The organism is Algoriphagus terrigena DSM 22685, assembly GCF_000429445.1.
GTDB classification, from domain to species: Bacteria; Bacteroidota; Bacteroidia; order Cytophagales; family Cyclobacteriaceae; genus Algoriphagus; species Algoriphagus terrigena.
Window position 1 is genome coordinate 57,672 of record NZ_AUBW01000006.1, and the last position, 115,343, is coordinate 173,014.

The 115,343-nt window shown below is 48.7% G+C and carries 101 protein-coding genes (1 of these 101 only partly in view); 67 read left to right on the forward strand and 34 right to left on the reverse strand.

Annotated elements, in window-relative coordinates:
• From G459_RS0106135 to G459_RS0106155, 4 genes are all read left to right on the forward strand, one after another.
• Nucleotides 1-556, forward strand: the final stretch of a protein-coding gene (locus G459_RS0106135; RefSeq protein WP_026966852.1) for a DUF885 domain-containing protein. Its footprint begins 1,271 nt before the window's first position; the window shows 556 of its 1,827 coding nt (coding positions 1,272-1,827); the start codon falls outside the window, past its left edge; its stop codon occupies nt 554-556.
• A 251-nt stretch (nt 557-807) separates the two neighbouring features.
• On the forward strand, nt 808-3,261 hold the full coding sequence (gene ligA, locus G459_RS0106145; RefSeq protein WP_026966853.1) for an NAD-dependent DNA ligase LigA: 2,454 nt from the start codon (nt 808-810) through the stop codon (nt 3,259-3,261).
• 28 nt (nt 3,262-3,289) lie between these two features.
• Nucleotides 3,290-3,655 carry a DUF1801 domain-containing protein gene (locus tag G459_RS0106150; protein WP_026966854.1) on the forward strand — a complete coding sequence of 122 codons (366 nt, stop codon included), beginning with the start codon at nt 3,290-3,292 and terminating at the stop codon, nt 3,653-3,655.
• A gap of 165 nt (nt 3,656-3,820) precedes the next feature.
• Complete coding sequence (locus G459_RS0106155) at nt 3,821-5,002, forward strand: dicarboxylate/amino acid:cation symporter (protein WP_026966855.1); 1,182 nt, start codon at nt 3,821-3,823, stop codon at nt 5,000-5,002.
• A gap of 49 nt (nt 5,003-5,051) precedes the next feature.
• Here G459_RS0106155 and G459_RS0106160 read toward each other — a convergent pair whose 3' ends face one another.
• Nucleotides 5,052-5,849 (reverse strand): M90 family metallopeptidase, encoded by a 798-nt coding sequence (locus G459_RS0106160; protein WP_026966856.1) that lies wholly within the window; start codon nt 5,847-5,849, stop codon nt 5,052-5,054.
• Between the two features lie 154 nt (nt 5,850-6,003).
• On the opposite strand from G459_RS0106160, the gene G459_RS0106165 reads away from it, so the two are divergent.
• The 4 genes from G459_RS0106165 to G459_RS0106180 all read left to right on the forward strand — a co-directional run bounded on the left by G459_RS0106165 (nt 6,004) and on the right by G459_RS0106180 (nt 8,244).
• Nucleotides 6,004-6,438, forward strand: a complete 435-nt coding sequence (locus G459_RS0106165; protein WP_026966857.1) for an SRPBCC domain-containing protein — start codon at nt 6,004-6,006, stop codon at nt 6,436-6,438.
• 4 nt (nt 6,439-6,442) lie between these two features.
• The gene (locus G459_RS0106170) at nt 6,443-6,826 is read left to right on the forward strand and encodes a DUF1801 domain-containing protein (protein WP_026966858.1); all 384 of its coding nucleotides are present in this window, start codon (nt 6,443-6,445) and stop codon (nt 6,824-6,826) included.
• Between the two features lie 83 nt (nt 6,827-6,909).
• Nucleotides 6,910-7,779: an amidohydrolase family protein gene (locus G459_RS0106175; RefSeq protein WP_026966859.1), complete on the forward strand. Its 870-nt coding sequence runs from the start codon at nt 6,910-6,912 to the stop codon at nt 7,777-7,779.
• Between the two features lie 42 nt (nt 7,780-7,821).
• Complete coding sequence (locus tag G459_RS0106180; RefSeq protein WP_026966860.1) at nt 7,822-8,244, forward strand: DoxX family protein; 423 nt, start codon at nt 7,822-7,824, stop codon at nt 8,242-8,244.
• 38 nt (nt 8,245-8,282) lie between these two features.
• On the opposite strand, the gene G459_RS0106185 is transcribed toward G459_RS0106180, so the two are convergent.
• Both G459_RS0106185 and G459_RS0106190 read right to left on the reverse strand, forming a co-directional pair.
• The gene (locus G459_RS0106185) at nt 8,283-9,872 is read right to left on the reverse strand and encodes an ABC-F family ATP-binding cassette domain-containing protein (RefSeq protein ID WP_342664317.1); all 1,590 of its coding nucleotides are present in this window, start codon (nt 9,870-9,872) and stop codon (nt 8,283-8,285) included.
• Nucleotides 9,873-10,092: 220 nt separating this feature from the next.
• Nucleotides 10,093-11,100, reverse strand: coding sequence for an LLM class flavin-dependent oxidoreductase (locus G459_RS0106190; protein WP_026966862.1), 1,008 nt, complete (start codon nt 11,098-11,100; stop codon nt 10,093-10,095).
• A gap of 175 nt (nt 11,101-11,275) precedes the next feature.
• Between G459_RS0106190 and dapA the strand changes: the two genes are divergently transcribed.
• The 5 genes from dapA (at nt 11,276) to G459_RS28875 (ending at nt 16,268) form a co-directional block, all read left to right on the forward strand.
• Nucleotides 11,276-12,133, forward strand: a complete 858-nt coding sequence (dapA, locus tag G459_RS0106195) for a 4-hydroxy-tetrahydrodipicolinate synthase (RefSeq protein ID WP_026966863.1) — start codon at nt 11,276-11,278, stop codon at nt 12,131-12,133.
• A 5-nt stretch (nt 12,134-12,138) separates the two neighbouring features.
• Nucleotides 12,139-13,446: an exodeoxyribonuclease VII large subunit gene (xseA, locus tag G459_RS0106200; protein ID WP_026966864.1), complete on the forward strand. Its 1,308-nt coding sequence runs from the start codon at nt 12,139-12,141 to the stop codon at nt 13,444-13,446.
• Nucleotides 13,443-13,631, forward strand: coding sequence for an exodeoxyribonuclease VII small subunit (xseB, locus tag G459_RS0106205; RefSeq protein WP_026966865.1), 189 nt, complete (start codon nt 13,443-13,445; stop codon nt 13,629-13,631). Before xseA ends, xseB begins: the two co-directional genes overlap by 4 nt.
• A 119-nt stretch (nt 13,632-13,750) precedes the next feature.
• Nucleotides 13,751-14,455, forward strand: a complete 705-nt coding sequence (locus tag G459_RS0106210) for a hypothetical protein (protein WP_026966866.1) — start codon at nt 13,751-13,753, stop codon at nt 14,453-14,455.
• A gap of 106 nt (nt 14,456-14,561) precedes the next feature.
• Nucleotides 14,562-16,268, forward strand: coding sequence for a toll/interleukin-1 receptor domain-containing protein (locus G459_RS28875; RefSeq protein ID WP_051315098.1), 1,707 nt, complete (start codon nt 14,562-14,564; stop codon nt 16,266-16,268).
• A gap of 27 nt (nt 16,269-16,295) precedes the next feature.
• Here the strand turns inward: G459_RS28875 and G459_RS0106220 are convergent, their stop codons facing one another.
• From G459_RS0106220 to G459_RS0106245, 5 genes are all read right to left on the reverse strand, one after another.
• A complete protein-coding gene (locus G459_RS0106220; protein ID WP_026966867.1) occupies nt 16,296-16,811 on the reverse strand; it encodes a UpxY family transcription antiterminator in 516 nt (171 codons plus the stop codon).
• Between the two features lie 125 nt (nt 16,812-16,936).
• The gene (locus G459_RS0106230) at nt 16,937-20,341 is read right to left on the reverse strand and encodes an efflux RND transporter permease subunit (RefSeq protein ID WP_026966868.1); all 3,405 of its coding nucleotides are present in this window, start codon (nt 20,339-20,341) and stop codon (nt 16,937-16,939) included.
• A gap of 2 nt (nt 20,342-20,343) precedes the next feature.
• Entirely contained in the window at nt 20,344-21,477 is a 1,134-nt protein-coding gene (locus G459_RS0106235; RefSeq protein ID WP_026966869.1) for an efflux RND transporter periplasmic adaptor subunit, read from the reverse strand.
• A 39-nt stretch (nt 21,478-21,516) separates the two neighbouring features.
• Nucleotides 21,517-22,875 carry a TolC family protein gene (locus tag G459_RS0106240; RefSeq protein ID WP_026966870.1) on the reverse strand — a complete coding sequence of 453 codons (1,359 nt, stop codon included), beginning with the start codon at nt 22,873-22,875 and terminating at the stop codon, nt 21,517-21,519.
• A 126-nt stretch (nt 22,876-23,001) separates the two neighbouring features.
• Nucleotides 23,002-23,607, reverse strand: coding sequence for a TetR/AcrR family transcriptional regulator (locus tag G459_RS0106245; RefSeq protein WP_245588135.1), 606 nt, complete (start codon nt 23,605-23,607; stop codon nt 23,002-23,004).
• A 472-nt stretch (nt 23,608-24,079) separates the two neighbouring features.
• On the opposite strand from G459_RS0106245, the gene G459_RS0106255 reads away from it, so the two are divergent.
• The gene (locus tag G459_RS0106255) at nt 24,080-25,150 is read left to right on the forward strand and encodes an alkaline phosphatase (RefSeq protein WP_026966872.1); all 1,071 of its coding nucleotides are present in this window, start codon (nt 24,080-24,082) and stop codon (nt 25,148-25,150) included.
• 205 nt (nt 25,151-25,355) lie between these two features.
• Here the strand turns inward: G459_RS0106255 and G459_RS0106260 are convergent, their stop codons facing one another.
• The 3 genes from G459_RS0106260 to G459_RS0106270 form a co-directional block, all read right to left on the reverse strand.
• Complete coding sequence (locus G459_RS0106260) at nt 25,356-26,084, reverse strand: class I SAM-dependent methyltransferase (protein WP_026966873.1); 729 nt, start codon at nt 26,082-26,084, stop codon at nt 25,356-25,358.
• 206 nt (nt 26,085-26,290) lie between these two features.
• A complete protein-coding gene (locus G459_RS0106265; protein WP_026966874.1) occupies nt 26,291-26,500 on the reverse strand; it encodes a helix-turn-helix domain-containing protein in 210 nt (69 codons plus the stop codon).
• Between the two features lie 3 nt (nt 26,501-26,503).
• Entirely contained in the window at nt 26,504-27,043 is a 540-nt protein-coding gene (locus G459_RS0106270; protein ID WP_035455312.1) for a DUF2975 domain-containing protein, read from the reverse strand.
• A gap of 1,156 nt (nt 27,044-28,199) precedes the next feature.
• Between G459_RS0106270 and G459_RS26980 the strand changes: the two genes are divergently transcribed.
• The 4 genes from G459_RS26980 (at nt 28,200) to G459_RS0106300 (ending at nt 30,272) form a co-directional block, all read left to right on the forward strand.
• Complete coding sequence (locus tag G459_RS26980; protein WP_051315100.1) at nt 28,200-28,550, forward strand: MmcQ/YjbR family DNA-binding protein; 351 nt, start codon at nt 28,200-28,202, stop codon at nt 28,548-28,550.
• Nucleotides 28,547-29,458 carry an alpha/beta hydrolase gene (locus G459_RS0106285; RefSeq protein WP_035455316.1) on the forward strand — a complete coding sequence of 304 codons (912 nt, stop codon included), beginning with the start codon at nt 28,547-28,549 and terminating at the stop codon, nt 29,456-29,458. Before G459_RS26980 ends, G459_RS0106285 begins: the two co-directional genes overlap by 4 nt.
• A 20-nt stretch (nt 29,459-29,478) precedes the next feature.
• Nucleotides 29,479-29,805 carry a DMT family transporter gene (locus G459_RS0106290; protein WP_026966877.1) on the forward strand — a complete coding sequence of 109 codons (327 nt, stop codon included), beginning with the start codon at nt 29,479-29,481 and terminating at the stop codon, nt 29,803-29,805.
• A 182-nt stretch (nt 29,806-29,987) separates the two neighbouring features.
• Nucleotides 29,988-30,272, forward strand: a complete 285-nt coding sequence (locus G459_RS0106300; protein ID WP_026966878.1) for a hypothetical protein — start codon at nt 29,988-29,990, stop codon at nt 30,270-30,272.
• Between the two features lie 293 nt (nt 30,273-30,565).
• Here G459_RS0106300 and G459_RS0106305 read toward each other — a convergent pair whose 3' ends face one another.
• A complete protein-coding gene (locus G459_RS0106305) occupies nt 30,566-31,105 on the reverse strand; it encodes a hypothetical protein (protein WP_026966879.1) in 540 nt (179 codons plus the stop codon).
• 122 nt (nt 31,106-31,227) lie between these two features.
• Nucleotides 31,228-36,699, reverse strand: coding sequence for a PAS domain-containing protein (locus G459_RS0106310; protein WP_026966880.1), 5,472 nt, complete (start codon nt 36,697-36,699; stop codon nt 31,228-31,230).
• Nucleotides 36,700-36,950: 251 nt separating this feature from the next.
• Here G459_RS0106310 and G459_RS0106315 point away from each other — a divergent pair, with 251 nt between their 5' ends.
• The 6 genes from G459_RS0106315 to trhA all read left to right on the forward strand — a co-directional run bounded on the left by G459_RS0106315 (nt 36,951) and on the right by trhA (nt 42,599).
• Complete coding sequence (locus G459_RS0106315; RefSeq protein WP_026966881.1) at nt 36,951-37,553, forward strand: hypothetical protein; 603 nt, start codon at nt 36,951-36,953, stop codon at nt 37,551-37,553.
• Nucleotides 37,554-37,576: 23 nt separating this feature from the next.
• The gene (locus G459_RS0106320; RefSeq protein ID WP_026966882.1) at nt 37,577-38,008 is read left to right on the forward strand and encodes a VOC family protein; all 432 of its coding nucleotides are present in this window, start codon (nt 37,577-37,579) and stop codon (nt 38,006-38,008) included.
• Nucleotides 38,009-38,169: 161 nt separating this feature from the next.
• On the forward strand, nt 38,170-38,733 hold the full coding sequence (purN, locus tag G459_RS0106325) for a phosphoribosylglycinamide formyltransferase (RefSeq protein ID WP_026966883.1): 564 nt from the start codon (nt 38,170-38,172) through the stop codon (nt 38,731-38,733).
• Between the two features lie 124 nt (nt 38,734-38,857).
• Nucleotides 38,858-39,421, forward strand: coding sequence for a dihydrofolate reductase family protein (locus G459_RS0106330; protein ID WP_026966884.1), 564 nt, complete (start codon nt 38,858-38,860; stop codon nt 39,419-39,421).
• A 278-nt stretch (nt 39,422-39,699) separates the two neighbouring features.
• The gene (locus G459_RS0106335; RefSeq protein WP_026966885.1) at nt 39,700-41,862 is read left to right on the forward strand and encodes a phosphocholine-specific phospholipase C; all 2,163 of its coding nucleotides are present in this window, start codon (nt 39,700-39,702) and stop codon (nt 41,860-41,862) included.
• A gap of 104 nt (nt 41,863-41,966) precedes the next feature.
• A complete protein-coding gene (gene trhA / locus G459_RS0106340) occupies nt 41,967-42,599 on the forward strand; it encodes a PAQR family membrane homeostasis protein TrhA (protein ID WP_026966886.1) in 633 nt (210 codons plus the stop codon).
• A gap of 52 nt (nt 42,600-42,651) precedes the next feature.
• Here trhA and G459_RS0106345 read toward each other — a convergent pair whose 3' ends face one another.
• The 4 genes from G459_RS0106345 to G459_RS0106360 all read right to left on the reverse strand — a co-directional run bounded on the left by G459_RS0106345 (nt 42,652) and on the right by G459_RS0106360 (nt 47,596).
• Nucleotides 42,652-43,818 (reverse strand): Gfo/Idh/MocA family protein, encoded by a 1,167-nt coding sequence (locus G459_RS0106345; protein ID WP_026966887.1) that lies wholly within the window; start codon nt 43,816-43,818, stop codon nt 42,652-42,654.
• A 153-nt stretch (nt 43,819-43,971) separates the two neighbouring features.
• A complete protein-coding gene (locus G459_RS0106350) occupies nt 43,972-44,991 on the reverse strand; it encodes a sugar phosphate isomerase/epimerase family protein (RefSeq protein WP_026966888.1) in 1,020 nt (339 codons plus the stop codon).
• A 172-nt stretch (nt 44,992-45,163) separates the two neighbouring features.
• Entirely contained in the window at nt 45,164-46,372 is a 1,209-nt protein-coding gene (locus G459_RS0106355; protein WP_026966889.1) for a cupin domain-containing protein, read from the reverse strand.
• Nucleotides 46,373-46,534: 162 nt separating this feature from the next.
• Nucleotides 46,535-47,596 carry an aldose 1-epimerase family protein gene (locus G459_RS0106360; protein ID WP_026966890.1) on the reverse strand — a complete coding sequence of 354 codons (1,062 nt, stop codon included), beginning with the start codon at nt 47,594-47,596 and terminating at the stop codon, nt 46,535-46,537.
• 879 nt (nt 47,597-48,475) lie between these two features.
• Between G459_RS0106360 and G459_RS0106370 the strand changes: the two genes are divergently transcribed.
• The 5 genes from G459_RS0106370 to G459_RS26985 all read left to right on the forward strand — a co-directional run bounded on the left by G459_RS0106370 (nt 48,476) and on the right by G459_RS26985 (nt 56,360).
• Nucleotides 48,476-51,940 carry a SusC/RagA family TonB-linked outer membrane protein gene (locus G459_RS0106370; RefSeq protein ID WP_026966891.1) on the forward strand — a complete coding sequence of 1,155 codons (3,465 nt, stop codon included), beginning with the start codon at nt 48,476-48,478 and terminating at the stop codon, nt 51,938-51,940.
• Between the two features lie 27 nt (nt 51,941-51,967).
• Nucleotides 51,968-53,434: a SusD/RagB family nutrient-binding outer membrane lipoprotein gene (locus tag G459_RS0106375; protein WP_026966892.1), complete on the forward strand. Its 1,467-nt coding sequence runs from the start codon at nt 51,968-51,970 to the stop codon at nt 53,432-53,434.
• A 111-nt stretch (nt 53,435-53,545) separates the two neighbouring features.
• Nucleotides 53,546-53,989: a hypothetical protein gene (locus G459_RS0106380; protein WP_026966893.1), complete on the forward strand. Its 444-nt coding sequence runs from the start codon at nt 53,546-53,548 to the stop codon at nt 53,987-53,989.
• A 42-nt stretch (nt 53,990-54,031) separates the two neighbouring features.
• Nucleotides 54,032-55,201 (forward strand): pyridoxal phosphate-dependent aminotransferase, encoded by a 1,170-nt coding sequence (locus G459_RS0106385; protein WP_026966894.1) that lies wholly within the window; start codon nt 54,032-54,034, stop codon nt 55,199-55,201.
• 16 nt (nt 55,202-55,217) lie between these two features.
• Nucleotides 55,218-56,360, forward strand: coding sequence for an AEC family transporter (locus G459_RS26985; protein ID WP_051315101.1), 1,143 nt, complete (start codon nt 55,218-55,220; stop codon nt 56,358-56,360).
• Nucleotides 56,361-56,495: 135 nt separating this feature from the next.
• Here G459_RS26985 and G459_RS0106395 read toward each other — a convergent pair whose 3' ends face one another.
• The 4 genes from G459_RS0106395 to G459_RS0106410 form a co-directional block, all read right to left on the reverse strand.
• Nucleotides 56,496-57,263, reverse strand: a complete 768-nt coding sequence (locus G459_RS0106395) for a 3-keto-disaccharide hydrolase (protein WP_425393744.1) — start codon at nt 57,261-57,263, stop codon at nt 56,496-56,498.
• Between the two features lie 13 nt (nt 57,264-57,276).
• Nucleotides 57,277-59,973 (reverse strand): c-type cytochrome, encoded by a 2,697-nt coding sequence (locus G459_RS26990; RefSeq protein WP_035455319.1) that lies wholly within the window; start codon nt 59,971-59,973, stop codon nt 57,277-57,279.
• A 215-nt stretch (nt 59,974-60,188) separates the two neighbouring features.
• Nucleotides 60,189-61,694, reverse strand: coding sequence for a RagB/SusD family nutrient uptake outer membrane protein (locus tag G459_RS0106405; protein ID WP_026966896.1), 1,506 nt, complete (start codon nt 61,692-61,694; stop codon nt 60,189-60,191).
• A gap of 33 nt (nt 61,695-61,727) precedes the next feature.
• Nucleotides 61,728-64,766: a SusC/RagA family TonB-linked outer membrane protein gene (locus G459_RS0106410; protein WP_051315102.1), complete on the reverse strand. Its 3,039-nt coding sequence runs from the start codon at nt 64,764-64,766 to the stop codon at nt 61,728-61,730.
• Nucleotides 64,767-65,449: 683 nt separating this feature from the next.
• Between G459_RS0106410 and G459_RS0106415 the strand changes: the two genes are divergently transcribed.
• The 3 genes from G459_RS0106415 (at nt 65,450) to G459_RS0106425 (ending at nt 73,544) form a co-directional block, all read left to right on the forward strand.
• The gene (locus G459_RS0106415) at nt 65,450-68,548 is read left to right on the forward strand and encodes a SusC/RagA family TonB-linked outer membrane protein (protein WP_084454385.1); all 3,099 of its coding nucleotides are present in this window, start codon (nt 65,450-65,452) and stop codon (nt 68,546-68,548) included.
• Between the two features lie 16 nt (nt 68,549-68,564).
• Nucleotides 68,565-70,067 carry a RagB/SusD family nutrient uptake outer membrane protein gene (locus G459_RS0106420; protein ID WP_026966899.1) on the forward strand — a complete coding sequence of 501 codons (1,503 nt, stop codon included), beginning with the start codon at nt 68,565-68,567 and terminating at the stop codon, nt 70,065-70,067.
• 324 nt (nt 70,068-70,391) lie between these two features.
• On the forward strand, nt 70,392-73,544 hold the full coding sequence (locus tag G459_RS0106425) for a PVC-type heme-binding CxxCH protein (RefSeq protein ID WP_026966900.1): 3,153 nt from the start codon (nt 70,392-70,394) through the stop codon (nt 73,542-73,544).
• A gap of 166 nt (nt 73,545-73,710) precedes the next feature.
• Here G459_RS0106425 and G459_RS28880 read toward each other — a convergent pair whose 3' ends face one another.
• A complete protein-coding gene (locus G459_RS28880; RefSeq protein WP_211234388.1) occupies nt 73,711-74,718 on the reverse strand; it encodes a DJ-1/PfpI family protein in 1,008 nt (335 codons plus the stop codon).
• A gap of 101 nt (nt 74,719-74,819) precedes the next feature.
• Nucleotides 74,820-75,791: a GlxA family transcriptional regulator gene (locus G459_RS0106435; protein ID WP_026966901.1), complete on the reverse strand. Its 972-nt coding sequence runs from the start codon at nt 75,789-75,791 to the stop codon at nt 74,820-74,822.
• 248 nt (nt 75,792-76,039) lie between these two features.
• Between G459_RS0106435 and G459_RS0106440 the strand changes: the two genes are divergently transcribed.
• The 11 genes from G459_RS0106440 (at nt 76,040) to G459_RS0106495 (ending at nt 84,092) form a co-directional block, all read left to right on the forward strand.
• On the forward strand, nt 76,040-77,149 hold the full coding sequence (locus G459_RS0106440; protein ID WP_035455321.1) for an FG-GAP repeat domain-containing protein: 1,110 nt from the start codon (nt 76,040-76,042) through the stop codon (nt 77,147-77,149).
• 108 nt (nt 77,150-77,257) lie between these two features.
• On the forward strand, nt 77,258-77,680 hold the full coding sequence (locus G459_RS0106445) for a VOC family protein (protein ID WP_026966903.1): 423 nt from the start codon (nt 77,258-77,260) through the stop codon (nt 77,678-77,680).
• Nucleotides 77,681-77,728: 48 nt separating this feature from the next.
• Nucleotides 77,729-78,319 (forward strand): HD domain-containing protein, encoded by a 591-nt coding sequence (locus G459_RS0106450; RefSeq protein ID WP_026966904.1) that lies wholly within the window; start codon nt 77,729-77,731, stop codon nt 78,317-78,319.
• 108 nt (nt 78,320-78,427) lie between these two features.
• Nucleotides 78,428-78,814, forward strand: coding sequence for a VOC family protein (locus tag G459_RS0106455; RefSeq protein ID WP_026966905.1), 387 nt, complete (start codon nt 78,428-78,430; stop codon nt 78,812-78,814).
• A gap of 63 nt (nt 78,815-78,877) precedes the next feature.
• Nucleotides 78,878-79,642, forward strand: a complete 765-nt coding sequence (map, locus tag G459_RS0106460; protein ID WP_026966906.1) for a type I methionyl aminopeptidase — start codon at nt 78,878-78,880, stop codon at nt 79,640-79,642.
• Between the two features lie 215 nt (nt 79,643-79,857).
• The gene (locus G459_RS0106465) at nt 79,858-81,138 is read left to right on the forward strand and encodes a nucleoside hydrolase-like domain-containing protein (protein WP_026966907.1); all 1,281 of its coding nucleotides are present in this window, start codon (nt 79,858-79,860) and stop codon (nt 81,136-81,138) included.
• 241 nt (nt 81,139-81,379) lie between these two features.
• Nucleotides 81,380-82,249, forward strand: a complete 870-nt coding sequence (locus tag G459_RS0106475; protein ID WP_026966908.1) for a DUF6929 family protein — start codon at nt 81,380-81,382, stop codon at nt 82,247-82,249.
• A gap of 16 nt (nt 82,250-82,265) precedes the next feature.
• Complete coding sequence (locus G459_RS30545) at nt 82,266-82,394, forward strand: hypothetical protein (protein WP_281171885.1); 129 nt, start codon at nt 82,266-82,268, stop codon at nt 82,392-82,394.
• Nucleotides 82,395-82,463: 69 nt separating this feature from the next.
• A complete protein-coding gene (locus tag G459_RS0106485; RefSeq protein WP_026966909.1) occupies nt 82,464-83,039 on the forward strand; it encodes a Crp/Fnr family transcriptional regulator in 576 nt (191 codons plus the stop codon).
• Between the two features lie 70 nt (nt 83,040-83,109).
• Complete coding sequence (locus G459_RS0106490; protein ID WP_026966910.1) at nt 83,110-83,550, forward strand: carboxymuconolactone decarboxylase family protein; 441 nt, start codon at nt 83,110-83,112, stop codon at nt 83,548-83,550.
• A 107-nt stretch (nt 83,551-83,657) separates the two neighbouring features.
• Nucleotides 83,658-84,092: a DoxX family membrane protein gene (locus G459_RS0106495; protein ID WP_026966911.1), complete on the forward strand. Its 435-nt coding sequence runs from the start codon at nt 83,658-83,660 to the stop codon at nt 84,090-84,092.
• A 78-nt stretch (nt 84,093-84,170) separates the two neighbouring features.
• Here G459_RS0106495 and G459_RS0106500 read toward each other — a convergent pair whose 3' ends face one another.
• On the reverse strand, nt 84,171-85,088 hold the full coding sequence (locus G459_RS0106500) for an alkaline phosphatase family protein (RefSeq protein ID WP_026966912.1): 918 nt from the start codon (nt 85,086-85,088) through the stop codon (nt 84,171-84,173).
• 254 nt (nt 85,089-85,342) lie between these two features.
• Between G459_RS0106500 and G459_RS0106505 the strand changes: the two genes are divergently transcribed.
• The 10 genes from G459_RS0106505 (at nt 85,343) to G459_RS0106550 (ending at nt 93,144) form a co-directional block, all read left to right on the forward strand.
• A complete protein-coding gene (locus G459_RS0106505; RefSeq protein WP_026966913.1) occupies nt 85,343-86,518 on the forward strand; it encodes an MFS transporter in 1,176 nt (391 codons plus the stop codon).
• 37 nt (nt 86,519-86,555) lie between these two features.
• Nucleotides 86,556-87,137, forward strand: a complete 582-nt coding sequence (locus G459_RS0106510) for a YdeI/OmpD-associated family protein (RefSeq protein WP_026966914.1) — start codon at nt 86,556-86,558, stop codon at nt 87,135-87,137.
• 63 nt (nt 87,138-87,200) lie between these two features.
• Nucleotides 87,201-87,851: an NAD-dependent epimerase/dehydratase family protein gene (locus tag G459_RS0106515; RefSeq protein WP_026966915.1), complete on the forward strand. Its 651-nt coding sequence runs from the start codon at nt 87,201-87,203 to the stop codon at nt 87,849-87,851.
• Between the two features lie 63 nt (nt 87,852-87,914).
• Nucleotides 87,915-88,448, forward strand: a complete 534-nt coding sequence (locus G459_RS0106520) for a hypothetical protein (protein ID WP_026966916.1) — start codon at nt 87,915-87,917, stop codon at nt 88,446-88,448.
• A gap of 66 nt (nt 88,449-88,514) precedes the next feature.
• Nucleotides 88,515-89,363, forward strand: coding sequence for a sulfurtransferase (locus G459_RS0106525; protein WP_026966917.1), 849 nt, complete (start codon nt 88,515-88,517; stop codon nt 89,361-89,363).
• A 51-nt stretch (nt 89,364-89,414) separates the two neighbouring features.
• Nucleotides 89,415-89,846: an SRPBCC family protein gene (locus G459_RS0106530; protein ID WP_026966918.1), complete on the forward strand. Its 432-nt coding sequence runs from the start codon at nt 89,415-89,417 to the stop codon at nt 89,844-89,846.
• A 180-nt stretch (nt 89,847-90,026) separates the two neighbouring features.
• Nucleotides 90,027-90,362: a HopJ type III effector protein gene (locus tag G459_RS0106535; RefSeq protein WP_026966919.1), complete on the forward strand. Its 336-nt coding sequence runs from the start codon at nt 90,027-90,029 to the stop codon at nt 90,360-90,362.
• A 171-nt stretch (nt 90,363-90,533) separates the two neighbouring features.
• The gene (locus tag G459_RS0106540; RefSeq protein WP_026966920.1) at nt 90,534-91,358 is read left to right on the forward strand and encodes a PAS domain-containing protein; all 825 of its coding nucleotides are present in this window, start codon (nt 90,534-90,536) and stop codon (nt 91,356-91,358) included.
• Nucleotides 91,359-91,391: 33 nt separating this feature from the next.
• The gene (locus G459_RS0106545) at nt 91,392-91,853 is read left to right on the forward strand and encodes a lipoprotein (protein WP_026966921.1); all 462 of its coding nucleotides are present in this window, start codon (nt 91,392-91,394) and stop codon (nt 91,851-91,853) included.
• Nucleotides 91,854-91,989: 136 nt separating this feature from the next.
• Nucleotides 91,990-93,144 carry a hypothetical protein gene (locus tag G459_RS0106550; RefSeq protein WP_026966922.1) on the forward strand — a complete coding sequence of 385 codons (1,155 nt, stop codon included), beginning with the start codon at nt 91,990-91,992 and terminating at the stop codon, nt 93,142-93,144.
• A gap of 43 nt (nt 93,145-93,187) precedes the next feature.
• Here G459_RS0106550 and G459_RS0106555 read toward each other — a convergent pair whose 3' ends face one another.
• Nucleotides 93,188-94,168, reverse strand: a complete 981-nt coding sequence (locus G459_RS0106555) for an alpha/beta hydrolase (RefSeq protein WP_026966923.1) — start codon at nt 94,166-94,168, stop codon at nt 93,188-93,190.
• Nucleotides 94,169-94,399: 231 nt separating this feature from the next.
• Entirely contained in the window at nt 94,400-95,143 is a 744-nt protein-coding gene (gene fabG / locus G459_RS0106560; protein ID WP_026966924.1) for a 3-oxoacyl-ACP reductase FabG, read from the reverse strand.
• A gap of 324 nt (nt 95,144-95,467) precedes the next feature.
• Here fabG and G459_RS0106570 point away from each other — a divergent pair, with 324 nt between their 5' ends.
• Nucleotides 95,468-96,076 (forward strand): sterol desaturase family protein, encoded by a 609-nt coding sequence (locus tag G459_RS0106570; protein ID WP_157373287.1) that lies wholly within the window; start codon nt 95,468-95,470, stop codon nt 96,074-96,076.
• A gap of 25 nt (nt 96,077-96,101) precedes the next feature.
• On the opposite strand, the gene bla is transcribed toward G459_RS0106570, so the two are convergent.
• Genes bla through G459_RS0106585 form a run of 4 tightly spaced genes read right to left on the reverse strand, consistent with a single transcriptional unit; the run spans nt 96,102 to nt 97,498 of the window.
• Nucleotides 96,102-96,842 (reverse strand): subclass B1 metallo-beta-lactamase, encoded by a 741-nt coding sequence (gene bla, locus G459_RS0106575; RefSeq protein ID WP_035455322.1) that lies wholly within the window; start codon nt 96,840-96,842, stop codon nt 96,102-96,104.
• 18 nt (nt 96,843-96,860) lie between these two features.
• Complete coding sequence (locus G459_RS30590) at nt 96,861-97,052, reverse strand: HepT-like ribonuclease domain-containing protein (protein WP_342664319.1); 192 nt, start codon at nt 97,050-97,052, stop codon at nt 96,861-96,863.
• Nucleotides 96,961-97,200, reverse strand: coding sequence for a HepT-like ribonuclease domain-containing protein (locus G459_RS27000; protein WP_245588137.1), 240 nt, complete (start codon nt 97,198-97,200; stop codon nt 96,961-96,963). The genes G459_RS30590 and G459_RS27000 overlap by 92 nt, the downstream gene beginning before the upstream one ends.
• Complete coding sequence (locus G459_RS0106585) at nt 97,169-97,498, reverse strand: nucleotidyltransferase family protein (protein ID WP_026966927.1); 330 nt, start codon at nt 97,496-97,498, stop codon at nt 97,169-97,171. The genes G459_RS27000 and G459_RS0106585 overlap by 32 nt, the downstream gene beginning before the upstream one ends.
• Before the next feature lie 216 nt (nt 97,499-97,714).
• Here G459_RS0106585 and G459_RS0106590 point away from each other — a divergent pair, with 216 nt between their 5' ends.
• Together G459_RS0106590 and G459_RS0106595 are read left to right on the forward strand one after the other, a co-directional pair.
• Nucleotides 97,715-97,933 carry a DUF4287 domain-containing protein gene (locus G459_RS0106590; RefSeq protein ID WP_026966928.1) on the forward strand — a complete coding sequence of 73 codons (219 nt, stop codon included), beginning with the start codon at nt 97,715-97,717 and terminating at the stop codon, nt 97,931-97,933.
• A gap of 408 nt (nt 97,934-98,341) precedes the next feature.
• Entirely contained in the window at nt 98,342-98,704 is a 363-nt protein-coding gene (locus tag G459_RS0106595) for a DUF4180 domain-containing protein (protein ID WP_026966929.1), read from the forward strand.
• Between the two features lie 131 nt (nt 98,705-98,835).
• On the opposite strand, the gene G459_RS0106600 is transcribed toward G459_RS0106595, so the two are convergent.
• Nucleotides 98,836-99,234 carry a GlcG/HbpS family heme-binding protein gene (locus G459_RS0106600; protein WP_026966930.1) on the reverse strand — a complete coding sequence of 133 codons (399 nt, stop codon included), beginning with the start codon at nt 99,232-99,234 and terminating at the stop codon, nt 98,836-98,838.
• 127 nt (nt 99,235-99,361) lie between these two features.
• Entirely contained in the window at nt 99,362-100,879 is a 1,518-nt protein-coding gene (locus G459_RS0106605; protein WP_026966931.1) for a DUF1593 domain-containing protein, read from the reverse strand.
• 988 nt (nt 100,880-101,867) lie between these two features.
• Here G459_RS0106605 and G459_RS0106620 point away from each other — a divergent pair.
• The 7 genes from G459_RS0106620 to G459_RS0106650 all read left to right on the forward strand — a co-directional run bounded on the left by G459_RS0106620 (nt 101,868) and on the right by G459_RS0106650 (nt 109,592).
• Nucleotides 101,868-102,905, forward strand: a complete 1,038-nt coding sequence (locus G459_RS0106620; protein WP_026966933.1) for a sugar phosphate isomerase/epimerase family protein — start codon at nt 101,868-101,870, stop codon at nt 102,903-102,905.
• Between the two features lie 57 nt (nt 102,906-102,962).
• Complete coding sequence (locus G459_RS0106625; RefSeq protein WP_026966934.1) at nt 102,963-103,373, forward strand: DUF6157 family protein; 411 nt, start codon at nt 102,963-102,965, stop codon at nt 103,371-103,373.
• A 137-nt stretch (nt 103,374-103,510) separates the two neighbouring features.
• Nucleotides 103,511-104,230, forward strand: a complete 720-nt coding sequence (locus tag G459_RS0106630; protein WP_026966935.1) for a YqjF family protein — start codon at nt 103,511-103,513, stop codon at nt 104,228-104,230.
• Nucleotides 104,231-104,531: 301 nt separating this feature from the next.
• Nucleotides 104,532-105,665 (forward strand): 3'-5' exonuclease, encoded by a 1,134-nt coding sequence (locus G459_RS0106635; RefSeq protein ID WP_035455323.1) that lies wholly within the window; start codon nt 104,532-104,534, stop codon nt 105,663-105,665.
• A gap of 33 nt (nt 105,666-105,698) precedes the next feature.
• A complete protein-coding gene (locus G459_RS0106640) occupies nt 105,699-107,474 on the forward strand; it encodes a carbon-nitrogen hydrolase family protein (protein WP_026966937.1) in 1,776 nt (591 codons plus the stop codon).
• Nucleotides 107,449-108,918: a methyltransferase domain-containing protein gene (locus G459_RS0106645; RefSeq protein WP_026966938.1), complete on the forward strand. Its 1,470-nt coding sequence runs from the start codon at nt 107,449-107,451 to the stop codon at nt 108,916-108,918. The genes G459_RS0106640 and G459_RS0106645 overlap by 26 nt, the downstream gene beginning before the upstream one ends.
• Before the next feature lie 11 nt (nt 108,919-108,929).
• Nucleotides 108,930-109,592 (forward strand): alpha-ketoglutarate-dependent dioxygenase AlkB, encoded by a 663-nt coding sequence (locus tag G459_RS0106650; protein WP_084454391.1) that lies wholly within the window; start codon nt 108,930-108,932, stop codon nt 109,590-109,592.
• Between the two features lie 121 nt (nt 109,593-109,713).
• Here G459_RS0106650 and G459_RS0106655 read toward each other — a convergent pair whose 3' ends face one another.
• Nucleotides 109,714-110,118, reverse strand: coding sequence for a helix-turn-helix domain-containing protein (locus tag G459_RS0106655; RefSeq protein ID WP_026966940.1), 405 nt, complete (start codon nt 110,116-110,118; stop codon nt 109,714-109,716).
• Between the two features lie 1,542 nt (nt 110,119-111,660).
• On the opposite strand from G459_RS0106655, the gene G459_RS27010 reads away from it, so the two are divergent.
• Nucleotides 111,661-112,554 carry a glycoside hydrolase family 43 protein gene (locus G459_RS27010; RefSeq protein WP_035455325.1) on the forward strand — a complete coding sequence of 298 codons (894 nt, stop codon included), beginning with the start codon at nt 111,661-111,663 and terminating at the stop codon, nt 112,552-112,554.
• A gap of 78 nt (nt 112,555-112,632) precedes the next feature.
• Here the strand turns inward: G459_RS27010 and G459_RS0106670 are convergent, their stop codons facing one another.
• Entirely contained in the window at nt 112,633-113,439 is an 807-nt protein-coding gene (locus G459_RS0106670; protein WP_026966942.1) for an SDR family NAD(P)-dependent oxidoreductase, read from the reverse strand.
• 344 nt (nt 113,440-113,783) lie between these two features.
• Between G459_RS0106670 and G459_RS0106675 the strand changes: the two genes are divergently transcribed.
• The 3 genes from G459_RS0106675 (at nt 113,784) to G459_RS0106685 (ending at nt 115,213) form a co-directional block, all read left to right on the forward strand.
• A complete protein-coding gene (locus tag G459_RS0106675; protein ID WP_026966943.1) occupies nt 113,784-114,230 on the forward strand; it encodes a YdeI/OmpD-associated family protein in 447 nt (148 codons plus the stop codon).
• Between the two features lie 75 nt (nt 114,231-114,305).
• Nucleotides 114,306-114,719, forward strand: a complete 414-nt coding sequence (locus tag G459_RS0106680) for a YybH family protein (RefSeq protein WP_026966944.1) — start codon at nt 114,306-114,308, stop codon at nt 114,717-114,719.
• Nucleotides 114,720-114,793: 74 nt separating this feature from the next.
• A complete protein-coding gene (locus tag G459_RS0106685; protein ID WP_026966945.1) occupies nt 114,794-115,213 on the forward strand; it encodes a VOC family protein in 420 nt (139 codons plus the stop codon).
• The last annotated feature ends 130 nt before the right edge of the window (nt 115,214-115,343 follow it).

A 115,343-nucleotide genomic window follows, 5' to 3' on the forward strand; every position in this document is an offset into this window, starting at 1 on the left:
AAAATCCACGATGGAAGGTGTCGCCTATCACGAGGGAAATCCGGGTCACCACATGCAGATTTCGATCGCCCAAGAGCTCACTACTGTACCAAAATTTCGCACCCAGATGGGGTTCAATGCGTACGTGGAAGGCTGGGCACTCTATTCCGAGGCCTTGGCCAAAGAAATGGGACAATACAAGAATCCCTATTATGATTTTGGACGGTTGGTGAACGAAATCTGGCGAGCGATCCGTCTGGTTACTGACACAGGCCTCCATGCCAAAGGCTGGACTGAGGCTGATGCGATCAAATACTTTTCCGAAAACTCTTCTATCTCACCGGGCGCTATCCAGGCGGAAGTTCGCCGATACATGGTCATTCCCGGTCAGGCTACGGGCTACAAGATCGGTATGCTGAAGATTCAGGAGCTGCGAAAACTGGCAGAAACCGAGCTTGGGGATCAGTTTGACCTCAAAGGTTTCCATGACACCGTATTGGGCAGTGGAGCTTTGCCTTTGGAGATTCTGGAGAAAGAAGTGAAGCGCTGGATTGCTGACGTGAAGGCGGGCGAATGATGCCGGCTGAAATTAGAGATTAGAGTTTAGTGGCGAAGAGAGCATGCCTCACCCTCCGAATTCTTTGAAAACGCGGATGCTTCTTCCGCATTTGCAAAAACCATTTTAATTGTACTCAGCGCTGGATGTAGCTTTTTGGCTACATCCAGCTTCGGCTGAGCCTTGATCAATTTTTCAATCTTCCGATTTTCAAATCTTCCAATCTCTAAGCATTCCTCTTAATTTTAACATTTCCTTTTTAGCCCAATCGCATGACCCACGCTGAAGCCGCCGCCCGAATCACCGAACTTTCCGAGCAAATCAACCACTACAACCAGCTGTACTATCAGGAAAGCAAAAGCGAAATCTCTGATTATGAGTTTGACCAATTGCTGGAGGAACTGATTCGGCTCGAGACGGAATTTCCTGACCTCCTTAATCTCGACAGCCCGAGTCAGCGCATCGGCGGAGCAATTACCAAGGAATTCAAGACCGTAGCTCACGAATCCCGGATGCTGTCTTTGGGTAACACCTACTCCAAGGAGGAGCTGATCGCCTTTGATGAGCGGGTAGCAAAGGGACTAGGTCATACAAACTACGAGTACTTCTGCGAGATGAAGTTCGACGGCGTAGCGATCAGCTTGGTGTATGAAAACGGCCAGTTGGTACGCGCGGTGACCCGCGGCGACGGCACGCGTGGAGACGACGTCACCGCCAACGTACGGACGATCCGCAACATCCCACTTCGGATTGGCGGAACAAACGTCCCCGGCAAGTTTGAAGTCCGTGGAGAGATTTTTCTTCCGCTGAAAGAATTCCTGAAGATCAATGTCGAGCGGGAGGAAAAAGGAGAAGCCCTCCTCGCCAATCCCCGCAATGCAGCTTCGGGCACCCTGAAGATGCAGGACAGCAGAGTAGTAGCGAAGCGTCGCTTAAACTGCTATTTCTACCAACTGCTGGGAGATGAAATCGGCGTTAGCAAACACGAAGAAGCCATTCACCTGCTCGAGAAATGGGGCTTCAACGTCTCACCGACCTACCTGAAAGCAGGCAAACTTGAGGAAGTTTTGAGCTACATCGAGGAATGGCGCGAAAAACGCTTTTCTCTTCCCCTCGACACGGATGGTGTCGTGTTGAAAGTCAACGATTATGATCAGCGGGAAGAACTCGGCTTCACCGCCAAGACTCCGCGGTGGGCGATAGCCTATAAGTACAAGGCCGAAAATGCCGAAACGCAGCTCCTATCCATCACCTATCAGGTCGGCCGAACCGGCGCGATCACACCCGTTGCCAATCTTTCACCCGTCAGCCTCGCCGGGACCACCGTGAAGCGGGCTTCCCTTCACAATGCCAACGAGATCGAACGGCTGGGAATTCATACCGAGGACTTTGTCTTTGTGGAAAAAGGCGGCGAGATTATTCCTAAGATCACCGCCGTCAATCCTGCCCGAAGAGAGTCCGGCTCCTCTCCCATCCAATACATCGATTCCTGTCCGGAATGCGGAACTGAGCTCATCCGAAGAGATGGTGAAGCCAAGCATTACTGCCCAAACACGACAAGCTGTCCGCCGCAGGTGCTCGGAAGGATTGAGCACTTTGTGAGCAAGCGGGCGATGGATATCGACTCACTCGGCACGGAGCGGATTCGGGCTCTGATCGATCAGGGTTTTATCCGAAACTATGCTGACATCTACGAACTCGAAAGCCGTCAAAGCGAGCTTCTGGGCCTGGAGATGAGTCAGGATCAGTACGAGAGAGAGACCTCAGGAACGCTCTACATCACACTGCAGAAAGCGCTTTTTGCGCTGACAGAAGGGATTTCGGCCAAGCAAATTCAGGATTTTCTGGAGGAAAAAACTGAGCTTCCGCTTTTTGAAACCCTTAAAGCTTTCCAGGACCAAATCCGGATCTGGAAAAAGAAAGTCCCGTCAAATGTGGAACTGGTAAATCGCCTGATCTATCAGCTCAAAGACCATCCTGAACTCCCGAAGATGGAAGACTTCGTCCCTGTCGCTTTGGTATTGGAGCTATTTCTGGGACGACGGGTTGAGCTAGCCCAAATCCTGGAGGCAAGCAAAAAGCACGGAGCCGTTCACATGATTTTGCTGGATCTGAACCTGGATTTGCCTGGTGAGCTCAGCGAGCGGATCAAAAAGCTCAAGTCCAATACCTTCCAGGAAGGCGTGATCTCCAACATGATTGCCGGGATCAACGCATCCAAGGCACAACCGTTCGAGAAGGTCCTTTTTGCCATCGGCATCCGCAACATCGGCGAAAATACCGCGCAGCTTCTGGCAAGGCATTTCGGAAGTATCGACAAGCTTCAGGCCGCCACCAGCGAGCAATTGCTAGACGTTAACGGAGTCGGAGAAACGCTCGTTCACAGTATCCGGGAGTTTTTTGCGCAGCAGGAAAATCTCGATCACATCGCCAAGCTTCAAGCCCATGGACTGAACTTCGAAATCGAGCACAAGGAATCTGTTCAGCTCGGCACTGCGCTGGCAGGCAAGCGGGTTCTCGCCTCCGGCAAACTCCAAAACTTCAAGCGGGATGAGATTGTGGACTTTGTGCAGGCGCATGGCGGACAGTACATCTCCTCCGTGTCCAAAAACCTCGACTTCATCATCGAAGGTGAAGAGATGGGTCCCAGCAAGAAGGAAAAGGCAGTGAAGCTTGGCGTGCCGCTGATCTCGGAGGAGGAGTTTTTGAGGATGGTGGGAAATTAGACACAAGATTTTAGATTCAAGAAGCAAGATGCCCCTCGACCTCCAAACTTTCTACCTCTCTCAATCTGAACCCAACAAAAGCTGTCTTTTGGCACTGCGGGATATTATCCTCGCCCAAGACCCAAAAATATCGGAAACACGCAAGTATGGGATGCCCTGCTTTTGCTACGGCAAAAAGGCATTCTGCTATCTCTGGAAGGATAAAAAAACAGGGGAACCTTACCTCCTGTTGGTCGAGGGAAAGCACTTTGACGACCCGGCTCTCGAAGCCGGAGACCGGAGCCGAATGAAGATCTTCCGAGTAAATGCAAACGATGATCTGCCTTTGGGAAAGATCAACGAGCTATTGAACAAAGCGCTGGATCTCTATCGACTGGGTATTGTCAAAGGGTGACTTGACCTGTTGGATTCTTTTCAGCAAGTCTGGGAAACCGCCCATCCTTTTCCCTTTCAATAAAATCCCCGCGTTTTAAGCCAATCGGAGCATTCCTTCTATCTTAGCGGACACATCATTCAGCCAAGGATCAATCTTACCCCGGATTTTAATTTCCCCCCAAATATGAAGGCATTCTTTTCCAACCTCTTAGTCAAAGTATTCATCGCCATCGTACTGGGCATCTTGTTCGGGCTATACCTGCCGGAGTGGTTCAATAGGATCTTTGCGACCTTCAATGCCTTTTTTGGACAGTTTTTGAGCTTTGCCATCCCGCTGATTATCATGGGATTGATCATGCCAGCCATCTCAGACTTGGGTAAGGGAGCCGGCAAGATGCTCTTGCTTACCGCTGCTATCGCGTATGGCTCCACGTTGTTTTCTGGCTTTATGACCTATTTTACGGCCTCCGGCATTTTCCCACAGCTCTTGGAGTCCCATATCCAATCCTCGAGTCAGATCGAGGAGACTACCCGGGAACTCACTCCCTATTTTTCGATTTCCATTCCTCCGATGGTTGATGTCATGTCAGCCTTGGTGTTTGCGTTTGTGATCGGACTTGGGCTAACCTTTTTGGAGGGGACGACGCTCAAATCTGCTGTCAAAGACTTTCAGCTGATCATCATGCAAGTCATCGAAAACGTAATCGTTCCGCTTCTGCCGCTGTTTATCTTGGGAATTTTTGCCAGCATGTCCTACAGCGGACAGGTTTTCAACATCCTCTCTGTGTTTTTGAATATCATCGGGGTAATCTTCGTGATGCATATCGTATTGCTTCTGTTGCAGTATGGGATCGCAGGAGCGATTGTCAAAAGGAATCCTTTGCGTCTCCTGGCCACGATGATGCCTGCTTATTTTACAGCGTTGGGCACGCAATCTTCCGCTGCCACCATTCCTGTCACGTTGGTTCAGGCAGAGAAAAATGGAGTTCCTGAGAAAGTGGCCGGCTTTGTCATCCCGCTCTGTGCCACGATTCACTTGGCCGGAAGTATCATGAAGATCACCGCCTGCGCCATGGCGTTGATGATCTTGGAGGGGCAGCCGATCGATTTCACCATGTTTGCGGGCTTCATCTTCATGCTGGGAATCGCGATGGTAGCCGCACCGGGCGTGCCCGGCGGAGCGATCATGGCGGCGGTCGGTATCCTGCAAGCCATGCTGGGATTTGATGAGGAGATGATCGGCCTGATGATCGCGCTATACATCGCGATGGACAGCTTTGGCACCGCTTGCAACGTGACCGGAGACGGCGCGATTGCCTTGGTGGTCAATAAGATCTCCGGCGAAAAGTTAGCCAGCGCTTCATAAGGAAGATCTTCGAAAGGCTCTCAAACTCAGACGGGAAACTTTTGTAATCCTACCCCTCGCGCTCTTCTGCCAGATCCGTATTGAAAGCCGCCGATAGGATTGCGTATAATTCCGGATGCTTTTCCTTGAAGAGCTTAGGTCTTTCGAAAAAATACTCCCCCGTCACCGCCAAAAACTCCTGCGGATTGGTGGCACCATATACATTGATATCGCTGTTTCCCTCCAGCATTTTCGCCGTGTTTTTCTTGATCAGATCGATCCAAGGCAACACAAACTGATGCTTCATGAAGATCGCAGGAACTCCGTCGACCACTCCATCTTGCTTGTCAAAAAGGTGGATAAACTCGTGAATGCCCACATTTTGTTTGTCACTCTGATTGTCAAATCCCTGCCAAAGCGCCGGTTTCGAAAAGATCACCAGATTGCTCATCATCCCGCCGCTTCCCGCCATTCCGGCGATGTTCCGATCCCCTTCTGAGAAGTTGAACTCCTCTGTAAAATGGTCCGGATAAAGCAACACCTCCACGAGCGTGTTGTATTCCCACTCGGGAAATCTAAAGATCGGAATGACGGCACTGCTCGCCACCAAAAGCCGATCCTCCTCGCTCACGTCCGTCTTGATTCCAGTGATCCGAATCCGGTTTAGAAATCCCTGAATCCGGGCTTCAAACTCCCGCTTTTCTGCCTCCTCAAGCTCTTGATAAAAGCGAACCTTGTCGAGGAGAAACGCGCTCCATTTCTTCGGAAAAGCATCGGGTACTTCAAGACCACTTTTTCTTGGTTTGAAGAAAGCCCAAATCAAAAGGACGGCAAGAACTACCGCAAACAAGATGGTAAAAGTGCTCATGCGTGTGCTGGAAAGGTGTTTTTACGTAAAGGAAAGTCCTAAATTTTCCGCTAAATTAACCCAAATTCTCACCGGTAAACTGGAAGCAATCCTCTAAATCAACGCGCTTTTTTACCCGGTCTGCCCGGGAGAAACCAAAAGACAGTCCATCTCTATGAAAAAAATCGAAACCGAAATCCTCATCAACGCCACTCCAGAGCAGGTTTGGGCCGTTTTGACAGACTTCGAAAGCTTTCCGGACTGGAATCCGTTTATCCGCTCCATCAAAGGCAAAAATAAGGTCGGTGAAACGCTGGAAGTGGATATCCAGCCTCCCGGCGGAAAAGGAATGACCTTTCGCCCGGAAGTTTTAAAGTTTGACGCCGGGAGGGAATTTCGTTGGAAAGGCAAGCTGCTTTTCAAGGGCTTATTCGATGGAGAGCATTATTTTATATTGAAGAAAGCCGGGGAAAGCGAAACGCTTCTGACACACGGAGAACTTTTTTCCGGCTTCTTGGTCGGCATGCTCGGCGGTTTGCTGTCCAAAACGGCAGACGGTTTTCGATCGATGAATGAAGCTATCAAAACCAGGTGCGAACAACTCGTTTAACTCCATGAAGACAAATCCCGAAACCACCCGCTTTCTCGATTCCTCGCCCCATCCGCTGCGGGCGGAAATCGAGCTGCTTAGGTCAATTATCTTGGAGACCAACGAGGGCGTGGACGAAAACATCAAGTGGAACGGCCCCAATTACACGTTTGCCGGAGAGGATCGGATCACGATGAAGATCCACCCACCCAAACAGATTCAGCTGATCTTTCATCGCGGAGCCAAGAAGCAAGAGCAGCCCAAAGACCGCCTCATCCCCGATCCGTTTGGGCTACTGGACTGGAGGGAAAATGACCGGGCGATCGTCGGCTTTCGCAACGCGGAAGAGATTTCCGCAAATCAGGAAAAGCTTACATTCCTGGTTGATTCTTGGCTGAAAACCAGGTAAGCACGGGACTTTCGGCCAAAAGCATTTTGAATACAAATTGGCATAACTTGCCGTCAGCATTCACTACTTTGATTTTTCTATAAATGATGAAAGCTTCCGCATTCGCTTTGCTTTTGATCCTCGCGGTTGGATTTCAAAAGAAACCTGACCAGCCCATTCAGATCTTTGACGTCCATATCCATGGCGAGGCTGATCCAGAATCCCAGCTCGCTGCGCTTGGGGATGCTGGGGTTTACAAGGCCGCCATCAGCACTTCTTGGGATTTGCAGGAAACGTATCGGGATCAAGAATCACCGGAATTGCTTTTTGGCCTGATGTTTCCCTGCCCAGTCGGCAACGTCCCGTACAGTTCCCAGCCGTGTTTTGAAGGTGGAAAAGAGTGGCCGGAGATTGCTTGGGTCGAGGAGCAGATCAAGGCTGGAAAGATCGATTTCTTCGGCGAACTGCTTAACCAATACTACGGCGTCACTCCCTCCGATTCCATGATGCTTCCCTACTACGAGCTCGCTCAGAAGTACAATCTGCCGATTGGCATCCACACCGGCGGAGCGGGACCGAATCACGGCAGCCCCAATTTCCAGTGGGAACTGGGAGATCCGATTCTCCTGAAGCCAGTACTCGAGGCATACCCATCGATGCGGCTCTGGATCATGCACAGCGGGGATCAATATTACGAGCAGACGGTCAAGATCATGCAGGAGTTTCCCCACGTCTACGCGGATATCTCCGTGATCGCCAACCCGGACATCGTGGACAAAGAGGGATTTCACACCACTATGAAGGCCTTCTATGACGCCGGGCTGGAGGATCGTCTGATGTTTGCCACGGACAACGGAGATATTCAGAAGATGATTGCCGCCGTGGAGGAATTGGATTTTCTAAGTGCTGCGCAAAAGGAAAAGCTCTATTACCAAAATGCCGAGCGGTTTTTTGGTCAGAAAATTGACCGGTAAAGGCATCTGAGTCACCGGTTTCAAAACAAAATAGGCTGCGTCATGAAAACAAACCTTATTCAAAACATCCTTCGGATTACACTGGGTGTATTTATGGTGGTAGCCGGAGTCGGACACCTCACATTCCAGCGGGACGAATTCCAGGCGCAGGTTCCGCGCTGGCTGCCCAGCGATCCCAGATTTATGGATTTTGTCGTGCTTTCGTCCGGAGTGGTAGAGATCGGTCTGGGTTTGGCGATGATTTTTTGGACAAAGCAAAAAGTCAAAACGGGAATCGCCTTGGCCATCTTCTACGTGCTTGTTTTCCCCGGAAACATCTCTCAATACACCAGTGGAATTGATGCTTTCGGTTTGGACACTGACCAAAAGCGGCTGATCCGACTGTTTTTTCAGCCCGTCTTGATCCTGTGGGCACTTTGGTCAACTGGCGCCATTCCATTTCGAAAGAAAAGACTCGGCAACTAAACAACCGGAATCCGTTTAGCCGCCCAGTCGTTTTCTTCTCAGAGATTGATGCTTTTTTCTATCCCAATCTGATTTAGAAAGTAGGCGTCATGCGACACCACCAGCAGCGTACCTTTGTATTCATTGGCAGCGGCCGTCAGGATCTCTACATTTTGAATGTCCAGATTATTGGTTGGTTCGTCGAGGATGATTACATCCGGAGCGGTTTGACCCAGCGTCAGGCAGCACAACAAAAGCCGCATTCTTTCGCCACCACTCAGGGCCGCGCAGGGCTTATCCCAGCTTTCCTTCGGAAAAAGAAACCGATTCAGCCGAATATTCACCTCGTGTTCCGGAAGTGAATCCGTATTAAATCGCTGAGCCTGCTCGATCACTTTCAGCGAAGGATCGATCAACGAATAGTCCTGATCAATCACGACGACCTTTGTATCTGCGCGAAAAAGCGTCCCGCTGGCAGGTGTAATTTCACCCAACAGTAGACGGATCAGCGTTGATTTCCCAGACCCGTTGGTGCCGTAGATAGCGACCCGCTCGCCACTCCGAATCTGGATATTCAGCGGCTTCTCCCAAAGCTTTTCATGGTTGTAACCAAAATTCAGATTGACCGCTTCAAAGATGATCTTGCCCTGATGCAGCGTAGAATCTCTCAATCCAAACTTCATCTTATCCCGATCCGGAACAACCGATCGAAGCTCCTGAAGTTCGCTTGAAATGCCCCCAATCTTCTCCGAATGAATGTTTTTCAGTTTGGAAGTACTCTTCTCCGCCTGATTTCTCAGGGTATTCATCATGATGCGGGACACACCTGCTTTCTCCTGTTTGCCTTTGCCTCGGGCATCCAGCTTTTGCTGTCGCTCCGCAGATTCACGTTCCTTTTCCCTGGCTTTTCTGAGTGCTTTTTCCTTGCTCTGAATATCCTGAGCGAGTGCTTCTTTTTCGATCTGCTTTTGAGTGAGGTAGAAATCATAGTTTCCGCCGTAAGCGGTGATCCCTTTTCTGCTCAGCTCCTGCACGGAGTCAATCTTTTGAAGCAAAGTCCGATCGTGACTCACGACAATCATCGAGCAATCTGCCTTTTCGATCAATCGATACAACAATGCCCGACCATCCGAGTCCAGATGATTGCTGGGTTCGTCGAGCAAGACCAGCTTGGGCTGGTGAATGCTGATTCCTGCCAGAAAAACCTTGGTCTTTTGGCCTCCACTGAGGTTTTCGAGTCTGGTCTCAAAGCCAAATTCACTCAATCCCCACTGGTCAAGCGCGTCACTGACGCGATCCTCGATCAGCCAATCGTCATTGAGCATGGATAGCGTTTCGTCGGTCACATTGCCGGCGAGGATCTCATAGAAAGCCGAAAGCTTTTGATCTATTCCGAGCGCTTCAGCGACGGTGAGGTGATTGTATTGCCCAAAGATCTGCGGGACATAGTAGGCTTTTTCATCCAACACGACCTGACCGAAAGCAGGCTTCAGTTCGCCTGCGATCAGCTTCAAGAGTGTGGATTTGCCTGCGCCGTTGTTGCCGATCAGCGCGGTTTTTTCATGGGAACTCACTGTGAGAGACAGATTCTCAAACAGGATGTCTTTGTTGGGAAGTAGGTAGGTAATATTCTGAATGACAAGCATCATTTCTTTCTTTAGAGGGTGAAACAACCAATTGTCCTGCGTTGGCAGGATGGATTTTTCGGCTAGAAAGAAATTGATTTCACATACAGATGAATGTCAAAAGGGATTTTGCAAAGTTAGAAAATATCCTTCGCGATTTAAAAGGAATTCCGCCGGCAGACCAATTCGCCTCGGGAATTGGGCTGGACGAGCGACCAAAGTCGCCTCCTTTTCACAGTTTAACTCAGCCGACAGCGATTTCACCGATTGCCTCAGCTGCCAGCTCAAACGAGCGCAACCTGGCAGCGTGGTCGTACAGATTGGAGGTGATCATCACCTCGTTGATCCCAGTGTGGCGGATCAAACCAGCCAACCCGTCGCGGACGGTGTCTTTTGTCCCGACAAAGGTCACGGCCATCATATTTTGGATCGCCGCAGCTTCTCCTTCACTCCAGATGTCGCTCATCTCCTTCACCGGCGGCCGTAGCGGATAGGACTTTTGACGGATGATTCCCAAAGCCATCTGGTAAAAAGACGTGGCCAAGAAATTCGCTTCTTCATCCGTATCCGCAGCAATCACGTTCACACAAGCCATCACAAACGGCTCCCGCAGGTATTCCGACGGCTTGAAATGATCCTGATAGTATTTCACCGCCTGCATAAAATACGCCGGCGCAAAGTGACTAGCGAAAACGTACGGCAGACCCCGCTCTGCAGCCAAGATTGCGCTGCTCATGCTTGAGCCCAGGATGTAAATTGGCACCTCGTGCCCTTCGGCTGGAAATGCGCGAACGTCCGAACGGGAATTGTCAGGAGAAAAGTACCGCTGCAGGTCTTCCAAGTCCTGTGGAAAGTCATTCACCGTTTCGATTCTCCCTCTCCGAAGTGCCGAGGCAGTCCGCTGATCTGTACCCGGAGCACGGCCCAACCCAAGATCGATCCTGCCGGGATAGAGCGTTTCCAGTGTGCCGATCTCCTCCGCCACCATCAGCGCGCTGTGGTTGGGCATCATGATTCCTCCCGATCCCACGCGGATAGACTTCGTCCCACCGGCGATGTAGCCCATCAACACAGTTGGAGCCGAACTCCCCACATAAGGCATGTTGTGATGCTCAGCGAGCCAAAGCCGCTTGTATCCCCAAGCCTCCGCATGGCGGGCCAGATCCAAACTTCTGACATAGGCATCTTGAGCATCAGATCCTTCGCGGATCAGGGCGAGATCCAGGATAGAGTAAGGGAAGGCGTTTTTCATCGGGTTGGTTTAGTCAGACAAAGTAGAAAACTCCCGCTTTTGCCAAATCGTTCGAATCGCAGGATTAACGCTTGGTTTTTTTGCGAAAAGTCTCAATGCCAGCGTTCAAAAAAATTAGTCAAACCCGCCAAAACTCGGGGAAGACTTTATCTTTGCACCCTCAAACAAAATAACCATGAACGCATTCAAAGGCACAGGAGTGGCGCTTGTTACTCCATTTCATGACGATCAATCGATAGACTTCGAGGGGCTAAAGCGCCTGATCGATCATGTTGTTTCCGGAGGAGTGGATTATCTGGTGGTATTGGGTACTACCGGAGAATCTTCCACTTTGACCTCTTCCGAAAAGAAACAAGTGCTGAAAACGGTCCTAGAGCATAACGCGGGACGCGTTCCCATCATGCTCGGCATTGGCGGCAACAACACCCACGCGGTGGTGAATGAGATCAAAAACACCGATTTCTATGGAGTGGCAGCAATCCTCTCGGTGAGTCCATACTACAACAAACCGAGCCAGGAGGGAATCATCGCCCACTACACGGCGATTGCCGACGCTTCACCTGCCCCGGTTGTCTTATATAATATACCCGGCCGCACCATGTCCAATATGACGGCGGCGACCACACTCACGCTTTCGCACCATCCCAATATTGTCGGGATGAAAGAGGCGAGCGGCAACCTGGAGCAATGCATGCAGATTGCCGCTGCGATGCCAAAGGACTTTCTATTGCTTTCAGGAGATGACCTCATGACAAAGGCACTGATGGCTGTCGGTGGCAGCGGTGTCATTTCAGTGATGGCGAATGCTTTCCCCGGGATCTTCAAAATACTCACTCACGGTAACCACGAAGAGTCGCTGTTTGCTACTTTTTCGCTACTCAAAATGAACAGTTTGATGTATTTGGAAGGAAATCCAGTAGGGATCAAAAACTTACTGCTTCACCAGGGGATCATTGAAAGTGATCAGGTGAGGCTTCCAATGCTGAAAGCAAGCACCGAGCTGAGCAACCAAATCAAGGCGGCGTACCAGTAAATCCCATGTCTCCCCTATCCATCTCCCAACTGACCGAACAGATCCGGATCACTCTGGAAAACGAACTGGAGCCGGTCTATTGGGTGGTGGGTGAGCTCGCTGACTTTCGTCAGGCGCCGCAGGGACATGTCTATTTTGAGCTGGTAGAAAAGCAGGGAAATCAAGTGTTGGCTAAGATTAGATCCAATCTCTGGCAGTTCACCTACCGGTCCGTCGCCGCAAAGTTTGAAGCCGTGACAGGTACCAGCCTGAAAAACGGGATGAAAGTGCTCGCCCAAGTGCAAGTCAGCTATCACCCCGTGTATGGCCTGAGCGTGAATGTAAAGGACATCGATCCTTCTTTTTCACTCGGAGAAAGGGCCAGAGTACGACAGGAGACGATTGATCGACTGACTCGGGAAGGCTTGCTTCGACTCAACGGCCGATTTGAACTTCCTGCAGTCGTCCAGCGGATCGCCGTTATTTCCAGCGCGACAGCTGCCGGCTACGGCGATTTTGTCAATCAGATCGACCAACATCGATCTGGGTACAAGGTTTACCATAAGCTTTTCAACTCGCTGATGCAGGGAAATGATGCTGTGGAGAGTTTGCTTTCGGCACTGGGGAAGGTGAAGATGGAAAGCGAAAGACTTGCCCTCGATGCCGTCATCATCATCCGCGGCGGCGGGGCTCAACTCGACTTGGATTGCTTTGACGACTACCGACTGGGGGCTGCGATCGCCAATTTCCCCATACCGGTATTCACTGGAATCGGTCACGAACGAGATGAGACAGTCGCCGACCTAGTTGCCCACACCCGTCTGAAAACGCCCACGGCCGTGGCGGAATTTCTCCTGTCAGGCTTTCGGGAATTTGAGGAAAATCTGGACATGATGTTGCAGAGACTGGACAGGTCGACTCGTCAGCAGCTGCGGGAGGAAGAAACCAAGATCCACCAACTGGAACTTCGCGCCAGAGCCTTGGCAAACAACCGGATTGGAATTGAGAGTGAAAAAATCACCAACCGCTTCAACCGGATCGCCCTTGCTTCCAAAAACCAGCTAAAAATCCAAGGCTATAACTTGGAAAATCTGGAAAGAAGTCTGAAGAAAAGCTTGGGAACCTTTCTCCAAAAGCAAAACGAAAAGCTCGAAAATAGAGAATCCCTTTTGCGTCAGCTAGACCCGCAGGCAATCCTGAAACGCGGCTATACCCGTACCGAACTGGCCGGAAAGCCGATTCACCTGGCAAATCCTCAACCCGGGGACCAGCTGGAGACGTTCACTCAGGATCACAAAATAAGCAGTACCATTACCCAAATCGATCAAAAATGAAAGACCTAAGCTATACCGAAGCAATGACCCGGCTCGAGACCATTCTCAACCAACTCGAAGAGGGTAACAAGTCCGTGGATGAACTTTCCTCCTTGGTCAAAGAAGCCGCCGAATTGGTCAAGAATTGCCGTTCAAAACTAAAAACAACCGAATCTGATATCCAGGAGGCCTTTCAAAACGCCTGAACTGCTCCCTTAACGATAGACCGGCAACTTGGGCTTTGACCGGATCACATCTGCTGCTTGGCATGTTTGTTGCGAAAGCGACTCTGAGAGACTCATCTCCATTAGCAGTACCTTTTCAAATGAAGCCCCTAGTAAAACATCTTTCAGTCCTATTTTTGACGCTGTGTGCGGGAAATCTCGCCGGGCAAAACTTCTACAAAGAGAAGGTCTCAAGGGACAACATACTGACTATTGGTGTCGGCCCGTCGTTTGCCTATCTTGACAATGGTGGCCAGTACCGTGAGCTTAGTTTTGAAATCAAACCATCAATATCAGTTGCGCTGACCAAAAAGCTCACCCCGACCTTCGATCTCAGAACGACCGTGGGATACCAATACATCAGCAGTGGCGGAAATCCGTCCTATACCGTCAGAGACGCCTGGTATGAAGACTTTGCTTCCTTCACTGCAAAGGGTCCAGTTTATTACTTCGATTTGATTCCAAGCGTGAATCTGATCAGATTCAATAATCACATGCACCGCAGCCTTGTTAACCTTTATGGAGGTCTCGGCTTAGGTGTTTTGCATTCCAAGACTGAGCAGACCAAGTCGTTTGAGAGTGAGGAAGTGCCCACAGAACATAAGATAACGACGGGATACGTGCCGGTGCGGGCGGGGCTAAGTTTCAAGATTGGCCCTTATTCGGACATCGCTGGGGAAGGCACGATGATGTGGACTTTTACCGACAATCTGGATGGAAACGTCGGATTCAACAAGTACGGAGATCACCTTTTCCAAGCTCAGATCGTCTACAGACGCTATTTTGTCCCCAAGGAAAAGGACTAACCCCAAACCAAACAAGCATCTTCAAGGCAGCCCCGAGGGGTTGCCTTTTCTTTTGCCTCTTCGCCAAAAGAAGCTTACTTTTAGTAAGAAAGACTTTTCAGACAAGATGGGGCAACAGCAAGTTTTTATTTCCTATGCGTGGGGTGGAGAAAGTGAGCTCGTCGCCAATGAACTGGAGGCGGCACTCTCCTCTGCATCTATCCTATTGGTTCGCGACAAGACTGACTTGGGATTTAAGGGCCTCATCCGGGAGTTTATGCAGCGGATCGGTGAGGGCAACTTGGTGATTCTGATCATCAGTGACAAGTATCTAAAGTCCAAAAACTGCATGTTCGAACTGCTGGAGGTGGCAAAAAACGGCAAATTCCACGACAGGATTTTCCCGATCGTGCTGGGAGACGCAGACATTTATGATTCGTTGGCGCTTGTTCGATACCTCAAATATTGGGATGAAAAAATCAAAGCGCTCAACGCGAGCGTCAAAGAACTCGACAACCTGGCCGACACCCGCAAAGTACAGGAAGACATCAATCTGTACACCGACATCCGGGGAGCAATCGACGATCTGGCAGGGAAGATCGGCAACATGAATACCCTCACGCTCGAGATCATGCGGGCAAAAAAATACCAGCCGCTTTTGCAAGCACTCGGCGAAAAGCTAAGCCCATCAACTCCGGCGACTCCTTCCCGAAAAGAAGGAAAAGTGCTGTACCACATCCCAGCTATGATGCGGGTCAGTGCTTGGACGAGATGCATTGTCAGGCTGGCTTGGGAAGAAATCCTGCTCGTCGAAGGGCTAAAAATACCAAAGGACCAACAGGTCATCGAGTCCATCCGGCTGGCCAATGTGATGCAAGTTTCCCTTGGAGAAGGAAGAGACGGGGACAATTTTGAGATCAAAGCCCTAAACAATGAGGAGCAGTTCATCTTCGAAGATGACTTTACCGAATGGCTTTTTGATGTCAAGCCGCTCAGCCAAGGGAATTTCACACTGATACTGAGAGTCACCCTGATTCAACTCGTCGAAGGCAGGGAGAAGAAAAAAGACATCGTACTGGAGCGCGAGGTGACTACGGAAACTCTCGCACCAAAGGCCTTGCCCAAGTTTGAAACAGCAGAATCCGGCTTACCAACTCCTGAAACACCTTTAGAAGACAGCGTCTACCCGGAAATGGCCGGTGAACTGGACTGCGATGAAGTCGACGACAAGATTACATCTCCTCCATCTGCCCCGCAAGCTGTCCCTCGACCCGCTGTCAATCCCGCTTCGCCGAAGTCTTTTGAGAAAGCAGCTCCGATGTCCGCGCCTCCAAGTCCGAGTCCGACCCTTCGGAGAATACCGGTTTTCAAAAGACTGATGCCGTACGCAGCATCACTGATTGGGATACTTTTCGTGGGTTATGTAGGCTATTTAGCCCTCGTCCCCGAGAATGGGGCAGAACGTAAATACACCAGTGCGGCTCCTGATAGTGCTACGGACGAATCTGGCTCAACGGCTTTGCCATTCGAAGAGGAGAAAATGATGGTCTCCTTCAGCCTGAATGCCACAGATCCAACGGGGGCCAATGTCAGCGAAGTGTATATCTTTCCCGTAGAAGCGATCAGCATGGACTCACTGAGTCAGATGGATATCGAGGGATTTGGGATAAAGCTCATTCCAGCATCCGATACCCTGAGACTGGAAGCGACGGTGATCCGGGATCTTTCTTTTCAGCAGATCAATGACACGATGAAAGCGATCACGAAGAAACCTGTCAGAGTAGGCAATCGGATGATCGAGCGCAAAAATTTAAAAGTCAATCCGGACAACTAGTCCGGGACGCAACCTACCGGCAATGGATCAACTGGAGGCAGATCCTTCGAGGACTTGGAGATACTTTCGGGGGATATTCACCAGCATATTTTGGTAAATCCCCGGAATACGGATCAGGAAGTAATCTTTGTTTCCTTTTTCGATGACTTCTCCGGTCATGTCCTGGAGCGGACCTCCCATGACCTTCACTTTTTCTCCTGGCTCGATCACACTGCCGTCCGTTTCGACTGCGACCCCGGTAGTGAGGATACGCTGGATGATGGCTATCTCTTCCTCTCTGACCGTGGCATGCTGCCCGGAGAAGTGGACAAACTTAACTGCACCCGGCACTTGCAGGCATTCCCACAGCTGATTTCTGTTGGTCTTCACGAAGACATATCCGTTGAACAGCGCCCTTTGCACTTTCTTCTTGCGATCTGACCATTGCCTGAGCTCCTCGATCATCGGCAAATACACTTCCCAGCCTCTTTCGCGTAGTCTATCAGCCACTTTCTTTTCAGATCGTGATGTGGTGTACATGACAAACCATTTCAATTCCTCCATCTCTGCATGTTTTTGGGAGGGCAAAAATACAAAATCCATGCTGCAAAGTCAGCCGAAATCAATAAAAAACCCCCGGAACAATGTCCCGGGGGTTTTGTCAAAAAAAACCACCAACCTTAAATCAATCATGCTTTGATCTTGCGAAGTCTCATGACGAGTCTATCTGACAAGTAGTACATGACTGGTACGATCAGTAACGTAATGACTGTGGCAAAGGTTAGCCCAAATATTACTGTCCAGGCCATCGGACCCCAAAATGCTGCGTTGTCTCCTCCCACATAAAACTGCGGATCAAAGTCGCTCAGCAAGGTGGCAAAATTGATATTCATCCCGATCGCCAGCGGGATCAGTCCCAGTACGGTCGTGATCGCCGTCAGCAACACCGGACGGAGACGGGTCTTCCCTGCTTCCACGATACTGCCAAGCAAATCCTCCAAGCTGAGATACTCGCCTTTCTTGATTCCTTTTTCTTCTCTCTTTCGGGCCCGGACCAGATCGGTATAATCGATCAATACGATGGCATTGTTCACGACGACCCCGGCCAGGGAAATAATCCCGATACCGGTCATGATGACCACAAAATCCATATTAAAAATCACCAACCCGAGAAACACGCCAATAGTACTCAGCAACACAGAAGTCATGATGATGAATGGACTGATGACGGAATTGAACTGAGCGACGATGATCAGGAAGATCAGGGACACCGCAATCATCAGCGCATTGACCAGGAAAGCCATGGACTTGGCCTGCTCTTCCTGTGCTCCGGTATACTTGACCGTAATGCCATCTGGAATCGCATAGTTATCCATCAAGGAATGGATTTGTGCATTAATCTCTGTAGCGTTATATCCGGCCAAGACATTGGAAAACATGGTAATCGCCTTCTCGAGATCCTTTCTCTTCACCGAACCGTAGGTCGATCCATACTCAATATCGGCTACGGCAGATATCGGCACCTCGCGCTTGTCGCCAAACTTATCCCGGAAGCCGATCTTCTTATTCACCAAAGTGCTGATGTCGTAGCGGTAGTCCTCTGATAGCCGCAGCTGGATCGGATAATCATCCTCGCCCTCTTTGTATTTGGAAACTTCCAAGCCAAAGAGCGATGTCCGCAACTCCGTCGCTATGCTTGAGGTCGAAAGCCCAAACCTTCTGGCCTTCTCCCGGTCAATATCCACCACTACCTCGGGACTGCCCAAAGAAAGGTCGGTCTTGAGTTCCTCCACACCCGGGATATTATGGGATTCCAGGTATTCCTTGGTTTCGTTGACAAAAGCGATCAATTGCTCATAGTCCTCTCCTACAAACTCGATGTTGACTTCCTTACCGACCGGAGGCCCGTTGCGCTGCTTGTCCACGGTGACCAAGACACCAGGATACGTGCCTGCCAGTTCGCGGATCACTTCCATCGCCTCGTTGGTATCAATACCTTGTCGCTCAATGTAGTCCACAAAGCCGATGGTGATCTTGGCTTTGTTTGGAGTGGCCTGGTTGCTCGGACCTTCCATCGGGTCGCCGGTTCCTTCGCCGACTTGGGTAATCACCGATTCCAGAATCCCTTCGTATGGCTTCAGTGCTTCCATCATTTCGTCTTCCATCTTGTCCACGAATTCGTTGGTGGCGTTGATGTCAGTGCCGATGGGAAACTCGACAAACACGTTGACCAACTGCGGCTGATTGTCTGGAAAAAAGAGGACTTTCGGTGCACTGATACCCAGCAACACCAACGAGAAGATCAACAGTCCAAACATTCCCCCAAAGAAGAAATAAGGCCTCTTGCCATGCAAAGCGTATTGCAGCGAGGATTCGTACCAATTTTCCAACTTCACCAAAAAGACCTCCTGAAACCAATGGATAGCATTTCTCAGGAAGAAAACATTGAATAGGGTAAGAACAGAGGCAACCAAAGAAAGTGTCCCCATAGACGTCCAACCGATCAGGTAGAAGATTGTCGCCAAGACCAAGAAAACCCCAGCTGTGATGATAGACTTTTGCTTGGGCCTGTTTTTTCCTCCCGAATCCAGCTTCATAAACATGGCCGTCATCACCGGATTGATCACCAAAGCAACCAACAGGGAAGAAGAAAGAACAATGATCAATGTGATGGGAAGGTATTTCATAAACTCACCAACCAGATCGTCCCAGAATGCCAGAGGCAGAAATGCCGCTAGGGTGGTGAGTGTAGAAGTAATAATCGGCCAAGCCACCTCTCCCACTCCCTCTTTCGCTGCCTGAATGCTGGATTTTCCTTCCTGCATCATTCGATAGATATTCTCCACGACCACAATCCCATTGTCCACCAGCATCCCCAATGCCAGGATCAGGGAAAAAAGCACCATCAGGTTGAGCGTGATTCCGAACGCATTCAGGATGAGGAAGGAAATAAACATGGAAAGCGGGATCGCCGATCCCACAAAGAGCGCATTGCGGAAACCCATAAAGAACATCAATACCAAGACCACCAGGATAATTCCGAAGATGATGGAGTTTTCCAAGTCACTGACCTGAATCCTGGTCTGCTTGCTTTGATCGTTGGTAATGGTGATCTCAAGATCTTGCGGAAAGCGGTTCGCCTTGGTGGTCTCGATGATCACTTTGATCTTGTCGGCTGCGTCCAGCAGGTTTTCCCCGCTCCGCTTGGTCACGTTGATGGTGACTACAGGCAGGTTTTTGCTTCGGGCATAAGAGGTCCGATCCTTGAAGGTATCCTTCACCTCAGCGACATCTTTGAGGTAGACAATCTTTTGCTGGTCGGTTTTCACGATGATATCCAGCAGCTCCTGCGGGTTGGTGAATTCACCGTCTACGCGAAGGGTTCGCTCGAAGTCCCCACTTTTGATGTTACCACCGGACATCGTCAGGTTTTCCGCCATGATCGCCTCGGAGATATCACCAAAGCTCACCCCCACTGCCTCCATCTGATATGGGTCTGCGTTGATCTGAATCTCACGCTCCACGGTGCCAGCCAGGTCTGCCTTGGAGATCTCGGGCAGCTTCTCGATCGCGTCTTCCAGGTGTTCGCCAAACTTCTTCAGCTCCTGCTCCGAGTACGGCCCGGAGATGTTCACGTTCATGATCGGGAAATCGGAGGTGTTCACCTCCAAGACATTTGGCTCCTGGTCAAGATCGGTGGGAAGCTCGCTCTTGGACTTGTCCACGGCATCTTTCACGTCTTGAATCGCCTTGGAAAGCTCCACTCCCGGAGTAAATTCAATCACGATCGACGAAAAATCCTGCACCGAAGTAGATCTGATGTCCTTGATATTGCTGATCGACTTCAGTTCCTTTTCGATCGGACGGGTGATCAGGTTTTCCATATCCACGGGCGAGTTGCCCGGGTAGGCTGTACCGACATAGACGGTCGGGATTACGATCTCGGGAAAGCTCTCCTTGGGCATCGTCCGGTAGGCACTCAGTCCCAGCACGGTGATGATCAGGGTCAATATCACGATCGAGGTCGAATTGTCCACGCTAAAGCTGGACATTCCAAACTCCCGGATTAATGAAGATTTAGAAGTATCACTCATAATTAAAGTTGCGCAACAGTTACACTGAAATTGTCCCCTACTTCACGGAAGCCCTTGTCGATGATTGTTTCGGTGCCCGTCAGGCCTTCCTTGATCTCGGTCTCATTCTCGTAAGTCAAGCCCCGCGTCACGTATTTCTTCTTCGCAGTGCCATTTTCCACGGTGAACACATAGTCGCCTTTGGAGTCCGCCAAGATCAAATGCGCGGGCACCATCACACTTTCCTTGTTTTGATAGTCATTGATCTTAAGGATCGAAATCATGTTGGGCTTCAATTCCGAATTGTTGGGTACGAAGACTTCCACTTTGAAAGTTCTGTTGTTGGGATTGATGATGCCGCCGACAGAACTAACTCTGGTTTTAATAGACTTACCGATGGACGGAAACTCCACCTCTACCGAATCGCCCTTGCTCAACACACCCAAAAAGCTTTCAGACACGTCTGCCTGGATGTACAGATCACTGCCTCCGACAAACTGAAACATCGGCACCCCTGGCTGGACCAGTTCGCCGATCCGGATGTCGACTGTCTCGACCGTGCCGCTAAACGGCGCCTTTACCAGCGCTTTGTCGAGCTGAGTTTTCATGGAAGCCAGATTTTTTTCAAGGCCTTCCATCCGGTTCTTCGCTTCCAGGTACTGTATTTCAGTTCCTATTTTCTGATTCCAGAGTCTTTCTTGCTTTTCAAAAATGGTGGTGGCAAGCGCAAGGTTGCTCTCCATCTCTTCGATGTTTCGCTCAATCGACTCTGCGTCAATCCGCGCCAGCAGACCGCCTTTCTCCACGCGCATTCCCTCGATCACCGGCACTTCCAGTACCCGACCGGCCGTCTCAGAGCTGATGCTGACATTCTTCTTGGAAAGTACCGAGCCGGTCAGTTCCACAAAGTGCGTAAACTCTCCTTTCTTGGCGGCAACGGTGGTAATCAGGATGGACTTTTTGGTAGACTTGGCAAACTCCGGGTCCAAAGCCGCAATCTCCGTTTCAAGCGTTTTGATTTCAGTATTCAGCGTGCTTGCCTCATTTTTCAATTCGGTCAGCCTTGTTTTCATGGCGTCAACGCCCTCTTCCTTTGCACAGGAAATCACCAGTGTGGCCAGGAATACAAGTGGTAAAAGTTTAAGTATAGGTTTCATATGGAGAACGTATTTATTGAATAAGGGAAAAGAGTCGGATTAGTCGTTCAAATCAGCCTTCAGCAGGCCAAGGGCTTTTTCGAGATTTACTTTGGATATCAGTCCGTCGTAGAGCGCCGCGAGATAGTTGATCTCAGCTTCAGTCAGTGCTCCGTCTGCATCGATTACCTCTAGGTTAGAGCCGATGCCTTCCTGATACTTGATCTTTGCGATATCAAAAACTTCCTGGGCGAGTTCCAGATTTTCCCGCTGCACATCCAGGATATTCAGATCATTTTTCAGCGAAGCTTTGGCTGAGAAAATCTCGTTTTTGAAGCTGTCATTCAGATAAAACCGCTGGTTTTCCAATTGACTGATCGTGTATCGGTTCTTCTGGATTCTGGCGCTTTTGGCGAGTCCATCAAAGATCGGAATCTGCATACTCACGCCCAGCAGGGAGCTCGAAAACCAGTTCACCTTGTCAAAAACGGTGTTCAGTTCATTGCCCGCGCCGCTTCTTCGGATGTTACCGTTGAAGTCGATCGTCGGCATGTACTGCGAGGTGTTGTATTTGAGGTCGTAATGCTCCAGTTCGATCTGAGTGTTCAATTGATCGAGTTCGATCCTGTTTTCGCCTTCTTCCGCCAGTAGCTGAATCAGAGACTCACGAGGATTGAGATCTTGCAGGGTTTCGGTGATTACAATGTCTATCGTCAGCGGCATGCCCATCTGGATCTTGAGCAGTTCCTTGCTGATTTCCCAAGCGGTACGGCTGCGCTCTACCTGGGAGTAAGTGTTGTTTCGCTGCACCTGGATTCTGGAAACTTCGATTTTCTCAGCAAATCCGGCCTCGTTCAGCGCTTTGGTTTCCTTCAATAGCGAATCGATTCTGGACAAATTGGATTCCGCCAGGCGAATTCGCTCCTGATTGACCAAGACTCCGAAATAGGCTTTTTTGACGTTTTCGACGACATCGTTTTCAGCTTTGACCAAGTCAAAATCCGTCAGTTGGGTTAGCGTCTTAGCGGCACGCAGTCCGATAAAAAACGATCCGTCAAAGATCATCTGAGATACCGTCACTCCCAAGCCAGAAGAATAACTCACTCCAAATCTCGCAGGAATCACATCACCTGGAACTGAAGGATCACCAAACGGTGGTTCGTTGGGAAGGAACACCACCGGGATTTTGGGATTGTAATCGAGGTTGAACGATCCGTCGATCTGCGGCAGGCCCAGTGCGGTAGTTTCCTTGACGGTCGCCTTGGAAATCAGCGTTTCCAATCTGGCGTTTTTGGTGACGTAGTTATTCTCAATCGCATACAGGATGGACTCATTCAGCGTCAGCTGTGCGACCTCCTGAGCCTGCATCGCCGAACACGCGACGAAAAGTATCAAAAGGGTAAAAAAGCTCTTTTTCATGTGTTGATAGGTTTTTAATAGTCAAAATAGCCTGCCCCGATTTTTCTTCGGGAGAATCTCGCATTAGTCACAGTCATCCGCCGTGTGATGTTGTCATCCTGCTCGATTTCATAATTGGATTAGTTTTCATTCTAGTAGTGCCTGCTGCGTCGTGTAGGCGATTCGTCCTTTCTCGGTAAAAATCCCGTGTAGAAAGTGATCCAGCATCACCGTTTGTTCCTCGGCCAGATTAACGTCCGACCTGGAGAAATTCTCCGCGTCAAAAGCTGAGGTTATCTGGTTGATCCGGACCTTGGCCAGGATATGGGAATCGATCTCCGGTCTGAAGTATCCTAATGCTTTACCCTTTTCGAGGACGTTGATAAGATCTTCCATAATCACCTCAATCTTGAAGTGTTCAAACATCTTCCAAGCTTCCGGAAAATACTTCTGCACTTCAAAGACTACCATTGGGTTCATGTTTTGCAACCTCTGCCGAACCGTTTTGGACATCTTTACCAGATGCTCTATCACCCCGTCTTCTGACTCCAGAATCTCGCTTAGCTTTTTCCGATCCTCGTCTAAAAGCACCTCAAAAGCCTCTTTTACCAGGTCCTTTTTGTCTGCGAACTCCTGATAGATGGTTTTCTTGGATATACCTCCCTGCCTGGCAATGTCTTCCATAGTCACTGCCCTCACCCCATATCGGGAAAACTGATCTATTGCGATCTCCAGAATTCTCGTTCTTGTCACCAAATCTATCTTTAAAACCAAGGCCGCAAAACTATGGAAACCCAAGTACTATTCAAAGTTTCCATAGTTTATTATAAAATTATCTTTTTCAAAAAGGAAAATAACCTGTACATAATCGAACAAAACGACGGTTTGACCAGCCTAAACAGAATTAAATTTGAAAATCGCCGTAAAAATTGACTGTTGTTCCAATCAAGATTCTACAAACGACGCATGTCTTGTTAGGTTTTGTGCTTTCACACGGATTCTGCTCGCAAGTCATTCTTTCAAAGAAGAATCCGCGAGAGCCATCGGGTTCCAAAGCTTTCATACTGCCTTTCCTCAAGATTCCGGTTCCCCTTGCGTGGGTATTTCCCTAGGTTATTAAATCGTTAAAAACCCCGAAAACCGGGAAGTTTTACACATTTTTGACCCGCGGATTAGTCCAGACCTACCGCCTTGTCAGTATTATAAATCAAACAAACTTTCTCTCATGAAACTTCGAATTCTTTTTGCCCTCCTACTTTTCTCAAGTCTTGGATCCGTGTACGCACAGAAAAAAGTCAAGCAACCAAAGAACATCATCCTGATGATCGGCGACGGAATGGGGGTAGCCCAGATCTATGCCGGACTGACCGGTAATCACGGCCACCTCAACCTGGAGCAATTTCCCGTAGTGGGATTTCATAAGAACCAGGCAAGCAATGCCTTTGTGACCGATTCGGCAGCCGGAGCTACCGCTTTTTCCTGCGGTGTCAAAACCTACAACGGCGCCATCGGCGTAGGACCAAACGGGGAACCCTTGCCTACCATCCTTGAAATTGCCGAAGACAAGGGACTCGCCACAGGTATGGTCGCTACCTGCTCGATTACACACGCCACTCCGGCCAGCTTCATCGCCCATCAGGCATCACGCTCGCAGGACGAGGACATCGCTATGGATTTCCTCGCCACGGATATCGACGTGTTTATAGGAGGCGGTAGGAAGTTCTTTGCAAACCGGGCAGACAGTGTCAACTTGGTTGATTCTTTGAAACACAGAAGCTACCAGATCGCCAACTCGATCGAGGAAGTCCAGCAGATCAAAAGCGGCAAGTTGGCGGGATTTCTCGCCGATGAACAGCAGTCAAGATTTTCCGCGGGCCGTGGAGACGAGCTCGTCCAGTCCACAGAAGTCGCCTTGAATCTCTTGAAAACCAACAAAAAGGGCATGTTTCTAATGGTGGAAGGTTCACAGATCGACTGGGGCGGACATAGTAATAACACCCAGTATATCGTGGAAGAGATGATTGACTTCGACAATGCGATTGGCAAGGTATTGGAATTTGCGAAGGCTGACGGCAATACGCTGGTCATCATCACGGCAGATCACGAGACTGGTGGATTCACGATCAACAAAGGCAGCACCGAAACCGGAATGGTAGAAGGCAAGTTCACTACCGGAAGCCATACCGGTGTAATGATTCCAGTATTTGCCTACGGGCCGGGTTCAGAGGCTTTTGCCGGGATCTATGAAAACAACGAGATCTTCCACAAGATGCTGAAGGCCTATAACTTCAAGTAAAATTACCTCTGAGCCCATTGGCCTGGACAAAGAAAAAGGGTGAGATCGTCGATTTCACCCTTTTTCTTTGTCTGATGCTCATCGGAGCAAGCCTTCATTCAACACTCTACCGATTCGTAATGGACTCTCGGTTCTGCTTTTTCATTGGGAAAAATACGATCACGCTGACGATGACGTCAAACCTCCAGCTTCCCAACGTCTACTCTCAATCCGCCTTCTCGAAAACCAAAAAGTGTTGAATATTCATAAACTGCCCGTTTTGAACCAGCTTGAATCCATTTGCAGACAATTCTTTTTCAATTTGAACTACGGTCATTTTATGGTGTGGCCGGATTTGTACTTCAGGATCTTCACCTCTATACTCGATTAGCAGCAGTTTGCCATCAGGCTTGAGGGATTTTTTGATCGCTGCGAGCATTTCTACAGGGTATTCCAGCTCGTGGTAAACATCCACCATGAAGGCGAGGTCTATGGAGTTCTCAGGCAGATTAGGCGACTTTTCGCCACCCTTGGTCGGAACCACATAGTCGTAACCGAGCTCTTTGCTTCTTTCCTCCAGAAATAGGATGGCGTCCTCCTGAATCTCTACAGCATAAATTTTTCCGTTCGGAACCTTGGGAGCTACCCTGAACGTGTAAAAGCCCGAACCCGCACCGATATCCGCCACTACACTGCTCGGGGTGACGGGGAAGTTTTCGATGGCTAAATCGGTGTTTTCCTCCTGGGAACGGCTTTGACGCTCGAGCCAGTCTTTGCCGCGAAAGTCCATAATCCCCGCAATCTCCCGACCCATGTACACCTTTCCAATTCCGCCAGAACTCGGCGACTGATAAGAATAGTCGGTGTCTTGCTTCTCGACGGAGGATTGGCCTTGGCAGCTGAAATTCAGGCCCAAACTGAAGACTATTGCCAGAACAAGTGTCAGATTTCTCATAGGTAAGATGAAGACAACAAATTAATTTATAATGAATTAGCTAAATTCTGCCGGGATTTCCTTGCGGAAAAGTACAAGAAGATTCTTTTTGAACTCAATTCAAATCATTCAGGCCCGCTGGTCTCTACTTTTCAGGAGTTTCAGAGGAACCGGAAGTTCCCCCGCGAAAGGTATTAACGTCGATAAACGCCCTCTCAGGCCATTTGTCAGTCTTCTGATCTAAACTCCAGCAAATCCCCGGGCTGACAGTCCAAAGCCCTGCAAATCGACTCCAAGGTGCTAAAACGGACCGCTTTCGCCTTCCCTGTCTTGAGGATCGACAGGTTTGCAAGGGTAATGTCGACTTTCTCCGAAAGCTCATTCAGTGACATCTTGCGCTTGGCCATCATCAACGCAAGGTTTACAATGATCGCCATGGCTTATACGGTCAGGTCGTTTTCGGCTTGGATTTCGATGCCGCGCTTGAAGACTTGCGCGATGATAAAGATGATCGCAGCGAGCAGCAAAAACTCGTCACCTCCACCCAAATAATCACCCAAATCGGGAATCTCGACCCCCCGTTTTGTCAACCATTCGGCATAGCCTTCGCCAGTCCAAGTCAATAATACCACCGCGAAAGCGACATAACTGATCCTGAAAATCAAGTTGGCAACGGTCTCGCTAAAGGGATTGACGAAGTTGATTTTGCCAAAAATCTGAATAGCCAGGTGAAAGATATAGGCCTTCAGACCGGTGAGCGCAACCAGTAAAAACGACAAAGTCACGTAATCGGGCCGACTAAATTCGAGCAGTTTGGATAGGGTCAATCCCAAATATAGATTGTGGGAAGCCATCGATTCCGGGAATAAACTAACAACACTTGAGTAGGCTAAGGTGCCTGTTTTGATAAGCAGTCCGATGTAGATACACCAGGCTAATACATGCAAAACCTTAAGGACAGTTTGAGTTTGGGGCTTCATTTTTCTGAAATTTATTGATCTACGCAATTTTCAATAATTATTTATTGATAAACAATAATTATAAAATGTTTTTCAATATTTATTTATTGAAGTGCGAGTAAACAGTCGACCAGACGCGTAAAACCGGTTTTCTGCCCGGAAAAACAGGAGCTATTTCCCTCCAAAAAGGCTGCTTTTGGAAGTGGCTTTTTAGGAAATTAATATGGGACGGGTTGGCAAAAACGAGTCGAAAAAAAGGGACTAAAGCCTCCAAAAATGAAGCGAAAATCTGATCAAAAAATCACCCAAAAAAGACTGAATCACGCGCCGTCTCAGTGGAAAATCTCAGCTTCTTTTTCGGGTCTAATTCCCTCCATTCAGAGATCTCCTGCTTACGGAAATTTTAGAGGTTCGACGCTTCTGCAGGCCGTGAGTTTCTCGGATTTGCTTTCCCCGTCTTCCAGAAAAATCCAAAAATAGAAGCGGCATCAACCACGTAGTTTTAAAAAGGAACGCATGATCGCCGGGGAAAAATGGACACGTAGTTTCAAATCTGGTCCATCGGTTCACGTCAATACTCTTCCCGAGGAAAACTCATCAACGAACTTACAAGTCCCACTTTTGCCGAGAAAAGTCAACTTCCGATTCTGGCAGGTAAAGTTACACCGATCGTAAAACCCGTTGTGCTTTCGCCCGGTACAGCAGGGAGGAACAAACTCTCATTTATGCTGAGAAATCCAGCAATTCGAAAGGCGATCGCTGTCAAAAAAAAACAAAATATGATATATATTAAACAGCTGATTTATATCAACTTTAAACTAATTCAAATAAATAGTAACTTTTAACTGTTTTTGGATTTTCCGATCTCAGTATATTATTTGGTTGCGTAAAAAAAAGCGCTGTCAATCCCGTAAAACTCTGCTCAATCCAAACCTGATCTTGCGTCTACTCCTCAGCGTAAAATCCAAGCTTTGACTTATTTTTAGTCTTGTCTAAAAATTACCAGCACTTCCTTGATCTGCTCCAGCCTGCCTTTTTCACCCCCAACAAGACTACTTAGTACTCTCAATCCGAACCTACGTAGTCCATGACGGGCTCACGGGTTTTTGAAATGCAAACTCAGCCACTAGGCGTCCTGCTGTTTTTTGTTTAGCTTCGATTGCCTACTCCCAATTCCATGCTCACATTTTTTCGTAACACCGCCCTCTCCTACCCAGAAACCACCGAAGAACCCCACTTCAAAAACACCTCTTTTCGAGTGCGGAAAAAGATCTTCGCCACCTATAATTTTGACACGCAACTAGCCTGCCTGAAACTGTCCGAAAAAGACCAGGATCTCTTCTCGGTTTTCGACCGCAGCCTGATCTTTCCCGTCCCAAATAAATGGGGAAAACAGGGCTGGACTTTGGCAAAAATCGAGGCCCTCGATGAGGAAATAATAAGGGATTTATTGCACGCCGCATTTTGTCAAGTGGCTCCCGAAAAACTGAAAAATCCACCCCCCTCCTCCACTCCTCCAAAACCGTGAAAATCAAATTTTCCTCCGCGTTCAAGACTCCTTCAGAAGATCAAGCTTGGTTCAAAAACTGGGTAAGCCAACTTGAAAAATCGAACCGTCGCGTCTACGAAAAAATCGAGGTCAGCACGGGACTCGGCAAAACGATGGTCTACGGACTCGGGACTTCCGACGTGACGCTGGAGCCTTTAGTGATTTTTCCCGGAGCCCGAACCACGGCACTCATCTGGGACTTTGACCGGAACCTCGATCAGTTGCTCGACCGGTTCCGGATCTACCTCGTCGAGACCAACGGCCTCCCCAATCTCAGCGACGGTGACACGCCCGACATCAAGTCACTCGACTACGGTCATTGGGCCGCCGAAGTGATGGGAAAGCTGAGGCTTGAATTAAGCTATGTGGCCGGAGCCTCTTTCGGAGGATTGATCTGCATGAAACTCTGCATTGCGCATCCTGAAAAGGTTAAGACTGCATTCCTATACAATCCCGGCTGTCTACAGCCATTTTCCCTGGCGCTAAGCAATCTTTACTACAATCTCCTACCGATCCTTAGCCCGAACCGGAAAAACGTCGAGAAGTTCCTTAAAAAGGCCATTTTCCATCAACCTGAACATTTCCTTTCTGCCACAGCCTGGGATTTGTTGGTGGACTATGAACTGTTTGCCTTGACCCGATACCGGGACAAGACGCAAAAGCCCTATTTCATGAATAAGGAATTGACTCAGGTTCAGACAGCGGTTTATCTTGCTTTGGGCGAACAGGACCTCCTATTTCCGGCTAAAAAGTCACTTTCTAATGCAAAGGGGCTACTTCCGAATCTCAAAACCAGCAAGATCTTTCTAGCCGGACACGGAGTGGAAACACTTCCCGCTGCCATGCTTTTTCTCAAGGAGAATGTCGCAAAACTGGAAAACTGGTAAATTGCCTCAAATTTCGATCTATGAGCTGGATTATTCTGATCATCGCTGGTTTGTTTGAAGTGGGGTTTGCGGCATGTCTCGGCAAAGCCAAGGAGGCCACAGGCATGACGGCGGTGTACTGGTACGCCGGATTTTTGCTTTGTCTGACCATCAGCATGGTGCTGCTGATTCGGGCTACCCGGGAATTGCCCATCGGGACTGCCTATGCTGTCTGGACAGGAATCGGCGCGGTAGGTACTGTTTTAGTCGGCATTTTTGTATTCAAAGAGCCCGCGGACTTTTGGAGGGTATTTTTCATCGCGACCCTGATCGCCTCGATTGTCGGGCTGAAAGTCGTCTCCCACTAAACCCTGAGCAGGTCGAATCCGCCCATTTGTTCAGGTGAATAATTTACGTTTGTCCCCATTCGCACAAAATTGTTCGGTCAAAGTGGATACGCAGCCACCAAAACGGTGGATTTGAAGAAAAATGAGGATTTTTCATTGGCATAAATACTGTGGATACCCATGAGCATCTAAAATCCACAACTATGAGCTACATCGCTATACCCATCCCCAGAGGAGCCGGAAAACAGGACATCCAGATCGATGTGACTGTCAACAATGAGAAACAGGCGTTGCACTACAAAGTCGAGCTTTTCTACTGGGACGACTGCAAAAATCCCCAGGGACATCGTGCCGACTGCATTGCCGAACTACTCTCGAAGCACGATCCGAACTGGACCGTTTATTACATCGGAGCTCCCACGGACGATTTTGTGCCCATTACCTTTGTGGAGCGTAGAGTCAAAAGCGAATTGACCCTGAGTCATTAGAATTCGCAAAGTACAGCCCTTCAAACAATCCGTGATTTCAGCTTCATTACTCTGACGAAAAGCGGCGGACAGTTAGTTCCTTCCACGAGCCAATTGCTGAGCCGGGTTTTGCTGACATGTTGCATCAGAAGGTTTGCCAAGCACTCTCCCTATGCTCATTTGACCTAGATTCAAGGTGGAACATCTGTAAAAATGTTTTCCGTTAAGATTTAAACTTGGGTCAAAGCGAAGTCGGACGTGGATGACCAGGCCCTACTTCTGAAAAAGTAGTAAAACTTCAAACGCCCCAGACATCAATCTTTGCCGCTTCCTTTAAACTGGTCTTCCTTGTAGGCAAAGAGTACATTGAAGGTAGTCAGGGAGCCGTAACAGCGGGTGATGTATTGTTGCAGGCCGATGCGATCTTCGTCGTCCAGCTTGGGGTGGTTGTTGATGTTTTGCTCCAATACCCGAAGCTTTTCCCGGACCATGACGATCTTGCGAAAGAAGGTCTCAACAGGAATCTCTTTGGCCTGAAGGCTTTTGTCCGAAGGCTCGATGATCAGATTTCCTCCCATCCATTTTCCTCCCAAAGGAATCAATGGCGCACGTTCTGAAGTAGCGATCAGTGCCTCACGGATTGCCCGCTCGACATCCTTCATCGTCAGCGTGGGGAAATCCGGCACTTTCGCTTCCTCGACCGTATAGCCGTCGTAATCCCGCGCCAGGGTCTTAACTTCCTCAGAGGCCGTAAAATAAATTTTGTAGTAGGTAGAATCTACCGAGACGATGATCCCTGATCCAAATTTGGGGTGGCCTATCCGGCTCCCCACTCCGAGTTCGCTTTCTGACATTTGATTTTTTTCTTCCAAAATAGCCAAAAAAATGAGAGGGGCTAGAAACAAGTATCAAGAACCCAGCGGCTGGATAGCAAAGAGGTGCCCAGTACCATGTCATCAATACGCGTACGTGATCGTCAGCTTTCCTTGCCGGGTTTGGCTATCGTAAAATAAAACGTCGTTCCTTCTCCAAAAACCGATTCCAGCCATATCCGCCCCCCGAGGGTTTCGATGATCTTCTTCACAATCGCCAAGCCCAAGCCGGTGCCGGTGTAGGCGTCCTTGGCATGAAGCCGCTGAAAGATGACGAATATCTTTTCGAAATATTCCTGCCTGATCCCGATCCCGTTGTCTTTGACAGAGATCAGCCAATGATCCTTTTCCTCCCGGCAGGCGATGGATATCACAGGAGGAACGTCCTCCTTGCCGTACTTTAACGCATTGCTGATCAGATTCTGGAACAGCTGAAGGATGGGGGATCTGAAGCTCGTGACCGTAGCATGTCCTCCAAACTCAATCTTCGCCCCCTTCTCGATGATAAGTTGGGATTGGAGTTGGGAAACCTCAAAAATCACCTCCTCCAGATTGACCTCTTCGAGGACTTTGCCGACTTTGCCAACTCTGGAATACTCCAACAAATCGAGGATGATCTGCCTCATCCGGGTGGCTCCATCTACGGCAAAGTGGATGTAGCTCTGGGCCTTTTCGTCCATCTGGCCCCGGTACTTCCGATCCAGCTGGGAAAGAAAACTGGACACCATCCTGAGCGGTTCCTGCAAGTCATGAGAGGCGACATAGGCAAATTGCTCCAGTTCCGCGTTGGAAACCGCGAGTTCTTTTGTCTGCCGTTCGAGGTTTGTATTTAGCCTTTGCAGAGAGTTTTCAAACTCCTTCCTATCTGTGATATCCGACAGCGCCCCAATGATCCGGATGGACTGGCCTTCTGGATTTCTCGTGAAAATCGCCCGGTCCATGACATGGGCATACGAGCCGTCTGCTCTTTGAAAGCGATACTCTTCATTCCAGTTTCGGATTTCCGGATTGCTTCTTGCCTCGGCCATACTCGCTTCGATCCGGCTGCGATCCTGCGGATGGACCCGGCTGATATAAAAATCGAGGCTGGGAGTGATTTTGTCCAGATCATAGCCAAAGCGAGTTGCAAACCCAGTTCCCCAGTACAGCTTGTTTTCGATCAATTGGAAATCCCATATCGCATCGTTGGTCGCTTCGGACACCCGCTCAAACCGGTCGTTTGACTGCCGGATTTCTTCCTGGGCTTTTTTGTGTGCTGTGACGTCTTTGAAATACACCGTCAGTCCCGAATCAGAAGGGAACGCTGAGATCGAAAACCAGGATTTTAATTTCTCGAAATAATCTTCAAAAGCGATGACGGCTCCTGTTTCAAGCGCCAGCTGATAGTTTTTGTAGGATTCGCCTGCTTGTTCGCTGCCAAAGATATTCCAGAGGTTTTTTCCCAAAATATCTTCCCTGGGCACACGGAGCAGCTTTTCTGCCTGTTTGTTCCAATAGGTGACTGTGAATGAACTGTCTACCGCAAAAAAACCATCCCCAATACTTTCCAATATGGTGTTCCGCTCCAAGAGGAGACTTGTGAGATTCAATTCAGACAGTTTCCTGTCATGAATATCCTGAAAACTGCCGTAGGCGCTCAAAACTTTCCCCCTGACTAGAAGTGCCTCACCGATGCAACGAATCCATTTTTGAGTGCCATTGCCGGAGATCAACTCCAACTCCACGTCGAAAGCAGCACCGTGCTGAATCAGATTTTCCATACAGTTCCTGACAATCCCTTGGGATCCGTCGACAAACACCGAATATGCCCGATCCAACTCTGTCCCGCTGAGATCTCCGAATTCCAGGATCGAACGTGTCGTAGAAGACCAATTCAGCATCACTGGCGAGCCGGACAAATCCAGTTCCCAGCTCCCGATTTTGGCCATCCTTGCAGATTGCTCCAGGAGGTGTTCCAGATTTTTGCGCTCAGTCACGTCCATGATCAGGGCATCCCATACGATCGATCCATCTACTTTTCTGACCGGCTTACCCAGTCCCTCACGCCATCGAATCTTGCCCTGGGGTGTCAGTACCCTCCATTCACAACTCCAATAATTTAGGGTTTTGGCAGAATGATCGAGACTGTCTCTCACCAGATCCAGTTCACCTCTCTGCGCGACCCGAGACCATACCAGACGGCTGTCCGACATGCATTCGTCAGGAGTCAGCCCCAAGAGCGGAATGGCTCCTTTGCTGACATAGCGAAACTCATCCGTACCGTCAGGATTGAGGACATATTGAAAAATCACGCCTGGAATACTGTCCGAGACTCCCTTGAGCCGCTCCTCCATCAGCTTCCGCTCTTGGATATCCTGAATAGAGCCAAAAATCCGGACGCATTGGCCATTCACAAACTCCGCCTCTCCGATCGACCTCACCCAACGCTCCTGGCCCTTGGCAGTGATGATGGGGGCTTCAAAGTCAAACTTCTCTCCTTTTTCGATCGCAAGAGCTACCTCTTTGGCAACGATTTCCCGATAATCCTCTCTATAAAAATCTATTCCCTCAGCAGAAGAAGCCGAAAAGTCAACAGGCACTTCGTGAATCTCACAGGTAATGGCAGACCACAGCAGTCGATTCTGAGCCACATCCATTTCCCAAGCTCCCATTCTTGCCACTTTGGAAGCGCTGGCCAGCAGCGTCTCCATCTTCTTCAGCTCGGTGCTATCACGGAGAACACCGATCATCCTCAGCGGATTTCCCCGCTCGTCCCGGATGAGGTAGCTAGACTCCTCCACGAATGCAAAGCTTCCGTCTTCCTTCAAAAACCGGAACTGGTTAGTCCACTTGTGGGCAGTGGGATCGGCGATAAAACGGCTCCATGCATCGGCCTTTTCAAGACTGTCCGTCGGGTGCATCAGGCTAATCCATTTCTCCAGGTCAAACTCATCGCCGTCGTAAACATGGCCAAAGACCCGCTGGAGACTTTCCCCCCAGTGAAATTTATCGTTTTTGACATCCCAGTCGAAAATCGCTTCGTTGGTCGTCTTATTGACCAACTCATATCGTTCGTTGCTGCGTCTGATTTTTTCCAGGTGATCGTACTGTGCCATCATGAGGGAAATGAGGCGATGGGCACGCTCAAGTGCCTGCAGTTCTTTTTCCCCGACCTCTTTGGGCGTCGAATAGTAGTTGGCAATCGTAGCCACGACCTTACCCTCCGAATCGATGATTGGGAAGGACCAGCATGCACCTACTCCAAACGCGCGGGCCAAGTCCCGGTAATTTTCCCAACGCGGATCCTTAGATACATCCGTGACAAACACTTTTTCATTCAAATACGCTGAAGAGCCACAAGAAGCCTCGTTGGGTCCGATCGGGATTCCCTCGATCGCCTCGATCATCTCTTGGGGAAGACTGGGCGAGATCGCATTGACCAAGCGCCCGTTCACTACCCGGGAGAGGGAGGTTCGCATGCCCGGGATCAGCGATTCGAGATGGACGAGGTATCTTCTATAGAGCTCATTCTCGTGGGTACCGTTTACCAGGCTGGACTCGATGAATTCCTTTTCGATTTCGAGGAGTTTTTGGAAAAAATAAATGTCGCTGATGTCCATAAGGGCACCCACTACCCGCACAGGATTGCCTAAGTCATCCATCACTTTGATAGATCTGTCACGAATATGGGCGTAGGTTCCGTCCCCTTTTTGCAGCCGGTACTCCCGGGTCCAAATTGAAATCTCGGGGTTGTCGAGTGCGTCTTGAAATTCGCCAACCGCCTGATCGAGATCGGCTGGATGGATTCGTTCGTAAATCACCCCAAAATCCCCCTTCGACTTGTCCTCTTCTATACCAAAGGCTTCTCCAAAAGTCTCGCTGAGCATCAGCTTCCGACTCACCGGGTCGTAGTCATATATGCTCTCGGAGCCCGCCTTTAGCACCAGCTTGAAGCGTTCATTACTTTGCTCCAGCGCTCTTTGTGCCTCGAGCAGCCCAGTGACATCCACAGAATTGACCACCACGCCTCGGATATCGGGATCGTCGATCCAATTGGTCCCGATACTTTGAATCCAAGTCCAGCTTCCATCTTTATGTTGATATCTAAACGGGGCCGTTCTGACACTTTTAGTTCCGAGCAGAGCTAAAAAATCTGCGTAGATCCGCTGCACGTCGTCGGGATGGATCAACTCAAAAACAACCTTTACGATAAGCTCCTCCTCCGTAAAGCCCAAATATTCCAAGAAATTGGAGCTAATGTACTTGTACTCCCCCTCTGGACTGAGGATAGCCACCATATCGGCCCCTTCCTGTGCCAGCTTTCGGTACTTGTTTTCAGTTTTTTGGCGAAGGTCCTCCGCCAAAACCTGCTCGGTGACGTCTTTGAAATTGTTGATCAACCCCTTGATGACGGGATCGTCCAGCAGATTGGTCAGAGTTCCGGAGACATGACGCCAGGTCCCGTCCAGATGCCTCATCCTTGAAATATTGCCCTTGATCGGCTGACCGGGATTCTCGAGCGCCGTCTGAAACCAGCCCTCAAACCCTTCCAAATCATCAGGGTGAACCCACTCTCGGATCGACTCCGCGGCTCGCTCCTTGGTTTTGTATCCGAGTATCTTGGACACAGATTCGGTTTCGAAGTGTGGTACTCCTTTTTCATTCAGGATTAGGATAGCATCTTCGCTGTTTTCAAGCAGGATTTCGAAGCGTCTCTCACGGACGTAGATTTGCTCATGAGCCACCACTTGCTCCGAGGTATCCTTGGTCGTGCCGTACATCCATTGCTCAGGAGATCGGGTCGAATCCACGGTCAGCTCTCCCCGATCCAACACCCACACCCAATAGCCTCTTTTGTGCCTCATCCGCAGCTCACATTCATAGCGGGGCAAGATGCCCGAGCGATAGTCCGCAAGTACCCTTGTAGATTCGGCAAGGTCGGCCGGATGAACAAATCCGTCATGCGTTGCCTTCGTGATTTTGCCCATTTCCTCCGCCGTGTAGCCGAGCATCCTCGCCCATCGCTCAGTGTATCGAAACTCGTCCGTGTCGAGACACCAGCTCCAAACTCCCACCTCGGCATCATCGATAATCTTGTGCAGATGGGCTTTGGTATTCCGGTGTAGCTCACTTAGGAGCATGAGCTCTTGCTGAGTCTCTTCCAATTCTAAGAGACTCACCGCCTGCCGGGCTAGCTTCTTCAGGGACTCCAACTGTGGGTTCGTGAGGTTTGGGCGTTGCTGATCCAAGACGGCCAGCCGGACGATCGATTTTTCGGAAGAAGTCTTGAGAGAAACGCAGGCATAAAAACCCGTCCCCGCTCCGTCCTCGATCGATGGGTCTGTGCTCAGCAAGGACTTTTTCCCGTCAGCCGAAAGCATGGTGACGCTTTCTCTTGAAGCAGCTAAGAGATCTTGCAGGTGTTCTTTGGAGGGCTCCTGGACATTCTCCGAGCAAAAAATAGATTTGATGGAATTCACGCCTTCAGTCTCTGTCGAGAGGACGGCAATGGCAACTTGGCAGCTATTGGCTGTCAAAAAAGTAAGGTCATCCAAATTCGATTCACGCATCGTGAAAGGCTGTCCGTTTGCTTCCATTTTACTCAATTTACCCGATCCCAAAGTAAATTCTCCTAGTATATTCCTGCTAAATCCTGGTTCCAAACCCCTCCTTATCCAGCCAGCCTGCCAAGCGATTAGCTTGAAATATAAGCATTAATGGCAGTTTCATTTCAAAAACCGGGATTTCAAAAACCTTCTTTGGAAGCTTGAAGACTGGTTCTGAAAAAGAAATTTTGCAAACTTAGATCCAGCCCTCGGACGACCTGATCTAATTTCAATTCATCCCAATGAAAAAGCTCCTTCCCAACCTGACTTCCGTCTTTCTCGGCTTCACGTTCTGGACCGCCGGCATGGTTAAGCTCTATGCCGGACATCAGTTTATCGGCTGGATCGGTCCACCCTGGCTGGTAGAGCGCCTGGCCGAGTTTGACCTTGGACTTTATGCCAGCTTCATCGCGGTTTGTCAGATCACGATCGGCTTCATGCTGCTGACGACCCGTTACAAACTGATCGGCAGCATCATGATGATCCCAATGATCCTGAACATTCTGATGGTGACGATCTCTCAGCATTGGCGGGGCACGCCGTATGTGCTCACGGTGCTTTTGGCGATGAACCTATATCTGCTGTGGCAGTATCGGGACTTCTTCTGGCCCCTGATAGAGGAGGGTGAAAACGGCGGCAAACTCCAGACCAGAAACACCAAATCCCGGCAAGGCCATGTGACCTGGTTGGCTGGATTGGGACTTCAGCTGATCTCTGTCCCGGTTTCCTTTCTGAATCTTCCCCTCGCCTTTTCATTGGCTGGCGCTGGGGTGATTATCGGGGTATTAAGTTTTAGAGTTGATTTGGTTCTACTGCGAAAAACAGCAAGACAATCCTTAAATTAGAGCTAGACCCAAAACACAAAACGATGATCGTAAACCCCTATCTCAATTTTGACGGCAAAGCCGAGGAAGCAATGACTTTTTACAGATCCGTCTTGGGAGGTGAATTTGAAGGCGGAGTCAGCTATTTCGGTGACGCTCCCGGCATGGAACTTCCCGAGGATGAGAAAACCCGTGCGATGCACATCTCTCTGAAAGTAAGCCACCAGGTGATCATCATGGCCAGCGATATCGCCCCATCCATGGGTCATACCCTGACCAAAGGCAATCACAACTACATCTCCCTGGCTCCAGACTCCAAGGAAGAAGGTGAGCGGATCTTCAAGGGACTTTCCGCTGACGGAAAGATCGAGATGAACTATGAAAAAACCTTCTGGGGAGCTTACTTCGGCAGCTTCGAGGACAAATTTGGCATCGGCTGGATGATCAATTATACGCTGGCACCGGGCGAGGAATAGCTCTTAGACAAAAGATGCAAGAATCAAGACGGGGTGACATTTAATCCAAAAAATTCCTTATTTAAAATCTTTGGCTGAATATCTTTTGCCTTTGATTTCACATTCAGGCCTAACTTTGAATTTATCTTGATTCTTATTTCTTGGTTCTTGCTTCTCAAAAAATGAAACGCCTCGCCATCCTCGCCTCCGGCAGCGGCTCCAACGCCGAAAAAATTATGGAACACTTTCAGCACTCCGACAAGGCTGAAATCGCCCTAGTTGCATCCAACAAGACAGAGGCCTTCGTATTGGAGCGAGCCAGGAAGTTTGGCGTACCGACGTTTACTTTTTCCCGGAAGGAAATGGACGCAGGGATGCTTTTGGAAAAACTTCAGGCCGAAAACATCGATTGGGTGATCTTGGCGGGCTTTCTGCTGAAAATCCCAGATCATCTCACCCACGCTTATTCTGATAAGATGGTTAACATCCACCCGGCACTGCTGCCAAAGTATGGGGGAAAAGGCATGTACGGGAGCTTCGTCCACGCAGCAGTCAAAGACGCCGGCGACACCGAAACCGGCATCACGATCCATCTGGTCAACGAGCACTATGATGAGGGGAAGATCATCTTTCAGGCAAGCACGCCTGTCTCCTTGGAAGACACCCCGGAGACGATCGCCGACAAAGTCCATGCGCTGGAGCATGCCCATTTCCCGAGAGTGATTGGCGAGTTGGTGGGAGTGTAAGGTCGGTGTGAGGTGAGCTGTATGAGATGTACACGGTGAGTGGCCTTAGCTTCGGGATTGGATTACAAAGCGGTCAGCGTAATGCGAAGTGAACAAACTTGAGAATAACCAAACCACAAAAAACATGAGAAGGGTAATTGCAGCGATCAATACGACACTGGACGGGTTTTGCGACCATACCGCCATCACTCCCGATGAAGAGATACATCGGCACTACGAGGATCTGCTGGATACCGGGGACACCATCCTTTATGGACGGATTACCTACGAACTGATGGAATATTGGGAACCGATGGTGAAAAACCCCACCGGTGAAAAGTCAATGGATGACTTTGCTCTGGCCATAGATAGAATCCCAAAGGTTGTCTTCTCCCACACAATGAACAATTCGAATCGGACCATCGGATGGGAAAGTGCAAGGCTGGCAAACCGGTCGCTTGAAGAAGAGGTATTGGCACTGAAGCTACAGCCAGGCAGGGATATTCTGGTCGGCAGTCGGAGTTTGATCATCCAATTGATTAAGCTTCATTTGATTGACGAATTCCAGCTTTGTGTTCATCCTGTGGTAGTGGGAAGCGGCATGCCGTTGTTTGAAAACCTGACCGACCGGACTACTTTCAAACTCGCAAAGACAAAAACATTCCAGTCTGGCGCAGTCATGCTCTACTATGAGCCAACTGGCGGATAACGGCAATCGCAACGCTTGGGCATTGTATTGGGACTTTTTTAGAGTCAAAAAGCCGGTATCGTCCTGTTACCCCGGGAGCAATGATCCCGTTCGTAGACTTTTAGCATTCGTTTTTTCGATCTCAGTACTGGAAACGCGACGCGAGGATCGTCTTACTTTAGTATTTTCAGAGCCTGACCAGCATGCTTCTCTTTTGAAGGAAAGGAATAGTCCATCACCGCACCCGGACAGGTAGTAAGACCAGCAATCATCCTGTTTGAAAATTTAAAGACCGAAATATGAGCGATTACGGAAGAAGGAAGTTTCTAAAACTCTCCGCCGCAGGTCTGGCGGGTACCCTATGGGCGCCATTGATCGAGAAAGCCCTGGCCGTGGAAGCATTCAATGCCACCGGGTCTATCCAAGACGTGAAGCATGTGGTCATCCTGATGCAGGAGAACAGATCCTTCGATCACTATTTCGGAGCAAAAAAGGGAGTTCGGGGTTTTGGAGATCGATTCCCGATCCCTTTGGCCAGCGGACAACGGGCCTTTCATCAATCAGACGGAGAGAAGATCGTCCCCCCTTATCGCGCACATGCCAAGACTTCCAATGCCGCCATGATCAAAGGTACACCACACGATTTTGCAGACATGCAGGCAGCATGGAATCAGGGCAAATACGGGTATTGGCCGCTGTTTAAGACCCCCTACTCCATGGCCTATTACACGCGGGAAGAAATTCCTTTTCAATACGCGTTGGCGGATGCTTTCACGATTTCCGATGCCCACCACTGTTCAGTCGCCACCGGAACGGACCCCAACAGGATTGTTTTTTGGTCCGGCTCCAACTTCGACCCCGAAAAACGCGCGGCGGGAATCAACTGCACCGATGTCGACTCCGAGCCCTGCAACGTCCGATGTTGGGTGACAGGAGCGGAACCCGACCCCGGCTACACGTACCAGCTCAACGGTTTCAAATGGCCAACCATACCGGATGTATTGCAGGAGGCAGGAGTCAGCTGGCGAATCTATCAGGATCCGAATAACAACTGGACCGGGGCCATGCACGGGTGTTTGGCATTCGATTCCTTCCGAAACGCAAAACCGGGTTCACCGATCTATGAAAACGGGATGCGGAATTTCTCGATAAAAGACCTGAAAAAGGACGTCGAAAACAATCAGCTCCCAGAGGTCAGCTGGATATTGCCATCAAGAAGTGATTCAGAACATCCGAGTGCTCCCTCGAGCCCTTACCGCGCGGGCTATTTTACCCAGCAGGTGTTGGAGGCACTCACCAGCAACCCTGAGGTCTGGAGCAAGACAGTCTTTTTTCTGTCTTTCGACGAAAACGACGGCCTTTTCGACCACTTGCCGGCCCCGGCTGTTCCATCCTATACCACAGAAAACAAACTTGCCGGAAAATCGACCCTTCCGCTGGAGGGGATGTATTTCCACAACGACAAGGGGACAGATCAATTCCTGCTTCACGACGGAAAAAGCAAGCGGATCTATCAAGACAAACGCGACACGATATCCGGACCAATTCGACCCTGGGGGATGGGCCCCCGAGTGCCGCTTTACATTATTTCGCCCTGGAGTAAGGGTGGTTGGGTTCATTCCGAAGTGGCTGATCATACCTCTGTGGCAAGTTTTATTGAAAAGAGATTCGGCGTAACTATTCCCGCGATCTCGCCTTGGCATCGCGCCGTCAGCAGCGACCTGACTTCGGCCTTCAACTTTGAATCCCCCAACGACCTCGTCTTTCCCACCCTGCCCGACATGTCGGATTTCGAGCAGCGGGACGAGGCATCCAAACTGCTTCCCAAGGCCGAAGCTCCGGAACAACCCGCTCAGCTCTTCCAGGAAAAAGGCTCCACCTTCTCCAGAGCGTTGTCGTATGCGCTGTATTGCCATGCCCAGCCCTTGCCGGATCAGCAGCAAATCCAACTGGCGTTTGACAACCGGGGAAAGAAGGGCGCTGTCTATCACGTCTATGACATGAATAACCTGGAGCACATCCCCAGAAGATATACCGTCGAGGCCGCCAAGCAAATCCACGATGAATGGGATCTTAGTGAAACATCGGGCCAGTATAACCTGGAGGTGTTTGGACCCAATGGCTATTTCCAGTCGTTCAAGGGATCGGTGCTTACCGGGGAGCCGCTCGTGCGCATCGAATATGACCGCAAGGACGGAGGACTTCACATCCACTGCGAAAATCCGGGAAAAGTCCCAGTCCAAGTAGAAGTGACCGACAATGCCTATGGCTATGGGACGAAGGAATCCCTTTCTATCCCACAGGGGCAAAGCAGAAAAACCTATCAAAATCTAACGAAAAGCGGCAATTGGTATGACTACTCCATCACTACCGCAGGCGGAATGGAACATCGATTTGCGGGACGGGTAGAAACAGCCAAACCGAGCATCACCGATCCTGCGATGGCGCAACATTTGGAATAATCAACGCCAAAAAAACCGTTCTCTTCCTTCCGAAATGGGACTGTTCACAAGCTCCTTCCTATCTTGGTTGGAGTTGAAAAGAAGACAACCTGGTAAAGCACCCTATGCCCAAGCGTCCCCAAACCCCAAAAGAAGAACTTGCCAATGCCTTTTCCCATGGCGTTGGGCTGATTTTGGGTTTGATCGGGATTCCTTTTCTGATCCAGAAAGCGCTCCAATCCGGCGAAACATCCACCTTGGTGGGTGTGATCACGTTTAGCATCGGAATTCTGATGGTGTACACCTTTTCGACCCTCTACCATTCTGCAAAGGATGTCCGGTGGAAAAGCAAGCTTCAGGTATTGGATCATGTTTCGATTTACTTTCTGATTGCGGGCTCTTACACACCGATGGTCTTTGCGGTGCTGAAAGCGGACAAAGCTCTTATTTTTCTGGCTATTCTGTGGGGGTCGGTTTTGGTAGGGATTTTTTTTAAAATCTTTTTCACCGGTCGGTTTAAAGTCCTCTCAGTAATTATCTATCTGACGATGGGTTGGCTGGCGGTGTTTTTCGCGAACGATGTGTTGGAAAAAATCAATTTAGAAACTCTGAGCTGGATTGGAGCCGGAGGTATTGCCTATACCCTTGGCGTGTTCTTCTACGTCAAGAGTAACAGACCTTTTTTCCATGCGATTTGGCATGTTTTCGTCCTTGCGGGGACATTCGCACACTATGTAGCGGTGTCCCAATTGATATAAAAAAAGTCCAAGCCTTTAGACCTGGACCATTTTAAACTCTAAATTCAAAATTCTAAACTTTCTCCACCCACTCCACTCCGGTGTCCTTCCAAGCCCGGTCGTTGGCAGAGTTGATGACTGCCTCGCAGACTTTTTGGGTTTCGAACGCATCACGAAATGTTGGATGGCAAGGCTCTCCAGTTTGCAGGCTAAGGAAGAAATCTGCCACCTGATGGATAAATGAATGTTCATATCCGATGGAAGTGCCCGGAATCCACCAACGATTCATATACGGATGATCGCCGTCTGTGACGTGGATGGATCTCCAGCCTCTGAGTTTCCCTTCGTCACTGTGATCGAAGTACTCCAGTCGCGTCAGATCGTGCAGATCCCAGCGGATGGAGGCATTTTCGCCATTGATCTCCAGCGTGTACAGCGCCTTGTGACCACGGGCATAGCGGGTAGCTTCGAAAAGCCCCAAAGAACCGTTGTCAAAGTGGCAATGGAAAATACAAGCATCGTCGATCCCGACTTTTTGTTTTTCCCCGGTCGTGGTGTGCACCCGCTCTTTGACGAAAGTTTCGGTCACGGCAGACACGTCTTTGATCCCACCGTTGATCCACATCGCAGTGTCCACGCAGTGCGCCAGCAAATCACCGGTCACACCCGAACCTGCAGCGTCTACGTCCAATCTCCAGGTGCCGTCACCGCCCTGAGGTAAGTCGGGGTTGATGGTCCAATCCTGAAGGAAGTTGGCGCGGTAGTGGAAGATCTTGCCCAGCTTGCCTGAAGCCACGATATTCTTGGCGAGGGTGACAGCTGGAATTCTTCGGTAGTTATACCAGACGGTGTTTTTCACGCCTGCTGCTTCGACAGCCTTTAGCATTCCTTCTGCTTCAGCGACTGTCCTGGCCAGCGGCTTTTCGCAGAGGATCATCTTGCCAGCAGCTGCAGCCGCGATGGCGATCTCGGCATGGGAATCGTTGGGCGTACAGATGTCCACCGCGTCGATGTCGTCCCGCTCGATGATTCGCTTCCAGTCTGTCTCGTAGGATGCATAGCCCCATTGCTCAGCAAAGGCTTTTGCCTTGTCCTCGCGACGGGAGCAGCAAGCTTGCAGGACCGGTTGATATTCTTGTTCGGAGAAAAAATCGGGCACACGCTTGTAGCCGCTGGTGTGGATGCGGCCCATCAGCCCTGTGCCGATAAGACCCACTCGAATTAGTTTTTTATTAGCCATAATTGGAAAATTTTAAAATTGGAAGGTTGGAAAATTGAGTTGGAAAGCGGCAAAATGGAACAACAGAAAGGTTTTAGTGCCTCAACGGTTCCCCTTTGTCTTAAACATCAACTCTTCCCTTTACCTCGTAAATCGTCTTTCGTAAATCGTAAATCAGCCTTGCCACCCATGTGCTTCCCGCACCTTGATCATTGCAGCCAGGATGTCATTCCAAGTTTGTTGATTGTTCATCACCTGGTTTGGGAACATGCAGCCGTCCCAGCAGATGTGCTGGAAAGCCTTGGTTAATTCACCCTTCTCATCTCTCAACCAGTAGCCTGCGTCGTGCGCGATATCCAAGACTCCGTTTGGATCAGTCGCCTGACAGTGACGCCCGGTCTTGTCGTGCGAACCCGAACCGAAAACAGATCCGTCATTCTGCGCCACGTGGAAGTCAATTGTCCAAGGACGGAGCGCATCCGTCACAGTCTTCAAAGCGGCTTTGACAGCATCCCGATCCTTCAGATCTGCGTCTGCAGGGAGGATTCGATGCTCGGGAGCATTGTAGCCCATGGTATATAGAAACGTGTGGGACATGTCCGCCTGGAAACCCACATTCTTGCGATCCACCATCTCCAGCAGCTCGATCATGTGCTTCCAACTGTGCATTGCGCCCCAGCAGATTTCGCCTTCCGCAGCAAGTTTCTCACCAAATCCATCTGCCACATCAGCAGCTTCGCGGAAAGTTTGAGCGATGAGTTTGGTGTTACCCACCGGATCTTTGGCCCAGTCGGATACGCCTGCGGCTGAGTCGATCCGCACGATGCCATAATTTCTCACTCCCAGTTCCTTCAGCTTTTGACCGAATTCGCAGGATTTGCGGACCATCTCTACAAACGTCTTCCGCTGATCGGCATCGCCCATGGCATTCCCTGCCCAGATCGGTGCCACCAAGGAACCTACCTTAAGGTTGTATTTCGAAACTTTATCGGCAAGTTTTTTTGCCTCGTCGGGATTATTTAAGTCAAAATGCTCCAGCAAGCCGACGTCGATTCCGTCAAACTTGACCCCGTCCACCTCAGCGGCGGCAGTCATTTGCAGGAGAGAATCAAAAGGAATAATTGGTTCGGAATCTGGACCTTTTCCGACCCATCCCGGCCAGGTGGCATTATGGAGTTTTGGGAAGTTGTTCATTGTTAAAGGTTATTAAGTTATAGGGTTAAATATTGTTTTTTCGTCAACGGTCAACGGTCCACGGACGACAGTCGATAGCCCGAATCGGGTACCTCATCCGTCAACTCAGTGATTTGAGGGTGAGTTACTCAAGGACCAGCTGCGGACTGTGGACTATTGACCGTTGACAATTCTATTTCACAACCAAATCCGGATTATCCGGACCGAAGTGCTTCAGCATCACAATCGGGTCGGTTTTGGAAAGGTTGGTGATCTTCACGCCTGCCTGAGCTGCCTTTTCGCTAACGAAATATTCGTCATGGGTCAGCTGCCCAAAGCGGATCAAAGACGGGGTCTCAATATCCCAAACGCCCATGGTGCCGTGTCCCTGCATCATGATCATTCCGTAGGCAGCACTATCGGTGATGGTGACGGTCTGGCCTGGGAAGATGGTCAGTTCCTTCGCAGAATAGTCGCGGGATCGATAGCAGATCCAAGCATCGTGGTAGCCAGCCGCATGCATCTTTTCCTCTGCCTCCACCGGTCTTGGCTCCATGTAGTGATTGTCCATCAGATTTGGATTGACGTTGAGATCCCAGTCGATCATCTCCACCAAGAGATCATAGTCACCCCAACGCTCCTTAGGGGCTGCATTCCAAAGGAGTTCTTCCGGAATGATCGCCTCATTCACCAGCGACTGGTACATCGCAAAGATATCGGACGCCTTCTGCGGCTCGTAGGTGCACAGGGAACCCGGCGCGTGGAGCATCCCCGGAGGCACATCCCAACCGGTACCCGGCTGCAGACGGAATGCCTGAGAGTAATTGGTAATCTTATTGTCGCCTTTTTTGAAATCTTTCAGACACTGCAAAATGGTCTCTTTGCTCGTTCCCGGCGCGATTCCGAAGAACGTGTAAGGGAAATCACCGCCATGGTTATTGACTTGGGGAGGAAAATAGTAGGCTTCCGGCTTGCCGTTTTGTCCGGTTAGCTTTCCGAACTCATCGCTCGGGTGGATGTGGTGGGGAAGCGGACCCATGTTGTCAAAAAACTTGGAGTACATCGGCCAGGACTTGTATTTGTCCCAAATCCTAGAACCCACGATCTCCGCGCCCAACTCGTCGATCGCATCCTTTAGGAGGAACGTTTCCGTCTTGCCGCCTTCCTCGAAAGCAATATGGGAAAGACCTTCATTCTTAGAGGTCAGCGGGCCGTTTTCGGCAGGTGTGGTGGATGAAAACCAACGCTCGTCGATCCCTCCGCGCATTCCGCCCAGCGCATAGTAGTCGTCTGGATGGAGTTTGATCCTTCTTCCCGGCACGCAAAACGATCGCGGCACCCAGGTCGGCGTCAATCTCAGTATTCCTTCGCCCTGCTCCAGGGCCTTTTTGGCTAAACTCATGGTATTGGTAATTAGGTTATCTTTTCTTTATTGGAAAATTGAAAGATTGGAAAATTAGCCGCACCCTCCCCACTTCATCATTCAACATTCGGTGTTCTTTATTGTTGGAAGAACTTGTTCGACGTGGCGGATTGGCTCCATCTCAATTTCTCATTCTTAATTCTACATTTTAAATTCTCTTACTTTTTCTCCCGTCAGCACTTCCAGCTTCAAGTCGTAGGTTCTGCTTTCTCCGGGTTCGAGCAAAATGAGTGTTCCGTTTTCTCTCACTGCTGTCTGGCCGACCGGAGGATGGGTCGCAGGCTCCAAGGCGGTTACGTATTCATTTTTCCCCCAATGTTGCCAGTTGATCAGCCAAGGCATTTGGGTTTTGGAAAAGGTGATCTTTAAGCCCAACGCCAAGTTATCGTTGGCGTATCCACAGACCACCTGATCCGAATCCGGGATGATGCAGGCCACATCCTCTCCGTATCCGCTATGCTCGTCGAGGGGAGGTGCGCAGCGGGTGAATTGGTGTTCTCTGTTAAAGTCCGTCCCCACATGGGTGCAGGTGCCAGCGTTACCTTCCGGCACGATTTCGCCTTTCCAGACAATCCTCGTCCCGTCATCGATCAGCGGCCAGCCGCAATTGATGTGATAGAGCAGCATATGCGGCGCGGGGGTATTGCCACGGTTGGTCACCGTGTCTTTGATGTGTATTTCGGCTGAGCCGATCTTTCCCGATATGGAGCGGAGCATCTCCAGACTGGGCCCGAAGGTGGTCGTCTCCCGTACTCTGGCCACGATCTCAAAGCTCAAGTCTCCACTGTGGATATTCGGCTGACGGATGGACACGAGCTCGGCAGGAGAATTGGAATAGTTGCCGTGAAGTCCGCGGGATCCGCTTTCATCTGTATTGGGTCCGCCCGCATTGGATAGGCCACAGGTAGTCAGCAGCCCACCACCAAAGGTCCGCAACCAGTCAATGCCCTGATTGGAAAAAGGCTGCGGGGAAGTCATGCCCGCACGGGAAATCCAAGCCAGACTGTATTGATTATGAAATGCATCCAGGATATCCATGCCCCGATCCAAGACCAGCTTGTAGCGAAGTCCTGCCCCGGTATTGATCCAAGCTATCCGAACTCCCCGTCCGGCCCCGTTGTCCACGACAGAAGTTTCGATGCCACCGATTTGGTGGGAGTTGGACAGTTTATGTTTCCAATGGGCGATTTCTGAGAGATTCATTTTGGGAGTTTGTACTGACCTGTAACCTATAAAAAAGGCCTCCTGAGACTATCCTGCTGTATAAGGGTGTTTCGGAAAAGCGAGGAAGTAAGATAGAAAAAAATGCCTAGCCCAAATTTGCCACTGATCAAAAATAACCCGCGCATGAACTTGAGCTCTCAGCGCCACGGGGACGAGTTAGCTTGATTTGAACTTTGCATACAAAAAACAGCCAGTTGTCAGATCATCACGAAAAAACCTATTTTTTGTGAATTCTGTATTTTTTTCACATTCTTATTGTTTTTTGAAACCAATATTTGTAATCCTTATATTTTTTTATTCAATTCAATAAAATTTTTAACCCTGTTTAGTAAATATCTACAAACACTAATTCTTACTATTTCGCATTGTCCCGAGCAAGAGATGAACGAGAAATGGGTACTCGACAAAATCAAAAATGATAATGGGGATTCTCCCCGGATGGAATTCAGAAGCAAAGGAGCTGAAATCGGTTCACCATAAGAATCCCGAAAGACTGATCTACCAGAATGACCGGAAATTGAAACCGGAACCAAACACATTTGAAGAATACTGAGGCTCCCTACCGAAAGCCACGGCCGTGTGAAGAAATCCATTTCCCAAGGCAAATCAGGATCAGAGAGATTTCGAAATGCTCCGAGGGAATTGGCAAATCAACCGACCGATTAAAAAGTAAGCAACCGGCCCGATTCTAATAAAAGAGACTAAACCAGCAGTGAATAAAATAGAGCAAATGTCCCGATCAAAAGGATCGGGAAAACAACATAGAGAATAGTACCAAGTCCGAAAGGATAAGGCAGAATGATTAACAATACGCCCAAACTCATCAAAGAATCATTCTAACCACTAACCAATCAATCTATGCTCTCAAATTTTACCCACTATTTGCTGGCAGCTGGCCTGGTGGGAGCCATTGCGCTCCCACCCTCCGCCTACAGCCACCCTTTGCAACAACCGGCCAACGGGTCAAGTCCCAATCAGGGGCAAGACACCGAAGCCTTGGAATCCGCAATGAAGGATCTGGAAGAGATCTATGCAACCTCTATGGCCTCTACACGGGCTACAAGTAATTCGACTCCGGCGACTGTCAAGTCCCAGCTCACGGTAGCCGAGAACCTCGACCGGATTCTCAAGGGAAGTCAGATCCAATACAAGAAAGGTTCGGGAAGTTACTACCTCCCGGAAAAACGGAGCGAGTCCCCCTCAGTTCCCTTTGCAGGCAACCAAACCCTTTCGACATCCCAACCACAAGTGATCGCAAAAGCGGATCGGACGATCCAGGGAATTGTCTTCGATGACACTGAGGTAGGAATCCCCGGCACCAGCGTCATCATCAAAGGCACCAACATCGGCGTGGTGACTGATCTTGACGGCAGGTTCTCGCTGAGCTTTGACGAATCTATACCCAGTCCCGTCTTGGTGGTCTCCTTTATCGGGTTCACTACCCAAGAGATCCCCATCGGCACGCAGACCGAGTACAGCATCATCCTCGCACCCTCTGACTTGGCGCTGAGCGAAGTGGTGGTCACCGCCTTTGGGTTGGCCAGAGACAAGAAAGCCCTGGGATATTCTACCCAAAGCGTCAACGGAGACGCGCTCACGGAAGCCCGCGCAGCAAACGTCGCAAACTCACTTTCCGGGCGGGTAGCAGGAGTACAGGTCACCGGCAATTCCAGTCCAGGCAGTGGCTCCCACATTGTCATCCGGGGTTCATCCTCTGTGGCGGGCAACAACGAACCGCTGATTGTGGTGGATGGGGTTCCTTTGGAACAAACTTCCTCCAAAAAGTACGGCAGCGGCCTATCGGAACTAAACCCCGACAACATTAAGGAGATCAACGTCCTGAAAGGCCCTACTGCGGCTGCACTCTACGGATCCAGAGCAGCGAACGGGGTCATCATGGTCACCACCAAAAACGGTGAAGGTACCCAGGGAATCGGACTGGAATTCAACTCGAATATGACCTGGGATAACCCATTGGTCAAGCCATCCTTTCAAAACACCTATGGAGGTGGGGCAGGCTATAGCACCTGGTACGTAGATGGGCGAAATGGCTTCGACGCCGACGGCATCCGAGGCACCGCCGGTGTGGACGAAAGCTGGGGTGCGCCCATGGACGGCCGGATGGTTCCTCTTTGGTATTCCGCTCCCGAAAAAGTCGCTCTTCTGCCCCAGCCCAACAACTGGGAGGACTTCTGGGAAACTGGCTCCACCCAAACCTTCAACGTGGCACTTTCCGGAGGAAATGAGTTTGGAAGCTTCCGGCTTTCCGTAGGAAAAATGGATCAAACCAGCATCATGCTGAACAATGACTATTGGAGAAACAACTTCAAGCTGAACACTTCCTACAAGTTCACTCCGAAGCTGCAGGTGATGGTCAATGCCGAATACATCAAATCCGGCTCCGACAACAGAAACTTCTCCAGCAGCCAGGATTTCATCTGGGCACACCGCCATTCCGACTACACCAAGCTGAAAAACTGGGAAGACTACTATGAGACTCAGGCGGCTACTTTCCGTCCCGGAGACTCCTACCCCTATGCCAACTGGCAGCACGAATACTTCTCCAATCCTTTCTTCTATCAGGAAGCCTACACCAACGCCAACGAGAAAGATCGCCTCGTCGGCAACATCGCCTTGACCTATGAATTCAACGAGCACTTCAGCGTCCTCGTCCGAAGCGGCACCGACTTCTGGTCTGATCTGAGGGAAAATGTGACGGGGGTGGAATACACCAAAAACAACGTGAAAGTATTGGGATCTTATCAGGAGATCGCACTCAGAAGTCAGGAAACCAACAATGACTTGATCTTGACTTATGACCAAAAAATCTCCAACGACTTTTCGTTGAAAATCCAGGCAGGAGCCATCAACCGCACCAACCTGTACAAAAGAACCCAAGTCAACATCGGACAATTGACCATCGACGGGCTCTACAACCTCGGCAACTATGCCAGCCCAACCACACCGTCCAGCGAGACCAGCGAACAGGTGGTCAACAGTGTCTTTGGCTCCGCACAACTGGGATTCAAAAATTACCTGTTTCTCGATCTGACAGGAAGAAACGACTGGTCAAGCACTCTGCCGGTGGACAACAACTCCTTCTTTTATCCCTCGGTAGCACTTAGCGCAGTCGTCACGGACATGTTCAACATCTCTTCAGACGTGCTGTCCTTTGCCAAGATCAGAGGAAGTATCGCACAGGTAGGAAACTCCGCCGATCCCTACAAACTCAATCAAGTCTACGCTTCAATGGGACTGTGGGCAGGCACCACGCCGACCTACACCGAATCCAAGGAAATCGCCAACCGAAACCTGAAGCCAGAAATCACGACAGGAAAAGAACTCGGAATAGATTTGCGTTTCTTCGAGGGCAGACTGGGTCTGGACATGACCTACTATCACCAGTCCACCGTCAACCAGATCCTTGCGGTCTCCATCTCCACCGCCTCCGGCTACAACAGCCAGATCCTGAATGCCGGAGAAATCACCAACCAAGGCATCGAACTGATGCTGACGGCCATCCCCCTGGAGCTTCCCTCCGGCCTAAGATGGGACGTCGCGCTGAACTTCGCCAGAAACAGAAACAAGGTCGTAGAACTGGCTGAAGGATTAGAAAACTACATCCTCGGCACACAAAACAGCCTTACCTCCGAAGCTAGGGTAGGTCAGCCGTACGGCACACTCTATGGAAGACGCTACCTCCGAAGCCCGGAAGGCGACCTGATCTACAGTAATGGTCTTCCAATCCTGGAAGAAGGAACCTATGCACTCGGCAACATCCAACCTGACTGGATCGGCGGTCTTACCAATTCCTTCAGTTTCAAAGGATTCTCCCTTTCGTCCTTGATTGACGTCAAGATGGGTGGGGATATCTTCGACGTGGGCACAGGACTGGCAAGGAAAACCGGCCAGTACGCCGAAACCGCCGCCGGTCGTGAGGAAGGAATCATTGGAGAGGGTGTCATGAACGTGGGCACCAGTGAAGAGCCTGTCTTTGTCCCAAATGATGTCATCGTCAGCGCAACCACCTTCTGGAACGCACAAAATCCAAGAACCTACCACGAGGCCGGGATCTTTGACGGAACCTATGTCAAGCTTAGAGAACTGACTTTCGGCTACAGCTTCCCTCAAAACTTCCTTGGCAACAAGTTCATCCAGTCGATGAAGCTGACTTTCATCGCCCGCAACCTGGCCATTTTGTATAAAAACCATCCGCACATGGATCCCGAAGTGGACAACAAGGGCGGCAACGGTCAGGGCTTTGCCTACGGCGAAATGCCCACCACCCGAAGCATGGGATTCAACCTGAACGTCACTTTTTAATCGCCTAATCCTAAAACACTAACTGTCATGAAAAAAACTTACATAAAGTCACTTTCTGCACTGCTCCTTGTGTTGGGAGCTTGGACGGTACAGTCCTGTACCGGTGAGTTTGAGGAGATGAATACAGATCCAAACAATCCTGTCGAGATCTCACCTGCTTTGCTTCTGCCAAATGCCATCCAGACTGTGGTCGACAGATATTGGGGCCATAGCACCCGGTACGAGCGACTGAATATCGATGCCGCGATGTGCTGGGTCCAGCACCTTTCCCGCAATATCTACATCAATGCCGAGGGGGATAGCTACGAAATTCCACTGACCATCTCTTCCGGTACCTGGAATAAGATCTTCACGGAGTCTCTGGTCAATTTCGAGCGGGTGGAAAACCTCTCTGCCCCAGGAGCCGCTTATGCCAACAGTAACTACGTCGGCGTGGCCTTGGTGATGAAAGCCTTTGCTTTTTCCTATCTCACTGACGTATTCGGGCCGATCCCCTATTCCGAAGCGCTGCAAGGGACTGCTGAAGTCGTCATCAATTCTCCGAAATACGATTCCATGGAGGAGATCTATGCAGGCTTGCTGGCTGATCTGGAAGACGCCAACACCAATCTCGTAGTGGGCGGCCCACCGATCACAGGTGACATCCTCTTTGGCGGAAACATCCTGAAATGGAAGATGTTTGCCAACTCACTGGCCTTAAGAATCGCGAACAGGCAGGCGGCAAAAAAACCGGCTGAGTCCAGAGCCATCCTCACCAAGATCCTCGCTGACCCCGCCAAATATCCTGTATTTACCAAGCAGTCAGAGTCTGCTCAACTGCAACATTTCGATGTAATCGGCAGCCGCAACAAGATGTTTGACGTCTTCTCGACCCGCTCCGACTGGAACGTCAGCTCCACGCTGATCGACCGACTCAAGGCACTCAAAGATGACCGGATCAAAGTCTACGCACAGCCTTTGGCCGATGGCAGCTACGCCGGACTCCCCAACGGGCTGACTGATGCCGCCGCGGGCACTTTCAACGCCTCGCGTATCGGCACCAAGTACCTGAGTCCGATTGCGCCAAGCCTCCTGATGACGTTCACCGAGTTACTGTTTATCAAAGCTGAGGCGGCTTTTGACGGAGATATCACAGGAGACCCAAGCGCTTTGCTTGCAGATGCTATCGGGGCCAGTTTTACCGAACACGGACTGACCATGCCTGCCGACTACATGAGCAGAATCGGCGCGGTTACCAAGGAAACCATCATGACCCAAAAATGGCTGGCACTGTTCGGTCAGGGTGTCGAAGCTTGGGTGGAATACCGCAGGACAGGATACCCGGTCATGCCTCCACCACATCCTAGCGCGGTTTTTTCCAACGAGGGAGTGCTCCCTACCCGCATCGAATATCCGACATCGGAATATTCGCTCAACCAGACCAACCTCTCCGAAGGTGTCACCAAACTCGGTGGCCCTGACAACATGAGAACACCACTCTGGTGGGTAGAATAGTCCAGTATCCACTTTCAAAAACGCATATCATGAAATTGAACATGACTCAGACCGTCACACATCGGGTTGTAAACCATGCGAGATTCCATATGGCCTCAAAAAAATAATCATATGAAAAAATCTATAAAACACTCCACCCTATTCATCGCACTGTCCCTGATGCTTTTTGCTCAGGCTTGTGTAGAAGCCGACGATCTGGTGACTCCAAACGTTGCCGCACCGGTACTGATCCTGCTGCAGGGCACGGCATTCTCACCTACGTCGTCTGTCTCCGTCAGCTCGAAGACCTTTGAGCTCGACAAGACCAACATTCTGGATCATAACCTGGGCATTGACTCTATCCCGGTAGCCAATCTTGCGCTGGACGTCTATGTGGCCAACACCAGAAAAGTAGCCTCGCTAACCACCGATACCGAAGGGATAGCAGACTTGGTCATCAGCTGGGCTGATCTGGGAGTCGATGTACCAAAAAGCGGAACCCAGGTCAGACTGGAGTTTGCCGGCACGCACAAATCCATCGCTTTCAGAAAATATCATACTGTCCGAGTTCAATAAAAACACCTTAAAAAAACCATTTCATCCAAAATCTCACCAATCATGAAACAAGCAATTAGCAGAAGAAACTGGCTCAAATCGGGCTTTATGGCCATGGGAGCAATGAGCCTGGCTCCCTCACTCGCTTTCGCAGGAAAAGAAAATCTGCATTCCTATCGGCCAGAAAGCCGGCTAAAAGAGTACCTCCCTACCTTCAACTATGATGAGGCGAGAATCGTAGCAAAACTTAACGCCAACGAAAATCCTTATGGCCCTTCCCCAAAAGTGATTCAGGCTATCTCGGATTCGGTGTCCATGGGAAACCGATACGGACACGGCGACGCAGCCACTTTGATCAAGATGATTGCCGAAAAAGAGGGCGTGACTCCAGCCCACATCATGATGGGACCCGGCTCTTCTGATCTTTTGGAAAAAACGGCCTTCGTACAGTTCAGAAACGGAGGAAACATCGTATCGGCAGATCCCGCCTACATGTCGATCATGAGCACCGCCCAATCGATGGGTGCCACGTGGAAGCCAACGCCATTGACGCTGGACTTTCAACACGATCTGGATGCGATGGCCAAGGAAGTCGATGCTGAGACCAAGCTGGTGTACATCTGCAATCCCAACAACCCCACCGGCTCGACCACAGATGCGGCCAAGCTCAAGGCCTTTTGTGCCAAAACTTCCGAAAAAGTCCCCGTCTTCGTAGATGAAGCCTATTTGGAATTCATGGACAATCCTGAAGCCAACACGATGGTAGGTCTGGTAGCCGAGGGCAAGGACGTCATCGTAGCCCGAACTTTCTCCAAGATCCATGGAATGGCCGGGCTGAGAATCGGGTACATGGTCGCTCAGCCGGAGCGGATCGAGACGATCACTTCGCTGGTCAGAAGTACCATGGGACTATGCGTCACCTCACTCAAAGGAGCCATCGCCAGCATGAACGAGCAGGAATTTCTCGCCAACTGCAAGAGTCTCAATACGGAATGCAGAGAATACACGGCCTCCGAGATCACTTCCCTGGGATATGACATCATCCCTTCCTGCACCTCATTCATGATTTTCCCCATCGCCATGGAAGGCCCGACCTTCATGAAGGGGATGTATGACGGCGGCGTCGGCATCCGGGTCTTCAAGATAGACGACAAACCGTGGTGCCGAGTCAGCATGGGAACCATGGACGAAATGCAGCAATTCGTCGAAACCTTCAAGAAAACTACCGCCTGATCTTCCCCTTTTACCCATGAGTATAGCTTTAGAAAAAACCATCTCTCTGATCCTCCTGATTGGAATCGGCGTTTTGCTCCAGCAAAAATTCCAATCTGAGGATCAGAAGAAGGGACTCAAAACCCTGATTCTTACAATTGCTCTACCAGCTATGATCTTTGTCGCATTGATGAAGATCGAAATCAACCCGGACTTGCTGATCCTTCCGGTCATGGCCTTGGGATTCAACCTGGCGATGATGTACCTCACCCGACTTTCCATGCCGGCATTTGGCATACAGAAGGATTCCGCGGAGATGAGAACGCTCGCCCTGCTGGTTCCGTCGCTTGCTCCCGGATTGACCTGCTTTCCTTTCGTAGCCGAATACCTCGGAGATGATCTGCTGGCTTGGTCGGCGCTGGCAGATATCGGAAACAAAATCTTCGTGCTGATCCTAGCCTACATGCTCGCTATGTCTTGGTACTACAAGACCCAACAGCTACAGCCTAGGTCTAACAAAGAAAAAATCAAGGAACTCCTGTTGGCAATGGTCAGTGAGCCGATCAACCTGGTCATCATCGTGGCAATCATCCTACTGAGCTTTGGGCTCAATATGGAAAGCCTCCCACTGTCTATCTCAGCAGCGATCATCATGCTGAAAGATGTGATGACGCCATTGGTGCTCCTATTCATCGGGATCGCGGTCGTCTTCAAGTGGAAGCAACTCCAGACGATCTTTTCCTTGCTGCTCTTCCGGGCGGGTTTTACGTTTCTCCTGAGCGGCTTGTTCCTGTGGCTCGTCCCAGGCATTCCCACTTCCGTCGCGCTGCTGGCCGTCGTATTTCCCCAAAGCGCCGTAAGTTTCTGGCCTTTTGCACACATGTCTGCCATCCGCAAGATGGAACTGACGCTGGGGAGTAAAAAGGCAACCTTCGATCTCGAACTGGGGATCAATGTACTTGCGGTCTCCATGCCGTTGAGCACTCTGATGATCCTGGGTGTGTTCACTACCGAAAACCTATGGGTCGTTCCGACAAATGTGCTGATTCTGGGTGCGGCACTCGTCGGAGTTTCTTTGGCACCGAAGGTCTTCAAACTCATGGTCACCAATAGAAAAAGTCTGACACAGCGCGAAGAACGCAGCTTTGGAGATCTGGAATTCAGAAAGATGGAAAAGTAAGAAAGCAGAATACAAACCCAATCCGGTCAAATCAACGACCGAATGCACCAAAAAAAATAGGCCGAATCCTGTGGAATCGGCCTATTTCATTTCAAAGACGGTAGTATTATCGGGTGCTACAATCAATCAGGTTGATTATAGCTTTTTCAGCTCAATATTCTTGAACATCACTTTCATCGGCGGACCAACGTGGACCTGAAAGCCCATCAGGCCTTTGGCCATGCGGTTTTTGGAATCCTCGTCTTTTACTTCGCTCATCAGCGTGCCGTTGACATAGTGCTGCATGACGTTTCCTTTGGCGACGATACGGATAGAATTCCAATCGTTTTTCTTGATCAAAGCTCCCAACTCATCTCGGTTGCCAAGTTCAGAGACCACATTAAGTCCCTTCCAGGCATTGCGCTCCACAAAACCACGCGTCTCAGTGATGCTATCCGGCTGAGAAGTGATGCGGGTATTTTGGCCACGATAAGCCAACGTAGTGCGCTTCCGCTCCTCGTAATTCTGCCCGGTATAGCGGTTGCCTCCGTCGATGTCAGCCTGATAGCCACGCAAGGCATAAGGAACCTCCGTGAAGCGGTCGCTTCGATACTGCACACCGGAGTTGCCCTGCTCGGAGATCCAGTAGTCCACTTTCAGCTCAAAATCGCCGGGCTCTCCACCTTTCCAGATGATAAAGGTGTTGCTTTTTAAAATCGTTTCTGGAGTGATCTCGCCCACGATGGCTCCATCCTTCACGGACCAATACACGGGATCATACTCCCAGCCTTCGAGATCTGTCCCGTTGAAGATGGATTTGAATCCTTTTTCCTGAGTTTCCGGAGTCTGGGAAGACCCCAGGAAGACGGACAGCAGGCACGCTGCCAGTCCGATTCCTGTGAGTTTTATTTTTCGAATGTTCATCGTCATCGTCGGTTTATTGTGCTGGAGCGGCAGCGGCTGCTGCCGGCTTATATACCGCGTGATCAGGATTCCCTCCGGAGATCAAGTAAGCCATCAGGTCTTTGAGCTCCTCTGGGTTCAGTCGGTTGATCAGGCCTGGCATCATGATAGACACATCGGCGTTTTTCTTAAGTACCACGTCGGTTTTAGGGACGGTACGGATCACATCCGGCGCAAAAGGGTTCTGAGAGATGTAGTAATTAGCCTCATCCTCGTCGTTGAGTTTACCAACAATCGAGCCACCTGCTTTCAATTCCAAGACCGTCGCGTGATACTGATCGGAGATCGTAGCACTCGGATCAATGGTCGCCACCAAGATGTCTTTTGCAGAGAATCTGGTACCCAGCTGAGACAAGTCCGGACCGATCGCTCCGCCCTCACCTTGGATAGTATGGCAAGACTGGCACATCACCGCGCCAAACATCGCTTTGCCTTTGACCAAATCTCTGCCGGCAAGATTTTGCACCACCGAGTCTGCCTCGTCAACGTTCCACCTTCTGCCCGGACCTTCTGGTTGCACACCGGTATTTAGGATATCATTACCACTGGAAGTGAGGAGTTTTCCTCCGGACATTTCATCATACTTTACAGAGTCAGCCTTGTCCACGCTCGATAGAGCCATCTTTCTGGCGCGGTCGATGAAGCCAACATAGCTTCGTCCACCCTTGTAAGCAGTCAGCGCATTGTTGATCCATTTGAAGTATTCTTCGCGCTGGGCTGGAGTCCAGCCTTTGTCAGCTCCGCCCAATACAGTCGCATAGAAAGTTGCCTGTGCCGGAGGAACGTTGGCAAGCATGCTGGCAATATCCATCCCGTACTGTGGATTTCTGAACACGAGGTCAGAGGATGCCATGGAAGTCTTCTGGTAGTTCTCATCATCTTTGGCAGTTTTAAGCAAGGCCAATGTCTTCTCCACAGCCGACGGCGCATCGAGATGAACCATCAAGATACTCAGCGAACGATTGAGCATATTTTCGTTGGCAGGGAAATGCGGATCCAGATACGTCACCAATTGCGCCTTGACAGGCTCAGCCCCTTTGTCATATCTGTAGAGGATCACTTCGATCGTTCTCAGGAGATCCTGCTGATCTTTGGCAGACAGTGATTTGTAATCAATCTGCATCAGACTGTTAAGCATCGCAGCTGCATCTGCGTCCGTGGCGTGATGTGCCAAAGCGAGGTTAGCGTGGATCTTTTTGACTGCGTCAGTTTCACTGATTGCACGATCCTTCCAAGTCGCTACGGGCTGATGCTCCAGCACAATTCTGGCAGCATATTGCACATAGCGATCTTTGTTGTTAAGCTCTGCCCAGGCTTTTTCGATGCCGTCTGCAGGCGCTCCAGTATGGTGATATTTCTCCAGTTCCCGTCGGGTGATAGCCTCTTTGGGAAGGTCACTTTCTTTCAAAGGAACGTGGGTGTCCAGATCGCCTTTGTAGTAGACACGATAGAGGTCAGACTCCAATCTTCGTCCACCTGTAGCAAAATACATCGCTCCATCGGGGCCAATTGTCCCGTCTGTCAGCGGTAGCGGAGATCCGGAGATAAACTCTTCAGAGCTAGCTTCGTAGCTGGCACCTGAAGGAGTAAAGTGAGTCGCATAGATAATACCGAAGCTCCAATCAAAGGTGTAAAGCGCCTTTTTGTACTTGCTCGGGAAGTTTGCATCGAAGGCAAACATTGCATTGGTAGGCGAACCCTGGCCTAGGTTGACGAGCGCAGGCAAATTGTCAGGGTAGACCGGTGACCACTTCGAGTTACCTGTTCTCCAGCCAAACTCAGCACCGCTGGTGACGTGGTTGATTCGGGTAGGGCGATACCAAGGCATCCCAAAATCCCATTCCATATCTGCATCGTAGGCGAAGATGTCCCCCACTTCGTTGTAATCGAAATCAAAAGCATTTCTAAAACCTGCTCCGATCAGCTCCCAATCCGTTCCTTCCGGATTGATCCGTGCGATCCATCCGCCCGGTGCCATTCGGTTGTTGGCGTGACCTCTGGGATCTTTGATCAGTGGGAAGAGATTGTCCTCTTGCCACACATTTGGAAGTCTGTAGGAATTCATCTCCGGCACGTCCACGTGATTACCTGCGATCAGGTAGATCCCTTTGCCGTCCGGAGTGACTTTCATACTGTGCGGACCATGCTCTCCCGGGTCACCTTTGAGCTCTCTGATTTGGGTGACCGTCTCATACTGGTCGTCCCCATCCAAATCCTGGATGCGATACAGACCGGTAGGCTGGCTAAAAGTCTCATTGGGATTGTGATTGACCATCACATAGAGTGAATTGAATGCGTAGAGCAGGCCCTGCGCATAACCCATTCCCACCTTTGGTTCGGCGACATTGCCGACGTGCAGTCTTTCTACCTTAGGCTTCACGGTGGAGTCCGAACCGATCGGAGGAAGCTCCAGGCGGTAGAGGAATCCGTATTGATCGGAAGTGATCATGCGGCCTTTGTCATCAAAGGTCATCGCTACCCAGGAACCTTGGTCATTCTCTCCCGGACTGTAGAGCAACTCGGCCACAAAACCGTCCGGAAGTTTGAGTTTGTCAATTTTGGGATTGCCGGTAAGCTGCCGGCCAGTCTCTTCTTTTTTGGAGCAGGCAAAAGAGATTGCCACGATCCCCGCCAAAAAGAGAAGATTCTTAAGAGTGCTTTTGTGGAACATATTTTTTGGGATTATTGGATTGCAGGTAAATAAAATATCATAGACTTCAAATTGGGAATTATTTGATAAGGTGAAAAGCCATTCAAGCAAGCTATTTACTTTCTGTCATTTAATTAACTGTCCTGCTATCTCTGCCTGGTAAGAAAATAACCCAACAACTTCCAGATTTCAAGAATCTTACCGGTTGTCGGGCTATTTGATTGAAGAAAACCAACTTAGAAATAAGGACTCAAATTAGATTCATCCGCAGGATAAGGATAGAATTTGTTCAGGTTAGTGAATACATTTTGACGTGGGACAGCTCTCGGCGGATAGTAGTAGTCCGCTGGATTAGCTACGATTCGTTGCCCCAATGGAACGATGATTTCCTGGATACGGTCTGTCCGCTGGATATCAAACCATCTTTTGTTTTCGAAGGCAAGTTCCACTCTTCTTTCTTTGAAGATAGCCTCTCTCATCTCAGCCTGACCAGCGGCGGTAGTCGCTGCCAAACCAGCTCGTGTACGTATCTGATTCAAGTAGCCTGCCGCTTCTCCAGTCTTGCCCTGCTCATTAAGGATCTCAGCCATGAAGAGCAATACTTCAGCATAGCGGAAGATATGGAAGTTCGTCCCGGTATTGCCATGCTGTGAGTGCTTCTTGGCGAATTTCTTGATATAGGGATAATTTTTGTCTATCCGCTCACTGCTGGATAAGAATACCCAAGCAATGGAGGCATCTTTTCTGGTATCTCCCGGTTCGTAGGCCGCAATGATGTCTGGAGTTGGGATATTGTTCCCCTCTCCATCCAAGCTTTGCGTATTGTTGGTGCCCGTGATAGGCTTGAGCTCAGCAGCCAACAAGGGTCTTGGCATCATCCGGTAGATAATGTCGTTTTGGAATCCAGCGGCTCCTTCGAGATACTGCACTTCAAAGACCGATTCGGAGTTATTCTTGTTTGCGGCGTTGTCAGAGAATGCCATATCATAACTTCCCATCAGCGAATACTCCCCGCTGCTGATCACAGGAGCCAGGATTTGCTCTGCCTCTGCCCATTGCTTACGGTTGATGTAGACATTGGCGAGGAGTGTTCGTGCCGCTCCCTCAGTTACACGACCGAGCTGCTGAGCGGATCGCTTGGGAAGCAATGGAACCGCCTCGACCAAGTCCTTGATGATTTGGGCATATACTTCATCTTCCGTAGACAAAGGCAAGGCTGCTTCATCCCGTCCTCCTACTGGAGTAAGGTGAAGCGGAACACTACCCCAATATCTGGCGAGCTCAAAATAGGCATACGCTCTCAGGAACAAGGCCTGGCCCCTCACGTTTGCCTTTGCTGTTGCATCGAAGTCTACCCCATCGATCAATGCCAGGATCTGATTGGTTCGGGCGATGATCAGATAGTCTTGTCTCCACTGGTTGAGGAGGTGGGTGTTTGGGTTGGTGCCATTGGACACCAGTACGGAAAAGTCCGCCAAGTCCTCCTGTGGATCCACAGCCCCGAAGTTCGGGTTACGTCCATAATAGGTATTGTCGGAGTGCATTTCACTTAGAAGCCAGCTCCTTTCAGTAGTTATTGCCCGAAGCGGTGCGTAGGCAGCATTTACAGCCTGTTCAAAATCCGTCCGGGTTTTGAAGAAGGTATTGGAGGTCAACTCGGTCTCCGGAATTACGGTCAGAAAATCCTCACAGCTGGTCAGCAGGATACTTGCCGTAGCTATTGCTATTATATATTTTTTCATTGTTAATGTCTTTTTGGGATGAAAAGCCTAGGATCAGAAGTTGATGTTTGCTCCGAAGGTGATCGTACGTGGAACCGGATAACCTGACAGGTCAACACCTGGGCTCAGGTTGCCGCCGTCACCAGCACCGTTGTCCTGCATGCTGACTTCGGGGTTGGATCCACCCCAGTAGTTGGTGAACACCCACATATTTTGCCCGGAAGCGTAGATCCTTGCAGACTTGATGGACTTCCCAAGATTCTTGAAAGAATAGCCGATGGTGATGTTTCGCACAGTCAGATACGAGGCATCAAAGAGAAAGTGGCTGCTGTTCCAGTCGCGTTCTACACCCGTCACGTTACCGCCACCGACGGTCGTTCCAAAGTAGCCTTCTCCCGGATCTTCAGGAGATCTGAAGCGGTCATTGGCCTTTCTCACCATATTAAACACCCCATCTAGGTTGGCAGTGCTATAGAGGTGTCTCATCCAAAGCTGGTTGCCTTCAGAACCGGAAAGGGTAACGCTTGCATCGAAATTTTTCCAGGTGAAATTGTTGACCATGCCGTACACAAAGTCCGGGAATGGATTACCGAGAATCGCCCGGTCGTCGTTGTCACCGCCGTAAGTGATGATGCCGTCTCCATTTACGTCACGCATCTTAATGCTGCCCACTGTTGAGCGACCAGGTACCTGCGGGGAGTTGGCAAGATCTTCGGCATCCATATAGTAGCCTTCCTTTACCAGTCCATAGAACTGTCCAAAGGGCTGACCCACCTGGGTAATATGGTAGGTTCCATACACGCGATCTATTCCCTCCGCCAGTTCGACCACCTCATTTCTGTTGAAGGAGATGTTGGCGTTGATATTCCAGCGGAAGTTGCTTGTGTTAACAGCAATTGCATTTACCGAGAATTCATGACCCCAGAACTTGATCTCACCGATGTTGTCATTGAAGTTGCCAAATCCAGCTTCTTGGGGGATCTGCACCGCATAAAGCAGGTTGGTGGTGTTTTTGGTGTAGAAGTCATAGATAAATGACACCCTATCATCCCACAGTCCCAACTCCAGACCAAGGTCAAACTGGGCAGTAGTTTCCCAACCGAGATTTGGGTTGTTCAGTGAGATCACGGCAGCTCCTGGCGCCACTGTCTCACCAAACACGGAGTTGATGGTGTTGTTTACCCGGGCATACGAGGTATAGTTACCAATGTTGTTGTTACCGGTAATACCGTAGCTGGCTCTTAGTTTGGTAAATGAGATGGTGGAATTGGACTTCAAAAATTCCTCATCTGAGAGTACCCAGCCTACCGAAGTGGACGGGAAGACACCCCAGCGGTTATCTGCTCCGAATCGGGAAGAGCCATCACCTCTCACTGCAGCAGTAAAGAGGTATTTCCCTTTGTAATTGTAAGTCAGTCTGGAGAACACTGAGGTTAAAGACCATTCCTCGACTCCGGAGTTCGTTCCTCCACGGTTTACGTTAATTGCTCCCTGGATAGTCGGGAGGCGATCATCCGCGTAGGTATCCGCTTGAATTCGTGTACGGTCTTCTCTGTACCGCTGATTGGAAAAGCCCACCAACGCTTCAAAATTGTGATCGTTAATACTTTTGGTATAGGTTGCTATATTCTCATTCAACCAAGACAACCTTTGATAATTTTCACGGATAGATACTGCAACCGTTGGAATGGACACGTTAATATTGGCGGTAGCAGTAGACGGGTTAAACCAGAAATAATTGCTGTTTCTGATCTCGGTGCTGAAGCTTGACTGGAGATTCAGTCCCTTGATCGGTTTCCATGCTATGAAAGCATTAGAGAGCACGTTCATCTGCTTCGTTTCATTTGTGATTTCCTCCGCTGAGCGTACCCAGTTTGGATAGTTGTAGATGTTACCTGTATTGGCCGGAAACGTGTTGAAGTAAGTCAGTTCTCCATTTGCATCGTAGATTGGCATGATCGGCCAAGTATGCAGGGCGTTGAACAGGATCCCGGTACCGCGCGAACCGTCGGTTCTTGGAGTATTGTCTATCACGTAGTTTGGTGCGACGTTAAAGCCGATATTGACCTTGTCAGACACCTGATAGTCCGTATTCATTCTCAATGAGAATCTTCTATAGTCCGAATTAACCACTACCCCGTCCTGGGTAAATACCCCGGCTACTACAGCGGTATTGATTCGTTCCTTATTGGAAGTCAGGGTCAGGTTATAGGAAGAGATCGGAGCAGTCTGCAGCATTGCGTCATACCAGTCGTTGTTGCTGTCCCGGTATTGTGCTGGATTCTGAAAAGCTTCCGGTACAGGATTCCCGGCATCTTCATAGGATTCTTTCTTAAATGTGGCAAATTCCTCCGCAGACATCATCTCGAGTCTTCCCTCAACCGGCACCTTTTGGAAGCCAGTATATACGTTCAGCCCGACGTTGGTCTGACCTGCTTTGCCTCTTTTAGTCGTGATCAGGATGACACCGTTTGCTGCCCGAGAACCATAGAGGGAAGTTGAAGCCGCATCTTTCAGTACAGTTAACTCTTCGATTTCATCGGGGTTGATCTGATTGATATCGCCCGTGATTGGGAATCCATCCACCACATAGAGCGGTGAACTGCCGCCTGATACTGAGAGCTGGCCTCGGATACGTACGTTCATCCCCTGACCTGGCTTACCGGTGGTCTGATTGATCTGTACACCGGCGAGTCTGCCCTGTAGCTTTTGCGCTACTGACGAAACGGGCATGTCTTGCAAATCTTTTCCGGATACGGATTGGATCGCTCCAGTTACTTCCTTCTTGATCTGGCTACCGTATCCCACTACCACTACTTCGGATAGATCGGAAGTGGAAAGATCCAGCGTGACATTGATCGTGGTCTGCCCGCCCACCACTGCGACCTCTTTGGTAGTATAGCCGACAAAGCTTATTACCAAGACATCTCCTGCAGCAGCGTCGACGGTATAGTTCCCGTCAATATCTGTGACAGTTCCTTTTTGGGTGCCTTTGATCATCACCAGTGCTCCTGGTACGGGCTCACCTTCGGATGTGACTACACCCCGGACAGATTGGGTCTGCCCAAAACTCGTTGCGCTTATGCAAAACATAAGCAATAAAAATCCAACCAGCCGGACTTTTATCTTAGATAGATAGTGGTTATTCATATAGACGGGTTTTTGTTAATTGAATAAATTCTCCCCAATTACACCATATAAACAACTGACCCTATCCTGCCCAATCCTGTAAATAACCCTATAAATCAGGCTTTTATTGCAGGACAGAGCAGGACAGATGTTTACTTAAAAACAATTAGAATATCTATTCAACATTGAAAAAATCCGATTATATAAAAAGCGGATTTAGCAGGATAGCAAAGGACAGATTAGCTTTTGGACAGAAACAGATCGCCGCCATTAACCAAACATCAGATTTTTTGACTTCGTGGAATGATCTCTGAGGATAATTCTCTTGACGTCACTTAAAAACGCAGAAAGCCCACTACTTCTCAGAAAGCCACTTTCGGCAGAATGGTCGTGAAAAAAATCTCCTTCGCCGCAAATCACTCTGGCATCTCTGTCTTCCTATTTTTTCGATACAAGCCTCAATCCCCCACCGATCGACCAGTGAAGCCTTGCCAAGCGATTCAATACAAACATTAAATCCGTCACTAGAACGCTGGAAATAAGCGGACTACGAATTCCGTATGCGCTCAACTTATTCCACAGCACTCCACAGGATAGCTGCATATTTATAAAAGTTGATTTTGTGCCAGCAATAAACCAAAAAATACATGTTAAAACACAAAAACAGCTTGGAAAGGACCTTTAGGCTCGGTCTTATTTTTGCCTTGTTTTCCCTTCATGGCCTCGCCTACGGCCAATCCACTGTGGTGAAGGGAAAAGTGACAGAGGTCGGTACCCAGCAGCCGGTGCCCGGAGCGCTAATCGTAGTCAAGGGAACGCAACGAGGTACGGTGGCCGAAGACGACGGGACGTTCAGCTTGGATGCCAAAGCTTCCGAAACTCTGGTGGTAAGTTTCATCGGCTATTCTACTAAGGAGGTACTGATCACTGGCACCGAAGAGGTCATCAATGTCGAGCTCACCGTGGACGAAGCCGAACTTGACGAAATAGTGGTGGTCGGCTACGGCACCCAAAAGAAGTCTGATTTGACAGGATCAGTAGGGTCGGTAAATGAGCAAAGTCTGAAAGATCGCCCTTCAGCTACCCTGTCCAATGGTTTATCTGGTAAGGTAGCAGGTGTGAATGTTTCGGTCAATTCAGGACGACCAGGAGGCCGCGCGAACATAAGAATTCGTGGCAACACTTCAGTAAGTATTGCGAATGATCCACTCTATGTAATCGACGGTGTCATCATGCACGCGACAGGCTTGGCAAACGGAAGTACTCCAATCGACTATATCAACCCAAACGACATCGCCTCTGTAGAAATCCTTAAAGATGCTTCAGCAACAGCCATCTACGGAGCAAGAGGAGCCAATGGGGTGATATTGGTCTCCACCAAACGCGGCAGCCAATCTGGTGGGACAATCGCCTACGAAGGGAACTTCAGCATCGGCGTACTTCCAAAGAAGATTCCTTTGTTGAATTCTGAGGAGTTTTTGGCGATGGAAGACCTTGCCTATCAAAATGCCCAAAAATATGATCCTAACGGATGGAACAACGGCATCTACAAAGATCCCGCGCTAAAGCGTACTAATCCTAAGCTTTTTGACTCAAACGGCCAGCCCTTGTATGATACCGACTGGCAGGACGAATCCTTCCAGCCCGCATTCACACAAAGCCATCAACTGAATTTCACTTCCGGTAATGTGGATGATAATTTTGGCGTCTACCTGGGCTACCGTGATGAGGATGGACTCATGGCCAATTCTTGGTTGAAAAGATATTCGACGAGATTTGTATTTGACAGCAAAATAAAAGATTGGATAAAAGTCGGCGGCGTATTAAGCTACAATGACCAAAAGGAGAGCCAAATCGACCCCTTGGGCAATGGCGGCATCATAGCGATGCGTCAGGTATTGGAAGCATTGCCTATCATACCGATTAAGTATCCGGACGGCACTTGGGCAGGAAATGCTGACTACCCTGGAATGGAAGGCGGTGACAACCCTATCCAAGTATCAGAGGAAAGAATATACCTGGTGAACACCCAGACTGTCTTGGGAAATGTCTATGCTAACCTGTATCTGGCAAAAGGACTTGAGCTCAGATCGAATCTTTCGGTAAACATCGTAAACCAACGGGTTGACTACTACGGCGGCCGAGACCTGGATTACATTTCCAAAAACCAAGGTGGTGACGCCTCGGTTTTCAATGACAGACTGAATTCTTGGCAATTTGAAAATTACCTGACCTATATAAGAGAGTTTAACGACAACCATGCAATCAACGCAATGGCCGGGATCGCTTGGCAACACGTGGACAGATTCAATTCTACTGCAAGAGCTCAGGGCTTCCAAGATGATTATTTCACCTTTAACAATCTTGGAGCTGGCGCGGTCGCCGTTCAGCCGAGCTCCGGCAGTGTGGCGTATGGATTGAACTCTTATTTCTCACGAATCAACTACACGTTCCGCGACAAGTACCTGTTCACACTTACGGGCAGGGTAGACGGCTCTTCAAAATTCGGTGAATCAAACCAATATGCATTTTTCCCTTCTGCAGCATTTGCATGGAGAGCCTCCGACGAGGGCTTTTTGAGCTCGAGTCGTCTCATCTCAAACTTGAAACTAAGAGCAAGTGTCGGACAGACCGGAAACTCCGAAGTGACGGCCTATCAAGCGTTGGCAGGAATGGGAAATTATTCTGTGATCTTCAATGATCAGCGGCAGATAGGCATCGGTGTCAGCCGCCTTGCAAATCCTGACCTGAAGTGGGAAGTGACGTCTCAGATAGATTTCGGTGCTGAAATTGGGTTCCTTCAAAACCGATTGATGTTTGAAATCGATCTCTATCGGAAGATCACTGACGACATGCTTTTGAGCGCGCCAGTGCCTTCCAGCAGTGGCTACACGGTAGTAAGTAAAAACGTGGGAAGCATGGAAAACAAAGGGGTTGAGTTTGGTTTCAATACGGTTAACGTCGAAAAGAACAACTTCAGCTGGTCTACCACTTTCAACCTGTCCATCAACAAAAACAAGGTGAGAGAATTGACCGGAGGCTCGGATATCTTCTTGGGCCAAACCGTGGTAAGAGAAGGTGAACCGGTGGGATCATTCTTCGGGTATGTTCATGAGGGCACCTGGGGCTCCGACGAAGAATCAGTCGCAGCGTCGTTTAATAAGAAACCCGGCGACATCAAATACAAAGACGTCACCGGAGACGGAGTCATCAATACGGCAGATCGAGTGATTATAGGCAAGGGCATCCCTGATGGGTTTGGCACATTTGCCAATACATTTAGATTGAAGAGCTTTGAACTGTTGGTGGATATTCAGTTCGCTTACGGCAACGATGTGTCGTTGTCAAGCAAGCACTCTGCAGAAGACCGAACCGGAATCGCAAATAGTTTTAAGACCGTATTGAACGGCTGGACTCCGGAAAATCAAGACACTTATTACGCCCAAATCCGTCCCCTTACTGCCGGATATAACACATTCCTTGACTCAAGACGTGTCGAAGATGGCTCTTTTATACGAGGGAGAAACATCATGCTTTCCTACAATTTCAGCCAGCAGACACTAGACAAACTCAAGGTAGGAAGTATGAGAACGTTCTTCTCGGTTCAGAACTTCTTCTTGACGACAGATTATTCCGGCTATGATCCGGAAGTCTCCACCTCGGGGGCAGCATTTGATCAGGGCGTTGATCTTTATGCCTATCCAAAACCAAGGGTATTCATGTTAGGTGTGAGTATTAGTCTATAATTAAAATCCCCAGAAAATGAAAACAACTAAATCCTATATAAGAAAATTCGTCTTCCTGTCCTCGTTGATAGGAGTCACATCCTGCGCGGATTTCCTGGATGAATCGGACAAATCGAATTTTACCCTTGACAACTACTTCACCAAGCCGGAGCATGCCACCAGCGCGGTAAACTCGATCTATCAGAGTTTACAACCCATCATGTCCAGCGGCTTCGGCGGTGGCCCTTGGATGATGACTGAATTTGCGACAGGCCTTGCGGACACCGAACTGGGCCAGGCGCAAAACAGCCTTTTGATCATGAACCTCGACAACAGCTCGGACAATGGCTACGGCCAAACCTATTGGACCAGCTTCTATCTCGGCATTGCCAACGCCAACGTCGCCATTGCCGAGATCCCGGATGTGCCCATGGACGAAACGGCAAAGAACAAGCTATTGGGCGAAGCGCGTTTTTTGAGAGCGTATTACTACTTCAATCTGGTCCAGATTTTTGGCAACATCCCATTAATTACCGACCCCATCGATCTGACCTCGGAAGACCTTTACCCCGAACAAGCAGCCCCGGCCGCAGTCTATGATCAGATCGTGGCCGATCTCCAAGAAGCTGAAAAATCCGGATTACCCTGGAGAGATGCCTCGGGCAGGGTGTCGATGGGGGCTGTCAAATCACTGCTTTCCTCAGTTTACCTGACAATGGCGGGATATCCACTCCAAAAAGGAAACGAGTACTACGGCCTGGCTGCCTCCAAGGCAAAGGAAGTAATTGATTCGAACACGTTTTCCTTGTTTGACACCTACTACAGTCTCCATAATCCAGCCATGAAAAACTTGGGCGAGAATATATTCATGACTCAGTATGTGGCCTATGTGCTCCCTTCCAGCTGGCAGGTATCGATCATCCCGTACAATAGAGGGATCTCCAACTACAGTGAGGAAACAGGCGGAATCTTTGCTCAGGAAGCGTTTGTAAAATCCTATGAATCCGGAGACAAAAGAGCGGCGGAAAAAGAATTCTACTATACCAGCTATACACTCAGGGACGACCGCACAAAAAGCCTAGAACTGGGGGACTATTATCTCTTTAAGCATTTTGATGAAACAGCCCAAACCAATACCAGAAGCAGTTCTTTGAACTGGCCTATCCTGCGTTTTGCCGAAGTACTTCTCATCCACGCCGAAGCGTCCAACGAAGCAAATGGCCCGAATGCCGACGCCTATGCTTCGGTGAACAAAATCAGGGAAAGAGCGGCATTGGCTCCCCTGAGCGGACTGTCCCAGCAGGAGCTGCGGGAAGCAATCTGGAGAGAAAAATTTCATGAACTCTCTTATGAGAACAAAACCTGGTTTGACATGGTGAGGATTAGAAAGGGGTTTAACGTGACCACTCGCCAGTTTGAGGATTACGTGGGACACAAATTTGTCTACGGCCCTACTGTCAGTGATCGAGAGCTGCTATTCCCGATCCCGACTGCAGAAGTCAGAAACAATCCCAAGCTGGTTCAAAACCCCGGCTACTAACGGAACACGAAAAAACGTCCTCCCTCCCTTCAACTATTTCAAAGGGACAGGCTGACAAAAGTTATCGTTCTGGCCTGACGGAAAACTATTCAAAAAGAGGGTTTTGTCTGAAATGACAAGACCCTCTTACCCTTTGAAGGGAAAAGCCGGCTAAAGAAAGTTGAGGACCCCTTACGGCGGCGCAAAAAAATCTCCTCCCGCGATTTCAAAAAAGGCCTTGACATACAACAGCCTTTTTTTTCTATAAAAAAAGACATAACATCATCGTCGGAAACCAGGAAAACTTTTTGGCACTAAAATCAAAAGTAACAATCCAACAAACTCATGTTTAAAAACCCCATCAAGAACCTACTAGTCCCTATTTTGCTGGGACTTCTTATTTTTCAATGTACTCCCAAAAAAACCCTTGAACTCCGGAAAAACTCCCGCATCACACTGGTCGGAAACAACCTAGGCTCCCGCATGATGGAGTATGGGCTTTTCGAAACGGAGATGCACCTCCGGTATCCGGACAGTACCCTGTATATAAGGAATCTCAGCGATCCGGGCGACACTCCCGGATTCCGTCCCCGATCTGGCACCAATGACCCCTGGGCTTTTCCGGGAGCCGAAGATTTTCAGGTGGAATACGCCACTCCATCCGGCAGCGAAGGACATCTGGAAAAACCTGATCAGTGGCTTACCCGGCTTCAGGCTGACATCGTGATCGGATTCTTTGGCTTCAATGAGTCTTTTGAAGGAAAAGACAGACTGGAAAACTTCAAAGCAGAACTGGAAGCCTGGATCCTCCACTCCAAGGCGCAGAAATACAATGGCAAGTCCGCGCCTCAACTCGCGCTGGTTTCTCCGATAAGTTTCGAAGACATCAGCGAGATCGTGGATGTGCCTAACGGAAAAGCAGAAAACGAGAATCTCGAGCTATACACCGAAGCCATGCATGAGCTTGCCGTGAAGCATGAGCTCGTCTTCGTCGACGCCTTTACTGCGAGCAGAAAATGGTATGCAGACTCCAGCGAGCCGTTGACGATCGACGGCACACAACTGAACGAAAAGGGTTACGAAAAACTGTCAGAGCTTCTTGCAGACGAGCTTTTTGGCGAGGCAGATCGCAAAGCCAGCGCAAACCGGGACCTCATCCATCAGGCAGTCATGGAGAAAAACTGGATGTGGATCAACGACTACAAAATCCCCAACGGCGTCCATGTCTTTGGCCGTCGTTACGATCCGTTTGGCCCGGACAATTATCCTTTTGAACTGGAGAAAATCCGCCAAATGACTGCCATCCGCGACACCGCCATCTGGGAGTCTACGTCCGGCAAAGTGAAAGATCTCGCCGCCGCCGATGCCAAAACCATCGTACTTCCGGAAGTGGAAACCAACTACAATCCCGAAGCAAACGGCAGCTTGGAGTATAAGTACGGAGAACAAGCTTTGAAGACCATCAAAGTTCCCGAAGGCTACAAGATCGAACTATTCGCTTCCGAAGACGAGTTTAAAGACCTGGCCAATCCGGTGCAGCTTTCCTTTGACAACAAAGGCCGACTTTGGGTTGCCACCATGCCAAGCTATCCGCACTACAAGCCCGGAGACAAACGTCCCGAGGACAAGCTGATCATCCTCGAAGACACCGATGGAGACGGCAAGGCTGACAAGCAGACCACCTTCGCAGACAATCTGCACATCCCCGTAGGATTCGAAATCGCTCCTGAGGGCGTGTATGTCTCACAGGGAAACAACCTGGTATTGCTGATCGATGAAAACGGAGACGACAAAGCAGACCGCAAGGAAGTGCTACTGAGCGGCTTTGACGACCACGATACGCACCACGCCATCTCGGCCTTTACCACAGATGAATCCGGAGCCATCTACATGGCCGAGGGAGTATTTCTCCATACCAATGTGGAAACTTCCTACGGCCCGGTGAGAGCGACTAACGGCGGCTTTTATCGCTACGAGCCGAAGCGTCACAAACTTGAGCGAGTTAATCAGGTGAGTATTCCAAACCCTTGGGGGATCGCCTTTGACGACTGGGGGCAAAACTTCTACGCAGAGACTTCCGGCCCCAATGTCAACTGGATGCTCCCGGGTTCGACTTTGCCACGCTATGGCAACGGCAACTTCAAGGGTCCAAATCTGATCGAAAAAGACCATCTCGTGCGTCCTACTTCAGGTTTGGAGTTTATCACCAGCCGTCACTTCCCGGATGATGTCCAAGGCGACATGATCATCAACAATACCATCGGTTTTTTGGGAACCAAACAGCACCAAGTCATTGAAGACACTGTCGGCTTTGTCACCAAATGGAAACAAGACCTCATCGTTTCCACGGATCGCAACTTCCGCCCGGTGGATATGGAGATCGCTCCAGACGGTTCGCTTTATGTGGTGGATTGGCACAATATCCTAATCGGCCACATGCAGCACAACGCTCGCGACCCGCTGCGTGATCACGTGCACGGCCGAATCTATCGGGTGACCTATCCCTCAAGACCTTTGCTTACACCAGCGAAGATTGACGGTGCCAGCATTTCTGAATTGCTGGAAAATCTGAAACAGCCAGAGTATCGAACCCGCTACCGCACCCGCCGCGAGCTCCGTGGCCGGGACAAAGCGGAGGTCTTTGCTGCCGTGCAAAGCTGGACAAAATCTCTTGACAAGAACGATCCAAACTACGAGCACAACCTGTTGGAAGGCCTCTGGGTGACTTGGGGGATCAACCAGGTGGATCAGGATCTGCTGAAGCAAGTCCTGGCAGCCAAAGACTACCGTGCAAGAGCTGCCGCTACCCGGGTACTCCGCTACACGGGTCATCAGGTGAAAGATCAGGCCGAACTGCTCATGGCGGCGGTAAAAGATCTAAACGGCCGGGTGAGAATGGAGGCGATCGCGGCTGCGTCTTGGTTGCCGCGGGAAGTAGGACTGCCGATCTTGGCAGAGGCTGAGAAACAACCAAAAGACAACACCTGGATTCCGGGAACTCTGGAAACTGCCGTAGCCCACCTGAACGGACTTTCCGTCAGGGAGAAAAAAGAAGAAGACGTCAAATCCTCCCTGACGGGTTCTGAAAGAGAGCTGTTTGTCCTGGGCAAGGAGATTTACGCCAGAGAAGGATTCTGCTCCACCTGCCACCAGACTGACGGCGGCGGATTGAGTGCATCCGGCTTCCCTCCGCTTCGCGGCACACCTTGGGTGACTGGCAGTCCGGAGCGGCTGATCAAGATCGTCCTCAAGGGGATCATGGGCCCGATCAATGTATCGGGCAAAGACTACCCAGGACAGGTGCCGATGACGCCTTTCGAAGGGATGCTCGACGACAGCGAAGTGGCAGCAGTATTGACTTATGTCAGAAACTCCTTTGGCAATCAGGCGTCACCGATTTCTCCTGAGCTCGTAAGACAGATTCGGGAAGAAGTCAAGGCCAAGGAAGGATTCTACAGCCCTGAGGAGCTTCTGAAAGTGCATCCGATGGAGAAGTAGGGATGATGGATGCATGATGAGGGATGTTCTTTATTGTAAAAAGTTGAATAAGTAGTCCCATACTATCAAATGAAAAAAAATCCCTCTAGTTAACCGCTAGGGGGATTTTTTTTTGAAAAGCACCCTTCAATTGGTGGATCTGAAAGGTTCAGAAGGTACAGAATGCCTATTTCAATTTCTCAAAAACCTCCCCTTCAGCCTCCACCTTATATCCAGTGATGGCTCCGTCTGTTCCCCGTTGGAAGTAGATCGGCTCTCCTCCTTCCACGTCGGTGAACACGTCCCCATACTCATGAAATATCGGATAGTTTACGCCGCGGATCTTGGCATAGAGCGTCTGGTCAGTAGGGTTCAAAGTCAATTCAAAGACACCGTCTCCCTTATGCGAGTAGCTTCCGACGAAGCCGGCCAGTTCCGGACCGGAGAAAGCGACGTCGTAAGGGTTGTCGCCTGAAAGTACCAAGCCATCGCCCGGCACCCAATTATCATACTCCATGTAAAAAGCCGTCCTTCTCGCCGCATTCAATCCCTGGAATTTGGCTACTAGATGCAGCGCTCCATCGATCCCGGCTGAGATTCCGGCGGTGGTGATCACCTTCCCATTGTCGACAAAACGAACCTCACGAAGCACCTCTATTTGAGGATAATTTTGTTCCAAGCTGTTCAGCGAATTGTGAAAAGTAGTGGCTTTCATCCCATCCAAGATCCCCGCTTCGGCTAGCATAAAAGCACCTGTACAGACCGAAAAGTGGTATTTCACCTCAGTTTGGCCTTTAATCCAATCGATCACAGCAGAGTCCTGGTATGCCCGGCCAGCATTTCCCCCAAAAAACGCCAGGATGTCGGCCTTTGGCGCATCGTCGATTGAATAGTCCGGGATGACTTTCAACACACCTTGGGATTTGATCGGATCTTTGGTCTTCGAGACAGTGAAGACCTCATATCCTGCATAGGAAAACACCTCCATCGGTCCGGCAAAATCCAAGACTTCTACCCCATCCTGAAGGTAGAAGGCAATCTTTTTGATCTGGTTCTTTTTCACCAAAATCATATTGCAATGGGGACAGGTGCCCGGTTTGTCAAAAACCAAAGCATCACAGGCACTGCCGCACGGAGGGCAGACATAGGCCGGACTGTCACCTGTACTTTGCCCCAAAAGAGAAGTCTGAATCATAGTCCCCATAAGTATCCAAAAGCAAAGCCGTACCATATCCTGATTTTTTTCCCAAAACTAGAATCAACAAGCTTGGGATAAAAGGACAAGCGTACGCAGGATCAGGACAAGTTTGGGGGAACAAGGTCCCGGTATTTTCGGAGTAGGGACCGAAGCTGATTGGCGCTTTTCAATCCGCAACTCAGCGCGGTGACTTCTACCTTTTCCCCACTGTCCAAAAGTTGCAGGGCCTTTTCGAAACGAAGTTTATCCCGGTATTCTCCCAAAGTGATTCCCACCGTTTTCTTGAAAAGCCGGCTGAGATTTCGCGGGCTCATATTTACTTTCTCGGCCAGATCCTCCAAAGAAAGCTGCTGATCCAGATGACTTGCCATCAAGTCCTGGACTTGGTGGACACGGTTTTCCAGGTGATTCCGAAACTGGAGAAAGACGCTCAGTTGCGGGTCATTTGGCATTCGGCGTAGAAAGACCACCATCTCCTTAGCTACCTTGAACGCAAACAATGACCCAAAAACCTCCTCCAAAAGAAACAGCGAGAGATCAATCCCCGAGGCCACTCCGGCGCTGGAGTAGATGTTGCCGTCTTTGACAAAAAGCCGGTCAGCCATCAGCCGTACATTGGGGTGAAGCCGCTCGAAGACCTCGCGGTATTTCCAGTGAGTGGTGCAGGATTTCCCATCGAGCACTCCGGCATTAGCCAGGAGAAATGTCCCAGTACACACCGAGCAAACCTTGGCACCATTTCCGGCCTGAAGTCGTACCCAGTCCAAAAAAGGCTGAATGGTCTGGTAAAATCCCTCACGGAAATAGACCTCAGACTCCAGTCCAGGGATGATCAACCAATCAGAAGACCCGAGCTCAAAGTCCCTGAAATCCAATAAGCTGCTTATGCCCAAACCCGGACTCGAACGCTCCTCCGAATTACCGTTGAGAGAGACGAAAAAGATCTCAATAGCCGGGTCAAGCACCTTGGCTTCGTAAAAGGCATGCGCCGGTCCGCAGAGATCCAAGAGATGGACTTTTGGGGGAACTGCGAAAAATACCCGGTATTTTTGGACTGGAGAGTCGTGCATGCTGTCGAAAATTCCGTGAAGTTTAATCGGAATTTGGGGATTGTCCAATTCCAGCTTTCCAAAACATACAGATCAGGACAGCTCATTTTCTAATTTTGTTAACCTTCGATTGTCCGTGTTTCCTTTCTTTGCATTCCAACCCAATCATGCCTTCATGAAACATTCCAAATCCTTTCAATAATTTTTCAAAGGATCCCGTTGGAAGGGAAGTTTGAAGACTTTATCTCCTCATAAATCAAAAATCGTAAATGAAAATTCGCCTTACTCTCCTAGCACTAGCTCTTCCTGTTTTTTCCTTTTCCCAAACCCAAAAACCCAGCTTCGAAAAGCAGCTCATCGCCTTCGAAAGCAACGAATCCGTCGGAGCCATTGACGTGGACAAGGACGGCCATCCCGACTTGGTCTCGGGTAGCTATTGGTACAAAGGTCCAGAGTTTAAGGAGCGGTTTCTGATCGGTCAGGTCAAGCGATATGGGGAATATTACGAGGACTTTTCGACCATCCCCATGGACGTGAATGGCGATGGGAAGATGGATTTTGTGACCGGAGGCTGGTTTGAGGGAAAACTGATCTGGAAGGAAAACCCCGGAAACAACGGGGAATGGAAGGAACATCTGATCGCCGAGACAGGCAACATCGAATCCACCCGGGCCTGGGATATCGACGGCGACGGCACCTTGGAGATCGTACCCAACACACCCCGTAAACCGCTGGCGTTCTACAAATGGGTCGGGCCAAACCAGTTTGAAAAATACGAAGTATTCGAAACCCAGGGCCACGGACTGGGCTTCGGTGACATCAACGGAGACGGATTTGGAGACCTGATCAGCTCCATGGGATGGTACGAAGCTCCCGCGGACTTGCGAACCGGAGAGTGGGCTTTCCATCCGCTGGACGGATTCAAGGATCTGAGCGTACCGGTGATCGTGACCGACCTGACGGGTGACGGTAAAAACGACCTGATCATCGGCAACGGCCATGACTATGGGCTGTATTGGATGGAGCAGGTCGCCGACGGGGACAAGATCGAATTCGTCCGCCACGACATCGATCCGTATCAGTCTCAATATCATTCCATGGAATGGGTGGACTTGGACGGAGACGGTAAAAACGAACTCGTCACAGGCAAGCGCTACCGGGCTCACAACGGAAAAGACCCTGGTGGATGGGACGAGATCGGTCTGTACTACTTCAAGTGGGACGGCAAAAACTTTGTCAAAAACGTGATCAGCTACGGGCCTTTTGGGGTGGGAAAAGGAGCCGGACTCTACTTCTCCGTGACCGACCTCAACCAAGACGGCAAGCTCGACATCGCCGTCGCGGGAAAAGACGGGCTGGCGGTATTTTGGCAGAAGTGAGGCTAAACCTAAAAAAGAATGTCTTTGATCCGAATTTCAGAAAATGGGTCGAAATAGAGAACGGACTTTGGAAAGCAGCATAGTCAAAAACTATAAATAAGATAGCGTATGAAACCGAGAATTTCAGTGCTGACACTGGGAGTCACTGACTTGGAAAAATCAGTTAAGTTTTATCAAGATGGGCTCGGACTTTCAACCGACGGAATTGTCGGAAAGGAATTTGAATATGGTGCCGTTGCATTCTTCGACTTACAAAGTGGTTTAAGATTGGCACTTTGGCCCAGAAAAAGCATAGCGAATGACACAAAGCTTCCACTCGAAAACTTTTCTTCATTAGAATTCACCATTGGACATAATGTCCAGGACAAGAATGAAGTTGATAAAGTGATGTCACTTGCTGAAAAAGCAGGAGCGAAAATAATCAAACCTGCGTCAGAAACTTTTTGGGGTGGATATGCCGGTTACTTTCAAGATCCAGATGGACACTTATGGGAGATAGTCTACAATCCTGAATTCCTACCCGAAGATTGATAAAAAAACAGAATAAGCGTCATCAAACCGCTTTTCAACCCCAGTCCCATGCCTACAGACAAGCTCCTTCAACAGATCAATTTCATCAAAGAGATAGACAAGGTCAAGTACATCCAGCGGAAGACCAAACTCTTTAACAGCGACCGGAACGAAAACGACGCGGAGCACAGCTGGCACCTGGCCATGATGACAATCGTCTTGGCGGAGCACGCCGACGCGCCGATTGATGTCTTGAAAGTGCTCAAGATGGTGCTGATACACGACATCGTGGAGATCGACGCAGGCGACACCTTCATCTACGACACTGCAAAAAAACACTCCAACACAGACGAAGAACGGTTGGCTGCCAACCGGATCTTTGGAATGCTTCCCAAGGAACAGGCCGACAAATTCATTGCGGTGTGGGAAGAGTTTGAGAACGGCGAAACCAACGAAGCCAAATTTGCCAGATCCATGGACCGACTGGAACCCCTACTTCAAAACACTTCAAATAAAGGCGGGACTTGGGCAGAATTTGGAGTGAACTACACGAAAGTCTACGAAAAAAAGAAAGTGATAAAAGACGGTTCGAGCTCAATCTGGGACTATGCAGAGAATCTGATCAACGAGAGCGTCGAAAAAGGAATCTTGAAAAAATAAAACGAATACCGGCAAGAGTCCCCTTCCTAACGGACATTTAAAAATCAAAAAGAGGAGTCGGCGTTTTTAGCAAAGGAAATTGAAACCGAAACCCAAAACTAAAACACCATGAACGCAAAAGCGATATGGGCAAACCTAACCGTGGAAGATCTGGCTCGGACCACCAAGTTTTACACCGAACTGGGCTTCAAATCCAACGGAGCATCTAAGGACTTGACCAGTTTCTTCTTCGGCGAGAATAATTTTGTGATCCATTTCTTCTTGAAAGACGTGCTGCAGTCCAACGTCAAAGGAGAGATATCCGACCTAAGCAAGGGAAATGAGATCATCTTCACCCTGTCGGCTGACAGCAAAGAGGAAGTGGACGACTGGGAGAAAGAGGTGAAAAAAGCAGGCGGAACGATTGTTTCAGAAGCCGAAGAATTTGGTCCGGGATACTATGGCTTTGTCTTCAAGGACCCTGACGGTCATAAGTTCAACGTCTTTTACATGTAACAGCACCGATCGGAACAAAATGCAAATGCGCTCGGTTGAAGTTCTGTCAGAATAAAAAACGCTATGTCAATCACCACAGAATCAGAATTGCTTGGGATGAAGAAAGTAAGTGACGCCGTCGCTTACACGCTCCGGGAGATGAAAAACTATGCGCGACCGGGTATCTCCACCAAAGAATTGGACGAGTACGGCGCAGGTATCTTAAAAGATTTTGGCGCAAAGTCCGCGCCCTATGAGACGTACAAGTTTCCGGGCTGGACTTGCATCAGTGTTGGAAATGAGTTTTGCCACGGCATTCCCTCTGCGAAGCGAATTTTGAAAGACGGCGATTTGATCAACATCGACGTGTCGGCAGAACTGGACGGCTTTTGGTCAGACAATGGCGCATCCTTCGTCATCGGCGAAGACAGAAACGGACACCAAAAACTGGTAGACGCTTCGAAGGCAATTCTTCAGAAAGCAATCAGCAACATACGTGGCGGCGTGAGGATCTCGGAGGTAGGGCATCTGATGGAAACCGAAGCCAAAAGAAGGGGATTCAAAGTGATTGAAAACCTCACCGGACACGGCGTCGGCAGAAGTCTGCACGAGGAGCCATCCGAAATCGCAAACTTCCGGGACAAATACAATCTGACCCGTTTCAGGAAAAACTCGGTAGTCGCGATTGAGACGTTTATCTCGACCAGTTCAACCTACGCAGTCACCCTCAATGATGGCTGGACCATGGTCGGCGATCGCGGCGGGTACATGGCGCAGCACGAGCATACACTTGTAGTCACTGACGGCAAGCCTATTATCCTGACGGAAAAGAATCAGATCTTGGATTGAGAAACACACTTACGGACACCTTTTTTTATTGTCTGTTTTTTCAAATCCAATTCACTGATAAGACAATACGTTCGACATTTCTTCTTCGGCGTTCGACAGGCAGCGTTTGATATCAATCAGCTTTCCCAGTCCTAAAGCACAGGACACGGCCTTGCGATTCGGCACGTATCTTAGAGGAAACCCTAATCCGTATTTCTATCCTTTTCCTGCCAGCTATGCGTTGTCTTTTGATCGTGTTTTTACTTTTTCCCCTTTTTCTACAGGCCCAACAATCCGCAAAACCCCGCATCCTGATCAGCACAGATATCGGCGGCACCGATCCCGACGACAACCAAAGCATGGCCCATCTGCTGATGTACACGGATAGGTTCGATATTGAGGGACTGGTTTCTTCCCCGTCATACGGAAGCGGTAGTACGGCAGAGATCTTTCGCATGATTGATCTCTACGAAAAAGACCTCCCAAAGCTGGAAAAACACCGATCCGGCTTTGCCAGTCCAACGTATCTCCGCAGTGTGACCAAGCAGGGACGAAAAGGCGCAGCGCCGTTTGCAGGAGTCACTTCCTCCACGGAAGGCTCCGACTGGATCATTCAGACTGCGAAAAAAGAAGACGGGAGACCGCTCTGGGTCCTGGTCTGGGGAGGCCTCGAAGACGTCGCTCAGGCGCTACATAACGCCCCGGAGATTCAGAAAGATATCCGTGTCTACTGGATCGGCGGTCCCAACAAAAAGTGGAGTGCCAATGCCTACGTCTACATTGCCGCCAACTTCCCAGACCTCTGGATGATCGAGGTCAACTCCTCGTATTATGGCTTTTTCTCTGACAATCAGGCGCCCGATGTGATCCAAACCACCGATTACTATCGCCAATACATACAAGGTGCTGGCCATCTGGGGGCGGATTTCAAGAAATACTACGACGGGGAAATCAAGATGGGAGACACCCCGTCCCTGCTCTACCTGATGCACGGCGATCCCGCGGATCCCGAGGGCGAAAGCTGGGGAGGAAGCTTTGAACCGATCCGGAGAAGTGCACGGGTAGTCTATGACCGACCCACGACGACTGTCGACACGGTGGCCTTCTGTACGACGGCGGAGTTTCGCTTCCAGGGCCCGAAGATCAACGTACCGGCAGATTCTGCAGTCTTTTGGATGGAGGTACCTTATGGAAATTCCAAGCAAACCTGGCCCGGCTACTATCTGGGAAAGGGAGTCTACGCACTTCAGTACGCTCCCAAGCAAGCTGAGACGCTCACTTTTCACTTCACTTCCTCTGTTCCCGGATTTCCGGAGTCAGACGGGCAACTGGTAGTATCCAATCTTTGGCCGGGAAAAGCCAACCCGAATGATTACCTGCTCGGAGAAAACTGGTACAGCGATCGCAGCGACCCGGCGCTCTTTGACGGCAAACTGCAGGGCGGCAAGACCATCCAGAGATGGCGAAATGAAGTCCTCCTCGACTGGGCCGAGCGATGGAAATGGCTGAGGGAATGAGGATGTTCGCGGGGATTATCTTTTACAGTATTTGCAAAGAACAGTTGGGGAATGGTCACTGTAATTCCCTTGTATTTTATCTACAAGCTGGTTAATGACCCGAAAAACAAAAGAAGTAAAGACTTGGAAGAACTTATAAAAGAACGAAACTTGGAATAGTCAAGAATCGAATGTTAATCTTAGACCTTTTGAAATCCCATCTCACAGTACCTACATTACTCCTGCTTGAACCCATTGTAATATGAAGATTGCCATTGTGGATGAGATACAGCTTGAGAAGATTCCCAGTGGATCAGGAATTATAAAGTCGGGTGAGGTTTACTACGTGGTTGGGGATGACTCTCCCTTCTTATACTCCCTCAATAGCGAATTCAAAACCATTTCCAAAACGCCCCTTCTGGAACCTGTTGATTTTTCAGAGAGAATACTTAAATCTGAAAAACCGGACTTTGAAGCGCTGGAATTGATTGACAAGAATGAGATCGTTGTCTTTGGATCGGGTTCTAAGTCACCTCAACGGAATATTTTTTTACGAATCTTACTGGAAGACTCTTTGAAAATCGAGAAGTACGATATCTCAGATTTTTACAAAAAGCTAATCCAATTGCCCATATTCGAGGATTCTGAGTTAAACATTGAGGCAACAGCTTTTCGTAACAACCAATTATTCCTTTTTAATCGTAAGCCAAATCTGATTATACGATTTGAATACAAAGATTTCTTAGCATACCTGAGCGATGGGATTGATTTTCCCCGACCGGAAATCAGGCAATTTTCCCTGCCAAATATCAACGGGATTGAAGCGGGTTTTTCGGGTGCCACGGCTTTGACAGACGAGCCAAAAATCATTTTCACCGCTTCCGTGGAAGACACTGACAACGCCTATGATGATGGCGAAATCTTAGGGAGTTTAATTGGTATCATAGACATCTCAAATAATACCATCAGTAAATCTTTTGAGTATTGTCACGTTCCCAATACAGAAACAAATTTGAAAGTAGAATCCGTAACCGTTGAAAAAGAAGTTTCATCCGGGGAAACAAAAGTTGTTCTTGTTACAGATGATGATAAAGGCAACTCAAGACTTTTAACCGGTTTACTTCAATGGTAAAAATTAAACATAAATCTTGAACGAAGCCATCCATAGCGATCCGGCGGTCTTTGACGGCAGACTGCAAGGCGGCAAGACCATCCAAAGATGGCGAAATGAATTCCTCCTCGACTGGGCTGAGCGATGGAAATGGCTGAGAGAATAGCAGACCGAATCCCATTCTTGCCTATTTTTGGATCAACGTGCAGCTGCTCTATTTCCAAAAAGTCCTCCAATGCCTCACTCGCTCCTCGACCATATTCGCAAGTTCATTTCGCTGACACCCGAACTCGAAGCACAAATCCCTGAGTATTTCGAGCGCTTGGAAGTCGGCAAAAAAGAGGTTCTACTTCCGGCAAATACGATCTGCAATCGCCTGTTTTTTGTGGAAAAAGGCTGCGTCCATGCCTTTTTTACGGATCGGCAAGGCGTCGAAAAGTCCGTCCAATTCGCGCTGGAAAACTGGTGGATCAGCGACTACCAGGCTTTTTACAAAAAGAAAATGACAGACTCGACTATCCAGGCCGTCGAGGATTCGGTGGTTTGGAGCATCTCCAAAGAGCGGTATGATGCCCTGCTTGTGGAACACCCGGCTACGGAATCCTACTTTCGCAAGATGTATGAGATCGGCTACGGCGCGGTCATAACCCGCATCAAGTATCTTTTCACCTACTCCAAGGAAGAGGTTTTCTACAACTTCAGCGAACAGTTCCCCTACTTCGTGCAGCGCGTGCCCCAGTACATCTTGGCCACCTACCTCGGCCTGACACCGGAGTATCTCAGCAAACTGCGAGCGAAGAGACGATCTTAATCCAGTTCAAGTTTTTTGGGAAAAGGGTGAAATACCTTTGGTGTATCATAAATCAAAAACACCAAATACCATGGAAACTAGACTGCAAATCGATCAAGTGGAACCAAAAGGCTTCCAGTCACTTTTCCCAATCGAGAAGTATCTCCAGCAATCGGAACTCACATCCATCCACAAGGAGCTGATCAAGATCCGTGCTTCCCAGATCAATAAATGTGCGTTTTGCATCGACATGCATACCAAGGATGCCTTAGCACAGGGAGAAAATCTTCAGCGGATTCTGCTACTCAACGCCTGGGAGGAGACGGAGCTGTTCACCCCGGAGGAAAAAATCCTGCTCAAGGTCACTGCAGAAATCACCCTGATCAGCGAAAAGGGACTGAGCGACGCCACCTACAAAAAAGCTGTTCAGCTGCTGGGCGAAAACTACCTCGCCCAAGCGATCATGGCCATCATTGCGATCAACGCCTGGAACAGACTGTCGGTAAGTACTCTTAAGCCGATTCCGGCATAACTCAAAAACGTTTAGCTTAAAAATAGGCTGGATTTCCGGGGGAGATTCAGCCTATTCCTGTTTACAGAAGATCTTTTGGCTATTTTCAATCTTTCAATCCTCTCACCATGAATCAACATCTCGTCAAACTTTTCCTCAGGCTGGCCTTGGCACTTGGCTTTCTTTCTGCCGTGGCAGACCGTTTTGGACTTTATCCTGCAGACATCTCCGTCTGGGGGACCTGGCAAAGCTTTGTCGACTATACCGGCCTGATCAACCCCTGGCTGCCCGCGTCCCTGGTCTCGCCGGCGGCAATCGCTGCAACAGTGGCCGAAGTAGTGTTTGGACTTGCTTTGCTGATCGGCTTCAAGACCGAGCTTTTCGCCAAGCTGAGCGGGATTTTGTTGTTAGTGTTTGCCTTGGCGATGACTTTTTCTTTGAGTGCCAAAGCTCCTTTGGACTATTCGGTGTACGCCGCAGCTGCAGCGGCCTTTGCGCTGGGCACCCTGAATAAAAAATACCTGGAAGTGGACAGTTTGATTGGCGGCCCGGCGAAACGCTAATCCTCCGGTCGCAAAGCTTGCCTCCAAAACAGGGAAGACAAAACAATTCCAGCAGCAAAAGAGCGGCCTGTCCTCCACTTACTTTTGCTCAAAGATCGAACTCGGCACTTTGCCAATCCAAGACTTTGGAAGATCCTGGCAGCCGAAGATTTCGGCAATCACTGCGGCAGTATTGGCATTGCTGTTAGGCTCTTTGAGTCCTTGGTTTTTGTCTATTCCAGGCCCGGTGATTCCCCAAGGCACCTCCATCTCTTCGATGCTGAGTCCACCGTGTCCTGAGGCTGGGTTCCCGCCATGATCGCTGATCAGCAGGAAGTTGGTGTCCTCATAGTGGCCAGAAGCCTTCAGCTTTTCGATGAAGTTGCCGATTTCCAAATCCGCATCTTCTGTCGCCTTAATGTACTCCGGGGACATCCAATTATGCCCGTGCCCTGCATGGTCCACATGGACCGTGTAGAGAAAAACCAAGGTTGGATCATCCTGATTTTCAACAATAAAGTCATAGGCTTTGCTGTAATTTTGCAGATACCCGTCATTCTGCTCAAAACCAATTTCATCGAAATAGGCTTTGTTAAAGGAATTGATCAGTTCGGCCCAATTGTAGTAAAAAGCGGTTTTTACACCGGGAACTTGCTCTTTTACAATCTTGAAGATTGAGGGATAGTAGCCTGCTTCATCCACTTCAATCGGAGGAAATTTCTGATTGTCGATCCTCCACTCATTGCTCGTGACACCATGCTGCTCCGGGCCACCGGAAGTCAGATGACTGGTCCAGTTGGGCATGGTCACAGAGGGCATCACTGTCCGCGTATTCATCGAGAGAATGCCGTCCTTCATGAGTTTGTCCAGGTTGGGATGCTTGGCGGTTTTATAACCGTCGACGCTTAATCCGTCTATTCCGATGATTACTACTCTTCTCGGCTTGGCGGGCTGCCGGTAGCCGGACAGTCCCACAAGGATGAGACAAATGAAAAATAAGGAACTGAGGTTTCTCATACAGGTTTTGAAATTCGGAGATATGAAAGAGTTTACTTTTTGGTGGACGCCTAAATATTTAACAAGCTAGTTATAATGATAGCCCTCACTTACAAAAAAACCAAACCGTCCGAATAGTTTTGCCGCGGTTGACTGGCTGGGAAAAGTCGAAATTCTCGATATTACGGGAGTAAATCAATCTTTATAATTGTCCACAAAGAAATCTTATTTATCCCAAAAGAAGAAGAGCTAGAGATGACTAACACGCACATCAAATGAGATCAATCTTACCAGTCATCGTGGTTGCCCAATTTCTCTGCACGTCACTTTGGTTTGCCGGCAATTCGGTCATCGGAGACTTGGTCAGGGACTTCGATCTTGCCCCGATTTTCCTGACGCATCTGACCAGCGCGATTCAGTTTGGATTTATCGCCGGAACCTTGGTGTTCGCCATCTTCACCGTTTCAGACCGCTTTTCTCCATCCCTTGTATTTTTCATCAGTTCGCTTTTGGCAGGACTTTTCAACCTCGGCATCACGCTCTCAGGGGTCGAGGTTGGAGAGATACTTCTGTTTCGGTTCTTGACTGGCTTTTTCCTTGCGGGAATCTATCCCGTCGGGATGAAGATCGCTTCCGACCACTATCAAGCCGGGCTGGGGAAGTCATTGGGTTTCCTAGTTGGCGCCCTAGTCTTGGGCACGGCATTCCCGCATTTGTTGAAAGATCTCACGCTGGGTTTCCCCTGGAGATACATCCTCTACTTGACCACGATATTGTCGGCTATTGGCGGACTAGCCGTCATGATATTTGTTCCTGACGGACCATTCAGAAAGCGGGGGCAGAAGCCAAAATTCACTGCGTTTTTACAGGGATTTAAGCAGCGGGATTTTCGCGCCGCCGCATTTGGATACTTTGGACACATGTGGGAGCTGTACACCTTTTGGGCTTTTGTACCGATCATGCTTCTCGCCTACAATAGCCGCTACCCCGCCGCCCAGCTCAATGTTCCGTTGCTTTCCTTCCTGATCATCGGATCCGGGGGGATCGCCTGCGTCGTGAGCGGGCTCATCTCTCAGCGATTTGGGGCAAAGAAAACAGCCACCGGCTCCCTGCTTCTCTCGTGTGTTTGCTGCCTTATGTCTCCGCTGTTTTTATTTGCGGATTCAGCTTTTGTGCTATTGGCATTTCTGTTTGTTTGGGGGACCACGGTAGTTGCTGATTCGCCGTTATTTTCGACTTTGGTCGCCAAGAATGCGCCGGAAGAATCGAGAGGCACCGCACTCACCATCGTCAACTGCATCGGGTTTGCCATTACCATCGTCAGCATCCAGTTCCTTGGATTCTTTTCCGACAAGATCAATCCACAGTACATTTATTTACTGCTTGCCATCGGGCCAGTATTGGGGCTTTATGCCCTACTTCGCAAAAAAACACTTGCACACAAACCCTAACTCCCCGATACTCGCAGACAACCAAAATTCAAAACCCATGACCAATCCCAAGGCTGACTTTTACTTTTCCACCAACGAACGATGGGAAAAAGAAATCATCCAATTGCGAAGAATCGTGCTCGACTCTGGACTCGTCGAGGAGCTCAAGTGGGGATGCCCTTGCTACACGTTTCACTCTGCCAACGTCGTCCTGATCCACGTCTTTAAGGAATACTGCGCCTTGCTCTTTTTCAAAGGGGCATTGATCCAAGACACGCACGGCATCCTCATCCAGCAGACCGAGAATGTGCAGGCTGCCCGTCAGATCCGCTTTCAGGAGCTGAAGGAAATCCTGGAACAGGAAGCTTGGATCAAAGCTCATATCTACGAGGCTATCGAGGTCGAAAAAGCGGGTTTGAAAGTCGAACTCAAGAAAATGGAGGAGTACGCGGTGCCGGAGGAATTTCAGGAGAAACTGGACTCAGATCAGGCCTTACGCGTGGCTTTTGAAAGTCTGACACCGGGTAGGCAACGGGCGTATCTGTTTCACTTTTCCCAGCCGAAGCAATCCACAACCCGCGAATCCCGCATCGAAAAGTGCGTTCCTGCGATCTTGGAAGGCAGGGGTCTGAAGGATTAACTCCAACCTGATTGCGCCGAATCCGTAGATTGGATTCTCTCATCTATTTAACCCACACTGACTATGCCCCTCAAAATCATCCTTACCGGCGCGACAGGAATGGTCGGCGAAGGCGTTCTCTTAGAGCTCCTACAAAACGACCAAGTCTCCGAAGTGCTTAGCATTAGCCGAAAGCCCTACGCCATTTCCCACCCCAAATACTCGGAGCTGTTGGTTGCGGACTTCATGCAGATTGATTCCCATCGGGAAAAACTCACCGGGTTTGACGCCTGCTTCTATTGCGCGGGGGTGAGCTCAGTTGGGACGAGCGAGGCGGACTATACGCATATCACGCAGACGACCACCTTGCATTTTGCGAGGCTACTGGCGGAACTCAATCCAGCGATGGTCTTTGACTTTGTCACCGGAACACTGACCGACAGCAGCGAAAAAGGGCGCTCGATGTGGGCAAGAGTAAAGGGAAAGACTGAAAACGAACTCATGAAACTGCCTTTCCGCGGTCAGTATAACTTCCGTCCGGGTTTTATGAAACCCTTTCCAGGACAAAAGAACGTCAAGGCGCTCTTTAAACCTTTGATCGCAATCCTACCCTACTTGATTCCCCGAAAGACACTCACCCTGCAGGAAGTCGGCCGGGCGATGATCAAGACGGTGACGGAAGGCTATTCCAAGCAGGTGCTGGAGATTGGGGATATTAAGAGACTGGGAAGGTAAAATCAATCTGGCTTGTCAAAAATTTCGCCAGCTCACTATCTTTTCCAATCTTAAAGAAATCCTATGAAGATCGACCGCAAATTCAACGAGCTCAGCAAAGCTGAATATTTCCACTTTACTGACCGCCACGGGGATTATTCTGATTTCAATACGCTGGGCCTCTATCGCTCAATCTGCGAAAACGAAAATCTGGACTTGGCGGACCGACTGGAAGTCCGCGACTACGCCAACCAAACTTTTGCCAAGACTTTCGATTTTCTGCAGCTAAAGGACCCCCGAACCTATTTTGAACTGATTACTTTGGGTGAGGAACTGACGGTCGCGGACGAATGGCAGCTTTGGGTCGACATCCGAAAAAACCAAGAACGTATCCTTTCCGACAAAAAGATCAAACACCGCAACTTCGGAAGTCATTCCAAACACAACTGCGGACATCCGGGCTGTCCGTTTGACGGGATGATGATCCGGCAGGACTCATGGTTGACACAGCGCCACATGTTCTTCGACTCCGATCGCGACAAGATGTCGGTCAAAGCCAAATCGGAGCGCCTCAAGAGGGAGCGAAAAACGCGGAATTGGCTGAAAGATGGAGAATAGTAACCACTTCGATACGACTGGAACTTCACGGACAGCGTTGCAAAAATCAGAATCCCATTTTAGACAATGACCCAAAACCTTTCTCCCATCCTGCAAGCGGCAGACCTTCCAGCGCTGATTCAATCTGAAAAAATCATACTGATTGATGCCACAAACTCGAAAAATGCCAAGGAAAATTATGCGAAGAGACATCTGAAAGGAACCCTGTTTGTGGATCTCAACACGCAGCTGGCCGATATCAAGTCCGATTTGTCAGAAGGTGGGCGGCATCCTTTGCCCACCCTCGACAACTTCTCTAAGACACTTGCCGAGCTTGGCATCTCGCCCGCCAGTCATGTCGTGATCTATGATGAAACCAACGGCTCCAATGCCGCCGCGAGATTTTGGTGGATGCTGAAGGCCGTCGGACACGAAAAAGCGCAGGTCTTGGACGGTGGATTGGAGGAAGCTGAGCGGCACGGATTTCCTGTAACTGAAGGAATCGAAACAGCAGCTAAAACAGAACTTTATCCCATTGAAAGATGGATTCTCCCTATCGCCGACCTTGCCGAGGTCGAAGCGGTCTCCACCAATCCCAGTCATCTCGTGATTGATGTCAGAGACCACGATCGATACCTCGGAAAAACAGAACCCATCGACCTCGTCGCCGGACATATTCCCGGCGCGGTTAACGTGCCTTATTCCGAAAACCTTGATGAACAGGGCTTTCTCCTTTCTCCGGAGGAGTTGCAAACAAAATATCAGGGCATATTTGACGGCAAGGATTCTGAAAACATCATCGTCCACTGCGGATCGGGAGTGACTGCATGCCATACGCTGTTGGCGATTGCCTCAGCAGGGCTTGAGATTCCCAAGCTTTATGTCGGTTCCTGGAGCGAATGGTCCAGAAATGACATGCCGATGGCGACAGGTTGAAAAAACCGCGGGCCCTCTTACCATTTGCAAAAAGTCCAAAAGCAATAAAAGATGAATAACAACCAGGTAGTCATTGAGCGCTTACTGAACGCTCCCGTAGATTTCGTTTGGCAGATCTGGACCATGCCGGAGTTTATACAGCAATGGTTTGGCTCCGATCCCAAGGGCACAGTGCTTTCCGTCGATATGGATCTGACACTTGGAGGTCACTACCGAATTGCATTTCAGGATTCCGATGGTACTACGCATGCGGCCTTTGGGAAATATCTGGAAATCACTAAAGAATCAAGACTCCACTGTACTTGGGAATGGGAAAGTGAACCAGGGCACGTCACAGAATTATCGGTCGAATTCACGCCTGAAGGAGAAAAAACACGACTAACGCTCACCCATGCCAACCTCAATCCATCCTCACTTCATGGATACCAAGACGGATGGAATGCTACGGTCGATAAGATCGTGGAAAAGATCATCAAGAAATAACCGCTCGATCTTGAAAAGACGGAGACCTTTCATCTTTGCTGCGAAACAGGAAAGACAGATAAACGATCTACAAAACCAGCCAAGTGCGAATGAAACCCTGTCGGCAGTCGGCAAAAAAAGCCCGCATAGGGCGGCCTTCTGAATCAAAAAAACGAATTTGCAGTAAAATCCCCTTTTGAAATGAAACTGTTCCAAGCAATCAAAGAGCATCCAGAGACGATCACTTTCCCCGAAGTCATCGCCTATATCGACGAACACTACGAGTTTACCCCCACGCGCTTTACCAACGGAATCATCGTCAACGAAGCGGGGCAAAACAACGGCAGCTGCAAGATTTTTTCCTTTGCGAAGCTAAACTTACTCACCGCCCAGCAGACCCTGGCGCTGTTCGGTGACTACTATCGGGTCGACGTACTGGGCAATCCAGATGGCACTGATCATCAGAACATCCGGAGCTTTATGCTCAAAGGCTGGGAGGGAATCCACTTTGACGGCGACGCGCTGAAGGCCAAATGATTCCCGTTGTCCTGCTTCTCCCCCGATTGATATCGGGGCAGGACCATTCGTCCCCTGAATGCTGCTTCAGGAGAAGCATAGCATATTGAAAGCAAACGCTTATTATCCCAAACATTTTTCGCAATTTTCATAGGCCTCCGGTATTTTCATCGGAGTTTTTAGCAAAGGTCTATGTCTAGGTTATTCTCCATCAACAATCCCAAGGCGATCTGCCTAACCTATCTGGTGGTCGGAGTCGCATGGATTTTTTTCAGCGACCAAGCGGCGGGATACATCTTCACGGACAACATCCGGGGAATGTCGCGATTTCAACTTTACAAGGGCTTTTTCTATGTTATCGTCACGTGTCTGATGCTTTACTTTCTTATCAGAAAACTGGCAGACAACCTCACCCGACGCAAGCTCGAGCTAGAGTTGGTCTTTTCCAACCCAAATCTGGGCATACTAAAATTCGATGCCGAAGGCATCTTTACCCAGGTGAGCAGTAATGTCCTCACCATGACAGGATACTCCGCCGACGAAATGATCGGGAAAATGATCAACCACTACACTCCCGAACACCGGCGACCACAAGATGACATTGCATTGGAGACCATAGCCAAAGCCACCAAACTGGGCGATTTTGTGTTCAATAAACATGTCCGGACAAAGAGCGGTGAGGAGATCATCGTCCGGGGCTATGGAATGAGGATAAAGGCCAGTAATAACGAGGGCTCGGGATATATCGTCGCCTTCCAAAACATCACCGAAGAGATTCGATACTTGACAGCACTGGAAGCCTACAACGCACAACTGAAGGAGCTAGCTTCCGAACAATCTCATCTCGTACGGGCTCCGCTTGCCCGCATCATGGCAATCAGCAGCCTGCTGCAAGACCCAGAAAATCTGAATCCAAAGGAAAAACTCGACTTAATCCAAAACTTGGAAGTGTCGGCCGACGAGCTCGACCACGCTTTGAGAGATATTTCCCAAAAGATGAACACCAACCCCGCCTAACAACATCTACACATTCAAGTCCCTTTCTACCCTGTGAAAAAAATCACCCCCATCCTGTTACTAGTCCTTGCTTTGACAGCCTGCTCTCCTATGCCCTCTGAAAAAAGTCCCGATGTCAAAATTCCACTGATCGGCACCTGGAAACTGATCTCGGGAACCACGATTCGAGGTGCCGACACCATCGTCGTCGACTATACGGTCAACCAAAGCTTCATCAAGATCTTCAACGACACCCACTTCAGCTTTTTCCGTCATGACTTGAGTAAAGGCCAGGATTCAACAGCTGTGTTTGCGGCGGGAGCAGGCACTTATACGCTGAAGGGGAACGCCTACACCGAGCAGCTGGAGTACTTTACCCTCCGGGAATGGGAAGGGAACCAGTTTGAATTTACGGTGTCGATCTCGCAGGACACGCTGATTCAGACCGGTGTCGAGAAGATACCAGAACTCGGAGTGGATCAGATGATTATCGAAAAGTACGTCAAAGTGAAATAAAGGCTCGCCCGGAAAGGTTCGGGAGAATGTTAAAACATTCTGTTTAGTTGTGGTTCTCGTTGAAATTTAGTTTTTTAGAAATGATTTTGATAATCATGCAATTGACACCATTACTTTTCAACCCTAAATTTTTCAAATGAAACCCATCCTAACTCAACTCGCGCTCAGCGCAATGGCTATCGGCCTATTTTCCTGCGGAGAAAACAAAGAAAGCAGTTCCGCTCCCAAGACCTTTTCCCTGGAGATCACCGACTCAATTCAGGTAGATTTCCTCGGGGACATGATGCTTATGGACTATGATCCCAAAGCGGACAAATACCTGCTCTCTACGGACGTCTACTACGAATATTTAGAGGTGGATAAGCAAGGAAAGATCCTCAACCATCACAAGTTTAGCGAGGAGGGAGTTGCCCCCGTCAGCCAAGCGATGGGACTGGGCTACTTCAATGGAGACGTCACAGTGTTCAATCCGCCAAAGGGCTACTATCGCTTCCAGGATTCTTCCAAAGTTGGGGAAATCACGATTCCATATCCTTATCAGGTCTTTATGCAGTATCCCAAGCTAGGGGTGTTTGAGTCCGGCAACAAGATCTATTACCCCAAGCCCTGGCCGGAAACACTCGCCGTCAAAATGGAAGAAGGGGAATTCTATCAGGCAATGTATCGGCTTCCGATCATAGAGTCCCAGGATAAGACCACCGGGGACACCTTGGGTGTTCTCAGCTTGCCGGAGACTTCCCCCCTGCTTGGAGATCAGGTTCACGGCTTTCCGGTTCCGGTCTACACGCTGGATGGAAACAAACTGCTGCTCAGTATGTGGCTCGAACCGAGATTGTATGTCTATAACAAAGAAGGCGACCGATTTGTCCATGAAAAGACTGTAGAAGTAAACATCCCTGATTGGATTCCTTATACACCCGTTCCGCTCGACCAAGCCGAACGGTTTTTTGCAGAAAACGGGAAAAAAAGTATCGGGAATCTAAGCAACGTCCTGGTGACAGAAGAGTATTACATCGCCGTGTACAACAAAGGCCTCTCAGAGGCGCAGATAACCGAACTCGGCGATCCGAAAGACGGTGGACTGAGCAAAAGAAGAATGAACCCGCACTATGCAGCTATCTTCGACAAGGATTTCAATCAATTGGCAAGCAATATCCCGTTTCCCATTGCCAGCAATTACAACATCGTCGTCAACAAAGCGGATGAAATCGTGGTATCCAAAGTGGCGGGCTTGTCAGAAACCGAAGATGATGGCATTATCCTGTATAAGTTGAAGTTGAAAGTGGATTGAGCCGCGGCCCGGTCATCGACCTACTGTCCCAGCCGACGTTCGCTTACTCCGACGTCGGCTGGATCGTGGTCGAATCCGCATAGGTTCGATCCAGCCAGTCCACGACCATCATCCAACTTTCCCGTGGAATGACGGCATGGGTCGTGTTGGGCATGACGACAAACTCCTTTTTGTCACCCGGCACCAGATCGTAAAACTCCCGGACTTTGTCCACGGCAAACAGTTCGTCGCCGTCTCCAATTCCGACCAAAACGGGGATATTCAGATCCGTCGGCAGCACCAGCGTCTTCACATCCAGCATCATCAAAAACCTCGGAGCATATCTCAGGTTGAACAGACTGTCCTGGGTCACGGTCATCCCCTCCCGGTAGTATTCATAGGACTGATGGGATGGCCGAAAAACCGCACTGGCAAAGAATGTCGCCTTATCTAACAGGGAAGGCTCTTTCGAGACTCCCTTCTTTCCTTCATACGCTCCTGAGAGCAGCACCAATCCCGCCAACTCGGACGGCACGACCCGTGCCACACAGATTGCCGACGCTACTCCCAGGCTGTGTCCCATGACCACCACTTCCGGGAAGCCAAGCCCCTTGATGTATCGCACCGCCTCGGCCATATCCTCGATCCATCGCTCAGTGCCCGGAGTATCGCCGCGATTGCCGCTCGACAGGCCATGTCCTCGGTAGTCCAAGCCAAATGTGGTATATCCGCTTTCGGAGAAAGGCTGCCCTGCCATGTCATATGCACCGCTGTGGGCAGTGATTCCGTGAAGGATCAACACCGCGACCCCGGCCTTATCGGACTGAATACTGTCAGGATTCCACCTGCGGAGAAACAGCTCCGCGCCATCGGAGGTGGTGATCACATGGTGAGGATCGGTGAATTCATCCCGAAGTACAGTCGCCCGCTCTTCCGAAATCCCCGCGTGGTTCGTCTTGGATTCTACGGGAAAAAAGGCCAAAACCACCGCCGCCACGATGAGCAGCAGGACGAGGTAGAAGAGGATTTTGAACGTTTTTTTCATATGATTATGATTTGCTTTTTAAAGGCCATATAGCCTGTCCCGAACTTGATTCGGGAGAATGCCCCAAATAATCGTCCCCTCGTTAGGAAAGCCTTTCTCATGGGCATTTCATGGTTATTTTCTTGGGTGTTTTGTTATTGGTTCTACTAATCTGACAATATACTTCCCTTCGGTAGCCAATCGGCATTGTCCCATGTCAGGATTTATCCTACCGTCTTTGATCTCTCAATCCTATATCACCGAGCCTCCATCGACATTGATCACCGCGCCATTGACATAGCTTGCTTCGTCCGAAGCCAAAAAGAGATACACATTTGCCACTTCATCGGCGGTTCCCGCACGGTTCAGGGGAATCTTCTCGCTCATGCTTTTGACAATGGATTCGGGAATGCCTGCAATCATGTCCGTGGCGATGAATCCCGGTGAGACCGCATTGACGGTGATCCCCTTTCGCCCCAGTTCCCGTGCCCAAACCTTGGTCATGCCGACAACCCCTGCCTTAGCGGCGACATAATTTGTCTGGCCAAAATTTCCGTAGTGAGCCACGATGGAGGAAGATTGGACGATTCGGCCGTACCCACGGGCAACCATGTAGGGTGCAACGGCTTTGGTGCAATTGAAGGCGCCTTTCAGATTGACGTCCAAGACCAGATCAAACTGCTCCTCGGTCATCTTGAGCAGACTGGCATCCCGTACAATCCCCGCATTGTTGATGAGGATGTCGATTTGGCCAAATTCTTTCACGACTTCTTCGGCGGCACTTTTCACCGAGGCCGTGTTACAGATATCTACTTCCCTAAAGACAGCCGGAAGCCCCATCTCTTTTAGCAGAGCGACTACCTCAAGACCCATCGCCTTTTGAACATCCCAGACGATGACTTTTGCGCCCTCTTTTGCAAATCGGATAGCCGTCGCCCGGCCAATACCATTTGCTCCCCCCGTGATGATCGCTACTCTGTCTGTCAGTTTACCCATCTTGTATCTCCTTGAATCTGTTACTGTAAAATCCGCCCCGGCATGCAATTGCCTTTCGGTTGTTTTAAGGTAATGCCTGACGGCTGAATAAAAAATTTCCGACGACGAACAGATCTTACCTAGCTCCATCTTCGACACCGGATTGACCCTGCTCCGCACAAAATCCCATTCCTTCGCGGTCTGGAGTGCTTTTTAGTAAAAAATCCATTGTGGCCCGGCAAACCAAATCCGATTGAAAATAAATCGATAAAAAATAATTCCCGAAAAGAAAAACCGGTTCGGTGCAGTCTCTCTCATGAGCCTAATTTCATCAAAAAAAAGGCCATGAACACATCCATCAAAAACCCAAACAATGCCTTCAAACGCTGCATTTATCAGGCATTTGCGATCTTGACTTCGGTGATCCTACTCGGATATTCTTTTAACGGCACGCCCGGATTTTTCGTCTTTCTATTTATCGGGGGATGGCTGAGCTGGACTTTTGTTGAGTATTGCGTCCATCGGTTTTTGATGCATGAATTGATCCTGCCCAAGGAAAAGAAAAACATATTTAACCATCAGCGGCATCACCAACACCCCGAAGAACTGGATGTAAAGCCCATCCATCGGTTGGGGATCTTTATCGTCTTCCTGGTTATCCTGACGATCTCCATCCGGCTGAACAACTCGTTTACGATCTTCGCCGGTTTCTTCTCGGGATTCCTGTTCTACAATTTCCTGCATTACCTTTTGCACCAGCCTTTTTGCAGGTATCTCCTCCCCCAGATCCAGCGGAACCATATCCTCCATCACACCCGATACCCCAATCATGGCTATAGCTTCAGCACCAGTCTTTGGGACACGCTGTTTGGCACGCTACCTCCAAAAGACGCCAAGATCTCCACAAGGATGCAGGAGCACTTCTTCCATAAATCCACGAAAAAGATCCTGTAAGCCGGGAATTCTGCAGACGCTCGGACTACTTCTCGCTGAAAAGCTTAACCGTATAATCCAGCAATTCCGTATCACCAATCTTCCCATGCCCGGGAATGACGGTTCGGATATCCGGAAAAGTGGACTTAATCTGTCGGACTGTGCCGGACCAGGCTGCCGTATTGGCATCTCCCAGATAGCCGACGGTGGCTCCCACTTCCTTGATCAGGCAGCCTCCAAACAGCACCTGATCATCTGGTACGTAAGCCACCACATTGTCACGGGTATGGCCTTCGCCAAAAAAACGGGTGATCACATCCACCCCTCCCACTTCCAGAGTCAACTCCTTTTTAAAACCGTTTTCGGGAACAAGATTTCCCTCAGCTTTGGCCAGTGAATTGGTTTTCTTACTGCCATAGGAAGGAATATCCTGTGCATGAAATGCGTCCAATCCACCCACGCAGTCATCGTGGAAATGGGTCGCGACCACGCCTTTTACGGATACCTTTTGATCAGTTTCCAGCCAGGCAATCAACTCCTTGCTTGCCGCGCCATCCGCAGGGGTATCAAAGACCAGTGCTTCTCCCCCATTGATGACGATCATCCCGTTACAGGCCACCTTGCCAAAGTCATCCGTGCTCAGATAGCTGATGTGCACAAAAGTGTTTGGACTGAGCTGCTCGATCTGGAGCGTTTCGGATTGATAGAGGGGTTTGGGCTGCTGAGCCAAAGCATTCATTCCGACAATCAGAAAAAGCAGGCAGGCAATCGAACGATAGATCTTCACGGGAGTGTTTTTCGGCAGTTATTGTAATCTGATTCTTTGAATTTCCTTTTTAAGCGAAGGGATGTCCCTTTGTATAATGCCCCAAATCAACTCGTCTTCAATGGAATCATAAGCGTGGCTAATTCTGTTTCGCAATCCAATGATTTTTTTTGGCAGAAGTGAGCTGAATTGTTGGTTCCTCGTTAAGCAGTTTTTTGACCGCCTCTCCAATAATTTCCAAATCTCGCTCTATTGCTCTCTTCATGACAAAATCTCCCTTGTACTGAATAAAACTATTCTCCACGCGAATTTTGATACTTTCAATTTCTTCCAAGATACTTTCGATATCAAGGATGTACTTCAGCGCTTTGGGATTCATACAACGAAACTTTTGACCGGTTGATTTCGGCTATAAGTATTGGGTTTTTAAGAGATTTTTCAGAAACCAAATCAATGGGTCTGTCAAACATGTGCTCTAACTTTTCGAGAAGTCCAAAGTAATTGTCCGCATAGTCCAGAAGTTCGACCGATTCGGAAAAGCTAACCAAAAAATCCAGGTCACTGGAATCGCCAAAATCCCCATGCACGGCAGACCCAAAAAGGGCCAAAGATTCCACCTGATGCGTCTTGCATAGAGCAGCCAGTTGACTTAGTTTTTTTTCGACGAGAGGAATCATGACAATCCAAAGTTAATTTTTTTACCCATTCAACTTCTATCAAGTTTACGGCCAATCAAGCAATTCGATGCCAGACAACGCGGCCCACGGTCGCAACCACCCATTCAAATTGACGTAAACCCGGGTCAGAATTACCGAAAAGCTCTTTTATCTTTGAAAACCCAAGGCAATCGAACCAGTCGCCTTGATGATTCTTTTCACCTAAACCGACGACCCATGTCTTTTCAAGCCTACCTCGACAACGTCCAAGCCAAAACCGGAAAGTCACCCGAAGACCTCAAAGAACTCGCAACCGAAAAAGGGTTTCTGGAAAACGGAACCCTCAAACCCGGAGTAAAAGCGGGCCAGATTGTCGACTGGCTCAAGAAAGATTTTGACCTCGGACACGGACACTCGATGGCGATCTTTGCCTACTTCAAAGGGAAAACGAGCTGACTATAAAACCTATATGTGTATCCGCGATCTTGCACCTAGCCAATTAAAGGCCTGATGCTGGCCTTTGGCAAATTCCCCCTTCCTAAGGGGGCTAGGGGGATTAAAAACTCAATTTAAATTCAAGTGCAACATTCCGAATAGTCATAAAAACTATGAAAAAAACGAAATCCTGCCCTTGTCCTGTAGGAGGGCTTGGTAGAAAAGTCACCATACGTTCCAATGGAACGAGCAAACCATAATTCAACCTTTTATGCTACCGGGCAGACGTTCCTATGGAACGAGGAATGTCAATTTTGAGCGACTGACCTGAACCAAAATACGTCTTCAGGCATTTAGAAGACTCCTCCAGAATGGTTTGGCAGTTTTGCATCCGCTGCCAAAAAGCGTTTTTTCCACAAACTCATTCAAATGACTTTAGAAATTCATTCCGCCTCAGACTTCACGATCGCCGAAGTAATCTCCGATATCACCATCCTGGAAAATGCCGAAGATGGCTTGGATCTGATGGGAAACCTATACTACCAAGGCTATGACAAAGTCATCTTTCATGCGAAAAATATCACTCCGGAATTCTTTGACCTGAAGACCGGATTGGCGGGAGAAGTCCTCCAAAAGTTTTCGACCTATCGTATGCGCCTTGCGATCGTAGGCGACTTCTCCGTTTACTCCAGCAAAAGCCTCCGTGACTTTATCTACGAAAGCAATCAGGGCCGACAGGTGAACTTTGTCTCCACTGTTTCAGAAGCTGTAGCGGCGCTTTCGCGTCCCTGAGTGGCATTGAATCCTGCGGATTATAGCCTCCGGCGGGTTCACTTTATGTTATTAATCAAAAAGCCAGGAAGGAGCGTTCAGCTTTTCCCTTCCTGGCTTTTCAAAATACTCTTTCTGACCTTGCTGCTTGTTTACAGCGCTTGTACACCGGCATGGGCGACGGTGTGGTCATTGTCTACCGAGCTGCCACTCACGCCGATGGCCCCGATGACAGTGCCCGAAGCATCCTTAATCGGAATCCCTCCCGGAAAAGTAATCAGACCGCCATTGGAATGCTCGATGTTATAAAGTGCCCCTCCGGGCTGAGACAGGCCGCCGATCATCCCCGTTTCCATGTCAAAAAACCGGGCAGTCTTCGCTTTCTTAATTGAGATGTCCAGCGAACCCAGCCAAGCGCCGTCCATTCGGGCAAAAGCCACCAGATTTGCTCCGGCATCCACCACGGCAATGTTCATCTTGGTGTCTATCTCTACTGCTTTTGCCTTCGCCGCGGCTATCGCTTTCTCCGCGTTTTCCAAAGTAATACTCATCTTTTCTTGGTTTTTGTGGTTGTAAATAAAGCTTTCAATATACCTCATACGGCCAAGAAGGCCTGCCCGGTCATCAAAAACCAAGACGATCTACCCTTTTCTCCAGGATCAAAACGGCAGATCCTTCCTACTTCACCTCCACCACAAACCGCTGGTATCGGGTCATCGGGTGCTTTCCGCTGTCCTTCACTTCGGCAATCACATGAAGCGTCCCGGTAGCGTTCGAATCCAGTTTTACCCCGACCTGATTCCCATCGGCGGCAAGTGCGGCTTCCCCGGTATAGGTGCCCACTTCTTTGTAAATCCAAAACTTCGTTTCCAATTCATTGCCGTCTGGATCGCTGGTTTCAACTTGTAGCGTTACCGTTTCACCCGGTTTGGCGGAGGGCTGAGGACTTCCCACCGCCTTGATCACAGGAGGATGATTTGCTTCCGCAAAGTCCATCACACACCAGTCTGCCCTTGCGGCAAAGTCCTCCTGAATCGCCTCCACCCAGCGAATCTGCGGGTAGGTAGCATCCAGCGTGTCCCGAAAAGGATTAAAGTCCAGCACCGACTTTCCGTCTTCCCAGCGGTTGGGCTGCTCGGCGGACTGGGCCAAGCGACCGCCCCAGCCGCCCCACTCGGGATGATCGAGGTTGTCCAAACCGACATCGATCAGGTGAAGGTTGGCCGGTGAGTCGCCTTCGGAGATAAAATCATAGACGCCAAACGTTCCCCACTGGGCATTGACCAGCTTGGTGGAGTCGCCGTGGATATGCTCGTCGTCGCCCACCTGGAATTGCCCATCGCCATAGCTGTAGTACTGCTTGAGCAGCGGGCCATGGTTGTTGATGATCTCGTCACCCATAAACTTCCCCTCAAACAGGTAGTGCTGGGACTCCGGCACCGCTCTCTGCCAAGCGTAGGCAAAGCACCAAAACTGACTGGCATTGTAGAAAATCTTCAGATCAGGCCAGTTGGGAGCGATGTAGGTTCGATAGGTCGCATCCTGATCCAGGATCGCGTAGATGATCGCCTTGTCGACGACCTTTTGGTAGACCGCCTTCCATTCCGGGCTGTCTTTATATTGATCTTCGATGGACTTCAGGGCCCTGGCGATGGTATTCGTCCCACCCCAAACCTGGAGATAGATCGGCTCCATGTTATCATCCAAAAGCTTGGCCTTGATGTAGTCCGATCCCTCCGTATCTACTTCCATGTCTCCCTCAAAGTCGATATTCCCCACCCGGACCACCGACCTCAGATAGTCCGCAGTCGGAAAGCCTTCTGCATGCTGGCTGAGCTTCGGATAGACTTCCTCATACGCATCCAGCAGCGGATTCATCCACTCGACACCAGGCCAGCGAAGATCCGTCTTGGCGCCGTAAATCGTCTTGGTCATCTCCATCTCGGAAGTGAATTGGGTCCCCTTGCCGTCGCCCTTGTAGTGCCACATGGAGCTGCTGTAGATCAGCCCTTCGATCCGAAACTCGTTGGCATACAGCAGCATCCGGATAAAGGAGTCCACATCGTCTATCTCCCCGTCCGTGGTCACGATGGTCCGCGGATTTTTGGATTCCGGGGCAGGCTCGGTGACCGTTTCGGTTTTGGGTTGGCAGGAGAAAAGTAGCAGGAGGAAAATCAGGGAATAGAAAGATTTCATGGTTTTGGGTTTGTGCAGATCAAAATAGATAAAGGCCGGGAGAAAACCATTGAAATGGGTTTGGCTTGACTCCTCAGTGCGACCTCAATTAGCGGCTAATCCCAAATTCCCCGTGCCCTCCTTGGTTAAAATCCCTTTGCGGGTTAAAATATTCCACCACAGAGTTCACAGAGATTTTCCTTCCTCCGGCGAAGCGATTCCTCCTCTTCTCCTTTCTCAGCGCTCTCCGTGGTAAAATCCTTGCGGGTTAAAATATTCCACCACAGAGTTCACAGAGATTTTCCGTGAAAGCTTGGGGCGAGGCGATTCCTCCTCTTCTCCTTTCTCAGCGCTCTCTGTGGTAAAATCCCTTTCGGCTTCCTTGCGGTTGATTTTATCCCACGGATACACACAGAAAAAGTCACAGATTTTCACAGATCTGACAAGCAAAAAGGATTGAAGTTCAGGATAAGCTCAACCCCTCCTACCCTTCTTTCTCAGTGCCCTCTGTGGTTAAAATCCCTTCGAGGGCTAAAATATTCCACCACAGAGTTCACAGAGATTTTCCTTGAAAGCTTACTCGTGGCCCTTGGAAAAGGTGTTAGAAAAAGAGGGCTGAAGTTCAGGCTAAGGCCGATTTCTCCTCCCCTTCTTTCTCAGTGCCCTCTATGGTAAAATCATTTTTCGGCTTCCTTGCGGTTGATTTTATCCCACGGATACACACAGAAAAAGTCCCAGATTTTCACAGATCTGACAAGCAAAAACGATTGAAGTTCAGGATAAGCTCAACCCCTCCGACTCTTCCTTCTCAGTGCGCTCTGTGGTAAAATCCTTGCGGGTTAAAATATTCCACCACAGAGTTCACAGAGATTTTCCTTGAAAGCTTGGGGCGAGGCGATTCCTCCTCTTCTCCTTTCTCAGTGCTCTCTGTGGTAAAATCCTTTTTTGGTCCGAAGCATTCTGACTATATTTTGACACCTCCTGTTCACCCATTAATCAATAACCCAAAATGGACCATTCCAGACGCGATTTCATCCACGCACTCAGCCTCGCATCAGCAGGCATCGCACTTTCCCCACTTTTGCCTACCGGACTGCTGGCCGCCCCCCTCATGAACCCCAAGAAATTCACCGCGGAGATCTCCCTGGGGCAATTCTCCTATGCCTCCGAACTGTTCGCCGGCAAGATGACCATGCTGGACTTTCCGCAGCGCGCGGTCAAAGACCTTGGCATCAACGCCCTGGAATACGTCTCGATGTTTTTCAACAACAAGCACACCGATGCGGCTTTCCTGAAAGAACTCAAAAACCTCACTGACGACCTCGGAGCGACCAATCACCTGATCATGGTCGACGGGGAAAACCTCGCTTCACTGGACTCCGCTGCCCGCAAAAAGGCCGTAGAAAGCCATCATCCCTGGATCGATGCCGCCAAATACCTCGGCTGCACATCCATCCGCGTCAACCTCGGAGACTCCACCAAAGCCCTGAGCGGGGACCCGGAGGAAGGAAGCGCCGAAGACGTGGCCAAAGCCGCGGTCGAAGGCTATTCTGCGCTATTGGAGTATGGTGAAAAAACCGGCATGAATGTGATCGTCGAGAACCATTTCGGCTACTCGACCGATCCGGACTGGCTCGTTGGAGTCATGAGCCAGGTCAAGTCCGACAAGAAAGGCTTCCTTCCTGACTTTGGCAACTTCTGCGCGCAGCGAAGCAAACCCGAAGGCACGGGCATCGAGGCGCTCCTGAGCACGACCTGCATCAAGGAGCATGACAAGTACGAGGGCGTGGCCAAGATGATGCCTTATGCCAAGGGGATCAGTGCCAAATCCCACAAGTTTGACGCGGCGGGCAATGACCCGGAGACCGACTATCGGCGGATGTTTGAGCTGATCAAGGCCTCTGGCTGGACGGGCGGATACATCGGCATCGAATACGAAGGCGGCCTCTACCGGGATATGGGCGGCGACACCAGCTACCTGTCCAATACTGACGGCATCCTGGCCATGAAGAAACTGATCGAAAAGACGCTGGAGGAGCTGGGGTGATTGGGTTTTTACGGGGTATGCACGAGCCTCAGGTATATCTTAACTATCACAACAAAAATGAAAGTACATTCAACCAACTATTTTGAGACTTTTATTGAAGTAGCCGAGGACACCAAGGTAGACCAAGGAACGATACCATCAGCTAAGGGTAAGAAGACCGTCGCAGAGATGCAGTATGAGATGATCAGCAAAAACCCGTACAAATACACATCCGACGACGTACTTTTTCAAGTCTTTGCCGACAGAAAAGATCTAACGGAATCAGAGCACAAGCTGGCCAGGGAGGAGTTTTTTTCAAAAGGACAACCGTGTTTCCGGGCCTCCCCGCTCACAAAAACCTATGGTTTTGGTGTTCACAGCGACAGTGACGGAAAGATTGCTTTGCTGGGAATGGAAACTGATGAATACCAGAGATTTCTGTCCGACCCAAATGTCAAGAAGATAAAAGCAATGAAGTCAAGCAGGTAAGTGTTTGACAAACCCAAAGTCGATGAACGCGGGATCTTTAGTTAGTTGAACTGAGCTTGAGACGAAGGTGAAAACAGCCTACCAGTCGCGGCGGCGGAATCAAAACTAAACTGCATAACACTCAAACCGATAAGACGATGAGTTTTTTAACCGCAGAATGGAGAAAACTGGCGATTGCAAACTATGAGATCGCACCCAGTCTATTGTCGAAATATATCCCCGCCGGCACCGAACTGGATCTGTGGCAGAACAGGTGTTTTGTCAGTCTGGTCGGCTTTATGTTTGTCAACACCAAACTGCTGGGAGTACCCATACCCTTTCACAGGGATTTCGAGGAAGTCAATCTAAGATTCTATGTGAAGCGCCTGGAAGACAACCAATGGAAACGCGGCGTTGTCTTCATCAAAGAGATAGTACCTAAGCCAGCGCTGACCTTTGTGGCAAATACACTCTATGGAGAGAACTATGAGACGATGCCCATGGGGCACATCTGGGAAGAGAATGATTCACAAAGGACTGTAGCGTATCGATGGGAAAAGAACAAGGTATGGCAATCATTTGAAGTTACCGCCGACTTGCAGTCCTCCTCTATTGAGGAAGACAGTGAAACCGAATTTATCACTGAACACTATTGGGGCTACGCAAAGGTCAGTGAAGAGACGACCAACGAATATGAAGTCACCCATCCAAGATGGAGACAGTATAAGATAAAGAACTTCGAGATAAAGGTAGATTTTGGAAGAGTCTACGGAGATGACTTTGAATTTCTGAGCCATCGCACACCAACCTCAGTGATGCTCGCCGAAGGTTCGGAGATAACAGTCGAAGGCAAGACAACGATAAAAATACCTCAGTAACTTCCCTACGTCCGGGCCGCAGCGTGAAAGCCGATGAGCGAAAAACAAAGAAAAGCACTTTTCATAATATAAACAGCGCTATATTTTTTACGAAAGGCAAAAATAAACTCCCTAAATCGAGAACTAAGGCTTGCAGAAATGAAGGTCAGTAGGTATTTTGAGAAAGTATTCGGGGGAAAACGGGATATATTATCAGTGTTTTCAGGGAATCAAAAAGGCTTCAGGCACATCTAGATGCCAAAAATTGGGGTTTTGATATCTAAACGTGCACAAGTAAGAAACCAATCAAAACGAGAAATTAATGGCGAAATTTGAATTCAGACTTCCAAGTCAAGACGATATTAAAAACTCAACCAATGGGGAAACCATGCTGGGTATTATTAATAATGATTTTGACGAAAAATTTTCATTAATAACTGGATGCCCTGGCAGCGGAAAGACAACAGTCTCCATTTTTAGGCTGATTCGATTAGCTAGAAACGGAAAAGCAACCATATTGCTAACCTACCAGCGAATGTTAAAGGTTGCAATAGAAAACCTGCTTGCAAAACAAGGAATTTCTACCAACAAAGTGAACACGTTACACCAATGGTATCCTCGACAAGCAGGACGTTACTTGGAAAATTTCAAAGAAAAAACTAAACTCTCCTCCTCAGAAATAGAGAGCGATCTGCAGGGAAAGGTAGCAAATATGGAATTAATACTTGACGAAGCTCAGGACCTGGAAGAAAGAATCTTTCAAGCATTTCCCAAAGTATTTGGAAGAATAACAATTGGTGCCGATAATGACCAACAGATGCGGGAAGGAACAGGGGCAAGTGAATCCACAATAAAAAGACAATTGAGTCACTCCTTAAATGAGTTTACTTTACAGTTCAACTACAGAAATACATATCAAATCTATAATTTCGCAAGATATTTCGTTCCAGATAGTCCAAAGGCAAACGATAGTCAAACATTATCAGCATTAAGACGATATAAGAATAGCGGAGATTTACCCGAAATTCTTAAATTTAAGGACCAGGCCGACATGCATGATAGATTAAAAACTATCATTAACAACTACAAAGGCTTTAACATTGGAATTCTATTTCCATTCAAACAACAAGTTGAAAATTATTATTCTGTGATATCGGGTAAAGGATTAGAGTGCTCCAAGTACTATGCTGAAATGAGCGAAGCTGAAAAATCAAACACTGAGAGTAATCTGAAAAGCATTTTAGTTACGACCTTTATCTCCGCAAAAGGAATGGAATTCGATATCGTGATTATGCCAGAGTTTGACAGCTTAAGAAATATTGATTCAATCAGAAAACAAGCATATGTGGGTTGCACACGAGCCAAAAACAGGTTAGTTATAATGTATGCGGGAAGCAAGCCTTCAATTCTGAACAATTTCCCAAGTGATACATTCGATACGGGAGATTTGTTTTAGCAAATCAGCCTCAATTTAAATCGGAGAACGATTATGATAAAATATTCAGCACAACAACTCAATAAACTTAGTTCAAACGAAGTAAAAAAAATAGCTTTTGAACTAGGGGTGTATTTTTCAAGTAAAACATCTAAAAAAATATTAATTGGGAAAATAATTACACTTCAAAATGATCCAGATCCTCAAACAGAAATGGTATCAGATAATGTTGGAATCAAAACAAATCAAGCTTCTTTACCTAAAAAATATACACATATACTTAATATCTCTAGATTTATTATTCAAATCAATAAATCTAACTTATTAGACTATTTTGGAAATGCTTTGATTTACCCCATAAACTATGAAACAAGAGAACTAGCAAGAGGACAGCGCACCAAAGACATTCAACAATTTTCTCCCAACAATATTTTAATTTCAGACGGTTTTACAGATGAACCTACGGAGCAGCAAGTATTACTTGAAGTTTCCTTAACTGAATTTGATAAACAAAGCTTGATTGGTCTTCATGAAAAAGTACATCTTCTACCCTACGCTTTACCTATATCAAGAGTAAATAAAATTTATTTCAAAAGCAAGGAAAGTCAAGAGAATAGTATTGCGTCGGCAAGTACTTTTCAAGATGCATTTTTGCCTATTCATCTGTTTGACATTTGGAATGAAACAATTGAAAACCGAATTACAATAGTACGAGAAATTCATGCCGTTGAAATTCCGACAAAGCAGCTTCTTAAAACTGACAAAAAAGATAAATTCAATAGAATATTGGGCATGTTAGCTTTTATGAAAAATGCCGAACTATACTACACGAACGAAACATACACTTTAAATACTTACAGCGAAGCTTATTTTCAAGTATTAAAAGAAATAAATTCATATTTTGAGATACCTGAAATTACCAAAATAGACGAAACAATTAGACAGTACTACTTAGCTTTTATCAATCCAAAAAATTCCAGCTCAAACAAAATTCTAGAAAAAACAGTAAATGCAATTTATCACAATGAAGTCTTTCGTAAGAACATATTTAAACAAATTTTAGGCACGCCAAGCCAAGAGATCCAAGATATCTTTACCCTCCTGGTTAGCGACAAGACGTTGGACGCCATTCAAAGAATGAAGACGCCGGAATTGATACTAATTGCTTTTTTGTATCGCTTTCGAGATATAGATGGTAGTGACAAATATGCCTTCAAAGAACAGTTGCCCTATTTAGTCAATAGAAAATCACTAAAAACGGCAAGAACACTCAGTAGAGCAAGTATTGCTTTGGCGGTTTTAGGTTTATATTATGGTTATAGAAGTTTACCAAAAGATGAGGCAATTAAACTAAATGATGCTTATTTTGCATCTTTTAGCGAAAATGGAAATTTTAACATTAAGTACAAACTTGACAATCTGTTAGACAGAATAACCATTGAAAGCGTTTATCAATACTGCTTCTGGGACAATCAAAAAAACGCTTTTGATTTTTTGAAAGATGACAAAAAAATTGTCAAGTATAACCTATACGAAGGTTATTCAGATGAAAAAACATTTTCTATTGTTGAAAATCACCCAATAATTAGAATATCAAAGCAGCACTCGGAGTTAAACAAAAATCTTAAAAAACAAACCATCAACACCTTAGACAGACTAAGGCTATTGATAGAGACATTAAAGAAAAATGGATTGGTTCAGGGTGAGATAACCTTTGAGACAACAGAATTTGATATTTGGCTTCATAATAACCAATGCTCTGAATTAGAAAAAATACTTGCAGAATTTAATGTATCGACAGATAATGAATTTACAAATCATCAAGGATAATCTACTTACTGCAAGTTCACCCAAAGAGTCAATTGACTTCATTCAATTCAATAGAAAAAAAATAGAAGGGTATTTTGTTTCTTTGACTGATGAGCAAATCGAAGAAGATAAGTTTGATTTACAATCGACTTGTTTAGGCTTTATAAATTCACCAGCCTTTCAAGAGAATAAAACAAATCCTGATTTTATTGAGATTATAACGCTATTTTCTGAACTGTTTGAAAAAATTGGTTTTTATGGCGCTATTTCCTTTATCCAAACCAATTTACCCAAAGATAGTTCTATAAGACACCGGTTAAATGCAGTATTTCTATATTCAAAAATTGGAAATATATCCGAATACTTCGAAAAGTTCGATGATATTTTTCAATCTCTAGAAAAAGCACAAAATTATTCTGATGCTGACTACACAGGGCAGGTGGTTCAAGACACAATAAACTACTATTTACTCGGGAAAAACGCTCTTGAAAACGCACAGAAATCCGAATTATTAGAAAATTTCAAAGCACTTTTCAACTCTTCAAAATCAAGACAAAAGTATAAGTTTCTTAATCATCCAACATTCAAAGAATACTTAGACGGGTATATTACCGAAAAAATATTTATCGAATTAATTGCTGATAAGGTCTATTCACCATCCGTGACAACTCAACGTATATTCCAAGACCTTATAATTGATCATATCAATACAGCAGGTTATTTAGAACGATATAACAACGATGAAATCAGAGCAGACATTCTAAATTATGGCAGAGCAGATTTTACCACACCCTACAAAGAATTAAGCCCTTATGACAGAGTCCAGCTTTATTGTTATTTCAATATGCGAAAACACTTTTTCACATCATATGCAATATATGAGAAAATATTTTCCACACTAAATAGCAGCGTATTCACAAAAAATAGAAAACTGGTACTCATTGACTTCGGATGTGGTTCTCTAACGAGCGGATTAGCATTAGCAAGCCTTTTTTACGATTATGAAGACGAACCTATTACCATGCGTTACATAGGCATAGACATTGCGGACAGTATGCTAGAAAAAGCAAAAGAATTTGCACAAACGGAACTTTTTAGCCCCAATACAAAGTTTGATTTTTATAGCAGCTGGAACTTGATACCTGAAAGTATAGTAGCAGAAGCAATTAAAAGTGACTGCGTCGTAATATTCAACGCGTCCTATCTATTTGCAAGTAGTTCATTGGAGATAGAAAGCCTTGCCTTATTCGTTAATAAAATAACATTGCGTCTGGAAAGTAAATCTCACTTTGTCTTTCAAAACCCTGATAGAGCTGACCGGAACGAAAAATACAAAAGATTTAAAAAGAATGTTGCTCATAAAATTGAAGCGAGTGGTACTCAAAGAATTTACTACAAGAACAACTCAAATTCTACGTTTGAACCTTCAAGCGAGGTTGTGAACTATGAAATCTTATCCCTTTAACAATTACGACAATGCAAATATCCTTATTTGACAGTTCAGCAATAGACAACACGTCTTCGGAAACCAGACCTAAAACCCTTAATGATTTAGCATTATTATCAAACGTTAAAGGTTTATTGTATATCCCTGAATATATTACAAAGGAAGAACACTTGTCATTTTGGCAGTCTGTAAATTCTGAGAATTGGCTGGGAGATTTAAAAAGACGAGTACAACATTATGGCTACAAATACGACTACAAAGCTCGATTTATAGACTATTCAATGAGAATAGGTGAATTACCTGATTGGGTTATAGGGCTTGCAAAGAGATTACACGAAGACGGATATATGACTGCGATACCCGACCAATTAATTGTCAATGAGTATATGCAAGGGCAAGGAATCGCAAGCCACGTTGATTGCGAACCTTGTTTCGGTGACACCATTATTTCCTTAAGTTTAGGTTCAACTTGCGTAATGGACTTTACCAACAAGATGTCAAAAGAAAAAATAGAAGTTTTTTTAGAACCAAGAAGTTTGGTTGTACTAAAAGAAGATGCTCGTTACTTATGGACACACGGAATAGCAGGTAAAAAAACAGACCAATTTAAAGGACAAAAATACGAACGAGATACCCGTATATCGTTAACATTCAGGAATGTAATCCTAAATTCTTGTGAGATCAAAAAATAAAAATTTTGCAGAATAGTACAGAAAATTGAAAAAAAAAAACTATACGTATAGTCTCTCGTTATCTGGATTTACACTCTGCTAAGAACTACCACCCAATTAATAATTGGTAAGAATATTCCGTCTACCTACCCAACAGCCTTTCCAATCTGGCCATCATCTCATCCTTTTCCTTGAGCATCCGCTCATAGAGCGCGATTTTTTCCTCGTGAAGCTGGATCAGTTTGTCGATGGGATGGAATGTCGGGTTGTGATTTATTCCATTTAATATCGACCCATTGTCAAAAGTATTGGCGATGATATTAATCGCCTGTTCTTCGTCAAAATTCTGAAATGCCTCCACCGGAATACGCAGAATCTCTCCGACCTGCCTCAGCAGCTCCTCCTCCACTTCTTCCTTTTGCTCCAGCAGGCTGATCTTCTTCTGAGACCAGTCAGCGCCAAGTTCGTGCGCCAAGGCCTCCTGCTTGATGCCCATCATCTCTCTGAAGCGCTTGATGTTCCGGCCGTGGTGGATTTTTTCGTTCATGGTCCTAGTGTTTTGCTGCTGGAAAAATAGGGCTTTTTTACCTTGCTCCTAAAACTAAATTATTCCAATTCTCCGACTCTGACAAGGAATGGGGGAAATTGACCGTCTTTTCGGGACAAAGAATGACGGAGTTCGGAATAATTTATTCTTGCCTAGGCGTAGTTTGTAACTACGCCTTTATATCCTAACGAATTTGCAATTCGCTCAGTCGAGAGCGTTTAAGCTTTTTGGCCAATTTAAAATTGGTCAGAATATTTGGGTGTAGTTGCAAACTACACCCAGCGTCCGTCCGATCTTCAAGAGTTCCAAGAAAAGCTCGGCGCTCCATATTTATCAGTCTAACCGGAGTTTGAATTCGGAATCATGCCCATTCCCGAACACTGATGACCCGAAATCCGGAATAATTTATTCCCAGATCCCATTCCCAAAAGTCCCGATACTTTCCCTATAAAGATCTTCAATTGCCCTGGCCATACGTAGTAGGTTTCCCTTATCATCTTCCCCTCTGAGCGTAGTTTGACGCTGGCCTAGGCGTAGTTTGTAACTACGCCTTCCTATCCAAACGAATTTGCAATTCGCTAAGTGGAGAGAATTCTGAGTTTTTTGTCCAATTACAAATTGGTACTGATACTAGGGTGTAGTTGCAAACTACACCCAGCGTCCTTCCGATCTTCAAGACTTCCCAGAAAAGCTCCCCTCTGAGTGTAGTTTGACGCCGGCGTAGGTGTAGTTGACCCATCCTGGGTGTAGTTTGATGCTTGACTAGGTGTAGTTTCCCACCCTACAAGCCGGCCTCTCGCTAAAAAGCTTCACCAAAGCTTTTTTGACGCTCGATCCTGCCTTCATATCCAAACGAATTTGCAATTCGCTCAGTCGAGAGCGTTTAAGCTTTTTGGCCAATTTCAAATTGGTAAGAATATTTGGGTGTAGTTGCAAACTACACCCAGCGTCCTTCCGATCTTCAAGACTTCCCAGAAAAGCTCGGCGCTCGATATTTATCAGCCTAACCGGAGTTTGGATTCGGAATCATGCACATTACCGAACGCTGACGATCCTAAATTCGGAATAATTTATCCCCAGATCCCATTCCCCAAGGTCCCGATACTTTCCCATAAAGATCTCCAGTTGCCATGGCCATACGTAGTCGGTTTCCCTTATCATCTCCATACTATCTCCGACTGAGCTTCGCCTTTGCGCCGTATCATCTTCGGGTCTAAGGTCGAACAAGAGTCGAAGATGAGTCGAAGAAGAGTCGAAGACGATATGCCTGAATAGGCACGTATTTATGAAGTACGACATACTATATATGGGGTCTGGTAGAGCTTCAAGCGCCATCATGACCCTAACCTCACACCTGAGCTAGTTTGACGTTGCCCTGGACGTCGTTTCCACAAGCCTGCATCCCGCTAAAATTCACCAACCAACATAAATTGCCCGGCTGAAAATGCGTTAGAATAGTTGGGCGTTGTCATGACAAAGATTGATATGAACAAGGATCTTGAAGCCCAACGGTAGAAAGCGACTTAAAAATCCAAGTACATCATGAAAGACTACGGCAATCCTATTATCAGGCATAAATACACAGCAGACCCGACGGTACTTGTCAACAAAGACGCCCTTTACCTGTACACCGGACATGATGAACCGCCTGATGGTGTTGATGACTACGTGATGAAAGAATGGCTTTGTTTTTCATCCACTAACCTGACGGACTGGACGGAGCATCCATCCCCTTTGAAAGCAACCGATTTCCGCTGGGCTAAAGGAGATGCCTTTGCCTCTAAGGTCATCGAACACCATGGGAAGTTTTACTGGTTTGTGGCAGTCAGTCATGCCGAAAAATTCGGTAAAGCAATCGGGCTTGCGGTGGCCGACAGTCCTGTAGGCCCGTTTCGTGATGCCATCGGACAGGCCCTCATCACGCATGATATGCTGCCGCCAACAGCCAATGCGAAGGCCAACCTTGATCCCTCTGTATTGATTGATGAGGATGGCAGTGCTTATCTATTTTGGGGTAATGGAGAATGCTATTTTGCACCATTAAAGGCAGACTTGACAGGCCTGGAAGGTAAGATTGCTAAAGTTAATCTTCCGGAATTTTCCGAAGGCGCGCATATCCATAAGCGGAATGGCATTTATTATCTTTCGTATGGTTACGGGCATCCTGAAAAAGTGGGTTATGCCACAAGTTCCGATATTGAAGGCCATTGGGAATTTAAAGGTATTATCAACGAGATACCTGAAAACTGCGAGACCAACAGGCCAGCTATTGTTGATTTCAAGGGGCAATCGTACTTCTTCTATCATAACGGCGCATTGCCCGAGGGAGGCAGCCATCGAAGGGCGGTCTGTGTGGACTATCTCTATTATACTGCCGATCAAGCTATACAACCAGTATTGATGACAAAAGAAGGTGTTGTTGATGCCGGTCTTTAGACGCACTTTGATAGTTTATAGATTAATTAGTCTGCTACTTGAGCGAGCCGGGGAGGTTACTTTCTCTTGATACAATGTCTAAACGAATGGAATCGCGGGGATTTTATAATTCAATCCATTGGTTGTGCCCGCAGTGACATCGATCGTCACACCGGTGATCTTGCCTGCCAGATCCGAGGCGAGAAAGAGCGCCGCATTCGCAATGTCGGCCATCATGGGCAATTGTTTCAGCATGGTGTCGTCTTCCAGTTTCGTAAGAAAGCCATGCACCGCATCCGCATCATTGGCCAGAGCATCCCGAAACGGCCGGGAGTCCGGAGATCCTGCCGACCGGATATTGACCACACGGACACCATGCGGACCCAGCTCAATCGCCAGATCTCTTGAAAAACTCTCAATCGCGCAGCATGCCGGGCCAAAGCCACCCACGAGCGGGTATCCTACGCCACCGGGTGTAGCGGTGAGTGAAAGGATGACACCGGATCCTTGCTTTACCATGATCCTGCCTGCAGCGGTGGTGGTCAGAAATTGCGTTTGCATTGCAATGGTGACCGGTCGCACGAAATCGTCAAGGGACATGTCGATCAGTGGAATATCCTGGATATCCTGGATGCAAATGCCGTTGAATGAAATATCAACGGTGCCGGTCCTAGCCAGTACAGTCCCCAGGTGATCGGCAATTTCGTTTTCATTTAGGGCGTCTACCTGTGCGGCTTCCGCTTTCCCACCGGCTGCTATAATTTCATTCGCTACTTTTTCCACTTTCTCAAGTGAACGTCCCGTCAGAAAAACGCGGGCACCTTCCCTGGCAAAGGCACGGGCAAATGCCCCTGCCATTGAATCGGAGACGCCATAGATTACGGCATTTTTATTTTTCAGAAGCATAGGATTCGTGTTTTGACAGTAAATCTATTCTATTCCAAAATAGAAAAACGGTTGTAAACACGGCATTCTAGCGGGTCAATTGCGGCAGATAAATAGGTTGAAAATACACCTCGGAGCCTGGATCATTGAGACACTGCCCTCGACAGGATGCTCGTGCCCTAATTGTATTGTGCCCGGCGACATAAAGCCAAAGCGTAACCTGCGACGATTGAACAATTGTGTCGCAAACCGCCTTGAATTTGTCGTTTGGACAACTCGTTTTTAGACGTACTTCCTGGTACTTTTATAAAAGGGGCTGGAAGCCTGCCTGTTAGGCAGGACCGACAACCAAAGATCGAAGCGTTATGCAATTTAAGACGACCATCTTTCAAAAAGGAAACAACTTGGGTATTGAAGTTCCCGAAACTGTCATTGAGCAACTGGGTGCAGGCAAGCGCCCGCCTGTATTGGTTGAAATCAAAAACTACTCGTACAGAAGCACTGTGGGAGTAATGGAAGGTAAATTCCTCATTCCGCTAAGCAGTGATCATCGTAAAAATGTGCAAGTTGTAGGTGGTGAGACGGTTGAGATCAATCTCGATCTGGACAATGAACCACGAACCGTTGAACTTCCTCAAGCCTTGGCAGACAGGCTAAGGGCCAATGAAATAGCAAAAGAGTTTTTTGACACACTGGCTCCTAGCAACAAAAAGAAGATTGTTGCCTTGATAGAGACCTCCAAGACGGAAGAGACGCTAAGGAAGCGGCTTGAAAAAATCATTGCGGACTTAAATCAAAAGATCAAACCCTGATATCTTGGCCGCGAACGTGTGTTAGAATCGGAATAAGCATTGCAAAAACATCCATCAAAGAATAAAGACTGACTTATGGAAATTGAAGACTTTTTCAAAATTTATCAAAGATCTGCCTGGGATAAAGACGCCTCAGCTATGATCGATCTCTACGATGAGCATGCCCTTATCTTTGATATGTGGGATCAGGGTTACATCTCGAATCCCTCAGAATGGAGTAAGATCATTATAGACTGGCTTGGTTCTTTGGGCGAAGAAAAAGTAAAAGTTGAATTCGAAATGGTGAAGATCCATCAATCCGGCGATGTGGGATTTGCGAGTGCGTTGATTCAGTTTCAGGCAATTTCAGGCGAAGGTGCTGTCTTAAGAGGGATGAAGAATCGGATATCACTCGGTTTCTCAAAATCTGAACACGGGTGGAAAGTGGTCCATCAGCATACCTCAGCGCCGGTCAGTTCGGATGGACTCACTGCAATACTGGATATCTAGGATAGGCAGGGACTCTATGGGCTCGGATCACCTGAAATCGAGCACTCAAATCACTGAGAGCTTTACCGTAAAAAATGAACACCATGAAAGCCGAGCCATCGATGAGACTTGATATCTACATCAACTATCCCGGGCATTGCGAGCAAGCATTCCGGTTTTACGAGGAGCATCTTGGCGGAAAGGTCACGATGATGATGCCCCATCCCCAACGGCCTCCCCACTTTCCGGAGGAATGGGAGAAACCTATCCTCCATGCAATCATTGAGATCGGAGGTACTTTGGTCAGAGGGGCTGACGTGGTGAGTGCCGAACCTATGCGAAGTGCCTATTTGACGCTAAGGATTGACACGCCGGAGAAAACCGAAGAAGCCTATAACCTGCTCTCCAGGGATGGTGAAATCTTTATGAAGCTGGAAAAGACCTTCTTTGCCAATCGTTTTGCCATGCTCCGTGATAAGTTTGGAACTTCGTGGATGCTGCTGAATGAAGAATAGAGGATGCTTTTTCCGCGGGTTGACCAGAGTGCTATCCTTGGCGTAGGTACCATCTTCAATACTTTCAATAACAACTCCGCGCTGGAGAAACAATAACTGCCCTTCGAAAATATCGTCCATGCCTACGGCA

What these genes read in the sequence shown, in the direction of transcription:
- dapA (WP_026966863.1), top strand. Translation starts at nt 11,276, where the DNA reads ATGAACGCATTCAAAGGCACAGGAGTGGCGCTTGTTACTCCATTTCAT.
- G459_RS0106445 (WP_026966903.1), top strand. Translation starts at nt 77,258, where the DNA reads ATGAAACCGAGAATTTCAGTGCTGACACTGGGAGTCACTGACTTGGAA.
- G459_RS0106525 (WP_026966917.1), top strand. Translation starts at nt 88,515, where the DNA reads ATGACCCAAAACCTTTCTCCCATCCTGCAAGCGGCAGACCTTCCAGCG.
- G459_RS0106350 (WP_026966888.1), bottom strand. Translation starts at nt 44,991, where the DNA reads ATGAACAACTTCCCAAAACTCCATAATGCCACCTGGCCGGGATGGGTC.
- G459_RS0106410 (WP_051315102.1), bottom strand. Translation starts at nt 64,766, where the DNA reads ATGTTTTGCATAAGCGCAACGAGTTTTGGGCAGACCCAATCTGTCCGG.
- G459_RS0106425 (WP_026966900.1), top strand. Translation starts at nt 70,392, where the DNA reads ATGTTTAAAAACCCCATCAAGAACCTACTAGTCCCTATTTTGCTGGGA.
- xseA (WP_026966864.1), top strand. Translation starts at nt 12,139, where the DNA reads ATGTCTCCCCTATCCATCTCCCAACTGACCGAACAGATCCGGATCACT.
- purN (WP_026966883.1), top strand. Translation starts at nt 38,170, where the DNA reads ATGAAACGCCTCGCCATCCTCGCCTCCGGCAGCGGCTCCAACGCCGAA.
- G459_RS0106265 (WP_026966874.1), bottom strand. Translation starts at nt 26,500, where the DNA reads ATGGCGATCATTGTAAACCTTGCGTTGATGATGGCCAAGCGCAAGATG.
- G459_RS0106190 (WP_026966862.1), bottom strand. Translation starts at nt 11,100, where the DNA reads ATGAAAAACGCCTTCCCTTACTCTATCCTGGATCTCGCCCTGATCCGC.
- G459_RS0106510 (WP_026966914.1), top strand. Translation starts at nt 86,556, where the DNA reads ATGACCAATCCCAAGGCTGACTTTTACTTTTCCACCAACGAACGATGG.
- G459_RS0106685 (WP_026966945.1), top strand. Translation starts at nt 114,794, where the DNA reads ATGAACACCATGAAAGCCGAGCCATCGATGAGACTTGATATCTACATC.
- G459_RS28875 (WP_051315098.1), top strand. Translation starts at nt 14,562, where the DNA reads ATGGGGCAACAGCAAGTTTTTATTTCCTATGCGTGGGGTGGAGAAAGT.
- G459_RS0106180 (WP_026966860.1), top strand. Translation starts at nt 7,822, where the DNA reads ATGAAAACAAACCTTATTCAAAACATCCTTCGGATTACACTGGGTGTA.
- G459_RS0106650 (WP_084454391.1), top strand. Translation starts at nt 108,930, where the DNA reads ATGCAAATATCCTTATTTGACAGTTCAGCAATAGACAACACGTCTTCG.
- G459_RS0106405 (WP_026966896.1), bottom strand. Translation starts at nt 61,694, where the DNA reads ATGAAAAAATATATAATAGCAATAGCTACGGCAAGTATCCTGCTGACC.
- G459_RS0106240 (WP_026966870.1), bottom strand. Translation starts at nt 22,875, where the DNA reads ATGAAAAAGAGCTTTTTTACCCTTTTGATACTTTTCGTCGCGTGTTCG.
- G459_RS0106185 (WP_342664317.1), bottom strand. Translation starts at nt 9,872, where the DNA reads ATGATGCTTGTCATTCAGAATATTACCTACCTACTTCCCAACAAAGAC.
- G459_RS0106670 (WP_026966942.1), bottom strand. Translation starts at nt 113,439, where the DNA reads ATGCTTCTGAAAAATAAAAATGCCGTAATCTATGGCGTCTCCGATTCA.
- G459_RS0106220 (WP_026966867.1), bottom strand. Translation starts at nt 16,811, where the DNA reads ATGGAGGAATTGAAATGGTTTGTCATGTACACCACATCACGATCTGAA.
- G459_RS0106270 (WP_035455312.1), bottom strand. Translation starts at nt 27,043, where the DNA reads ATGAAGCCCCAAACTCAAACTGTCCTTAAGGTTTTGCATGTATTAGCC.
- xseB (WP_026966865.1), top strand. Translation starts at nt 13,443, where the DNA reads ATGAAAGACCTAAGCTATACCGAAGCAATGACCCGGCTCGAGACCATT.
- G459_RS0106155 (WP_026966855.1), top strand. Translation starts at nt 3,821, where the DNA reads ATGAAGGCATTCTTTTCCAACCTCTTAGTCAAAGTATTCATCGCCATC.
- G459_RS0106150 (WP_026966854.1), top strand. Translation starts at nt 3,290, where the DNA reads ATGCCCCTCGACCTCCAAACTTTCTACCTCTCTCAATCTGAACCCAAC.
- G459_RS0106630 (WP_026966935.1), top strand. Translation starts at nt 103,511, where the DNA reads ATGAGTTTTTTAACCGCAGAATGGAGAAAACTGGCGATTGCAAACTAT.
- G459_RS0106335 (WP_026966885.1), top strand. Translation starts at nt 39,700, where the DNA reads ATGAGCGATTACGGAAGAAGGAAGTTTCTAAAACTCTCCGCCGCAGGT.
- G459_RS0106435 (WP_026966901.1), bottom strand. Translation starts at nt 75,791, where the DNA reads ATGCACGACTCTCCAGTCCAAAAATACCGGGTATTTTTCGCAGTTCCC.
- G459_RS0106645 (WP_026966938.1), top strand. Translation starts at nt 107,449, where the DNA reads ATGAATTTACAAATCATCAAGGATAATCTACTTACTGCAAGTTCACCC.
- G459_RS0106255 (WP_026966872.1), top strand. Translation starts at nt 24,080, where the DNA reads ATGAAACTTCGAATTCTTTTTGCCCTCCTACTTTTCTCAAGTCTTGGA.
- G459_RS27010 (WP_035455325.1), top strand. Translation starts at nt 111,661, where the DNA reads ATGAAAGACTACGGCAATCCTATTATCAGGCATAAATACACAGCAGAC.
- G459_RS0106620 (WP_026966933.1), top strand. Translation starts at nt 101,868, where the DNA reads ATGGACCATTCCAGACGCGATTTCATCCACGCACTCAGCCTCGCATCA.
- G459_RS0106605 (WP_026966931.1), bottom strand. Translation starts at nt 100,879, where the DNA reads ATGAAATCTTTCTATTCCCTGATTTTCCTCCTGCTACTTTTCTCCTGC.
- G459_RS0106515 (WP_026966915.1), top strand. Translation starts at nt 87,201, where the DNA reads ATGCCCCTCAAAATCATCCTTACCGGCGCGACAGGAATGGTCGGCGAA.
- G459_RS0106535 (WP_026966919.1), top strand. Translation starts at nt 90,027, where the DNA reads ATGAAACTGTTCCAAGCAATCAAAGAGCATCCAGAGACGATCACTTTC.
- G459_RS0106625 (WP_026966934.1), top strand. Translation starts at nt 102,963, where the DNA reads ATGAAAGTACATTCAACCAACTATTTTGAGACTTTTATTGAAGTAGCC.
- G459_RS0106585 (WP_026966927.1), bottom strand. Translation starts at nt 97,498, where the DNA reads ATGATTCCTCTCGTCGAAAAAAAACTAAGTCAACTGGCTGCTCTATGC.
- map (WP_026966906.1), top strand. Translation starts at nt 78,878, where the DNA reads ATGTCAATCACCACAGAATCAGAATTGCTTGGGATGAAGAAAGTAAGT.
- G459_RS0106420 (WP_026966899.1), top strand. Translation starts at nt 68,565, where the DNA reads ATGAAAACAACTAAATCCTATATAAGAAAATTCGTCTTCCTGTCCTCG.
- G459_RS0106170 (WP_026966858.1), top strand. Translation starts at nt 6,443, where the DNA reads ATGAAGACAAATCCCGAAACCACCCGCTTTCTCGATTCCTCGCCCCAT.
- G459_RS0106450 (WP_026966904.1), top strand. Translation starts at nt 77,729, where the DNA reads ATGCCTACAGACAAGCTCCTTCAACAGATCAATTTCATCAAAGAGATA.
- G459_RS28880 (WP_211234388.1), bottom strand. Translation starts at nt 74,718, where the DNA reads ATGATTCAGACTTCTCTTTTGGGGCAAAGTACAGGTGACAGTCCGGCC.
- G459_RS0106595 (WP_026966929.1), top strand. Translation starts at nt 98,342, where the DNA reads ATGACTTTAGAAATTCATTCCGCCTCAGACTTCACGATCGCCGAAGTA.
- G459_RS0106370 (WP_026966891.1), top strand. Translation starts at nt 48,476, where the DNA reads ATGCTCTCAAATTTTACCCACTATTTGCTGGCAGCTGGCCTGGTGGGA.
- G459_RS0106380 (WP_026966893.1), top strand. Translation starts at nt 53,546, where the DNA reads ATGAAAAAATCTATAAAACACTCCACCCTATTCATCGCACTGTCCCTG.
- G459_RS0106640 (WP_026966937.1), top strand. Translation starts at nt 105,699, where the DNA reads ATGATAAAATATTCAGCACAACAACTCAATAAACTTAGTTCAAACGAA.
- G459_RS0106315 (WP_026966881.1), top strand. Translation starts at nt 36,951, where the DNA reads ATGAAAAAGCTCCTTCCCAACCTGACTTCCGTCTTTCTCGGCTTCACG.
- G459_RS0106235 (WP_026966869.1), bottom strand. Translation starts at nt 21,477, where the DNA reads ATGAAACCTATACTTAAACTTTTACCACTTGTATTCCTGGCCACACTG.
- G459_RS0106175 (WP_026966859.1), top strand. Translation starts at nt 6,910, where the DNA reads ATGATGAAAGCTTCCGCATTCGCTTTGCTTTTGATCCTCGCGGTTGGA.
- G459_RS0106655 (WP_026966940.1), bottom strand. Translation starts at nt 110,118, where the DNA reads ATGAACGAAAAAATCCACCACGGCCGGAACATCAAGCGCTTCAGAGAG.
- G459_RS0106165 (WP_026966857.1), top strand. Translation starts at nt 6,004, where the DNA reads ATGAAAAAAATCGAAACCGAAATCCTCATCAACGCCACTCCAGAGCAG.
- G459_RS0106680 (WP_026966944.1), top strand. Translation starts at nt 114,306, where the DNA reads ATGGAAATTGAAGACTTTTTCAAAATTTATCAAAGATCTGCCTGGGAT.
- G459_RS0106300 (WP_026966878.1), top strand. Translation starts at nt 29,988, where the DNA reads ATGAGCTACATCGCTATACCCATCCCCAGAGGAGCCGGAAAACAGGAC.
- G459_RS0106260 (WP_026966873.1), bottom strand. Translation starts at nt 26,084, where the DNA reads ATGAGAAATCTGACACTTGTTCTGGCAATAGTCTTCAGTTTGGGCCTG.
- ligA (WP_026966853.1), top strand. Translation starts at nt 808, where the DNA reads ATGACCCACGCTGAAGCCGCCGCCCGAATCACCGAACTTTCCGAGCAA.
- G459_RS0106440 (WP_035455321.1), top strand. Translation starts at nt 76,040, where the DNA reads ATGAAAATTCGCCTTACTCTCCTAGCACTAGCTCTTCCTGTTTTTTCC.
- G459_RS0106505 (WP_026966913.1), top strand. Translation starts at nt 85,343, where the DNA reads ATGAGATCAATCTTACCAGTCATCGTGGTTGCCCAATTTCTCTGCACG.
- G459_RS0106415 (WP_084454385.1), top strand. Translation starts at nt 65,450, where the DNA reads ATGTTAAAACACAAAAACAGCTTGGAAAGGACCTTTAGGCTCGGTCTT.
- G459_RS0106490 (WP_026966910.1), top strand. Translation starts at nt 83,110, where the DNA reads ATGGAAACTAGACTGCAAATCGATCAAGTGGAACCAAAAGGCTTCCAG.
- G459_RS0106675 (WP_026966943.1), top strand. Translation starts at nt 113,784, where the DNA reads ATGCAATTTAAGACGACCATCTTTCAAAAAGGAAACAACTTGGGTATT.
- G459_RS0106320 (WP_026966882.1), top strand. Translation starts at nt 37,577, where the DNA reads ATGATCGTAAACCCCTATCTCAATTTTGACGGCAAAGCCGAGGAAGCA.
- G459_RS0106375 (WP_026966892.1), top strand. Translation starts at nt 51,968, where the DNA reads ATGAAAAAAACTTACATAAAGTCACTTTCTGCACTGCTCCTTGTGTTG.
- G459_RS0106500 (WP_026966912.1), bottom strand. Translation starts at nt 85,088, where the DNA reads ATGAGAAACCTCAGTTCCTTATTTTTCATTTGTCTCATCCTTGTGGGA.
- G459_RS0106590 (WP_026966928.1), top strand. Translation starts at nt 97,715, where the DNA reads ATGTCTTTTCAAGCCTACCTCGACAACGTCCAAGCCAAAACCGGAAAG.
- G459_RS0106355 (WP_026966889.1), bottom strand. Translation starts at nt 46,372, where the DNA reads ATGAGTTTAGCCAAAAAGGCCCTGGAGCAGGGCGAAGGAATACTGAGA.
- G459_RS0106345 (WP_026966887.1), bottom strand. Translation starts at nt 43,818, where the DNA reads ATGGCTAATAAAAAACTAATTCGAGTGGGTCTTATCGGCACAGGGCTG.
- G459_RS0106310 (WP_026966880.1), bottom strand. Translation starts at nt 36,699, where the DNA reads ATGGAAGCAAACGGACAGCCTTTCACGATGCGTGAATCGAATTTGGAT.
- G459_RS0106210 (WP_026966866.1), top strand. Translation starts at nt 13,751, where the DNA reads ATGAAGCCCCTAGTAAAACATCTTTCAGTCCTATTTTTGACGCTGTGT.
- G459_RS0106600 (WP_026966930.1), bottom strand. Translation starts at nt 99,234, where the DNA reads ATGAGTATTACTTTGGAAAACGCGGAGAAAGCGATAGCCGCGGCGAAG.
- G459_RS0106160 (WP_026966856.1), bottom strand. Translation starts at nt 5,849, where the DNA reads ATGAGCACTTTTACCATCTTGTTTGCGGTAGTTCTTGCCGTCCTTTTG.
- G459_RS0106530 (WP_026966918.1), top strand. Translation starts at nt 89,415, where the DNA reads ATGAATAACAACCAGGTAGTCATTGAGCGCTTACTGAACGCTCCCGTA.
- G459_RS0106465 (WP_026966907.1), top strand. Translation starts at nt 79,858, where the DNA reads ATGCGTTGTCTTTTGATCGTGTTTTTACTTTTTCCCCTTTTTCTACAG.
- G459_RS0106385 (WP_026966894.1), top strand. Translation starts at nt 54,032, where the DNA reads ATGAAACAAGCAATTAGCAGAAGAAACTGGCTCAAATCGGGCTTTATG.
- G459_RS0106455 (WP_026966905.1), top strand. Translation starts at nt 78,428, where the DNA reads ATGAACGCAAAAGCGATATGGGCAAACCTAACCGTGGAAGATCTGGCT.
- G459_RS0106230 (WP_026966868.1), bottom strand. Translation starts at nt 20,341, where the DNA reads ATGAGTGATACTTCTAAATCTTCATTAATCCGGGAGTTTGGAATGTCC.
- G459_RS27000 (WP_245588137.1), bottom strand. Translation starts at nt 97,200, where the DNA reads ATGAATCCCAAAGCGCTGAAGTACATCCTTGATATCGAAAGTATCTTG.
- G459_RS0106635 (WP_035455323.1), top strand. Translation starts at nt 104,532, where the DNA reads ATGGCGAAATTTGAATTCAGACTTCCAAGTCAAGACGATATTAAAAAC.
- G459_RS26985 (WP_051315101.1), top strand. Translation starts at nt 55,218, where the DNA reads ATGAGTATAGCTTTAGAAAAAACCATCTCTCTGATCCTCCTGATTGGA.
- G459_RS0106520 (WP_026966916.1), top strand. Translation starts at nt 87,915, where the DNA reads ATGAAGATCGACCGCAAATTCAACGAGCTCAGCAAAGCTGAATATTTC.
- G459_RS0106290 (WP_026966877.1), top strand. Translation starts at nt 29,479, where the DNA reads ATGAGCTGGATTATTCTGATCATCGCTGGTTTGTTTGAAGTGGGGTTT.
- G459_RS0106550 (WP_026966922.1), top strand. Translation starts at nt 91,990, where the DNA reads ATGAAACCCATCCTAACTCAACTCGCGCTCAGCGCAATGGCTATCGGC.
- G459_RS0106305 (WP_026966879.1), bottom strand. Translation starts at nt 31,105, where the DNA reads ATGTCAGAAAGCGAACTCGGAGTGGGGAGCCGGATAGGCCACCCCAAA.
- G459_RS0106475 (WP_026966908.1), top strand. Translation starts at nt 81,380, where the DNA reads ATGAAGATTGCCATTGTGGATGAGATACAGCTTGAGAAGATTCCCAGT.
- G459_RS0106485 (WP_026966909.1), top strand. Translation starts at nt 82,464, where the DNA reads ATGCCTCACTCGCTCCTCGACCATATTCGCAAGTTCATTTCGCTGACA.
- G459_RS0106555 (WP_026966923.1), bottom strand. Translation starts at nt 94,168, where the DNA reads ATGAAAAAAACGTTCAAAATCCTCTTCTACCTCGTCCTGCTGCTCATC.
- fabG (WP_026966924.1), bottom strand. Translation starts at nt 95,143, where the DNA reads ATGGGTAAACTGACAGACAGAGTAGCGATCATCACGGGGGGAGCAAAT.
- G459_RS26990 (WP_035455319.1), bottom strand. Translation starts at nt 59,973, where the DNA reads ATGTTCCACAAAAGCACTCTTAAGAATCTTCTCTTTTTGGCGGGGATC.
- G459_RS26980 (WP_051315100.1), top strand. Translation starts at nt 28,200, where the DNA reads ATGCTCACATTTTTTCGTAACACCGCCCTCTCCTACCCAGAAACCACC.
- G459_RS0106395 (WP_425393744.1), bottom strand. Translation starts at nt 57,263, where the DNA reads ATGAACATTCGAAAAATAAAACTCACAGGAATCGGACTGGCAGCGTGC.
- G459_RS0106495 (WP_026966911.1), top strand. Translation starts at nt 83,658, where the DNA reads ATGAATCAACATCTCGTCAAACTTTTCCTCAGGCTGGCCTTGGCACTT.
- G459_RS0106570 (WP_157373287.1), top strand. Translation starts at nt 95,468, where the DNA reads ATGAACACATCCATCAAAAACCCAAACAATGCCTTCAAACGCTGCATT.
- G459_RS0106330 (WP_026966884.1), top strand. Translation starts at nt 38,858, where the DNA reads ATGAGAAGGGTAATTGCAGCGATCAATACGACACTGGACGGGTTTTGC.
- G459_RS0106360 (WP_026966890.1), bottom strand. Translation starts at nt 47,596, where the DNA reads ATGAATCTCTCAGAAATCGCCCATTGGAAACATAAACTGTCCAACTCC.
- G459_RS0106540 (WP_026966920.1), top strand. Translation starts at nt 90,534, where the DNA reads ATGTCTAGGTTATTCTCCATCAACAATCCCAAGGCGATCTGCCTAACC.
- trhA (WP_026966886.1), top strand. Translation starts at nt 41,967, where the DNA reads ATGCCCAAGCGTCCCCAAACCCCAAAAGAAGAACTTGCCAATGCCTTT.